The 112316-nt window shown below is 68.8% G+C and carries 115 protein-coding genes (2 of these 115 only partly in view); 54 read left to right on the forward strand and 61 right to left on the reverse strand.

Features of this window, described 5'->3' with window-relative positions; genetic code table 11:
- The 3 genes from C1746_RS02180 to C1746_RS02190 form a co-directional block, all read right to left on the reverse strand.
- Positions 1-798, reverse strand: the start of a protein-coding gene (locus tag C1746_RS02180) for a PhoX family protein (RefSeq protein ID WP_116713061.1). Its footprint begins 1326 nt before the window's first position; only the first 798 of its 2124 coding nucleotides appear in the window; it begins with the start codon at positions 796-798; its stop codon lies beyond the left edge, outside the window.
- 102 nt (positions 799-900) lie between these two features.
- Positions 901-4104, reverse strand: a complete 3204-nt coding sequence (locus tag C1746_RS02185; RefSeq protein WP_116713062.1) for an esterase-like activity of phytase family protein — start codon at positions 4102-4104, stop codon at positions 901-903.
- Between the two features lie 384 nt (positions 4105-4488).
- The gene (locus C1746_RS02190; protein WP_116713063.1) at positions 4489-5616 is read right to left on the reverse strand and encodes a DUF5995 family protein; all 1128 of its coding nucleotides are present in this window, start codon (positions 5614-5616) and stop codon (positions 4489-4491) included.
- A 161-nt stretch (positions 5617-5777) separates the two neighbouring features.
- On the opposite strand from C1746_RS02190, the gene C1746_RS02195 reads away from it, so the two are divergent.
- Positions 5778-7469 carry a hypothetical protein gene (locus tag C1746_RS02195; protein WP_116713064.1) on the forward strand — a complete coding sequence of 564 codons (1692 nt, stop codon included), beginning with the start codon at positions 5778-5780 and terminating at the stop codon, positions 7467-7469.
- A 59-nt stretch (positions 7470-7528) separates the two neighbouring features.
- On the forward strand, positions 7529-7915 hold the full coding sequence (locus C1746_RS02200) for a nuclear transport factor 2 family protein (RefSeq protein ID WP_116713065.1): 387 nt from the start codon (positions 7529-7531) through the stop codon (positions 7913-7915).
- Positions 7916-7933: 18 nt separating this feature from the next.
- Here the strand turns inward: C1746_RS02200 and C1746_RS02205 are convergent, their stop codons facing one another.
- Together C1746_RS02205 and C1746_RS02210 are read right to left on the reverse strand one after the other, a co-directional pair.
- Complete coding sequence (locus tag C1746_RS02205) at positions 7934-10162, reverse strand: cell wall-binding repeat-containing protein (RefSeq protein WP_116713066.1); 2229 nt, start codon at positions 10160-10162, stop codon at positions 7934-7936.
- 107 nt (positions 10163-10269) lie between these two features.
- On the reverse strand, positions 10270-10857 hold the full coding sequence (locus tag C1746_RS02210) for a GNAT family N-acetyltransferase (protein WP_116713067.1): 588 nt from the start codon (positions 10855-10857) through the stop codon (positions 10270-10272).
- A gap of 69 nt (positions 10858-10926) precedes the next feature.
- Between C1746_RS02210 and C1746_RS02215 the strand changes: the two genes are divergently transcribed.
- Positions 10927-11868, forward strand: coding sequence for an FAD-dependent oxidoreductase (locus tag C1746_RS02215; RefSeq protein WP_116713068.1), 942 nt, complete (start codon positions 10927-10929; stop codon positions 11866-11868).
- Between the two features lie 7 nt (positions 11869-11875).
- Here the strand turns inward: C1746_RS02215 and C1746_RS02220 are convergent, their stop codons facing one another.
- Positions 11876-12514 (reverse strand): NADPH-dependent F420 reductase, encoded by a 639-nt coding sequence (locus tag C1746_RS02220; protein WP_205711654.1) that lies wholly within the window; start codon positions 12512-12514, stop codon positions 11876-11878.
- A gap of 113 nt (positions 12515-12627) precedes the next feature.
- Between C1746_RS02220 and C1746_RS02225 the strand changes: the two genes are divergently transcribed.
- Together C1746_RS02225 and C1746_RS02230 are read left to right on the forward strand one after the other, a co-directional pair.
- Positions 12628-13119: a CGNR zinc finger domain-containing protein gene (locus C1746_RS02225; protein WP_116713069.1), complete on the forward strand. Its 492-nt coding sequence runs from the start codon at positions 12628-12630 to the stop codon at positions 13117-13119.
- A gap of 74 nt (positions 13120-13193) precedes the next feature.
- Positions 13194-14249, forward strand: a complete 1056-nt coding sequence (locus tag C1746_RS02230) for a lysylphosphatidylglycerol synthase transmembrane domain-containing protein (protein WP_116713070.1) — start codon at positions 13194-13196, stop codon at positions 14247-14249.
- Here the strand turns inward: C1746_RS02230 and C1746_RS02235 are convergent.
- Complete coding sequence (locus C1746_RS02235) at positions 14205-14834, reverse strand: class I SAM-dependent methyltransferase (protein ID WP_116713071.1); 630 nt, start codon at positions 14832-14834, stop codon at positions 14205-14207. The genes C1746_RS02230 and C1746_RS02235 overlap by 45 nt on opposite strands.
- 40 nt (positions 14835-14874) lie before the next feature.
- Positions 14875-15291 (reverse strand): hypothetical protein, encoded by a 417-nt coding sequence (locus C1746_RS02240; protein WP_116713072.1) that lies wholly within the window; start codon positions 15289-15291, stop codon positions 14875-14877.
- 67 nt (positions 15292-15358) lie between these two features.
- Here C1746_RS02240 and C1746_RS02245 point away from each other — a divergent pair, with 67 nt between their 5' ends.
- Genes C1746_RS02245 through C1746_RS02255 form a run of 3 tightly spaced genes read left to right on the forward strand, consistent with a single transcriptional unit; the run spans position 15359 to position 16642 of the window.
- Complete coding sequence (locus tag C1746_RS02245; protein WP_116713073.1) at positions 15359-15796, forward strand: hypothetical protein; 438 nt, start codon at positions 15359-15361, stop codon at positions 15794-15796.
- Positions 15793-16224 (forward strand): helix-turn-helix domain-containing protein, encoded by a 432-nt coding sequence (locus C1746_RS02250; protein ID WP_116713074.1) that lies wholly within the window; start codon positions 15793-15795, stop codon positions 16222-16224. Before C1746_RS02245 ends, C1746_RS02250 begins: the two co-directional genes overlap by 4 nt.
- Before the next feature lie 4 nt (positions 16225-16228).
- The gene (locus C1746_RS02255; protein WP_116713075.1) at positions 16229-16642 is read left to right on the forward strand and encodes a VOC family protein; all 414 of its coding nucleotides are present in this window, start codon (positions 16229-16231) and stop codon (positions 16640-16642) included.
- Here C1746_RS02255 and C1746_RS02260 read toward each other — a convergent pair.
- Positions 16639-17181 (reverse strand): GNAT family N-acetyltransferase, encoded by a 543-nt coding sequence (locus C1746_RS02260; protein WP_116713076.1) that lies wholly within the window; start codon positions 17179-17181, stop codon positions 16639-16641. The two genes, C1746_RS02255 and C1746_RS02260, sit on opposite strands and share 4 nt — an antisense overlap.
- Positions 17178-18104: a glycosyltransferase family 2 protein gene (locus C1746_RS02265; RefSeq protein ID WP_205711655.1), complete on the reverse strand. Its 927-nt coding sequence runs from the start codon at positions 18102-18104 to the stop codon at positions 17178-17180. Before C1746_RS02265 ends, C1746_RS02260 begins: the two co-directional genes overlap by 4 nt.
- 102 nt (positions 18105-18206) lie before the next feature.
- On the opposite strand from C1746_RS02265, the gene C1746_RS02270 reads away from it, so the two are divergent.
- From C1746_RS02270 to C1746_RS02290, 5 genes are all read left to right on the forward strand, one after another.
- Positions 18207-19343: a trans-sulfuration enzyme family protein gene (locus C1746_RS02270; RefSeq protein ID WP_116713078.1), complete on the forward strand. Its 1137-nt coding sequence runs from the start codon at positions 18207-18209 to the stop codon at positions 19341-19343.
- Positions 19340-19717, forward strand: coding sequence for a nuclear transport factor 2 family protein (locus C1746_RS02275; RefSeq protein ID WP_116713079.1), 378 nt, complete (start codon positions 19340-19342; stop codon positions 19715-19717). The genes C1746_RS02270 and C1746_RS02275 overlap by 4 nt, the downstream gene beginning before the upstream one ends.
- Positions 19718-19913: 196 nt before the next feature.
- A complete protein-coding gene (locus C1746_RS02280) occupies positions 19914-20981 on the forward strand; it encodes a glutaminyl-peptide cyclotransferase (protein WP_116713080.1) in 1068 nt (355 codons plus the stop codon).
- Positions 20982-21113: 132 nt separating this feature from the next.
- On the forward strand, positions 21114-21320 hold the full coding sequence (locus C1746_RS02285) for a dodecin family protein (RefSeq protein WP_162867279.1): 207 nt from the start codon (positions 21114-21116) through the stop codon (positions 21318-21320).
- Between the two features lie 23 nt (positions 21321-21343).
- Entirely contained in the window at positions 21344-22375 is a 1032-nt protein-coding gene (locus tag C1746_RS02290; protein WP_205711656.1) for a threonine ammonia-lyase, read from the forward strand.
- A gap of 48 nt (positions 22376-22423) precedes the next feature.
- Here C1746_RS02290 and C1746_RS02295 read toward each other — a convergent pair whose 3' ends face one another.
- On the reverse strand, positions 22424-22852 hold the full coding sequence (locus tag C1746_RS02295) for a MarR family winged helix-turn-helix transcriptional regulator (RefSeq protein WP_205711657.1): 429 nt from the start codon (positions 22850-22852) through the stop codon (positions 22424-22426).
- 66 nt (positions 22853-22918) lie between these two features.
- Here C1746_RS02295 and C1746_RS02300 point away from each other — a divergent pair, with 66 nt between their 5' ends.
- The 5 genes from C1746_RS02300 (at position 22919) to C1746_RS02320 (ending at position 28074) form a co-directional block, all read left to right on the forward strand.
- Positions 22919-23947, forward strand: a complete 1029-nt coding sequence (locus tag C1746_RS02300) for an ATP-binding cassette domain-containing protein (RefSeq protein WP_205711658.1) — start codon at positions 22919-22921, stop codon at positions 23945-23947.
- Entirely contained in the window at positions 23944-24774 is an 831-nt protein-coding gene (locus C1746_RS02305) for an ABC transporter permease (protein ID WP_116713084.1), read from the forward strand. Before C1746_RS02300 ends, C1746_RS02305 begins: the two co-directional genes overlap by 4 nt.
- Before the next feature lie 49 nt (positions 24775-24823).
- Complete coding sequence (locus tag C1746_RS02310; protein ID WP_116713085.1) at positions 24824-25405, forward strand: SigE family RNA polymerase sigma factor; 582 nt, start codon at positions 24824-24826, stop codon at positions 25403-25405.
- Positions 25405-27339, forward strand: coding sequence for a hypothetical protein (locus C1746_RS02315; RefSeq protein ID WP_162867280.1), 1935 nt, complete (start codon positions 25405-25407; stop codon positions 27337-27339). The genes C1746_RS02310 and C1746_RS02315 overlap by 1 nt, the downstream gene beginning before the upstream one ends.
- Before the next feature lie 69 nt (positions 27340-27408).
- A complete protein-coding gene (locus tag C1746_RS02320; RefSeq protein WP_116713087.1) occupies positions 27409-28074 on the forward strand; it encodes a class II aldolase/adducin family protein in 666 nt (221 codons plus the stop codon).
- A 21-nt stretch (positions 28075-28095) separates the two neighbouring features.
- On the opposite strand, the gene C1746_RS02325 is transcribed toward C1746_RS02320, so the two are convergent.
- The 3 genes from C1746_RS02325 to C1746_RS02335 are packed head-to-tail and all read right to left on the reverse strand — an operon-like array spanning position 28096 to position 30758.
- A complete protein-coding gene (locus C1746_RS02325) occupies positions 28096-28680 on the reverse strand; it encodes a YdeI/OmpD-associated family protein (RefSeq protein ID WP_116713088.1) in 585 nt (194 codons plus the stop codon).
- Positions 28681-28714: 34 nt separating this feature from the next.
- Positions 28715-29737, reverse strand: coding sequence for a ketopantoate reductase family protein (locus C1746_RS02330; protein ID WP_116713089.1), 1023 nt, complete (start codon positions 29735-29737; stop codon positions 28715-28717).
- 16 nt (positions 29738-29753) lie between these two features.
- On the reverse strand, positions 29754-30758 hold the full coding sequence (locus C1746_RS02335) for a GGDEF domain-containing protein (protein ID WP_116713090.1): 1005 nt from the start codon (positions 30756-30758) through the stop codon (positions 29754-29756).
- 115 nt (positions 30759-30873) lie between these two features.
- Between C1746_RS02335 and C1746_RS02340 the strand changes: the two genes are divergently transcribed.
- The 4 genes from C1746_RS02340 to C1746_RS02355 all read left to right on the forward strand — a co-directional run bounded on the left by C1746_RS02340 (position 30874) and on the right by C1746_RS02355 (position 34774).
- The gene (locus C1746_RS02340; protein WP_116715534.1) at positions 30874-31269 is read left to right on the forward strand and encodes a VOC family protein; all 396 of its coding nucleotides are present in this window, start codon (positions 30874-30876) and stop codon (positions 31267-31269) included.
- 71 nt (positions 31270-31340) lie between these two features.
- Positions 31341-32618 (forward strand): adenylosuccinate synthase, encoded by a 1278-nt coding sequence (locus C1746_RS02345; RefSeq protein ID WP_116713091.1) that lies wholly within the window; start codon positions 31341-31343, stop codon positions 32616-32618.
- A 69-nt stretch (positions 32619-32687) separates the two neighbouring features.
- The gene (locus C1746_RS02350) at positions 32688-33893 is read left to right on the forward strand and encodes a Gfo/Idh/MocA family protein (RefSeq protein WP_116713092.1); all 1206 of its coding nucleotides are present in this window, start codon (positions 32688-32690) and stop codon (positions 33891-33893) included.
- 122 nt (positions 33894-34015) lie between these two features.
- A complete protein-coding gene (locus C1746_RS02355; RefSeq protein WP_205711659.1) occupies positions 34016-34774 on the forward strand; it encodes an SIR2 family NAD-dependent protein deacylase in 759 nt (252 codons plus the stop codon).
- 15 nt (positions 34775-34789) lie between these two features.
- Here C1746_RS02355 and C1746_RS02360 read toward each other — a convergent pair whose 3' ends face one another.
- Together C1746_RS02360 and C1746_RS02365 are read right to left on the reverse strand one after the other, a co-directional pair.
- On the reverse strand, positions 34790-35497 hold the full coding sequence (locus C1746_RS02360) for a cysteine hydrolase family protein (RefSeq protein WP_116713094.1): 708 nt from the start codon (positions 35495-35497) through the stop codon (positions 34790-34792).
- Positions 35494-36366: a carbon-nitrogen hydrolase family protein gene (locus C1746_RS02365; protein ID WP_116713095.1), complete on the reverse strand. Its 873-nt coding sequence runs from the start codon at positions 36364-36366 to the stop codon at positions 35494-35496. Before C1746_RS02365 ends, C1746_RS02360 begins: the two co-directional genes overlap by 4 nt.
- A gap of 147 nt (positions 36367-36513) precedes the next feature.
- Between C1746_RS02365 and C1746_RS02370 the strand changes: the two genes are divergently transcribed.
- Positions 36514-37569, forward strand: coding sequence for an LLM class flavin-dependent oxidoreductase (locus C1746_RS02370; protein ID WP_116713096.1), 1056 nt, complete (start codon positions 36514-36516; stop codon positions 37567-37569).
- Between the two features lie 33 nt (positions 37570-37602).
- On the opposite strand, the gene C1746_RS02375 is transcribed toward C1746_RS02370, so the two are convergent.
- On the reverse strand, positions 37603-38328 hold the full coding sequence (locus tag C1746_RS02375; protein ID WP_116713097.1) for a FadR/GntR family transcriptional regulator: 726 nt from the start codon (positions 38326-38328) through the stop codon (positions 37603-37605).
- Entirely contained in the window at positions 38325-39170 is an 846-nt protein-coding gene (locus tag C1746_RS02380; protein WP_116713098.1) for an alpha/beta fold hydrolase, read from the reverse strand. Before C1746_RS02380 ends, C1746_RS02375 begins: the two co-directional genes overlap by 4 nt.
- 78 nt (positions 39171-39248) lie before the next feature.
- Here C1746_RS02380 and C1746_RS02385 point away from each other — a divergent pair, with 78 nt between their 5' ends.
- Positions 39249-40442 carry a CaiB/BaiF CoA transferase family protein gene (locus tag C1746_RS02385; RefSeq protein ID WP_116713099.1) on the forward strand — a complete coding sequence of 398 codons (1194 nt, stop codon included), beginning with the start codon at positions 39249-39251 and terminating at the stop codon, positions 40440-40442.
- A 9-nt stretch (positions 40443-40451) separates the two neighbouring features.
- Here C1746_RS02385 and C1746_RS02390 read toward each other — a convergent pair whose 3' ends face one another.
- The 3 genes from C1746_RS02390 to C1746_RS02400 all read right to left on the reverse strand — a co-directional run bounded on the left by C1746_RS02390 (position 40452) and on the right by C1746_RS02400 (position 42934).
- Positions 40452-41513, reverse strand: coding sequence for a 2,3-butanediol dehydrogenase (locus tag C1746_RS02390; RefSeq protein WP_116713100.1), 1062 nt, complete (start codon positions 41511-41513; stop codon positions 40452-40454).
- A 73-nt stretch (positions 41514-41586) separates the two neighbouring features.
- On the reverse strand, positions 41587-42357 hold the full coding sequence (locus tag C1746_RS02395) for an anti-sigma factor (RefSeq protein WP_116713101.1): 771 nt from the start codon (positions 42355-42357) through the stop codon (positions 41587-41589).
- Between the two features lie 16 nt (positions 42358-42373).
- Positions 42374-42934, reverse strand: a complete 561-nt coding sequence (locus tag C1746_RS02400; RefSeq protein ID WP_162867281.1) for an RNA polymerase sigma factor — start codon at positions 42932-42934, stop codon at positions 42374-42376.
- Between the two features lie 98 nt (positions 42935-43032).
- Between C1746_RS02400 and C1746_RS02405 the strand changes: the two genes are divergently transcribed.
- From C1746_RS02405 to C1746_RS02425, 5 genes are all read left to right on the forward strand, one after another.
- A complete protein-coding gene (locus tag C1746_RS02405; protein ID WP_116713103.1) occupies positions 43033-43611 on the forward strand; it encodes a COG4315 family predicted lipoprotein in 579 nt (192 codons plus the stop codon).
- A gap of 111 nt (positions 43612-43722) precedes the next feature.
- Positions 43723-44919 carry an aminotransferase class I/II-fold pyridoxal phosphate-dependent enzyme gene (locus tag C1746_RS02410; protein ID WP_116713104.1) on the forward strand — a complete coding sequence of 399 codons (1197 nt, stop codon included), beginning with the start codon at positions 43723-43725 and terminating at the stop codon, positions 44917-44919.
- Between the two features lie 105 nt (positions 44920-45024).
- Positions 45025-45411, forward strand: coding sequence for a TA system antitoxin ParD family protein (locus tag C1746_RS02415; protein WP_162867282.1), 387 nt, complete (start codon positions 45025-45027; stop codon positions 45409-45411).
- Positions 45408-45980, forward strand: a complete 573-nt coding sequence (locus C1746_RS02420) for an ATPase (protein ID WP_116713106.1) — start codon at positions 45408-45410, stop codon at positions 45978-45980. The genes C1746_RS02415 and C1746_RS02420 overlap by 4 nt, the downstream gene beginning before the upstream one ends.
- A gap of 49 nt (positions 45981-46029) precedes the next feature.
- Positions 46030-47778 carry a ThuA domain-containing protein gene (locus C1746_RS02425; protein WP_162867283.1) on the forward strand — a complete coding sequence of 583 codons (1749 nt, stop codon included), beginning with the start codon at positions 46030-46032 and terminating at the stop codon, positions 47776-47778.
- Between the two features lie 15 nt (positions 47779-47793).
- Here C1746_RS02425 and C1746_RS02430 read toward each other — a convergent pair whose 3' ends face one another.
- Positions 47794-48297: a gamma carbonic anhydrase family protein gene (locus C1746_RS02430; RefSeq protein ID WP_116713108.1), complete on the reverse strand. Its 504-nt coding sequence runs from the start codon at positions 48295-48297 to the stop codon at positions 47794-47796.
- Between the two features lie 342 nt (positions 48298-48639).
- Between C1746_RS02430 and C1746_RS02435 the strand changes: the two genes are divergently transcribed.
- On the forward strand, positions 48640-48900 hold the full coding sequence (locus C1746_RS02435; RefSeq protein WP_116713109.1) for a hypothetical protein: 261 nt from the start codon (positions 48640-48642) through the stop codon (positions 48898-48900).
- Positions 48901-48928: 28 nt separating this feature from the next.
- On the opposite strand, the gene C1746_RS02440 is transcribed toward C1746_RS02435, so the two are convergent.
- Positions 48929-49831: a hydroxymethylglutaryl-CoA lyase gene (locus C1746_RS02440; protein WP_116713110.1), complete on the reverse strand. Its 903-nt coding sequence runs from the start codon at positions 49829-49831 to the stop codon at positions 48929-48931.
- A gap of 33 nt (positions 49832-49864) precedes the next feature.
- A complete protein-coding gene (locus C1746_RS02445) occupies positions 49865-50620 on the reverse strand; it encodes a DUF3995 domain-containing protein (RefSeq protein WP_162867284.1) in 756 nt (251 codons plus the stop codon).
- A 148-nt stretch (positions 50621-50768) separates the two neighbouring features.
- Here C1746_RS02445 and C1746_RS22905 point away from each other — a divergent pair, with 148 nt between their 5' ends.
- Positions 50769-51314, forward strand: a complete 546-nt coding sequence (locus C1746_RS22905) for a TetR/AcrR family transcriptional regulator (RefSeq protein WP_162867285.1) — start codon at positions 50769-50771, stop codon at positions 51312-51314.
- Between the two features lie 30 nt (positions 51315-51344).
- Here the strand turns inward: C1746_RS22905 and C1746_RS02455 are convergent, their stop codons facing one another.
- Positions 51345-52589: a TlpA family protein disulfide reductase gene (locus tag C1746_RS02455; RefSeq protein ID WP_116713113.1), complete on the reverse strand. Its 1245-nt coding sequence runs from the start codon at positions 52587-52589 to the stop codon at positions 51345-51347.
- A 122-nt stretch (positions 52590-52711) separates the two neighbouring features.
- On the opposite strand from C1746_RS02455, the gene C1746_RS02460 reads away from it, so the two are divergent.
- Entirely contained in the window at positions 52712-53680 is a 969-nt protein-coding gene (locus C1746_RS02460) for an oxidoreductase (protein ID WP_116713114.1), read from the forward strand.
- Between the two features lie 12 nt (positions 53681-53692).
- Here C1746_RS02460 and C1746_RS02465 read toward each other — a convergent pair whose 3' ends face one another.
- Positions 53693-54496: an SDR family NAD(P)-dependent oxidoreductase gene (locus C1746_RS02465; RefSeq protein WP_116713115.1), complete on the reverse strand. Its 804-nt coding sequence runs from the start codon at positions 54494-54496 to the stop codon at positions 53693-53695.
- Positions 54497-54553: 57 nt separating this feature from the next.
- On the opposite strand from C1746_RS02465, the gene purD reads away from it, so the two are divergent.
- Complete coding sequence (gene purD, locus C1746_RS02470) at positions 54554-55822, forward strand: phosphoribosylamine--glycine ligase (protein WP_116713116.1); 1269 nt, start codon at positions 54554-54556, stop codon at positions 55820-55822.
- 35 nt (positions 55823-55857) lie between these two features.
- Positions 55858-57399, forward strand: coding sequence for a hypothetical protein (locus C1746_RS02475; protein ID WP_162867286.1), 1542 nt, complete (start codon positions 55858-55860; stop codon positions 57397-57399).
- A gap of 56 nt (positions 57400-57455) precedes the next feature.
- On the opposite strand, the gene purB is transcribed toward C1746_RS02475, so the two are convergent.
- The 5 genes from purB to C1746_RS21845 all read right to left on the reverse strand — a co-directional run bounded on the left by purB (position 57456) and on the right by C1746_RS21845 (position 61259).
- Positions 57456-58883, reverse strand: a complete 1428-nt coding sequence (gene purB / locus C1746_RS02480) for an adenylosuccinate lyase (RefSeq protein WP_205711660.1) — start codon at positions 58881-58883, stop codon at positions 57456-57458.
- Between the two features lie 26 nt (positions 58884-58909).
- Positions 58910-59569: a precorrin-2 dehydrogenase/sirohydrochlorin ferrochelatase family protein gene (locus C1746_RS02485; RefSeq protein ID WP_116713118.1), complete on the reverse strand. Its 660-nt coding sequence runs from the start codon at positions 59567-59569 to the stop codon at positions 58910-58912.
- A gap of 2 nt (positions 59570-59571) precedes the next feature.
- Positions 59572-60267 carry a redox-sensing transcriptional repressor Rex gene (locus C1746_RS02490; RefSeq protein WP_116713119.1) on the reverse strand — a complete coding sequence of 232 codons (696 nt, stop codon included), beginning with the start codon at positions 60265-60267 and terminating at the stop codon, positions 59572-59574.
- Positions 60268-60330: 63 nt separating this feature from the next.
- Positions 60331-60585, reverse strand: coding sequence for a glutaredoxin family protein (locus C1746_RS21840; RefSeq protein ID WP_162867287.1), 255 nt, complete (start codon positions 60583-60585; stop codon positions 60331-60333).
- On the reverse strand, positions 60582-61259 hold the full coding sequence (locus C1746_RS21845) for a hypothetical protein (protein ID WP_162867288.1): 678 nt from the start codon (positions 61257-61259) through the stop codon (positions 60582-60584). Before C1746_RS21845 ends, C1746_RS21840 begins: the two co-directional genes overlap by 4 nt.
- A 67-nt stretch (positions 61260-61326) precedes the next feature.
- Between C1746_RS21845 and C1746_RS02500 the strand changes: the two genes are divergently transcribed.
- The gene (locus C1746_RS02500) at positions 61327-62175 is read left to right on the forward strand and encodes a sugar phosphate isomerase/epimerase family protein (RefSeq protein ID WP_162867289.1); all 849 of its coding nucleotides are present in this window, start codon (positions 61327-61329) and stop codon (positions 62173-62175) included.
- A gap of 196 nt (positions 62176-62371) precedes the next feature.
- Positions 62372-63982 (forward strand): cell wall-binding repeat-containing protein, encoded by a 1611-nt coding sequence (locus C1746_RS02505; protein ID WP_162867290.1) that lies wholly within the window; start codon positions 62372-62374, stop codon positions 63980-63982.
- 41 nt (positions 63983-64023) lie between these two features.
- Here the strand turns inward: C1746_RS02505 and xseB are convergent, their stop codons facing one another.
- From xseB to C1746_RS02525, 4 genes are read right to left on the reverse strand one after another with little or no spacing between them, the layout of a single operon-like run.
- Entirely contained in the window at positions 64024-64245 is a 222-nt protein-coding gene (gene xseB, locus C1746_RS02510) for an exodeoxyribonuclease VII small subunit (RefSeq protein WP_116713122.1), read from the reverse strand.
- Positions 64242-65606 (reverse strand): exodeoxyribonuclease VII large subunit, encoded by a 1365-nt coding sequence (gene xseA, locus C1746_RS02515; RefSeq protein WP_116713123.1) that lies wholly within the window; start codon positions 65604-65606, stop codon positions 64242-64244. Before xseA ends, xseB begins: the two co-directional genes overlap by 4 nt.
- A 45-nt stretch (positions 65607-65651) precedes the next feature.
- On the reverse strand, positions 65652-66695 hold the full coding sequence (locus C1746_RS02520) for a lysophospholipid acyltransferase family protein (RefSeq protein WP_116713124.1): 1044 nt from the start codon (positions 66693-66695) through the stop codon (positions 65652-65654).
- Positions 66692-67753, reverse strand: coding sequence for an NAD-dependent epimerase/dehydratase family protein (locus C1746_RS02525; protein ID WP_205711661.1), 1062 nt, complete (start codon positions 67751-67753; stop codon positions 66692-66694). Before C1746_RS02525 ends, C1746_RS02520 begins: the two co-directional genes overlap by 4 nt.
- A gap of 126 nt (positions 67754-67879) precedes the next feature.
- Here C1746_RS02525 and C1746_RS02530 point away from each other — a divergent pair, with 126 nt between their 5' ends.
- Entirely contained in the window at positions 67880-68836 is a 957-nt protein-coding gene (locus C1746_RS02530) for a quinone oxidoreductase family protein (RefSeq protein WP_116713125.1), read from the forward strand.
- Positions 68837-68916: 80 nt separating this feature from the next.
- Positions 68917-69285: a DUF4440 domain-containing protein gene (locus tag C1746_RS02535; RefSeq protein WP_162867291.1), complete on the forward strand. Its 369-nt coding sequence runs from the start codon at positions 68917-68919 to the stop codon at positions 69283-69285.
- A gap of 22 nt (positions 69286-69307) precedes the next feature.
- Here C1746_RS02535 and C1746_RS02540 read toward each other — a convergent pair whose 3' ends face one another.
- Positions 69308-69487 (reverse strand): hypothetical protein, encoded by a 180-nt coding sequence (locus tag C1746_RS02540; protein WP_205711662.1) that lies wholly within the window; start codon positions 69485-69487, stop codon positions 69308-69310.
- Between the two features lie 29 nt (positions 69488-69516).
- Here C1746_RS02540 and C1746_RS02545 point away from each other — a divergent pair, with 29 nt between their 5' ends.
- From C1746_RS02545 to hepT, 3 genes are read left to right on the forward strand one after another with little or no spacing between them, the layout of a single operon-like run.
- The gene (locus tag C1746_RS02545; RefSeq protein ID WP_116713127.1) at positions 69517-70107 is read left to right on the forward strand and encodes a dienelactone hydrolase family protein; all 591 of its coding nucleotides are present in this window, start codon (positions 69517-69519) and stop codon (positions 70105-70107) included.
- A 58-nt stretch (positions 70108-70165) separates the two neighbouring features.
- Entirely contained in the window at positions 70166-70576 is a 411-nt protein-coding gene (locus C1746_RS02550; RefSeq protein WP_116713128.1) for a nucleotidyltransferase domain-containing protein, read from the forward strand.
- Between the two features lie 47 nt (positions 70577-70623).
- Positions 70624-71013, forward strand: a complete 390-nt coding sequence (gene hepT, locus C1746_RS02555) for a type VII toxin-antitoxin system HepT family RNase toxin (RefSeq protein ID WP_162867292.1) — start codon at positions 70624-70626, stop codon at positions 71011-71013.
- A 9-nt stretch (positions 71014-71022) separates the two neighbouring features.
- Here the strand turns inward: hepT and C1746_RS02560 are convergent, their stop codons facing one another.
- Positions 71023-72201 (reverse strand): acetoin utilization protein AcuC, encoded by a 1179-nt coding sequence (locus tag C1746_RS02560; RefSeq protein ID WP_116713130.1) that lies wholly within the window; start codon positions 72199-72201, stop codon positions 71023-71025.
- Positions 72202-72240: 39 nt separating this feature from the next.
- Between C1746_RS02560 and C1746_RS02565 the strand changes: the two genes are divergently transcribed.
- Together C1746_RS02565 and C1746_RS02570 are read left to right on the forward strand one after the other, a co-directional pair.
- Positions 72241-72960: a 2-phosphosulfolactate phosphatase gene (locus tag C1746_RS02565; protein WP_162867293.1), complete on the forward strand. Its 720-nt coding sequence runs from the start codon at positions 72241-72243 to the stop codon at positions 72958-72960.
- Between the two features lie 28 nt (positions 72961-72988).
- Positions 72989-73453, forward strand: coding sequence for a PPOX class F420-dependent oxidoreductase (locus tag C1746_RS02570; protein ID WP_116713132.1), 465 nt, complete (start codon positions 72989-72991; stop codon positions 73451-73453).
- 217 nt (positions 73454-73670) lie between these two features.
- Here C1746_RS02570 and C1746_RS02575 read toward each other — a convergent pair whose 3' ends face one another.
- The 10 genes from C1746_RS02575 to C1746_RS02615 all read right to left on the reverse strand — a co-directional run bounded on the left by C1746_RS02575 (position 73671) and on the right by C1746_RS02615 (position 81468).
- Entirely contained in the window at positions 73671-73967 is a 297-nt protein-coding gene (locus C1746_RS02575) for a hypothetical protein (RefSeq protein WP_116713133.1), read from the reverse strand.
- A gap of 142 nt (positions 73968-74109) precedes the next feature.
- On the reverse strand, positions 74110-74943 hold the full coding sequence (gene proC, locus C1746_RS02580; RefSeq protein WP_116713134.1) for a pyrroline-5-carboxylate reductase: 834 nt from the start codon (positions 74941-74943) through the stop codon (positions 74110-74112).
- Between the two features lie 17 nt (positions 74944-74960).
- Positions 74961-75434: a type III secretion system chaperone family protein gene (locus tag C1746_RS02585; RefSeq protein ID WP_162867294.1), complete on the reverse strand. Its 474-nt coding sequence runs from the start codon at positions 75432-75434 to the stop codon at positions 74961-74963.
- Positions 75431-76735, reverse strand: coding sequence for a glycosyltransferase (locus C1746_RS02590; protein WP_116713136.1), 1305 nt, complete (start codon positions 76733-76735; stop codon positions 75431-75433). Before C1746_RS02590 ends, C1746_RS02585 begins: the two co-directional genes overlap by 4 nt.
- A 150-nt stretch (positions 76736-76885) precedes the next feature.
- Positions 76886-77401 (reverse strand): hypothetical protein, encoded by a 516-nt coding sequence (locus tag C1746_RS02595; protein ID WP_116713137.1) that lies wholly within the window; start codon positions 77399-77401, stop codon positions 76886-76888.
- A 124-nt stretch (positions 77402-77525) separates the two neighbouring features.
- Positions 77526-78014: a helix-turn-helix domain-containing protein gene (locus tag C1746_RS02600; protein WP_116713138.1), complete on the reverse strand. Its 489-nt coding sequence runs from the start codon at positions 78012-78014 to the stop codon at positions 77526-77528.
- A 97-nt stretch (positions 78015-78111) separates the two neighbouring features.
- Positions 78112-79092: an asparaginase gene (locus C1746_RS02605; protein ID WP_162867295.1), complete on the reverse strand. Its 981-nt coding sequence runs from the start codon at positions 79090-79092 to the stop codon at positions 78112-78114.
- A 7-nt stretch (positions 79093-79099) separates the two neighbouring features.
- Complete coding sequence (locus tag C1746_RS21850) at positions 79100-79654, reverse strand: RsiG family protein (RefSeq protein ID WP_162867296.1); 555 nt, start codon at positions 79652-79654, stop codon at positions 79100-79102.
- A gap of 13 nt (positions 79655-79667) precedes the next feature.
- Positions 79668-80858 carry a M23 family metallopeptidase gene (locus C1746_RS02610; protein ID WP_116713140.1) on the reverse strand — a complete coding sequence of 397 codons (1191 nt, stop codon included), beginning with the start codon at positions 80856-80858 and terminating at the stop codon, positions 79668-79670.
- 97 nt (positions 80859-80955) lie between these two features.
- On the reverse strand, positions 80956-81468 hold the full coding sequence (locus C1746_RS02615) for an inorganic diphosphatase (RefSeq protein ID WP_116713141.1): 513 nt from the start codon (positions 81466-81468) through the stop codon (positions 80956-80958).
- Positions 81469-81521: 53 nt separating this feature from the next.
- On the opposite strand from C1746_RS02615, the gene bcp reads away from it, so the two are divergent.
- Positions 81522-81989, forward strand: a complete 468-nt coding sequence (bcp, locus tag C1746_RS02620; protein ID WP_205711664.1) for a thioredoxin-dependent thiol peroxidase — start codon at positions 81522-81524, stop codon at positions 81987-81989.
- 6 nt (positions 81990-81995) lie between these two features.
- Positions 81996-83663: an EAL domain-containing protein gene (locus tag C1746_RS02625; RefSeq protein WP_116713143.1), complete on the forward strand. Its 1668-nt coding sequence runs from the start codon at positions 81996-81998 to the stop codon at positions 83661-83663.
- A gap of 142 nt (positions 83664-83805) precedes the next feature.
- Here C1746_RS02625 and ygfZ read toward each other — a convergent pair whose 3' ends face one another.
- Positions 83806-84711 carry a CAF17-like 4Fe-4S cluster assembly/insertion protein YgfZ gene (ygfZ, locus tag C1746_RS02630; protein ID WP_162867297.1) on the reverse strand — a complete coding sequence of 302 codons (906 nt, stop codon included), beginning with the start codon at positions 84709-84711 and terminating at the stop codon, positions 83806-83808.
- 410 nt (positions 84712-85121) lie between these two features.
- Between ygfZ and zwf the strand changes: the two genes are divergently transcribed.
- From zwf to C1746_RS02645, 3 genes are read left to right on the forward strand one after another with little or no spacing between them, the layout of a single operon-like run.
- The gene (gene zwf, locus C1746_RS02635) at positions 85122-86600 is read left to right on the forward strand and encodes a glucose-6-phosphate dehydrogenase (protein WP_116713145.1); all 1479 of its coding nucleotides are present in this window, start codon (positions 85122-85124) and stop codon (positions 86598-86600) included.
- Positions 86597-87307, forward strand: a complete 711-nt coding sequence (gene pgl, locus C1746_RS02640; RefSeq protein WP_116713146.1) for a 6-phosphogluconolactonase — start codon at positions 86597-86599, stop codon at positions 87305-87307. Before zwf ends, pgl begins: the two co-directional genes overlap by 4 nt.
- Positions 87304-87663 carry a DsrE family protein gene (locus C1746_RS02645; protein WP_116713147.1) on the forward strand — a complete coding sequence of 120 codons (360 nt, stop codon included), beginning with the start codon at positions 87304-87306 and terminating at the stop codon, positions 87661-87663. Before pgl ends, C1746_RS02645 begins: the two co-directional genes overlap by 4 nt.
- 9 nt (positions 87664-87672) lie before the next feature.
- On the opposite strand, the gene C1746_RS02650 is transcribed toward C1746_RS02645, so the two are convergent.
- Genes C1746_RS02650 through C1746_RS02675 form a run of 6 tightly spaced genes read right to left on the reverse strand, consistent with a single transcriptional unit; the run spans position 87673 to position 95867 of the window.
- Positions 87673-88143, reverse strand: coding sequence for an HIT family protein (locus C1746_RS02650; protein WP_116713148.1), 471 nt, complete (start codon positions 88141-88143; stop codon positions 87673-87675).
- Positions 88144-88163: 20 nt separating this feature from the next.
- Positions 88164-91199: an FAD-dependent oxidoreductase gene (locus C1746_RS02655; protein WP_162867298.1), complete on the reverse strand. Its 3036-nt coding sequence runs from the start codon at positions 91197-91199 to the stop codon at positions 88164-88166.
- Positions 91196-92722: an aldehyde dehydrogenase family protein gene (locus C1746_RS02660; protein WP_116713150.1), complete on the reverse strand. Its 1527-nt coding sequence runs from the start codon at positions 92720-92722 to the stop codon at positions 91196-91198. Before C1746_RS02660 ends, C1746_RS02655 begins: the two co-directional genes overlap by 4 nt.
- Complete coding sequence (locus C1746_RS02665) at positions 92719-93747, reverse strand: proline racemase family protein (protein WP_116713151.1); 1029 nt, start codon at positions 93745-93747, stop codon at positions 92719-92721. The genes C1746_RS02660 and C1746_RS02665 overlap by 4 nt, the downstream gene beginning before the upstream one ends.
- Positions 93744-94646 carry a dihydrodipicolinate synthase family protein gene (locus tag C1746_RS02670; RefSeq protein WP_116713152.1) on the reverse strand — a complete coding sequence of 301 codons (903 nt, stop codon included), beginning with the start codon at positions 94644-94646 and terminating at the stop codon, positions 93744-93746. Before C1746_RS02670 ends, C1746_RS02665 begins: the two co-directional genes overlap by 4 nt.
- Before the next feature lie 51 nt (positions 94647-94697).
- Positions 94698-95867, reverse strand: a complete 1170-nt coding sequence (locus C1746_RS02675) for a PucR family transcriptional regulator (RefSeq protein WP_116713153.1) — start codon at positions 95865-95867, stop codon at positions 94698-94700.
- Positions 95868-96031: 164 nt separating this feature from the next.
- On the opposite strand from C1746_RS02675, the gene C1746_RS02680 reads away from it, so the two are divergent.
- Positions 96032-97279, forward strand: a complete 1248-nt coding sequence (locus tag C1746_RS02680) for a metal-dependent hydrolase family protein (RefSeq protein WP_116713154.1) — start codon at positions 96032-96034, stop codon at positions 97277-97279.
- Between the two features lie 21 nt (positions 97280-97300).
- Here the strand turns inward: C1746_RS02680 and C1746_RS02685 are convergent, their stop codons facing one another.
- Both C1746_RS02685 and C1746_RS02690 read right to left on the reverse strand, forming a co-directional pair.
- A complete protein-coding gene (locus C1746_RS02685; protein ID WP_116713155.1) occupies positions 97301-98101 on the reverse strand; it encodes an ABC transporter permease subunit in 801 nt (266 codons plus the stop codon).
- Positions 98098-99015, reverse strand: a complete 918-nt coding sequence (locus tag C1746_RS02690) for an ABC transporter ATP-binding protein (RefSeq protein ID WP_205711665.1) — start codon at positions 99013-99015, stop codon at positions 98098-98100. Before C1746_RS02690 ends, C1746_RS02685 begins: the two co-directional genes overlap by 4 nt.
- A 239-nt stretch (positions 99016-99254) precedes the next feature.
- On the opposite strand from C1746_RS02690, the gene msrA reads away from it, so the two are divergent.
- Complete coding sequence (gene msrA / locus C1746_RS02695) at positions 99255-99944, forward strand: peptide-methionine (S)-S-oxide reductase MsrA (RefSeq protein WP_205711666.1); 690 nt, start codon at positions 99255-99257, stop codon at positions 99942-99944.
- 8 nt (positions 99945-99952) lie between these two features.
- On the opposite strand, the gene C1746_RS02700 is transcribed toward msrA, so the two are convergent.
- The 3 genes from C1746_RS02700 to C1746_RS22680 all read right to left on the reverse strand — a co-directional run bounded on the left by C1746_RS02700 (position 99953) and on the right by C1746_RS22680 (position 102205).
- The gene (locus tag C1746_RS02700) at positions 99953-100975 is read right to left on the reverse strand and encodes a DNA topoisomerase IB (protein WP_162867299.1); all 1023 of its coding nucleotides are present in this window, start codon (positions 100973-100975) and stop codon (positions 99953-99955) included.
- A 7-nt stretch (positions 100976-100982) separates the two neighbouring features.
- Positions 100983-101471 carry a hypothetical protein gene (locus C1746_RS21855; protein WP_162867300.1) on the reverse strand — a complete coding sequence of 163 codons (489 nt, stop codon included), beginning with the start codon at positions 101469-101471 and terminating at the stop codon, positions 100983-100985.
- A 137-nt stretch (positions 101472-101608) separates the two neighbouring features.
- Positions 101609-102205 (reverse strand): Rho termination factor N-terminal domain-containing protein, encoded by a 597-nt coding sequence (locus tag C1746_RS22680; protein ID WP_116713159.1) that lies wholly within the window; start codon positions 102203-102205, stop codon positions 101609-101611.
- Between the two features lie 200 nt (positions 102206-102405).
- Between C1746_RS22680 and C1746_RS02715 the strand changes: the two genes are divergently transcribed.
- Positions 102406-103107, forward strand: a complete 702-nt coding sequence (locus C1746_RS02715; protein ID WP_116713160.1) for a DsbA family oxidoreductase — start codon at positions 102406-102408, stop codon at positions 103105-103107.
- 13 nt (positions 103108-103120) lie between these two features.
- Here the strand turns inward: C1746_RS02715 and fbaA are convergent, their stop codons facing one another.
- Positions 103121-104149, reverse strand: coding sequence for a class II fructose-bisphosphate aldolase (gene fbaA / locus C1746_RS02720; protein WP_116713161.1), 1029 nt, complete (start codon positions 104147-104149; stop codon positions 103121-103123).
- Between the two features lie 197 nt (positions 104150-104346).
- Here fbaA and C1746_RS02725 point away from each other — a divergent pair, with 197 nt between their 5' ends.
- Positions 104347-107460: a cell wall-binding repeat-containing protein gene (locus tag C1746_RS02725; RefSeq protein WP_116713162.1), complete on the forward strand. Its 3114-nt coding sequence runs from the start codon at positions 104347-104349 to the stop codon at positions 107458-107460.
- Between the two features lie 16 nt (positions 107461-107476).
- Here the strand turns inward: C1746_RS02725 and C1746_RS02730 are convergent, their stop codons facing one another.
- A complete protein-coding gene (locus C1746_RS02730; RefSeq protein ID WP_116713163.1) occupies positions 107477-108112 on the reverse strand; it encodes a TetR/AcrR family transcriptional regulator in 636 nt (211 codons plus the stop codon).
- Positions 108113-108215: 103 nt separating this feature from the next.
- Between C1746_RS02730 and C1746_RS02735 the strand changes: the two genes are divergently transcribed.
- Together C1746_RS02735 and guaB are read left to right on the forward strand one after the other, a co-directional pair.
- A complete protein-coding gene (locus C1746_RS02735) occupies positions 108216-111092 on the forward strand; it encodes an efflux RND transporter permease subunit (RefSeq protein ID WP_116713164.1) in 2877 nt (958 codons plus the stop codon).
- Positions 111093-111229: 137 nt separating this feature from the next.
- Positions 111230-112316 carry the 5' portion of an IMP dehydrogenase gene (gene guaB / locus C1746_RS02740; protein ID WP_205711667.1) on the forward strand. Its footprint extends 380 nt past the window's final position, so 1087 of the gene's 1467 nt are visible here — the first part of the coding sequence; it begins with the start codon at positions 111230-111232; its stop codon lies off the right edge, out of view.

The raw sequence follows: 112316 nt of genomic DNA on the forward strand, positions 1-112316 counted from the left end.
ACCGGCGCAGTTGTTGAGCGTCCCCAGGACCTGCCGGCCGGTGCCGTCCGCGGAGGTCCGCAGCAGCGGATGGCCGGCCGCCGGGCCCGTGATCTCCATCGGCGTGAAGGGCGTGATGCGGCGGTTGAGCGGCGCGCCACGGCGGTAGTTCATACCACCGTCCCGGCCGGTGTAGATCTCGACGATCGAGCCGCCGTGGGCGTTCAGGTCGACGTCGACCTGGTCGGCGGTGGGGTTGTCGGGGTCGTAGCCCGCGAACATCAGCTCGGGGTTGGTGTACTCGTGGTTGACCCAGAGCAGCCCGCTCCGGCTCTCCTCGCCACCGCGCGTGGCCGGCAGGTAGGCGACGAAGTCGTTGTTGTAGCCGAACGCACCGGCCTGCTGCTCTGGCGTGACGTTGGAGTAGTCGCTGTTGAGTCCACCAACGCCGGGGAGGATCGGGTCACCCCAGCGGATGAAGGTGCGCCACTCATAGCCGTCGGGAACCCGGACGGTGTCGGCGGTGTTCGGCGGGACAGGTGTGAACCCGATCTGTGAACCGTCCTGGGCCAGGCTCCGTTCGGCGGAGCTGATCTCCAGGGCGCCGGCGAACCCGACGACCATGCCGACGACGGCCGCACCCTTGAGCATCTTGCGGCGGGAGATGGCCCGCTCGGCCACCTCGGCGAAGGTGTCCTGCGCGCCCGCGTTCGGCGCGTCCTTGTGACACTCGTCGTTGCACTTGTAGGTGCAGGTGGCGTAGGTCCCGGAGTGCCAGTCACCGAACAGCGGCAGCGAGCGGCGGGGCAGCTTTATCATGGCGTGGTGGTCCTTCGTTACGTGGGGAACTCGGCACGATCGGGGGATTCCGCGTCCATGTGTGGGTTTGGCCCCGATCGTGGCCAAGCCCGGACGTGGGCGTCAGAGGTCCTCGAGCGGTCCAAGGTCCAGCCACAGGGTCTGCCCGATGGCGTCGTCCAGGCCGTCGTTGTCCGTGGCGACGATCACGTTGCCGTCGGCCGAGATGGCCATGCCCTCGGCCTTGTCCGGGGTCCAGATCGAGCCCGCTTCGAGCGCGGGCAGCAGGTCGACCAGCAAGGTCTTCGGTACCACCGTCCGTGGGTCGTCGTAGGGCGCGAACGTGGCGGCGGCCAGGTCGATGCCGTACACCCGCTTGATGCGCGCGTCGGTGCCGAGCTGGTTGTCACGCTCGATGACGGCGAACGTGCCGTCCGGCAGGGGGGTCAGCTCGGAGAGGCCGACCCAGCCACCGGCCGGTGACTCGACCGCGTCCAGCTCGTAGTCGGCGAAGGTCCACGTGCTGGTCGCAACCTCGTACCGTCCGATCTTGACGATGCCGGGATCGTCGTCGGCCCACTCGCGCTGGATGACGGTGTAGAGGAACTCGGAGGTGTCCTCACCGGTGACGGCGACGCCCTCGAAGCCGGACGACGTTGCCTGATCAACCAGCGCCGGGGGCAGCGTGATCTCCTCGGTGACGACGCCATCGTCCCCGATCTTGACCAGCGCGTTCGGGCGCTCTTCGATCGCGCCGTCATAGCGGCCCTCCGACGCGATCCACCAGCCGCCCTCAGGGGCTGGAGCAACGCCCTCAGCATCCAGGGAGAACGACGCACCGGTGATGGCCGTCCTCGCCGTGATCGCCGCGGGTGAGGTGCCGGGATCGACGTCGTAGAGGTAGGAGACGCCCAGGATGGAGTCACTGACCGCAGCCATGCCCTCCGGGCCGGTGGCCAGGCCGGACAGCGCCACCCACGGGACCGGGACCTCCCCGGTGCTGGCGACCTGCGGGTAGGCCGGCTCGGTGTCCTCGGCGTCGTAGTCGTAGAGGGTGATCAGGGGGGGGAACCCGTCCTCGGCGTTCTCGGCGGCCACGACGAAGAGGTCACGGTCGCCGATGGCCTTCAGTCCCTCCGGACCGCTGCCGGTGGGAAGCAGCTGCACGAAGGTGGGGGCGCCGTCGCTCACGTCGTAGACGCCGATGACGTTGGTGCGCTCGGCCCCGACGAAGAGGAAGGTCGTCTCGCCGTCGTCGTACACCCCGGTCTCGACACCCTCGGGCTCGCCGCCCTTGTTCTCGCTGCGGCCCTCGTTGTAGTGGCCGGCGCGGATCTGCTCGTACTCGAAGGTGTTGCCCGAGTCGTACTCGACGGTGCCGTCGACGCCCCAGATGGTGAAGCCACGCGAGCCGCCCTCGTTGCCGTCGGCGTCCTCGTAGTCGCCCTCGTTGGCGGTGGAGAAGCTGTCGCTGTCGATCCAGCTGACGGCGTCGGGCTCGCGGCGCTTGGTGATGGTCTCCGTCAGTTGGATGTCCCCGTTCTCCTGGGGACCGATCTCCTCCTCGGTCGCATCGACGCCCTCGACCGTCACCTCCCCCGCGGAGAAGTCGCTGGTGACGGTACCCGTCGCGAGGTCGACCACGACGAGGTGGTTGTTCTCCTGCAGGCTGACCGCCGCCAGGTTCTCGTCGTTGATGTCGACGTACTCGACCTCGGGGTCGTCGGGCGCGACCTCGGCCAGACCGTCCAGGTCGACCGGTGTGGCGGTCCAGTCGTTCGGCTGGTCTGGGATCGTGGCGTCGAGGACGACGAGGAAGCCACCCGGCAGCTGCGGGATCAGGCCGTCGTTCTCATCCTCGTCCCGCTCGTTCTCGATGGCGATCGCCGCATACTCCCCGCTCGGGGAGACCGCGATCGCATCCGGCTGACCGCCCAAGTCGATGGTGCGGATCTCGGTGCCGTCATCGGCGTCGGCGATGATCAGCTCACCGGACGGGTTGTCGAAGTCGGGGGAGGTGTTGAGTGCGACCAGCAGGTAGTCGCCGAGCACGGCCACGCTGGTGGGCTCACCGTCGTAGGCGATCGTCCCGGCGTCCTGCGGATCGCTTGGGTCGGCGATGTCGACGAAGCCGATCGCGTTGTTCGGCGAGTCGCTGTAGATCAGCGTCTGCCCGTCGGCGGTGACGTCGGCGATCTCGGCCGACTCGCTGCCGGCCGTGGTCACGTCGAAGGTGCCGACGTGGGTGAAGGTCCCGCTTGGCTCGACCGGTGTGTCGGTCGGCGTGTCGGTGGGCGTCGGCGTGGGCTCAGGGATGTTGCCCGTCGCGAGGTCACACGCCGTACCGGTCGTGTTCGGGCCACAGATGATGTCGTAGGACCCACCAACAAGGAACTCGGCTGTCGCGGGCGGGAGCATGTCCCCGTTGGAGAGGAGCACCACGGTGGTGCCGTCCAGGTTGGCGGCTGCAGCCGCGAAGCCGGACGCCCACCCCAGCTCCAGGTAGCCGTCAACCAGGATGACCCGCTCCACGCCTGGCCCGGCGTCGTCGATGTACTGGGCGATCGCGGCCGCGGTGATGGCCCGGTCGTCTCCCGCCAGGCGGGTGACCACGAAGCCGCGGGACTCGAGGTCGATGACCACCTCGTCGGCGATGGCGTCGACCCCGCCGAGGACGAGGAGCTGCTCGAGCGTCGAGGTCTCCAGTGCCTCCAGCGTGGTGTCGGTCAGGGTGTCCGTGTCGGTCAGGAACGTCGGCAGGCCGAAGCCGGCACCCAGCGTTCCTCCACCGATCGAGTCGGCGAAGACCGACGTGGGGTTGCCCTCGGCTGGGTAGGCACGCGCCACGACACCGGTCAGGGCATCGGTCCCCTCGGCCTCGAAGATGGCCTCGGCGGTGCCGAAGCGTGTCGCCCCGCCCAGGCGGGTGACATCCAGGCCCACTGCAACCAGTGCATCCTCGACGGCCTGGGACACGGCGTCGACGCCACCGAGGATGGTGGCGGACGTGGCGCCCAGCCGCTCGATCTCCGTCGCCGCCGAGTCGCTCAACTCGTCGGTGTCCGTCAGGACCAGAGGCCCCTCGACGGCTCCTTGGATCAGCCCGCCTGCCAGGGAGTCGATGGAGACGTCGTCACGAGCGATGACCACGTGCTCGGCGCTGTTGAACAGCAACCCACTCAGGGCGAGCGCATCGTCGGCGGCGGTCCCGTCCGAGTCGAGTTGGGCCAGCGCTGGTGGACGGGAGAGCAGGGTCACGGCCAGGAGGAGCGCAAGGCCGGCAGCAAGCATGACCCGGGGGGTGGTCAGGCCGAATCGGGTGTCCATCACGACGGTCTTTCGGTTGCGGGCGACGGTGCAGCACCGGACGGACCCGGCGCACTGGCACGAGTCGTAGAGGTCGGACTTGTCCGAGACGTGTTCGCCGTCTGAACGACAGACACGTGATCGGTGACCAACAGCCGAACGCGGTCACGTCGGTTTCAGTCCCGCACCCACCGGATAGGGCCACCGGAGCCGGCCCCCGACCCCCGTGCCGACGATTGAATCGACAACCTCAAGGACACCCACATGCTCGGACTTGGAATCGTAGGAACCATCTTGGTGGTCCTGCTGATCATCTACCTGGCGAAGCGGGTGTGAGACCACACGCCGCGCCCACACGAACGAACGGACCTCCCTTGGTGAGGTCCGTTCGTCGTCGGGCAGGTCCTACTGGCCGAGGAGGCCGCCGATCGGGGCGAGCAGGGGGCCGACCGGATCGAGCAGGCTGGGCGCCACCGTGATCTCGATGCCGAACTCGATGCTCACCTCAACCTGGACACCCAGCGCTGCCAGGGCCTGGAGATCGTCGGTCGGGTTCGGCACGTCGAAGCTCGGAGCATCGATGAGGGGCTCGTCCTGGCCGTCGAAGTACGTGCCGTCGCCGCCGTCCCAGTTGTGCCAGTTCTCCGCGCAGTAGGCGTTGCGTGCGTCGCGCTCGGCATCGCTGGCTGCCGTGGCCTGGCGAATCAATCCCGCAAGCTCGGCTGATCCGCTCTCGATGCCCTGCGCCACCAGGTGGGCGACCGGCTCGGGCGCATAGGTCATCAGCCACGCCGCATTCCAGGCCCGTTCGCGCCACTCCTGGATGACCTGTTGGACGGCGAACCCGGTCAGCACGTCGTCGTCGGGGTTGGTGTCCCAGGTCGGGTCGAACCGGGCGATCATCTCTGGGCTCAGGTCATCCCCCACGTTGTTCAGGAACTCGTTGACGCGTTCGTGATCCGGCTTGCGGCTGTTGCCGTCTGCGTCGGTCAGACCGATGTCGTCGAGGACGAATGGCAGATCCCGGTTGATGTGGGCGTTCATGCCCATAAGGAAGTTGCCGGTCGAGCTCAGCTCCTGCGCGTCGGCCGAGGCGAACGCCTCGCGCCAGACCGGCGGCACGTCGCTGACGCGGTTGTGCCGCCAGGCGCGCTGCGGACCCAGGTAGTACTCGGCGAAGACGGCGTCGTAGTGGTGCATCCACGGGACGTCGTCGTAGAAGCCGGGAATCTGGGAGGACTCGTAGTAGGCCTCGGTGGTCCGCATGTAGCCGAGCTGGAAGATGGCGTTGTGGTCGCACCGCCGTGCCAGCTGGTGGAACGTTCGCGACATCGAGCGGAGGACCGATTCGACACACCGGTGGCTGCCCCGCTTGCAAACGTTGGAGTCGGAGGTGTCGAGGCCGGGTGTGAAGCCGGGGATGAGCTCTCCCCAGTTGACGAGGGGCGGGGGCTCGTCGGCGACCGCCTGGGTGGGGGCCAGCAACGCGACCACCAGGGCGAGGGCGGTCATCACGCGGTTCCGGCGGGCCATGGGCGCGCTCCTCTCGAGGTCGACGTTGGTCTATGAGTCCTAGGGAGTCATGGGAGCATCGGCCTCTGCCGCCGAATGCTTGAGCAACTGGTGGTCCAGCGGTGACGTCCCTGGGTTGGAAGCGAACCCGGCGGTCCACTCCGGCTGGCTACCCTTGGGCCGTGACGACGAAGACAGCGGCGGCGCCCGACGACGCCGACGCGGAGCCTGGCGCCCAGGCGCCCCGTGCCACGAGTGCTCGGCCGGCGGTCGGCCACCGAAGCACAACCCCCTTCATCATCACGGGCGCGCTGATCGCCGCGTACTACGCACTGACCATGCGGGCCCTCGACGGACTCCAACTGCACAACGACCTCGGGATCCAGTACTACCTGGCGCGTGTCACAGCCGAGGGCGGAATCCCCCTCATCGACTTCGAGCACGGCTGGAACACGCTCAGCTGGTACTACTCGGCGACGCTGTACACCCTGGCCGACGGCAACGCGACCGTCTGGGTGAACCTGTGGGGCCGAGGCGGGTTCATCATGGCGGCCGTCGCCATGATGGTGATCCTGTGGCGGGCCCGGGTTCCCGCGGGCTGGGTCGCCGGGATCGCCCCGCTGTGGATCGTCCTCACCCACGTCGCTCACAACAAGTACGCCATCCCCACCATCTGGGTCGCGATCCTGCTGCCCGTCGGCACGGTGCGCGTGTCGTGGCAGCGCGCTCTTCGGGTGGGCCTGGCCGCCACGGTCTTCTGGGCCCACGTCGAGCTTGCGATCCTGCTGGCGATCGGCACGGCCATGTTCGATCTCGTCGGTCGACGGGATGCCCCGATCTCCGAGCGCGTGATCACGATGCTCCACGCCCCGGCTGGGGTGGTCGTGGGGCTGGTCTCACAGATCGCGGTCTACAGCCTGGTCGGGCTTCCGGCGACCGAGTTCCTCCAGCAGGCGATCGGCAACTGGACGGTGACCGACTTCGGCCCCCTGTTCGACTTCCCGATCCTCGCGCCGGAGACGATCCGGCTGGCCCTGTTCCCCATGCTGATGCTGGTGCCGTTCGTGCCGCTGCTGTGGCGGCGGCTCTCCGACCCAACGCGGCTGCTGGCGCTGTGCAACCTGGCGCTGGGGCTGATCGCGATCCGGCGTCAGGGCGACAACCACGCCGCCGCGGCGGGGACTCTGGCTGCGCTGGTCATCGCGCTGGGCGCACTCGACCTCTCGCGGGAGTGGCATGCCGTGCGCGCGGCCGTGGCGCGGCTTCGACCAGCCAGACCAGCGACGATGCTGGCCGGGATCGGCGGGGTCGCCTGGTACATGGCGGGGATCGCCGTCGGCTTCCAGGTCGCCTCGTTGGCGGCCATCGTCGGCCTGACCGTGTTCGCCCTCGCGGCGGTCGTCGCCGAGCGACAGAGCCAGCTGACCGCGTCAAGCGTCGGCGCACTGCTCGCCGCCGCCGCCGTGGCCGTGACCGGTGTGGGCGGGCACCTGGTCGACATCGTCGGGCAGGACGATGCGCTGGGGGAGACCACCGCGATCACGGCAGCCGTCCAGCCCGAACTGGACCGCTGTCTCCAGGGGTCGGACTCCCGCGACGTGTGGATCGTGCCCTCACCGCTGACGCTGTACGACACCCTCGAGGTCACCAACCCGACCCCCTTCTTCGCCTTCTGGTACAACCTCGAAAGCGAGCGGGACCGGATCATCGGGCTGATGGACGACGGGTCCATCCCCGCAATCCTGCAGGTGGGTGCGTGGCCGCAGTCGATGGCGTCGACCGTGCCGGAGATCGAGGCGCGATACCGGGCGTGCGCCAGCGGACCGGTCGACGGCTCGCCGCGCGACTTCACCGTCTGGGTCCAGACCAACTGACGTTCGCTCGGCCGGTCCGTCGAGTCGCCCGGCTTGACCGCGGTAGCAGACTGGTCACCATGACCGACCGCCTGGAGCAGAACAAGAAGACCGTGGAGGCCTTCTACGACCTGATGTTCAATCACGACCGCCCGGCGGAGGCAGTCGACCGCTACGTCGGTGCCTCCTACGTCCAGCACAATCCGGACGTGGGAGATGGCAAGCAGGCCTTCATCGAGTACTTCGAGCGGATGGCCGCCGAGTATCCCGGCAAGCACGTCGAGTTCGTCCGATGCTTCGCCGACGGCGACCATGTGATCCTCCACTGCCGTCAGACCTGGCCCGACGATGTCGTCTACGCCGGCATCGACATCTTCCGCCTCGACGAGGACGGAAAGGTGGTCGAGCACTGGGACGTGCTGCAGGTGGTGCCCACGGAGTCGAAGAACTCCAACACCATGTTCTGACCCCTTACAGCAGCCCGTCTACCCCCGCACGACCAGATACACCTGCGTCGCCGTGGACGTCGTCGAATCCTGCACGAAGGCGATGCGGGACCCGTCACCCGAGATGGAGGGAAAGGTCAACCCGCCGCCCGGCTCCGGGGCGATCTCGGTTCGCACGGTGTCCGTCGTGAGGTCCACCGAGATGATGGTCGGGTCCGTCCCGGGCTCGCCAGCGCCGACGAGCTGACCGTCGGTGGTCGAGGCCACCACCACAGACCCGTCGTCGGTCAGGGACACGCCGAACTGGCCGGTCGAGCCGCTGATGACACCTGCCGGGGCGGGGGTCCCGTCGGCCAGCCGGTCCACCAACCGGGTCTCCCCCGAGGCCACGTCGTGGATGTACAGGTGGGCCGTCCCGTCAGCCGACAGGTCGTCGTCGGTCAGGTTGGTGGCGGTGCTGGTGAACGCCACGGTGGAGCCGTCGGCGGACATGGTGAGCTCGTTGACCGGCTGCTCCGCGGGCTGGCCGTCCACGCCGCGACTGACGAGCTGAGCCGAGGTGCCGGCCTCGACGTCGATCAGGAACGCCTGGGGCAGCTGACTGCCCGTCTCGGCCTCACGGGTGGTCAGCACCGCGGCCGACGAGCCGTCCTGGCTCAGCCACAAGCTGCTGGCCTCGCCGAAGGACTGCTCGGGACCGCCCAGGATTCGCTCACGGTCGGCGCCGTCGGCCCGTTGCCGGAACACCGCGCCGCCGATCGCAAAGGCCACCCACTCCCCGTCGCCGCTGATGACCACCACCGATGGCGCGTCGTCATCACCGAACGCGGCCTCGACGTCCGTGACGTGGAACGGGGCCGCCGTGGTCAGGTCGAAGACCTGGATCTCGTTCCGCTCCGGCCCCACGGAGGCGGACACCACACGGGTCCCGTCGGTGGAGAGCGACTGCGCCGACAGCAGCGCCTGGTCGCCGGAGTCCGGCGTGCCCGGCAGTTCCAGCGTCGTCTCGGCCGCCAGATCCCTGACGAAGGCGCCCAACTCTGCCTCCTGACCCAGGCGGGTGAACGCGACCACGGACCCGGTGCCAGCGAGATCGGGCTGGAAGGCGTCGTCCGGGTTCGGTGAGCCGTCATCGTTGACCGATACCAGCTGACCGACCCCCGGCTCACCCCGCGGCGGTGCGGGTGGACCGGCATCCAGCGCCTCCACCTCGGCAACCAGCTGCGCGTCCACCTCGCTGATCGGCGCGGCGATCAGGGTCTCGACCTCCGGGACGTCACCGCCAGCGGTGATCAGCGGGGCGGTTGCCGGGGGAATCCCGGGCAGGTTCAGCGCCAGCAGCGGCGCGCCGAGTTCGGCCGCGAGCGCTGCAGCGGAGAGCCCCCGGGTCCAGCCCAGGTCCTCATAGGGGTTGAACAGAACGACCGTGCGCTGACCGGTCGGGTCGAACCCGAGCAGGCTGGTGGCGATGGCGGAGGCGGTGTCGGCCCGGTCGGTCCCGTCGACACGGCGCGGGTTGGGCACGGCGTCGAACACCGCCCGCGACAGTGCCAACTCACCGCCGAGCAGGACAGACTGCTCCGGTGTGTCCTGGCCGAGCCAGGTAGCCACCGAGCTCGGGAGAGCCTCGGTCGGCGAGATGACGATCGGGTGCTGGCCCGCAGCCGCCCAGGTCCCGGCGGTGACCGAGTCGGCCCAAGCGGCCGTCGGGTTCTCGGGCGGTGAGAACCCACGCGCGATGGCCACCTGGCCGGTGTCGCCGAAGCGGGCCCTGACCTCGGTGGCGACGACGACCGCGGTCTCGACCCGGCTGGGTCCGGCCAGTCGCACGACCTCGTACCCGTCAGCGACCAACTCGTCCTCGACGGACTGGCCGACGGCCAGCACCCCACCCAGGATGTACACGCGCCCCCCATCGGGCAGGACCCGCGCGATCTCGTCACTGGTGGTGGGCGGGAGCGAGTCGGTCCGGGTGTAGAGCAGCGGCCCCTCGCCGGTCAGCGGTGAGCCGGCGAGGGAGTCGGCGAAGGTGTCATCACGGCTGAGCGTCACCGACTGGGCGATGCCGTCCTCGAACCGTGCGGCCGAGACGGCGATGGCGAAGTCGATGGGATCCAGCGGTCCGATGCGCTCCGTCGTCGCCGGGTCCCCGTCGACCGCGGCGGGCACTCCAGCCGTGACCGGGCCCGACAGCAGGGACACGACCCCGAGCAGCGTGGCGATCACGACGAGGACGATCCGTCCTGGCTGGTGGCGGTGGGATGACATGGTCGTACTCCGGTCGGCTGCTTCACCGGAAGGCTAGTTCGACTGCGACCCCATGCCGGGTACGACGTGGTATCCGGCGGCGTCAGCAGACCGTCTCCGCAGCCACGTCAGTCGGCTGGACTCAGCGTTCGACGCATCACCAGTCGTGGCATCCCGGACGCCGTCGCCTCGGTCACGCCGATGACCTCGAAGCCCGCGGGTTCGAACATGGATCTGGTGCCGACGAAGGCCATCGTGGTGTCCATCCGGCCGTCGGGGTTGGCGGGGTAGACCTCAACAGCGGGCGCACCCGCTGCGCCTGCGTAGGCCACCGCACCCTCGATCATGTGAGCCGTCGCCCCCTGCCGACGATGGCCACCACGCACGATCACGCAGATGATGCACCACACCTCGACGTCATCCACCGGCCGGATGACCCGGCTGCGGACCAGCTTCGGTGTCGCCTGGCGTGGGGCGATGCTCACCCAGCCGATCGGCACACCGTCCGCGTAGGTGATGACGCCTGGTGGCGTCTCCCCCTCGACGACCGCGCGCATGGCGGTCTCTCGGTCCTGGCCGCCGAACGCACGGATCTGCCCCTGCGTGAGGCGGTGAGACAGACACCAGCAGTGGGACCCCCGCCGGTTCGGGTTCACCACATCGGCAAAGTCCTCGAACCGGTCGCTGGTCAGCGGGTGGGTGCGGTACTGGGCCACGTGAGGTGGAGCGTAGTCGCCGACAAACGTTCAAGACAGCCCGGCCGGGGATCGGAGAGGCTGCACGGCATGAGTGACATCACGGTCATCGGTGCCGGGGTCATCGGCCTGTCGACGGGCATCCGCCTGGCCGAAGCGGGCCACCAGGTTCGGATCCTCACCAAGGCCATGCCCGAACAGACCACCTCGGCCGCGGCAACGGCCATGATCGGTCTGGCGTTCGCCGAGCCCATGGACAAGGTCCCGCAGTGGGAGGCTGCCACCCACCAGGAGATGGGGAGCGTCATGGGCGAGCCAGCGAGCGGCGTGCGACGGCAGTCATGTCTCCTCGGCTCGCGGACCAGCGACGCGCTGCCCCCGGGGATCGACGCCTGGGACGGGTTCCGGCTGGCCGACACGGCCGAGCTGCCGAACGGATTCGAGCATGGCTTCTGGATCGACATGACCGTGGCCGACATGACGGCCTACCTGCCCTACCTCACCAGGCGGTTTGGTGCCCGAGGCGGCGCGCTCGAGATGCGTGACGTCGCGTCGCTGGCGGAGCTGGGCGACGGCGTGGTCGTCAACTGCTCCGGCCTGGGCGCTCGGGTCTTGGCCGACGACGACACCATCACGGGTCAGTGGGGGATGCACGTCGTCGTGCGGAACCCTGGTGTCGACGCCACGTTCATGGAGGGGCCACCCGGGCAGGCGCAGTGGGTGGCATGGATGCCGCACGGCGACCGAGTCCTGATCGGCGGCGTGCTCGACCCTGACCGTGACTTCGGCCAGCCCGACGCCGCTGTGGGCGACCAGCTGCTGGCTGCCGCTGTGGCTGCGAACCCCACACTCGCCGGAGCCGAGGTTCTGGGCATGAACGGCGGTCTACGGCCGGCTCGCCCGGTCATCCGCGTGGAGCGAGACCCAGACATCACACCTCAGACGGTGGTGCACAACTACGGCCACGGAAGCCTCGGCGTGACCCTGTCGTGGGGGTGTGCGGACGAGGTCGTCACGCTGCTGGGCCAGTAGGCGGGCTTCACGCCGCCTGGTGGTAGAGGAAGGCAGCGTCGGCACCGCCACCCTGGCCGAAGGCGATGCTGATGTTCAGGTGGGCCATCGCCTCCAGATAGCGGGAGTTGGCCAGGGGACCAGTGACGACGGGGGCGTAGCCGAGGTCAGCGGCAAGTTGCTGGACGGTTGCGACGGCCTCGCTGTCGTCGCCGGCCAGGAAGGCCGTGGTGAGTCGACCGTCACGGTCCAGCCGCTCTGCATCCATCACCGTCGCGAAGATGGTGTTGAAGGCCTTGACGACCCGCGCGTCGGGCAGGAGCTGCTGGACGTGCTCCCCTGCCGAGGGTGCCGAAGGTTGCATTGGCGAGTAGTCCTCGTGCAGCGGGTTGGTGGCGTCGACGACGATGGTGCCGTTGAGCGCAGGCGCAAGGTCCGGCAGGACCGAGTCGATGACCCGGTAGGGCACCGCCACGATGGCGATGTCCGCATCACGGGCGGCGTCGTACATCGCGGCCACCGCGTGCGTGGTCGTCGCTGCCACCTCCTTCGGGCGTCGGACACCGAACGTAACAGCGTGTCCGGCGTCGGCGGTGAGTCCGGCGAGGCCTCGTGCAACGGGTCCGGCACCGAGAAGAGCAACGGTCAAGGGGGTGGGGACGGTCATGGGCTTCTCCTGTAGGTCCGCGGGCTGATGTGCCAACAGCATGGCCGCTGCTCTCCTAACTCGCAATAGGTAAAACCGTTTATCCTATTGCGAAGCCACGTACGGTAGCGGACGTGACTCTCACCCGACGAACGTCCTCGCCCCCGGCGAGCAGTACGGCGCTGCTGGACTTCCTCAACAGCCATGCGTACGAGGGCCACCCGGACGACCTCTCGACCTTTGCGGCTCACCCATCCGATCGAGTCGAGGACCTCCGTCGTCTGCGCGACCTTCTCCGCGGGCTCGTGGCCGACTCGTCCTCGCAGTCCAGACGGGACGACCTCTCTGACTGGATCGGCACGACGCCACTGATCCTCGGGATGGACGCAGACGGGTCGCTCGTCATCCGGCCTGGTGACGACACCCACACCGCAGCCATGCTCGCAAGTGTCCTCGAGCTGCTACGCGACGGGTGGTGGCAACGTCTGCGGCTGTGCGCGAACGTCAAGGAGTGTGGGGTCACGTTCATCGACGAGTCCAGAGGGGGGCAGCGACGGTGGCACGCGGTGGAGACGTGTGGCAACCGCATCAACTCCCGGCGACACCGCGCACGGCAACAGTCCTGACCGCGGCACACCTGTTCGCACCGGCCGCGACCCTGACGCCTCCGGGTCTCGGCCAGTGGCACCCTTGATCCTCCGTGTCTCAGCCCAACCCCCAGCCCGCCTCGGACGCCCGGCCAGACTCGGCTGCCCCGAGCCGTGCGGCTCGAGCCATCCCGCGGTGGCGTCGAGCCCTCCGACTGACGTACCTGGTCCTGGTGCTGGCCGCGTTTGCCGTCGCCATCGTGTCGCGACGGGACGACCTGGCCGACCAGGCCCGATCGCTCGAGGCCCTTCCGATCACGGCGTCGGCGCTGCTCGGCGCGGCCGGCGTCGCCGTGAGCGGGCTGGTGTGGCGACGGATGATGGTTGGGCTGGACGCCGACCTGCCGCTCTGGGCGTCCGCCAAGATCTTCTTCGTCGCCCAGCTGGGCAAGTACCTCCCGGGCAGCCTGTGGCCGGTCCTCGCCCAGGCGGAGATGTCGCGGGACTTCGACGTACCGAGTCGCACCGCCGTCGCGGGCCAGACCCTCTTCATGTGGGTGCACCTGATCACGGGCGCGATCCTCGGGATTCCGGTGATGGCCGCCGCCGGACTGCTGCCGATCTGGACCGCCGCGGCTCCGCTGCTCCTCCTCCCGCTGCTGGTCCCCGGCCCGCTGATCACCTCGATGAACTGGCTGCTCGCCCGACTGGGCCGGCAGCCGCTACCGGGTCGGCCACGCGGAATCGACATGGCCGTCGCGACCGGCTGGGCGGTGGTGATGTGGGCGTGCTACGGCCTGCACACCCACTACGCCATCGAGGCCCTCGAGTTCGTCGCTCCGGGCCCCTTGCCCATGGTGGTCGCCACCGGGGTGTTCGCCGCCGCGTGGTCAGCCGGGTTCCTCTTCCTCATCGCACCGGCCGGTGCCGGCGCGCGCGAGCTGGTCCTGATCGCCGGCCTCTCGACCGTCTCGGCCCCCGAGACGGCGCTGGCGGTCACCTTGCTCAGCCGCTTGATCCTGTCGCTGGCCGATGGCCTGTGGGGTGGGGTCGGGGTGTTGGCTGGCGTTGGCCGATCAGCTCAGCCAGGGGTGCCGCGCGACACACCAGCAAGCACCGGCTCGTCAGGCGTCGACGCGGGCGTGGACGGCGGTCCAGGGGAGAGGTAGCCGGACGTTGGCGATGGCCGCCTGCACGGAGACGAACCGCAGGAAGCCCGGTGTGCCCCAGTGGTTGAAGTGCCCGGGCGTGTTGCCGAACGAGGACACGTGCCGGCCAGTCAGGAAGTTGCCCATCCGGAATAGCGGCTCCCGCGGAACGGTCAGGACCAGGTGCCGCTTGGACACGCGGGCCATCTCGGCCAGCCCCGACCAGGGGTGGGTGAGGTGCTCACAGACCTCCACGGCCACGACCAGATCGAAGCTGTCGTCCTCGAACTGCAGATCGTGTGCGTCCCCCTCGAGGAACTCGACGCCCGACCGCTTCTCCCACTCGCGGCGGAGGTCGGGGTCGGGGAGGTCCAGGGCGGTGACGCTGGCCTCGGGGAAGCGGTCGCGCAGACGCTCGGCAATCTCACCCTCGCCACAGCCGACTTCCAGGATCCGGGTGATGGGACCTTCGTCGGCGACGGCATCGAAGAGCTCGTCCAGTGCGACCAGGAAGCGCTTGGTGAGGAAGCGGATGGCGACGTTGCCGCCCTCGTACTTGTTGTAGTGGTTGCCGGTGACGATCTCGTCGGTGGTCGTGGCGCTCATCCGGACAAGACTACTGGTCCCCCCGTCGCTGACCCGACCGTCAGGTCGGCCCTCCAGACAGGAGCACGAGCACGACGAGCAGGGCGACGATCGCCACCACGGCGACACCGATCAGCAGGCGCGGGGACGACGCGTCGGCCGTCGGAGGGTCGGGCGTCGAAGGGTCGGGCGGCCGGGAGGCCTCCGGCGTCGCGATCGTGGACTTCTTCGCCTCCTCGCGAACAACTCCACGATCGCGCACCACCGGCTCCTGGTCGGCTGGAGCAGGGTCGGAGCGGTCAGCGGCCAACCGACCGCCGTCGGCAGCCTCCGCAGGCGAGCTGGCCGGCCGCCGTGGCGTCCGCTTCGGCCCGGGGTGACCGGCGTCGCCTGGGACCCGTGGCCAGCCGCGCGGACCCCCAGCCATGCGGCCACCCGGAGCCCGGCTGGGGCCGATCAACGGTGACTCCTCCGACATCGCCGCTCACCGTACCGGTCAGGATCCAAGAAGCGTTACCCCGGGGCCGTTGGATATCGTGCCGAGCATGACCACAGATGCGGAGACCAGCGGGTTCAGCACGCGCGAGCGAGAGGCGATGCGAGCGCGGGCCGAGGAGCTCAAGGCCGAACGAGGTGGGAAGAAGAAGGCCGACGAGCTGCAGAAGTGCCTGGACGCCATCGCGGCCATGGACGACGACGACCGGCGAATCGCCGAACGGGTGCACGCAATCGTCCTCCGGGTCGCTCCGCACCTGCACATCAAGACCTGGTACGGCTTCCCCGCCTACGCCGACGGCAAGGACGTCGTGTGCTTCTTCACCAGTGCGGAGAAGGGGGAGGACCGGTACGCCACCCTCGGGTTCAACGACGCCGCCAAGCTGGACGACGGCCCGATGTGGGCGACGAGCTTCGCCATCACCGAGTGGAACGACGACGTCGAGGCTCGGGTCGAGGAGCTGGTCCGTCGCGCCACCCAGGCATGAGGGCCGACCTGGATGCGCTGGTCCGCCTGCGGCGCGCCCGAGACCGGATGGATCGCCACTACGCCGGACCGTTGAACGTGCCGGAACTCGCGCAACTGGCCTGCATGTCCCCCGGCCACTTCAGCCGCCAGTTCAAGCTGGCGTACGGGGAGACCCCCTACGCCTACCTGATGACCCGCCGGATCGAGCGTGCGATGGCCCTGCTGCGCGACACCGAGCGGACGGTGACGGAGATCTGCTTCGCCGTCGGGTTTGGGTCACTCGGGACCTTCAGCACCCGCTTCGCCGAACTGGTCGGCACCACTCCAACGGCGTTTCGGGAGCGGGCGCGGGCAGAGGCGAGCCGGATGCCGCCGTGTGTCGAGCGTCGGGTGAGCAGACCGGTCAGGAACGAAGAAGCATCCCGGCCGAGGCTGTACGTACCGTGAGCGCATGAACCTCTCCATACACCACGCCTTCCTCCCACACACCGACCCTGAGGCCTCCCTGGCCTTCTACCGGGACATCCTCGGATTCGAGGTCCACAACGATGTCGGGTACGAGGACATGCGGTGGATCACCGTCGGACCACCGGACCGGTCCGGAACGTCCATCGTCCTCCAGCCGCCGAGCGCCGATCCGGGCATCACCGAGGCGGAGCAGCAGACCATCGCCGAGATGATGGCCAAGGGCACCTTCGCCGGAATCGTGCTGTCCACGCCCGACCTGACGGCAACCTTCGAGGCCATCGAAGCCACCGGAGCCGACATCGTCCAAGAGCCCGCCGATCAGGACTATGGGGTGCGGGACTGTGCCGTCCGCGACCCCGCCGGCAACCTCATCCGCATCCAGGAGCGACCAGCCTAGTCCGGAGGCGGAGGGTCCCGGAACATCCGGGAGAGGGGCTCCTCGGGCGTGCCGTACCACGGATCCTCCAGGACACCGAGGTCCCACATGCCGATTCTGGAGGCCACCTGTGCTGAGGCGTCGTTGTCCGGCAGCATCACCGCCCAGATCGTGCCGACCTGGTGCGCGCGACCGTGCGCCAGGACCCGACCGGCGGCCTCGGTGGCGTACCCCCGACCGACGGCACCGGGGTGCAGGTACCAGCCGATCTCGGGACCCTCGGTGATCGGTCCGGTGTGCAGGTCAACGGTACCGACGACCTCGCCGGTCTCTTGGACGACGATGGCCCAGACGCCGAAGGGGTCGTCGCTCGCGCAGACCTCCGTCCACCGCTTGATCCTGGCAGCCGCCTGGTCCAGGCTGGTCCACGGGTTGGGGTCGGCCAGCCACCGAGCGACCTCCGGCCGGCTGCGGATGTCCAGCAGAACCGACGCCTCATCAGGGCGCCACGGCCTGAAGTCCAGACGCTCAGTCGGCCGTAGCGCCCACGGCCCCGTCACCGGGTGGCGTTGTGTCGGCTGGTTCGGACGATCAGGTCGGCCAGCAGTCCGAGGCTGAACAGGATCAGCCCGGTGATCAGCAGCAGCACCGTGTTGATGGAGAGGGCGAAGGGGTCGCCGTCGGTGACGATGCCCGACACGATGTCGTACACGAACTTCGTCACGCCGAGGAACAGCAGCAGGAAGGCGGCGGGGGCGAATACCCGGAGGGGCTCGAAGAACGTGACCATGCGCACGACCTGCAGCATGTAGCGGTAGGCGTCGCGGATCGGGTGGAAGTGGGATTTGCCGGCGCGCTTGGCGTACTCGATCGGCAGGTATTCAACAACGAGCCCATTGGAGAGGAACGACAGCGTGATGGTCGTCACGCAGCTGAAGCCCGTCGGGAGCAGTCCCAGGTAGGGCAGCGCATCGCTGCGCTTGAACGCTCTGAGCCCTGAGTTGAGGTCGGGGATCTTGGTGCCGGTGAGGTACTCGGCCAGCTTCCGGATGGCCCACTTGGCCGGGACCCGGGCGATCTTGTGGGTACCCTCCTCCGTCGTCCGTGCTCCAACGACGTGCTGGCATCGCCCGGTCTCGAGGATCTCGATCAGCTCGGGGATCCGCTCGTTGGGGTAGGTCATGTCGGCGTCGGTCCACACGACGTACTTCCCGTACGCCTCCTGGCTCCCGATCCGACGAGCGGTGCCCGACCCCCGGTTGACCGGGAACCGCATCAGACGGACGAAGGGCAACCCCTCGACCGCGTCCCCCGTCCCGTCGGTGGAGCCGTCGTCGATGACCAGGATCTCGAAGGTGTAGGGACTGTCCTTCATCGCCTTGGTGATGCGGTCGACCTCCGCACCGATGTGCCCGACCTCGTTGAGGGCCGGCAGCACAACGGTGACGTCCAGCGTCCCGTACAGATCCGGATCGGAGTTCATCCGCATGCAGACTATCGGCGCCCCACCGCCGAAGCCATGGCGCGCATGGCCGGTCGGTGGCCGTGGATCGGCCTGCCCCAGCCCGCTTAGACTGCGCCGGACATGGCCGCCACCCCCGCCGACAAGACCGCGTCAGACCGCTCCCGCCACCTGGCAACGACGGCCGTCGAGGCTGGCAGGCCCCCCAACGAGCCTGGACAGCCGTTCAACCAGCCCCCGGTCTTCGCCTCCACCCTGCGGGCCCCCACGGAGGTCGAGTACGGCCGGTACACCAGTGACAGCTTCACCGCGGTGGAGGACGCGATCGGGGCGCTCGAGGGTGGGACCGCTGTGGTGTTCGCCTCCGGCATGGCTGCGATCGCTGCCGTGGTGGCAACCACCGTTCGGGGTCGGCCGGGCCTGGTGCAGCCGCTGGACGGCTACCACGGCACCCGCAACCTCTTCGATGACACGCCTGGGCTGTTCCCGGACAGCGTCGACATCGCCGACACCGAGGCGGCGCTCGATGCCCTGCCGGAGGGTGGGGTCCTGTGGACCGAGAGCCCGACGAACCCGCTGATCACCGTGGCCGACCTCGGCGCTCTGGCTGACGGGGTTCGGGCCAAGGGCGGCGTGATGGTGGTGGACTCCACCGCCGCGACGCCCGTCGTGCAACGGCCGCTCGACCTCGGCGCCGACATCGTCGTGCACTCCGTCACCAAGTACCTCTCGGGGCACTCCGACCTCCTGATGGGTGCGGTGGTGTCGCGGGACGAGACCTTCATGCGTGCCGTGCGCGAACACCGAGCGCTGTACGGCGCCATCCCCGGGTCGATGGCGTGCTTCCTGGCCCTCCGCGGCATCCGGACGTTGGATGTCAGGATGGAGCGATCGATGGCCACGGCGCTGGAGCTCGCCACCCGACTGCACCATCACGCCGCCGTCGAGCGCGTGCACTACCCGGGCCTGCCGTCCGACCCCGGCCACGACGTCGCCCGCCGACAGATGAACGGCTTCGGGGCGTTGATGTCCTTCGTCCTCGCGGACGCGGCGGCGGCCGACCACGTCGTCGAGGCGGCCGAGCTGATCGTTCACGCCACCTCCCTGGGCGGGGTCGAGACGTCGATGGAACGACGGAACCGGCAGCCGGGTGAGGAGGCAACCCACCCTGGCCTGATCCGCATGTCGGTCGGCATCGAGCACGTCGAGGATCTCTGGGCGGATCTGGCGGCCGCGCTGGATGGGATCACTCCCACGTGATCGCCGGGCCGAGGGAGTTGGCTGAGCTGGTCGTCGCCGCCTTCAGCGGCGATCCGGACGACCTGGTGGAGGCGTTCGCCGACGACGGGGTCGTGATCGACCAACCCGGGGAGCAGCCGGCGGTCGGCCACGACGAGATCTTTTCGTTCTTCATGGCCTACGGCGGACGCCGCGAGGTGGCGCGGGTCGACGACCTGTTCCTGGCCGGTGGGCGGGGTGGGCTGTCCTACACGGTGTGGTTCCGCTCGGACAGCCACAACTACGGGCAGCACGGACGAGTCCTGCTCACCCTGGACGACGACGGGATGATCACCCGGTGGGACGGGGCGTGGGTCGAGCGGCCGAGCGACCTGTCCCCGTGGGGCGGCGACTGACCGCTGGCCGGCCTCGACGCCGGGGCACGTCACGGCGCCGGCACACGTCACGGCGCCGGTTGCTGATACGCATGCGTGAGTTGACCCGCTCTGGGCGGGGGAACTCACGCATGCGTCGACGCAGCCGCGCCAGAATGGGGTTGCCCAGGCCGTGTGGGCGACGTACGAACCCGTGGGACCGTGCCACAGTGGGGCCATGCCGTCCCGTCTCGCCGCGCTGATCTCGGTCCTCGTCGTCGCGGCGGCCGCCTGTGGGGGCGCAGGCGGTGACACGGCCACGGTCGAGGGATCGCCGACAACCACCCAAACCACACCGGGCCTGCAGGGCTCCGCGTCAGAGGGACCGGGCCAGGGCACGACCCAGCCAACCACGGGATCGGAGTTCGCCGGTGAGGCGGCCCCTGGCCCCGACGACCTCGACCAGCTCTTCCCGGCCGGCGCCACCGTCGCCGTCACCGAGGTCGCCCGTCGCCCCCACGACACCACGGCCTTCACCCAGGGCCTCGAGTTCGACGGCGACCAGCTGTACGAGAGCCGCGGGCTCTTCGCCAGCCAGGAGGACATCACCCTCACCGAGATCGACCCGATGGACGGCACCACCATCCGGTCGGTCGAGCGGGACACCGACATCGGCGACTACTTCGCCGAGGGTCTCACGATCGTGGGGGACCGACTGATCCAGCTGACGTGGCGGTCGAACACCGCAATCGTCTACGACACCCAGACGCTCGAGAAGACCGACGAGTACGTCTACCAGGGCGAGGGGTGGGGCATCTGCGACCAGCCGGACCGGCTGATCATGTCGAGCGGCACGCCCACGCTGACCCACCGGGATCCCGAGACCTTCGAGGTCACACAGGAGGTCACCGTCACCCTGGACGGGACGCCGGTCGATGAGCTGAACGAGCTCGAGTGCGTCGGCGATCTGGTCCTGGCCAACGTCTGGAACACCAACCGAATCGTGGTCATCGAACCGGATACCGGCGACGTCCGCACCGTGATCGACGGCTCCGCGGTGGCCGACGAGCGGGGACAGTTCATCGAGGACCCGGAGGGCGGTTCGGTCCTCAACGGCATCGCCTACAACAGCCAGAGCGACACCTGGCTGATCACCGGCAAGCGCTGGCCCTTCATGTTCGAGGTCGCCTTCGAGTGCACCAGCGGCTGCGGCCCGACGCCGAGTGACCCACCCGGCGATCCGCCCAGCGAGCCGCCGGCCGAGAAGACCCACTTCGTCCGACAAGCCCTCCCCGACGAGAGCTGACGGTCACTTTGGGTTCGCGGCTGAGCGGCCGTTAGTATCCGCGCCCCGGTGTGACATCGTGCCCGAAGACGACACCTCGTCAGCAACCTGCACCACGTCACACACCGCCCGACCGTCGTGGAGGAGCCGCACGTGGCAGTCATCAAGACCATCGACCTCGTTGGTGTGTCCACCGAGTCCTGGCAGGACGCTGCGGCGAAGGCGCTCCAGGAGGCGAACAAGACGCTGCGCGGCATCCAGGGCTTGGACGTGCTGGAGACCAGTGCGGTCGTTGACGACGGTGAGATAGCCGAGTTCCACACCCACGTCCGGATCCGCTTCCGGATCGAGCGGAGCTGACGGCCGCGCCGGAGCGTCGCGCCGTGCCACACCTGCCGCGCACCGCCCACGACCCCGTCACCGGTGTCGACGTGGCGGTTCCGACGGCGGACGATGTGGTCGAGGCTGCGCGCCGCCTCCAACACGAGGTCGTCCGGACCCCGCTGCTGGAGTCACCTCGCCTGAACGACCGACTCGGTGGTCGGATCCTGATCAAGGCGGAGTCCCTCCAACGCGTCGGCGCCTTCAAGTTCCGCGGCGCGGTCAACCGGATCTCCCAGCTGACCGAAGCGGAGCGAGCCCGCGGGGTGCTGGCCTTCTCCTCCGGCAACCACGCGCAGGCGGTGGCCCACGCGGCCGAGCGGTTCGGGGTGAGCGCGGTCATCGTGATGCCGGAGGACGCCCCAGCGATCAAGATCCGAAACACCCGCGGGTACGGCGCGGAGGTGGTGCTGTACGACCGCTACACCCAGGACCGGGAGGAGGTCGGGCGGGCCATCGCCGACGACCGCGGCCTGGTCATCGTGCCCCCGTTCAACGACCCGCACATCGTCGCCGGCCAGGGCACCCTCGGCCTCGAGGTCATCGAGCAGGCGGCTGAGATGGACGCCGAGCTCGACGCGTTCGTCGTCTGCACCAGTGGAGGCGGGCTCACCGCGGGGTGCGCGCTCATCCTGGACGCCCGCTCCCCCGGAACCGAGATCTGGGGGGTCGAGCCGGTCGACTTCGACGACACGCGCCGCTCGCTCGAGGCCGGCGAACGGCTCCGGAACGACCCCGACGCCCGCTCGATCTGCGATGCCGTGCAGACCGAGACCCCCGGCTGGCTGACCTGGGAGATCAACCGCCGTCTCATGACCGGCGTCCTGACCGCGACGGATGACCAGGCGCTTCAGGCCATGGCCGTGGCGATGGAGGAGCTCAAGATCGTGGTGGAGCCGGGCGGCGCCGTTGCGCTGGCTGCCGTGCTCTCTGGCCAACTGCCGGTCGAGGGCCGAACCATCGCGGTGGTCTGCTCAGGCGGGAACGCTGACCCGGCCATGCTGGCGCGGGCGCTGACCCACTCCCTCGAGTGACGTGGTGCACGAGCCCAGGACGACGCAGGCTTCGTGCACCATGCTGCGCTAGTCCGGCGCCTCCAGCATGCGACCCAGCAACGTGAGCATGACCTCCACCTCGTCATCGGTCAGGGCGAGGACGGGGTTGCCCTCGTGGAGCCGGTCCCGCAGGCTGACGGAGCGCGCCCGACCCTCCTCCGTCACGACCAGGTTCCGACGCCGGCGATCATCCGGGTCGATCACCCGCTCCATCAGGCCCTGATCCTCCAGCCGGTCGACGATCCCCGTCACGTTGCTGGCGTCGCAGTGGAGCTTCTCGGCCAGCTCCCCCATGGGCGTCGGGTCCTGCATCACCCACAGCGCGCGGGCCTGCATCGGGCTCAGGTCGAGCTCCGCCGCCCGTTGGTCCATGAGTGCTCGAAGTCGGCCCGTCAGCATGAACGACAGGTGGATGAGCTCACCACGACGCTCGCTCCAGGTCAGGTCGGAATCCATGAGGTTCATGATAGTCGTCAACATCAATGGTTGACAACTTCAAGCATTCGGCTACTGTCCTCCGGGATGACAACACCAATGATTGATGTGGAGGGTGTCGGCCGGTCGTTCGGCGACGTACACGCCCTCGTGGATGTGAACCTGCAGGTGCAGACCGGCCAGGTCCTCGGGCTGCTCGGCCCCAACGGCGCCGGCAAGACCACCTTGGTCCGAGTCCTGACGACCCTGCTCCGACCCGACCGCGGCCGGGCTACGGTCGCCGGGCTCGATGTCACGACGGACATGATGAAGCTGCGCTCGGTGATCGGTCTGGCCGGTCAGTACGCCGCGGTGGATCCCGACCTGCACGGCATCGAGAACCTCGAGATGGTCGGCAAGCTCTATCACCTCTCGAAGGCCGAGGCGAAGCGCCGAGCCGACGAGGTCCTCGAGCGGATCGGCCTGACCGACGCAGCCGATCGGCCGGTCAAGACCTACTCCGGTGGGATGCGACGGCGACTGGATCTGGCCGCCTCGCTCGTGGGTCGACCGACGGTGCTCTTCATGGACGAGCCGACCACGGGGCTCGACCCACGCAGTCGCATGGACCTGTGGGCGCTGATTCAGGAACTCGTCGACGACGGCACCACGCTGCTGCTCACCACGCAGTACCTGGAGGAGGCCGACCAGTTGGCCGACACGATCGCCGTCATCGACCACGGCTCGGTGATCGCCGAAGGAACGGCTGATCAACTCAAGAGCCGCTCCGGCGGCGATGTGCTCGAGCTGACCGTCGCGGACCGGACGCGCACGACTGATGCTGCAGCGGTGCTGGCCGCGCTGGGCGACGAGAGCCCGCGGACCGACGAGTTCGCCGGTGAGATACGCATGCCCACCGACAAGGGCGCGCAGGTCCTGGTCCAGGCCGTCCGACGACTGGACGACGCTGGCATCGAGGTCGCCGACTTGGCGCTTCGCCGGCCGACACTGGACGAGGTGTTCCTGAGCCTGACCGGATCACCGGCCCAGACGCGGGAGGCCGACGACCACGTCCAGTCGCCCGACGCACCCACCCCCACCACGTCCGCCGACGAGACCACCGGGAGCCTCGCATGAGCACCACCACCGCACCCGCCACCCCTGCCGACTTCTCTGGACTGCAAGCCGCTCCATCAGGTCTCGGCTGGGTGGTCAAGGACATCCTCGTCATCACCGGGCGAAACCTGCTGAAGATCCGGCGGTCGCCCCAATTGCTGGTCTTCTCGACGATCCAGCCGGTCATGTTCGTCCTGCTCTTCAACTACGTGTTCGGCGGCGCGCTCGACATCGCTGGCTTCCAGGGGGACTACATCAACTTCCTGCTGCCCGGCATCTTCGTGCAGACGGCGATGTTCGGGTCGACCCAGTCGGGGATCGCGCTGAACGAGGATCTCCGGGCGGGCATCGTCGACCGGTTCCGGTCGCTGCCGATGGCGCGTTCTGCGGTGCTCGCCGGCCGGACGATCGCAGATGCCGTCCGAACGCTCTTCACCACGCTGCTGATGGTCGCCGTCGGCTACGCACTGGGCTTCCGCTTCTCGGCCGGCGTGCTGCCCGCGATCGGGGCGGTGCTGCTCGGCGTCTTCATGGCCTTCGCCTTCAGCTGGGTCAGCGCCAACATCGGCATGCGGGCTCCGGACGCCGAGACCGCGCAGGCGGGTGGCTTCATCTGGGTGTTCCCGCTGGTCTTCGCTTCCTCCGCATTCGTGTCGACCGAGTCGATGCCTGGCTGGCTCCGTGCCTTCGCCGACAACTCGCCGGTGACTGCGGTCGTCAACGCCATCCGGGTGCTGGTGAACGGTGGGCCGACGGCAGCCGACACCTGGACGGCGCTGGCCTGGATCGTGGGGATCCTCGTGGTGGCCGTCCCGCTGGCCATCGCCGGCTACCGCAAGACCGCCTGATCCGCGCCATCGCGTAACCCCCGAGGGGGTTCATACGTTGGAGGGGGTGATGGCGGGCGACGGCGCGGAGGAGTTCGACGACTTCTGCCGCGCCAACTACGGCAGGCTCGTCGGATCCGTCCACCTCTTCTGCGGTGACCTCGGGCTGGCAGAGCAGCTGACCCAGGCGGCGTTGGAGCAGGCTTGGCGTCGGTGGACCCGGGTCGGCCAGATGGAGGATCCCGTCGCCTACGTCCGCCAGTCGGCCTTCAACCTGGCTCGCTCGCATTGGCGGCGGCTGTTGGCGGAGCGGCGGGCGAATCGGCTGCACGTCGCCGGCGACGCCGACGCGGCCAGGCCAGCTCCGACCGAGGTGGTCCTCTCTGTCCGACAAGCCCTGGCTGACCTGCCGCCGCGCCAGCGAGCGGTCATGATCCACCGGTTCCACGGCGACTTGACGGTCGCGGAGACGGCCGAGGCGATGGGCACCACCATCGGCGCCGTCAAGCAGCTGTCCGTGCGAGCGCGAGCGGCCCTCAAGGAACTGCTCGGTGAGGAACTCGACGCAGGGCAGTCCGACCAACCGTCGCCCGTCGCCACCGCCAACGTCGCGACCGACACGGACGCCGATCAACCCCGGAGGTGGGCGTGATGACCCAACTGCGTGAGCTGCTGCGAGACGCCGCCGAGGAGCCCCGGACCGCCATTGATCCGCTGGCCCTCAGAGACCGGGTTCGCACGCGCACGCGTCGCACCTGGGCCGCCGCAGTGGTTGGCGTCGTCACGCTGCTCGCCGTCCCCTTCTTCCTGATCGAGCGACCGTCGGACTCCGATGTGCTCTTGGACCAGCCAACGAGCCGGGCGACCCCCCAGAGCATTGAGGGGCCAGCATTGCCATCAGGGGCCGTCCAGCCGCTGGAGGTGGACGTCCAGGCGACAGTGCTCGGAGCGCTGGCGGACCAGGTCTCGACTCGTGTCGAAGCGATACCCGGGGCCCTCCACCCCTCCGTCGGCTACCCCGTGGACCTGTACTACGACGTTGTCCTGAGCAACTCGACGAACCGTGACCTCATCTTCGAAGCAGATGGCTTTGAGAGCGACTCGGTCGGCAGCCTGACGAGTGACTGGCACGTCGGACCGACCGGACTGAACGCACGCATCAGCCTGGAGTCACCCCGCTTCGTCGTAGCCTCCGAAGGTGAGCGTGTCCCGACTGGTCCGGTTGCCGCAACGGATGTCCCCGTGGGTATGGCGCGTGGGATGGTCCTCCAACTCCGAGCCCAGTCGTTCGGACCTGATCAGACGTCGTCCACGGTCGCGGTCCCGATGGGTGACAGCCAGATCCAGATCACGTTGACGACCGAAGCGGGGCCGGTCCCGGATCGATCACCATCTGTCGACGCTGCCGACCTCATGGGCGAGGAGGTCCCGGTACCTGCCGTTGGCGAGGCGAACGGTCTGCTGCTCGGTGAGGACCATCCCGTCTGGGTCAGCAACACCGAGAGCGCAGGCGTGGTTGTCGTCGATGCCCGGTCAGCGTTCTCGCCGAACGGCATCACCGTCCTGACCCGGTGGTGCCCCTCGGCCCAGGGCTACTTCGAGGAGTGGGGTGGCTCACGATTCACACCGGACGGCACCTACTCGTTCGGTCCGGCTGTGGTCGGGTTGACCGTCTACCCGACCGAAGCGATCTCGTCGGGGGACCACCGCGTCACTGGCAGTGCACCGGGGCAGGCGCCTCGGGCCCAGCCCTTCATCGAGGACGAGGACGGGCAGCTCCGCTACCCCTTCGAGGCGGCCGAGTTGGAGATGTCCTCCCAGCCGCCACTCGATGACGGGTTCGCCGGGCCATTCTGCGACAACTCTGATGTGTCGGGGACCTCCTCTCCCGAATTCCCCTCGACGCAACTCGAGCTCGACGGCATCCCTCGCACGGATGCCGACCAGGTCCCAGACGACGCGCGAGTTGTGGTGGACGAGGCGACCTTGGTCCTGGACCCCAACGGGAACGGGTTCCTCTGCGCTGGCCGACTGGAGGCGGGGGCGTGTGCCGGCCGGGAGATGCCGGCAGACCTCCCACACCAGTTCATCGACGACCCCGAGCGGGCGGACGACGTCGGGGCCTACACCGGCGAGTTCATCCTCACCACGCAGGACGGCGTGATCGTAGATGCCTGGGTCGACGACTTCCTCTCGCCGGACTACGAGGCGGCTGGCTCCGCGCCGCCCAGTGAGACCGGACCTACCTTCGACGTGGTGCGGTTCAGAGGCGCAGTGGACGCACCTGCCGATCTGGCCGCCTGCCGCGACCTCCAGCCAGCCTGTGACACCGTGGTGCTGCTGGAGATCCTAAGTCTGCGCACGGCAACGGCGATCCTGACAGCTGAGAGAGGCACCGCCGGCGAGAGGTGGAACGGCGACCTCCCCGACGGGTGGGTGATCATCGATGAGAGCTTCGGACAGACTGACTCATATCAGCGTCGCGGCGTGGAGTCCTCTGTCTTCGATGGCGTCCGAATGGGCGACATCGTGATCGCTCGCTCGGAGCAGGGCGTGCTCACCGAGGTGGTGCGCGTCGAGCCGTAAACCTCGCCATGACCGGGATCGCCGTGGAACCATGCCGCTCTTCCCACCACCCCGACGGAGGTAGCCGGCATGACAATGACCACCACCCTGTCCACCGCCGTTCGCCAACTGGCCCGCGCCGGGGCTCGTGCGGTGTCCAGCGGCCTGGTCGTCGGGTCCGGCGGGAACCTGTCGGCCCGGGACCCCGAGACCGGACTTATCGCTGTGACGGCCAGCGGTGTCTGGCTCGATGACCTGGACGGCCCGTCGTTCAGCATCGTGACCCCCGACGGCGAGGTGGTGGACGGCCACCCAACCCCCTCCACCGAGCTGCCGCTGCACCTGGCCTGCTACGCAGCACGACCGGACGTCCACGCCGCCATCCACCTCCACCCACAGGTCTGCGTGCTCCTGGACGCTCTTGGTCACGAGATCCGGTTGATCACGACCGACCACACCTTCTACGTGCGCGACATCGCGCGGGTCCCCTACCTGCCACACGGCACCCAGGAGGTCGCCGACGCCACTGCTGAGGTCCTCTCCGGCGCAACGAACTGCGGCATCCTCGCCCACCACGGCTGCATCACCCTCGCCGACACGGTGGAGCTCGCCTTCAAGCGTGCACAGAACCTGGAGGAGGCCGCCCTGATGACCATGCGCGCGCTGCGGCTCGGCGACACGACCACCATCTGTCCGCCGGCCTACCGCGACCACATCACGGCCCTGGAGGCAGCCGGTCAGACGGATCGGCACTGAGCAGTCCGTCGAGGGCACACGTCAGGCGTTGGGAACCCGTTCATTCAGGGTCGCTCGTCGTGCCGTCTCGGCGATGCGCTTCTCCCGGGTCGGCTGGGTCTTCGCAAGCTTGATCCATCGCAGCGTGTTGCGCTTCGTGGAGGGCGGGAAGGCCTCGTAGTTCTCACGAGCCGGTGGGCTGGCATCGAGCGCCTCAAGCAGATCCGGTGGCGCGATCAGCGCATCGACGTCGTCCATGAAGGTCCAGGCCCCCGAGGCCTTCGCCGCCTCCACCTCCGCCAGACCACGCGACCGCATCCGACCCTCCTCGGTCAGCCGGGCGACTCGATCCTTGTAGCTCTTGGCCCAGTGCGAGACCCGCTTGGGGGAGAACAACTGCATCGTGCGGTCGTCATCGACCTTCCGCCTGACGCCGTCCATCCACCCGACGCAGAGCGCCTCGTCCAACAGCTCACCCGCCGAGACGTACGGCCCGTCTGAGCCCTTCTTCCACGTGACCAACCAGACCGCGTCCTTCTGCTCTCCGTGCTCGGCGAACCACGCCCGCAGCTGTTCCACCGATCTGACCTCGACGGTCTCGAAGTCCTCCGTCCTGATCCGCGCCATGGAGAGCAGACTTCCCCAGGAACACCGGTCCGTATCAGGTCCATGGCTCGAAGTCGGGCCCAAGACCGCGTTCGGATCGGTGGCCGCCGGCCAGGCGCGCGAGCAACTCCTCCTGGCTCACCGATCCAACGGGTCGACCGTCGGCGATCAACGCCACGGTCTCGGACTGGATCAGGTCGTTCGCCGGAGTGGGGATCCTGTGCAGGCGGCCCAGCAGACAGATCTCGCCGTTCAACGCGACCGTCTCGACGTCGCCGGTCCCTCGGACCGCGCTCTGCCAGGTCGAGCCGCCGGGCCGGCGCACATCGTCGATGTCCTTGCGGTTCACCATACGGGCTCGTCGCTGCTGGTCCTCGGTGTGGACCGAGATGCCGGCCGCCTCAGCCACCGCCCGCGACTCCGCCATCACCACCTGCGCGATCTCGTCGTACGCGGAGCGGTCGTTGCCGCAGAGCACCTGCAGCGCGTTGCCGGTGTTGCCGATCAACTTCGACCACTTGCGGGCGATCAGGTGTGGCGTCGCCTCGGAGATGAACTCGGCCCGGGTCCACGCTCTCGCGATCGCTTCAGCCCGCGCATCGACCCCGCGCGGATAGCGGCCCACGTCCAGCACCCCCCGCGGTGCGTCGGCGTAGACCTCGACGACGCCAGGCTCGAGGTGCACGCCCGGTGTGTTGACCAGGACGGCGTACACGTGGCGGAATCGCCGGAGGGCCATCCGCTCGCCCTCGACGCCGTTCTGGACACAGGCCACGGCCACGTCCGGACCGGCATGCGCCAGCAACTCGTCGAGAACCGGCTCGGATTGGTGGACCTTGGTGGCCACGGCGACGACCGTGTCGGAGGTGATCGTTGCCTCGCTGATGCGGTCGTGGGCGCGGAGCGGGGCGGTGTACGCCCCGTCGGGAGCCCGGACGGTCAGCCCCGACGCGCGAATCCTCTCCAGGTGCGGTCCCCTGGCGACCACCTCGACCTCCTGTCCGGTGCGCTGGAGCTGGGCGGCCAGCGTGCCGCCGATTGCGCCCGGGCCCACGACGAGGAAGCGAAGGCCGCTCATGATCGCCGGCTCCGACTCACACCGTGAGCGGGCGGCCGTCCCGCGGCGGCGCCACCTCGACGCGGTTGCGGCCGTTGCGCTTGGCCGTGTACATCGCCTGGTCGGCGCGGCTCACCCAACTCGACATCGTGTCCTCCGGGTCGCACTGGGCGACGCCGAACGACGCGGTGACCCCGGTGACATCGACCTGCTGTCGAAGGCGTTCGGCGATGACCACCGCCTGCTCCACATCGAGGTCGGGCAGGAAGATGAGGAACTCCTCGCCACCCCAGCGGCAGACGGCGTCGCGGGGAGCAACGGCCGTCCGGAGCACATCGGCCACGCGGCAGAGGGCGGCGTCGCCGGCCTCATGGCCCGCCGTGTCGTTGAGCTCCTTGAAGTCGTCGAGGTCGGCGATCACGATGCTGGAGGTGCCTCGCGACGGACCGCCCGAGGCGATCCAGGAGGTCAGGCGCTGCACCATCGGTCGCCGGTTGAACAGTTGGGTGAGGGGGTCGCGATCCCCCGCTGACTGGACTCGGCTGGCGTACTGGTCCATCGTCGCCACGGCGACCGTGTGGATGCCCAGCACGACCACGGTCTGTCCGACGATCACCGCGTCCTCCGGCAGCAGCGTGAAGCCGGCGGGGATCAACACGGCCAGGTTGACCAGCCCAGCCCAGAGGTACCGCTGCTGGAGCGGGGCCACCATGATGGCGAAGATGCTCAAGATGGCCCCGTAGGCAACCGCCTCGAAGGCCACCCGATAGCCGGTCGACCCCAGCACGTAGGACCACAGCAGCGCCGTGACCACGCCCATGGCCAGCAGCAGCCGGCCGGCCATGAGCGGTGTGATGCGCTGCGACCGCAGGGCCAGCCAGATGGCCACGAGCAGCACCACCCGGACGGGGATCGAGGGCATCACGAGCGGGTGGCTGGACGTCGCCGCCTCGATCACCGTTCCGGCGAGGACCGCGACAATCAGCCACGTCATGGTCTGGCGGTTCACCCGACCGGACAGGAGTGAGGGGGCCTCAGGCATCGTTGCTCTCAAGCTAGGGGACGCCGCTCGTATCGGCACCAGATCGAGCAGACCTGAGCTGGCTTCAGCTCCCGTGACCGACCGGGGTGTCAGAGGTCTCCTCTACCGTCGCACCATGCCTGAACTTGACGCAATCGGCATCGTTGCGAGCGACATCGATGCCACCCTGGCGTTCTACCGCCTGCTGGGATTCGATCTTCCCGAACGAGCCGACGCTCCCGATGGCCCCGACCACATCGAAGCCACCTCCATCTCCGGTGTGCGTCTCATGATCGACGCTGAGGCGGTGATCACGTCCTTCAGCGACTGGGAGCCTCCCCGGGGCGGCGGGCGACGGGTCGCGTTGGCGCTCGTGTGCGCCGACGCGGCCGAGGTCGATGCGGTCCACGCGGCGGTCGTCGCCACCGGACATGCCAGCAAGGTCGCCCCCTTCGACGCACCGTGGGGCCAGCGGTACGCCACCGTCCTCGACCCCGACGACAATCCGGTTGACCTCTTCGCGCCGCTCTGAGGGCCGGCTACGCTGCCTGCTGGCCCGAAGGCCGGGTCACTGGTCGTGATCTCATCGACAGGAGTCGTCCCATGTCCGCCATCGTGATCGTCGGAACCCAGTGGGGCGACGAGGGCAAGGGCAAAGCAACTGACCTCCTGGCCGACGACGTGCAGTACGTCGTGCGATACCAGGGTGGCAACAACGCGGGCCACACCATCATCGTCGGCGACACCACCCTGAAGCTCCACCTGGTGCCGAGCGGGGTCATGTACCCACACGTGACCCCGGTGATCGGTGACGGCGTGGTGGTCGACCCGGGTGTGCTGCTCGGTGAGCTGGACGGGCTGGTCGAGCAGGGCCTGGACGTCTCCCGCCTGAAGATCAGCGGCAACGCTCACCTGATCATGCCGTACCACCGGGAGATCGACGCGCTGAGCGAGCGGAAGTTGGGTCGCCAGAAGCTGGGCACGACCAAACGCGGTATCGGCCCCTGCTATGCCGACAAGGCGAGCCGGGTCGGCCTGCGGGTGCAGGACCTGTACGACATGAAGATCTTCCGCGAGAAGCTGGACGCGGCCCTGCAGCACAAGAACGCGATCCTGACGCGGATCTACAACCGTCAGCCGATGAGCCAGATCGAGATCGAGACGGAGTACGCCGTCTACGCCGAGCGGCTCGGACCGTACATCGCCGACACCGGCTCGCTCCTCCACGACGGGCTCGATCGGGGCGAGAACGTGCTGCTGGAGGGGGCCCAGGGCACGCTGCTTGACCTGGATCACGGCACCTATCCGTTCGTCACCTCCTCCAATCCCGTCGCCGGCGGAGCGATGACGGGCGCCGGCATCGGCCCGAAGCACATCACCAACGTCATCGGCATAACCAAGGCGTACGTGACCCGCGTCGGGTCGGGGCCGTTCCCGACCGAGTTGCACGACGAAATCGGCGAACGGATGACGACGATCGGCAAGGAGTTCGGGACCACCACCGGTCGGCAACGGCGAGTGGGCTGGTTCGACGCGGTCCTGGCGCGCTACGCCGGCCGCGTCAACGGCCTCACCGAACACTTCCTGACCAAGCTGGATGTGCTGAGCGACTTCGAGACGCTCAAGGTGTGTCGGGCCTACCGCTATCAGGACCAGGAGTTCGAGCACTTCCCGCCGCACCAGACGGCGTTCCACCACGCGACACCAGTCTATGAGGAGTTGGACGGCTGGACGGAGGACATCACGGAAGTGACATCGTTCAGCGATCTCCCCAAGAACGCGCAGGCATACGTCGAACGGCTGGAGGAGCTCAGTGGGGTCCACATCCGGTGGGTCAGTGTGGGACCGGCGCGGCGGCAGACCCTCGAGCGGAGCGTCTAGCCTCCGCCCGATCCTCGTCTCTGTCGGCACGATCCACAGCTCACCCCCAACCACGTCGCGAGGCAGTCAATGAAGATCGGTGTTGTCGGAACCGGACAGTTCGCAGGGAGCTTCATCTCTCTGTGGCAGCTGCACCCCGATGTGGAAGCCGTCTACGCCACCGACCTCATTCCCGAGCGGGCCGAGGAGCACCGGCAGCGCTACGACATGGCGGGGACGTTCGCGGACTTCGATGCAGTTCTCGCCTCGGACGTCGACTCGGTTGCGATCATGACGCAGCGGTGGCATCACGGCCAGCAGGTCCTCGCTGCATTGGACGCCGGCAAGCACGTGTACTCGGCAGTGCCGATGGCAATCGACGCGGGCGAGATCGAGGCGATCGTGGCCAAGGTCGCCGAGACGGGGCTGATCTACCAGATGGGTGAGACCAGCTACTACAACCCCGCCGTGGTGTACGCGCGGGAGCGGATCGCGGCTGGAGCGTGGGGACGGATCTTCTACTCCGAGGGGGACTACGTCCACGACATGGACAACGGCTTCTACGCCGCCTACCAGTACAGCGGTGGTGAGGCCTGGAAGTCCACCGCCAGCTTCCCGCCCATGCTGTACCCGACTCACGCGGTTGGAGGGGTCCTCGGCGCCGTCCCGACCCACGCGGTGAGCGTGAGCTGCATCGGGGTGGTGGATGACCGCGACGATGGCGTCTTCGACAAGGAGGTGTCGATGTTCAACAACGACTTCTCCAACATGAGCGCCCACTTCGAGTTGGCCGACGGCGGGGTGATGCGGACCAACGAGTTCCGCCGTGTCGGGCATCCGGCGCAGGTTCACGAGTCTCGCTTCCGCTTCTACGGCACCGATGGCGTGATGGAGCAGACCTCGACCGGGGCGTCGTTCAGCACCCGCGACAAGATCACCGACATCAGCGACCTGTTCCACACGAAGTCAGAGCAGGTCGAGGCCGTCTCAGGGGAGCAGGTCGAGGGCCTCGACCAGGCGCTGATGCACAGCTTCGTGTCGGGGACCGCCAAGGTGCACGACCGAAGTCGGCTGCCGGACACCTACGAGGGGGCAGCGAACGGGCACGAGGGCTCGCATCACTTCCTGGCCGACGACTTCGTCCGGGCGGTGACCACGAACACCCAGCCTCCGGTGAACGCGTGGGTGGCCGCCCGGTTCACACTGCCGGGGATCGTCGCGATGGAGTCGGCGCGCAAGGGCGGGGTCCGGTTGGACATCCCCGACCTGGGCGACGGACCTGCTCCGGCCTGGTGATCGCTGCGATGGCACGTCCGCGCAGTCGTGGCCCGGCCCGACCCGCAGATGTGTAGCTCTACCGGCTGTGGATGGGCAAACCTGCACCTGTGCAGCCCCGACCAGATGGGAGGATCGGACCCGTGGTGACGGAGGAGGATCTGGGTGCCTGGTTGGCGGAGCACCAATCGGTCGTGGTCTTCACCGGCGCGGGGATCTCGACGGAGTCCGGCATCCCCGACTTCCGCTCGCCCGGAGGGGTCTGGACCAAGTACGACCCACGCGAGTTGACCTTCCAGCGCTACGTCGCCTCAGCCGACGTGCGGGCCCGCTCGTGGAAGATGCGCCGCGAGTTCTTCGCCGCGGGGGCCAAGCCGAACCCCGCGCACGAGGCTGTGGCGCGCTGGGAACGTGACGGTCGCAGCCCCGGCGTGATCACCCAGAACATCGACGGGTTGCACGCCGCGGCGGGGTCTCGTTCGGTCGCGCGGCTGCACGGCACCGCGGCGGAGGTCATGTGCGTCGGGGCCGCACCCGTCGGTGGCCAGCCGGTGGGGTGTGGCTGGCGGGAGGACACCCGGTGGGCGTTCGACGCCATCGACGCCGGGACCGCCGATCCGATGTGCCCGTCGTGTGGCGGGCTGATCAAGTCGGCCACGGTCAGCTTCGGCCAGATGATGTTCCCCGAGCCCATCGAGCTTGCGGAGCAGATGATCGAGGAGGCCGATGCGATGCTCGTGATCGGGTCGTCGCTCTCGGTCTACCCGGCGGCCGGCTTCCCCGAGATCGCAGCCGCGCGGGGCATGGGGCTGGGCATCATCAACGCCGAGCCCACACCGCTCGACCACCTGGCCGACGTCGTGGTCCACGGTCGCGCCGGGGAGATCTTGGCCGGCCGCTGAGCGGGGTGGGTGGACCTACCGCGCCTGCGAGGTGGGAAGTCCACCCACCAACTCTGCCAGACGAGCGATCACGTCGTCCGCCTCGGCCACGTCCGCGTACTTCGCGTCGAAGTCGACCAGGCAGGTCTGATGGCTCAGAGGGGAGCGGTCCTCGCAGCCGTCCGCGACGACCGTCACGCGGTAGTCGTGCTGCGCGGCATCCACCACCGTCGCTCGCACACACCCGCCCGTCGAGGTCCCCATGATCATCACGGCGTCCACGCCCAGCGCCTGCAGCTCCTCGTGCAGCGGCGTCTGGAAGAAGGCCGACGCCCAGCGCTTGTCGATCAGCCGCTCACCGGGCTGCGGCGCGATGGCGGGGTGGATCTGCACCCTGTCGCTGCCGCGCTTGCACGCTGCCACGGCCGGGACCTTCTCGCGCCAGATGATCCCGCCGGGGTCGTCCGCCTCGAACAGCACCCGCAGGTAGAAGATCGGGACGTCTTGGGTTCGGCACGCGTCCAACACGCGGGAGATCGTCGCCAGCGTCTCCTCCGAGCGGTCCGTCCCCAGCCCGTGCTCGAGGAACCCGAGCTGCATGTCGACCACCAGCGCCGCCGGCAGGGTCCCGAGCCCCACCCGGCCCGACCCGAACCCGAGGGAGGTGTACCGGTCCCGCTGGGCTGCTGCCTCATCCAGCTGCCCCTCGCCAGCTGGTCCGTGGGCCGCCTCCTGAGCACTCATGATGTTCTCCACGCCGACATCTCGGGCCGCCGGTCCTCGACGACCCAGGCCTGACGAGCTGGCTTCACCATGGACAGGTCGACCTCGGCCGTGATGATCTCGTCGCGGGTCTGGGAGCCAGCCTCCGCCAGGACGGTCCCGTCCGGCGCGATGATGCAGGACCGACCGAAGTAGGTCGTGTCGACCCCGCCGACGTGCTCCGGCCCCGACCGGTTGGCAGCCACGACGAAGACCCCGAACTCCATGGCCCGCAGGCGCAGGTCATCGACGAAGAGCTCCTCGCGCCAGCCGAAGCTCGACACCGCTGCCACGACGATCTCGACGTCGAGAGACGCCAGGCCCGCCCAGACCTCGCTGAAGGCGCGGTCGTAGCAGATCAGCGTGCCTAGCGGCAGATCGTCCACCGGAAACCGAGCCTGCCCCTGCCCGAAGCCGCAGTAGGCCTGCTCGTCCATGGTGAAGGCGGGGATCTCGACGTCCGCCACCGCCATCTTGCGGTAGGTCGGCAGAGTTCGGCCATCGGCCAGCGTCCCTTCCACCAGCGCCCCGCCGCGATCGATGTGGACCACGGCGTTGTACCGACCGTCGTCACCGGCATCCTCGAACATCCCGATCAGCACGGCGGCATCATGCTCTCGCGCCGCCGCACCCCAGACCTCGGTGAACCGTCCAGGGACGCGCTCCGAGAGCGTCAGATAGGACTCGTCGTAGGGCGCGACCGGGAAGTACGGCCCCGTGATCATCTCGGGGAAGACCACGAGGTCGGCGGCCGGCCCCGCCTGCGCGAACAGGTCGAGCAACCGGCGCTCGTTGGAGGCCGCATCCAGCCCCATCCCTCCCGTCTGGACGGCGGATACCACAAGCGACATGGACAGAGCATACCCCAGCTATTTGTCTGACATTAGTTGCGCGGGGGCTGATCGTGGTGCAAGGATCGCCCCGTGGTCGCGATCGACCATGCGCTTGTCGTTCGTCAGAACGCAGGCTGCACGACGAGGTAACCCACTGGAGGATGCATGGATCTCGGAATCTTCATTCCGATCGGGAACAACGGCTGGATGATGTCGGAGACGGCACCGCAGTACATGCCGTCGTTCGAGCTCAACAAGACCACGGCGCAGTTGGCGGAGGAGGCCGGGTTCGAGTTCCTGCTGTCGATGGTGAAGCTGCGCGGCTTCGGCGGGAGCACCGAGTTCTGGGACTACAACCTCGAATCCTTCACGCTGATGTCAGCGCTGGCGGCGGCAACCAACGACATCCAGCTGTTCGCGTCGGTGGCCCTGCCAACCCTGCCACCGGCGATGGTGGCCCGGATGGCGACGACGATCGACGACGTGTCCGACGGCCGGTTCGGCATCAACATCGTGACCGGCTGGAACCAGATCGAGTACTCCCAGCAGGGGCTGTGGCCTGGCGACTGGTACTACGAGAAGCGCTACGACTACGGCAGCGAGTACGTCCAGGTCATGCAGGACCTGTGGTCGACGGGTCAGAGCGACTTCAAGGGCGAGTACTTCGAGATGGACGACTGCCGCATGCTCCCCACGCCGAAGGAGCAGCGGATTCCGTTGGTGTGCGCCGGACAGTCCGACCGCGGCATGGAGTTCTGCGCCAACTACGGCGACTACCAGTTCGTCATCGGCGATGACGACATGAGTGGCGTCCGCGAAGCCTCGGCCAACCTGCAGAAGCATGCGGAGGCCAGCGGCCGCAAGGTCGGCGTCTACGCCCTGTACTTCGTCATCGGCCGTGACACCGACGAGGAGGCGGAGCAGACCTGGCAGCACTACAAGGACGGCGCCGACCTCGACGCCATCGCATTCATGACGGGTCAGGCGGGACTGGACACCTCCGGAGCAACCGCTGAGACGATCACGAACCTGAAGAGCGCCTTCAACCTCAACATCGGCGCCATCACCGGCAGCTGGCAGACCTGCGCGGACAAGCTGGACGCCCTGGGCGAGATCCCCGGCGTCGACGGCGTGATGTGCGTCTTCGACGACTACCCGCGGGCGACCAAGGAGATGGGCGAGAACATCATGCCCCTGATGAAGAGCCGCCCCGAGAAGTAGTCAGCGCTCCGCCTTCGGTCGCGCAGACCGAGGTCAGCGCTCCAACTCCCGGTACAGATCCCGCAGGTCGCCGAGGTGGTCACGCATCGCCGCCTCGGCCGCCTCGGCGTCACCCGACCGCACCGCCGCCAGGATCGACCGGTGCTCACGATCGACCCTGCCCCAGAAGTCGGGTGAGGACGCCTTCTCGATGTACACCGTGCCGAGCACCTCGTAGACCGGCCCAGCCAGCAGCTGCATGACCGGGTTCCCGGCCGCCTCGAGCAGGCTGAGGTGGAACCCACGCGTGCGCTGCACGATCAGGTCGTGGGGATCGCCCTCCGGGTCGAAGATCTGCGCGGTCAGGTCGTCCAACTGCATGGGCGTCCGGCGGCGTGCGGCCAGACCCGCTGCGGAGGGCTCGAACATCGTCCGGGCCTCCAGCAACGCCGCCCGGGGGATCTCACCCGCTGTTGCGAGCAGCCCCATGGAGGAGGTCAGGTAGTCCTCCAGCGACGCGGCCGAGGGTTGGGCCACCCGGCTGCCACCGGTCGGGCCGCGAGAGGTCTCGATCAGTTGGTGGGACGCCAGCTGCCGCAGTGCCTCGCGGACCGTCGAGCGGGACACTCCGAACAGCTCCGCAAGCTCCACCTCCACCGGCAGCCGGTCTCCGGGGCGGAGCGCCCCGTTCAGGATCTTGTCACGCAGTTGGCTGGCGACCTGCGCGTAGGCGGGCCGGATCCGGTCGACCGCCAACTCACCGGCGGGGTCGTCGCTCATGTCGTGGGCGCACGCTCCACTCGCGTGAAGAAGTCCGTGATCAGGTCGTCGAAGCGCTTCCGCTGATCACGACCTGCGATCACGTGAGCGATCTCGGGCCACTCGAACCCTTCCGCGTTGGGGATGCCGTGCTCGAGGACCCGGGTCATCTCGGGCCGGGTGATCACGTCCTGCCCGGCGTGGACCACCATGGTGGGGCAGGTGATCTGGTCAAGCCGATCCACCGTGTCGTGGGTCAGACAGGCCTCCACCAGTCGGGAGTGGGCGACCTCACGGCCCTGCAGGTTCTTCCAGGCGCCGTCCGGCCCGATGAGCCGGTCCCTCGCCTCGTTGTAGATCTCCGGCGTGAACGAGAAGGAGGCAACCAGCAGCTGGAAGGTCGCAAAGCCGGCCTCGGCGTGGGCCCGACGGAACCCCTCCAGCTGATCGGTGAAGATCGGATCAGCCTTCGCCCACGTCCCCGTCATCAGCAGCGATCGGACCAGATCCGGGCGGGCGATGGCGAGCTCCTGACCGATGCACGCCCCCATTCCGACCATCCCCACCACGTGCACGTCGGACCAGCCCAGGTGGTCCAGCAACCCTGCGACGTCGGTGGCGTACTGCTGGGTGGAGGGCGTCGTCTCCAGGTCATCGGTGGACTCCCCGATCCCGCGGTAGTCGAAGACGACGGTGGTGTGGTTCTGGGTGACGGCCCACGGGACGGCGCCCAGCCCACCGTGGCAGAACGTCCCCCAGCCGCCCATCACGATCGCCGGTGTCCCCTCCGAGCCGGTGGGATTCCCACCCGGCTGGTGCACCTCGTAGTACATCGAGTGGCCGTTGATGTCGACGGTGGGCATGGCGGCTCCAGTCTGGGTTAGGGTGATATGTCAGACAAACTAGCCGATGGTGTGAGCACGAGTCGAGAGGAGCCAGGCATGCCCGGTCCATTGGACGGCATCCGCGTGATCGAGATGGGCCAGTTGCTGGCAGGCCCGTACTGCGGCCAACTGCTGGCCGACTACGGCGCGGAGGTCATCAAGATCGAGCAGCCCGGCGTCGGTGACCCCCTCCGCCATTGGGGACGCGAGAAGGCCAACGGGAAGGCGTTGTGGTGGCCGATCGCGGCCCGCGGCAAGAAGTCGATCACCCTCAACCTGCGGGAGGAGCGCGGCCAGCAGATCGTGCGGGACCTGGTGGCCGACGCCGACATCATGCTGGAGAACTTCCGACCCGGCACGATGGAGCGGTGGGGGCTCGGATGGGAGAGACTGCACGAGCTCAACCCTGGCCTGATCATGGTGCGGGTGTCCGGCTACGGGCAGTCGGGGCCGTACAGCAAGCGGCCGGGCTACGCCTCGGTGGGCGAGGCGATGGGCGGGCTGCGCTACGTCATCGGTGACCCGTCGACGCCGCCCAGCCGGGCGGGCATCTCGATCGGTGACTCGTTGGCGGCGATGTTCGCCACGCTCGGCGCCCTCGCGGCCCTTCGTCACCGTGACCAGACCGGTCAGGGGCAGGTCGTCGACTCCTCGATCTACGAGTCGGTCCTCGCGGTGATGGAGTCGGTCGTCCCGGAGTACGCGATCGCCGACTTCATCCGCGAGCGGACCGGCGCCTTCCTGCCCAACGTCGCGCCGTCCAACGTCTACCCGACCAAGGACGGCCACATGGTGCTGATCGCAGCCAACCAGGACACGCTCTTCCAGCGGCTCTGCGAGGCGATGGGGCGACCGGAACTGGCGGAGGACCCGAAGTACGTCGACCACGTGGCGCGAGGAGACCACCAGGCGGAGCTCGACGCCATCATCGCGGAGTGGACCGGCACCGTGGACGCCGAGCCGCTGATGGATCTGCTGATCGAGCACTCGGTTGCCGCGGGCCGCATCTATCGGGCACCCGAGATGCTCGACGACCCCCACTTCCAGGCCCGCGAGTCCATCGTGACCGTGCCCCACCCCGAGTTCGGCGACTTCCCGATGCAGAACATCTTCCCGCGGCTGTCGCAGACGCCCGGTGAGGTCCAGTGGGTGGGCCCCGAGCTCGGCGCGCACAACCAGGAGGTCCTGGGCGACCTGCTCGGCATGTCGGCGGAGGAGATCGACGACCTGCGGGCGAACGACCTGATCTGAGCCAACTGCTCACATGGTCGGTGAGACCAGGATCTTGACGTGCTCGACCTTGTTGTTGACCAGCTCCTCGAACGCACCGGAGACGAGGTCATCCAAACCGATCTTGGCGGTGATCAGCTGCTCGGCGTCCACCTGACCGCTGCCCAGCAGCTCGATCGTCTCCTCGTGGTCGCCGCAGTACGCCAGGGTCCCGACGACATTGACCTCCTTCATGACCAAGCTGTTGAAGTCGAACTCGGCGGCGTGCCCCCAGATCGCGACGTTCACGACGGTCCCGCCGGCCCGGACGGAGGCAACGGCGTCGGCCATGACCGCGTCGATCCCCGCACACTCGAAAGCCCGATCAGCGCCCTCCCCACCCGTCAACTCGAGCACCCTCGCCGGGACATCGACCTCCGTTGGGTCCAGGACGTGGTCGGCACCGGCCCGTCCCGCTCGCTCCTTCCGCGCCGCGGCCGGCTCGACGGCGATGATCGTTCCGGCGCCAGCCGCGTCGAGGCATTCGATGGTCACCAGCCCGATCGGCCCAGCACCGAACACGACGGCCGTCTGGCCCTCCTCGATGCCGGAGATCTTCACCGCGTGGTGCGCCACCGCGAGGGGCTCGACCAACGCCGCATGGTCGGTCGGGATGTTCCCGATGGGGTGGATCCACTTCCGGTCGACCACCACGTACTCGCTGAGTCCGCCACCACCACCCATCAGCCCGATGAAGCCGAGCTTCTGGCACGTGTTGTACCGCCCAGCGCGGCAGGGCGGACACTCGCCGCAGGTGTGGTAGGGCTCCACGACGACTGGATCACCGACCGCCAGGTCGTCAACTCCGTCCCCGACCTCGGACACGATGCCGGAGAACTCATGACCCAATATGACCGGGAGTTCCTCACCAGTCAGGGGGTGGGGCTCGCCCGGTGGTGGGATGAAGATGGGCCCTTCGAGGTACTCGTGCAGGTCGGTGCCGCAGATGCCGCACCACTCGACCGCGATCTTGACGGCCCCTGGTCTGGTCGCAGGCTCCTCCACCTCCTCGATGCGGATGTCTCCCTGGCCGTGGAACCGTGCAGCTCGCATCTGGCGACTCCCATTCGCTCGGGGCTGGTCTGGCGAGGCTAGCGCCACCCCCGTTGCATCAGGGTTGCGAGGACTACTCGTCCACGCGGGCCGTGAGGACCACCTCGCCGGAGCTGGCCGCGCCCTCGCCCTCCTGTTGGATCGTGACCGTGAACAAGGGGTAGTCCTGCGGGGAGACCGCCGACCACAGCTCGATCTCACCGTCACCGCCGCGAAGGTGGAAGGTGCCGGCCGAGACACCGACCTCGGGGCTCTGCCGCAGCCACGCCTCGTAGTAGGTGCCCTCCTCAGCAGGCGGGAGACCCTCGAAGGACGCGATGATTCGGGTGCCCAGCGCGGTCTCGGTCAGGACCGCATCAGCCCGTGCCCCGTCGGGTGCGAGGTCGGTGCCAGCAAGGGCCAGCTCGATGCTCTCACCCTCGTCGCCCGCGACGGCGGAACCGTCCTGGCTGTTGGTGGAGGAGTCGAAGACGCCACCGACGCTCAGGACGGCGAACAGGGCCAGCGCCGCCGCGATGCCGCTCGCGAAGCCCGCGATCAGCGGACCGCGGGACCGCCGTGCGGAGAGGTCGGTCACCGTCGCGGACTGGCTGCCGAGGTCGGCGGAGGGTGCCTCGGGCGGTGTGATCACCACGGGGTCGTGCTCGACCACCGGATCGTGCTCGACCACTGGACCGTCGTCGATCACGCGGAGGTCAGGACTGGCCGCGACCTCCTCGGCGATCGCGGCCATGATCTGGTCTTCCAGTCCCTCCAGCGGGTCTTCCCACAGCGCAGCATCCGTCAGCATCGCCTCGAGCGGATCGCCGGGCGGCTGGTCGGATGTCGGGTGCTGATCGGACATTGGTTCCTCCGTTCCCCTATACGCGTCGAGTGCCGGAACGGTTCACGGAAGTTGCTGGATCCTCCAGGTGTGCGAGGGCGGTGCGGAGCCGGGTCATGGCCCGGTGGCTGCGGCTCTTGACGGTGCCGACGGGTACCCCCAATCGTTCCGCGGCCTCTGGCTGGGTCAAACCCTCGAGATGGGTCAGCCGAACCGCCTCCCGTTCGTCATCCGGAAGCCGGTCGAGCGCCTGCCGCAACTGAAAGGTGTTCCAGGTCCGCTCGAAGGAGGGCGGGTCCACGGCTAGATCGGTCTCGGGGTCGTGGCCGCCCTGCGTCGGCCGTCGTTCGGAGCGCAGGGCGTCGATGGCCGTCCGACGTGCGATGGCGTACAGCCATGGGGCCAGATCGCGCCCAGGGTCGAAGCTGCTGGCGTTCTTCCACGCCTTGACGAACGTCTGCTGCACCACGTCGGCCACCAGTTCGTTGTCGCCTCCGACGATGGAACGCGCAACGGTCTGGATCGGGCGCGAGTACTGGCGGACCACCGCCCGGACGGCGTCCGGGTCGCCCGAGGCAAAGGCAGTGCTGTGGTCCACGACACGAAGTTTCTCAGATTTCTGCGAACTGTCTTGGCAGCAGCCCCGTACAGGGGTCCGACAGCCAACCACCCACCCCCTCGAAAGGCACGATCGCCATGTCCCTCTCCGCCGCCAGCCGCACCGCCTCCACGCTCAAGGTTGCCGCCGCCAGCGCGCTGCTGGCCCTGGCGCTGGCCGCCTGTGGCTCCGATACCGACGCCGAGGACGTCGGCGCCGCCACCGCGGTCGCCCAGACCGCCGAGGACGCAGCCGCAACCGATGACTCCAGCCCCTCCGGCGGCGAGGCGATCGTCACCACCGCCTCGACCGACGTCGGCGACATCCTCGTCGACGCGGACGGCTTCACGGTCTACGGGTTCACCGAGGACTCCGACGGCACCCCGACCTGTGAGGACGCCTGCCTGGACGCCTGGCCCGCCGTCACCGTCGAGTCCGCGGAGGTGCCCGAGGGACTGGACGCCGAGGTCTTCAGCGTGGTGGAGCGCACCGACGGCACCTTCCAGCTGGTCGCGGGCGAGTGGCCCCTCTACACCTTCACCGGCGACCTGGAGCCGGGGGACACCAACGGTCAGGGCAGCGGCGACGTCTGGTTCGCAGCGGCCCCGGATGGGTCGCTGATCCAGGACGAGACTGCCGAGGCGGCCCCCGCCTCCGACGCCTCCTACGACTACTGAGGCCCAGTCGCACCACGACTTCCAAGCCAGTCACGACACGAGTCGGTTCTTCCATTGAGGGGACCGGCTCGCATCGTCGTGTCGTCCCGCCACCCCGTACGATCCGGCGTCATGGTCTCGCGACGTGGGCAGCGGATGAGTGAGGGCGGCATGGCGCCCTACCTGCAGGCGCACTTCGAGCATCGCCATGACGAGGGGTACGTCTCACTCAGCATCGCGGAGAACCACCAGGTGTTCGACCTGCTGAAGGAGCGGCTGGAGGAGCCCCTTGCCATCCCCGCCCACGTCGTCGGCTACGACGACATGGCCGGCAAGGCCGATCTGCGGACGGCCATCGCTGGATTGTTCGAGCGCGAGATCTTCCACCGGGCCGTCGACCCGGCCCACGTGCGGGTGCTCTCGGGGGCCAGTGGGGTCCTGGAGGCGCTCGGCCACGTGCTGGGCGACCCGGGGGACGGCGTGCTCATCCCGACCCCGTCCTACGCTGGGTTCTGGCCCGACCTGGAGGTGCGACCAGGACTGCACGTCGTGCCGGCCGCAACCCTGGCAGAGGACGGCTTCCACCTGACCCCTGACATCCTCGAGCAGGCACTGGCCGATGCGGAGGTGCCGGTCACCACGCTGCTGCTGACCAACCCGGACAACCCTCGCGGGCAGGTCATCGCGGCCGATGACGTCGAGGCAGCGCTGCAGTGGGCCGAGTCACACGCGCTCCATGTGATCGTGGACGAGATCTACGCGCTGTCCGTGTTCGGGGAGTCCTTCACCTCGGTCGGGCAGCTGCGACCGTCGCTCGGCGAGCGCATCCACGTCGTGTGGGCCGTGAGCAAGGACTTCGGGATGAGCGGGCTGCGCTGTGGCGCGGTCATCTCCGAGAACGACCAGGTCCTGGGCGCACTCGACCTCCAGGGCCTCTGGTCCGGCGTGAGCGGTCACACCCAGCACCTGCTGGCCGGCATGCTCACGGACGAGGACTGGTTGCAGGCGTACCTCACCTGGATGCGTCAGCGCCTGCAGACCGCCAGCCAGCTGACGACGACGGCCCTGGACCAGGCGTCGATCCCGCATCTTGCCCCCACTGCGGGGTTCTTCCTGCTCTGTGATCTGCGCGACCACCTGGACCAGCCGACGTGGGAGGCCGAACACGACCTGTGGCAACACGTGTTGGATGAGGCGCAGGTCAACCTGACGCCCGGCTCGGCCCTGCGAGCTGGCGAACCGGGATGGTTCCGCATCTGCTACGCCGCGGGCACCTCCGCCGTGGTGACCGACGCCATCCATCGGGTCGGATCGGTCCTGGCCCGGTGAGCATCTGGGGGGCTAGCCGCCTTCCGCAACCTTGCCCGACTGGACTGGGGGCAGCTGTTGCAAAATGCTACGCTGTAGCAGAACGCTTCGATGTCAGGTGAGTACATGGCGACCAAACCCGTTCGATTGGACCAATCGTTGGTCGACGCTGCGGCGGAGTCAGGTCATCGCAACCGTCGATCCACGACGCAGCAGATCGACTTCTGGTTGCGTGTCGGACGGGCGGTCTCGGCCGGCCAGACCAGCGAACGAGAGCGGATCATGGGTGCGGTCAACGGGACCGTCCACTTCGAGGAGTTGAGCGATCCCGAGCGCGAAATCGCCCACGCGGAGATCGACGCCCGAATCGAGACTGCCGCCAGCGGGGCAGACTTCGCTGCACGTCTGGCGGCGGAGGGTGTGCCCACGGTGACGTTGGGCCCCGACGGTGCCCTCATCAGGCAGGAGCCGGACGGCAGCACGTCCGTCATCGGTGACGCCGACGCTGCGTGAGCCGTCTCGACCTCGTGGTCGGGCCGAACGGGGCGGGGAAGAGCACCTTCGTGCGCTTCGTCCTGGCCTCGGCCCGACCAGGGGTCCCGTTCGTCAACGCCGACCTGATCGCCGGCGAGCGGTGGCCAGAGGATCCCGAGGCCAACTCCTACGAGGCCGCACGCATCGCTACCGCCGTCCGATCGAAGCTGATCGCAGCCGGCGAGTCGTTCATCGCCGAGACGGTCTTCTCCCACCCCTCGAAGGTCGATCTCGTGACGGAGGCGCGAGCCGCCGCCTTCGACGTCCACCTGCACGTGCTCATGGTGCCCGCGGCGTTGGCCGTGGCACGCGTCAGAGCGCGGGTCGAGGTGGGCGAACACGACGTCCCGCAGCACAAGATCGTCGGTCGCTATGCGCGGTTGTGGTCCAACGTGGTGGCAGCCGCACCGCTCTGTCGCCGTGTGGACATGTGGGACAACAGCGGTGTCGGCCCGGTCCAAGTCGGGACGATGCGCGACGGGATCTGGGTTCTGGGTCCGCGCTGGCCGACGTGGACACCACCCGAACTCGGCGCGCTCGGTACCTGATCAGACGGTCGCTTTCCGCCTCCGCCTCCGCTCCCTAGTGTCACGCGTCATGCCCGCCACGCTTCGTCGTCTCACGCTCGGATGCCCGCTGGTGATCGTGTTGGGAGCAGCCTTGCTCCTCGGCGTCGAAGGGGGCTCCGCAGCCACCTCCCAAGACCCCATCGACGTGCTGGTCTTCACCAAGACCGAGGGCTTCCGGCACCCCTCGATCGCGGAGGGCATCCAGGCGATCACCGACTTGGGCGCAGCCGGCGGCTGGCAGGTCGACCAGACCGAGGACGCTGGCGCCTTCACCAGCGAGAACCTGGCCGGCTACGACGTCGTCGTGTGGCTCAGTACCACCGGAGATGTCCTGAACGACCCGCAGCAGGCGGCGTTCGAAGCCTACATACGAGGTGGCGGGGGCTTCGCCGGCATCCACGCGGCAACTGACACCGAGTACGACTGGCCGTGGTACGGCGAGTTGGTCGGGGCGTACTTCGACCGCCATCCGCCCGGCACCGCTCAGGCGACCGTCGAGGTGGAGGACCGGACCCACGCCTCGACGCTCCACCTGGGCGACTCCTGGGTGCGGACCGATGAGTGGTATGACTTCCAACAGAACCCTCGCGATGCGGTTCATGTCCTGGCCACGCTCGACGAGGACACCTACGAGGGCGGGATGATGGGTGAGGACCACCCCATCGCGTGGTGCCAGGTGTACGACGGCGGGCGGTCCTGGTACACCGCGGGCGGCCACACCCCGGCCAGCTTCCAGGAGCCTGACTTCCGGGCACACCTGGCCGGCGGGATCCGCTACGCCGCAGGTGTGGCTGGTGCGTGCGGCGACGATCCGGGCCCCTCACCCGACCCAACGCCGACGGGGCCCGAGCCGGCCGACCCCGGCGAGGTCCAGCGAATCGCCGGGCCCGATCGGGTGGCGACGGCGCTCGCCATCTCAGAAGCCGGCTGGGACTCCAGCGAGTACGTGGTCCTGGCCAGCGGCGGATCGTTTGCGGATGCCCTGGCGGCGGCGCCCCTCGCGGGAGGGTTGGATGCGCCACTGCTCCTCACGGTCGGAGAGAGCCTGGACCCGCGCGTCGTGGCCGAGTTGGAGCGGTTGGACGCGACCGATGTCGTCGTGATGGGCGGGCCGGCGGCGATCTCAGAAGCGGTGTCGGATGGTCTGGGGCGTCTCGGGCTGTCGGTCGAACGCGTGGCCGGGCGTGATCGCATCGAGACGGCAGAGGCGGTTGCGAGCACCCTGGGCGACGCCCGCGGCGGGATCGCAGTCGTCGCAGCGGCAGACCGCTTCCCGGATGCGCTGGCCGTGGGACCGGTCGCCGCTGCCGAGGGCCACCCGATCTTCCTGGCCGGCCCGGACGGTCTGACATCGACGACCCTCGCGACCATGCGGGATGGCGCGGTCGACGACGTGCTGATCGTCGGCGGATCGAGCGCCGTTCCAGACGCGGTCGAGGGCCAACTCAGCGCCGCCGGCATCACCACGGTCACCCGGATCGCGGGCCTGTCCCGCTACGAGACGGGCGTCGCGGTTCTGGACTTCGCGGTCGAGCGGGGTCTGCCCGCGGATGAGTTGCTGGTCGCGACCGGGGCGAACTTTCCCGACGCGCTGGCGGCCGGCGCGTTCGGTGCTCGGACCGGCCGGCTGATCATGCTGGTCGACGGTGATCAGCCCGTCTCGGACCAGCCCGCAGCGGGCTTTCTGGCGGGGGCGGATGTCTCGGACTTCGTGTTGCTCGGCGGTCTTGGTGTCCTCCCCGAGTCGCTGGCCGAGGAGCTTCGGGAAGGCCCCTAGCCCTGGCCGCCCCGGTCAGCTCTCGTAGAGGTCCGCCAGAGCCAGGTAGTCGTCCACGTTCGACCAGGGCGGCTGGAGCTGCTCTGGCAGGTCTCTTGCCTTCGCCGGCACGCCGACCGTCAGCTGGCGCGGGCCGACCTCCATCCCCTCGCGCACCAATGCGCCGGCCGCCACCAGCCCGTCCGCCCCGATCCGGGAGCCGTTCAGCAGGATGGCCCCCATCCCCACCAGCACGCCGGACTCGATCTGGGTCCCGTGCAGCAGTGCCCGGTGTCCGACCGTGACGTTCTCGCCCACGATCACCGGTTGCCCACGGTCGGTGTGGATGACCGTGTTGTCCTGCACATTGGAGTTCCGACCGATCACCACGGGGTCGTACTCAGCCCGGATGACCGTCCCGAACCAGATGCTGACCCCCTCCTCCAACGTCACGTCTCCCGTGATCACCGCAGTCGGGGCGATGAACTTCGCAGCCGAAACGTCCGGGGATCTGCCGTCAACCGTGATGATGTGTGCCATGGTCCGGCAGTCTTGCAGATGAATCGACCGTTCTGGGGTCTCGCCACTTGACAGGGCCGGCACGCTCCGCCACCGTTTCCCGCCGACCAAGCCCTTCGAGGAGAAAGGAGTCGACCGATGATGATGAGTAGCACTGCCCCGGCCATCGTGGCCCGCCACGATATGCCCTGTTTCGGGCGACTCCACGTCACGGCCTAACGGCTGACCTCTCCAGTTCGTGCGCCCGCCTCGCTGTGCGGGCCCACTCCGGTCACACCTCGGCGGTCTCCGCGACCGCGTGCGGTCGACGTCTGACAGTCGATGTCAGACAGCGGCCGCAGAACCCCTCGAAGGGACTCTGTCATGCACCCCTACGCCCACCACCAAGTGGTTGCGTTCCGCGCTGAGCAATCCCGGCGCGCCGCACTCGCTCGGCACCACCCACTCATACGCGAGCCGTCCGTTCCCCTGACGGACGTCATCCTGCTGTTCATCACCCCTGGCTCGGTCCTGCTGCGCCTGGCTGCGCCCGGCATCAAGCAAGCCGTCGGCCTCGCCCTGATCCGCGTCGGGCTGCGGTTCGTCGACCCGACCATCGCCGTCCGATCGATCGCACGACGGTGATGAGCACCGTTCAGCCAGTACCTGACCCTCAGCCGGGGAAGTTGCCCGCCCTCCCGAGCAGTGCGGGCGCTTCCTCGGCCCCCAACTTCTGCGTGATCCAGTCTGCAGGCCCCACCAGGTCCTCCACCGTCAGCCCGACATCGATGCCGGACCGGTGCAGCGCGTACACCAGATCCTCCGTTGCGATGTTGCCGGTAGCCGCAGGCGCGAACGGACAGCCTCCGAAGCCGCCGGAGGAGGCGTCGAGCGCGACCACGCCCTCGGCCGCGGCCATCAACGCGTTGGCGTAGCCGGTGTTGCGCGTGTTGTGGAAGTGGGCCCGCAGTTGGGCGTCGGTCTCGTTCCGCACGGCCCGGACCAGTCGGCTCACGTCGACCGGAACACCGACGCCGATGGTGTCGGCCAGCGCGATCTCGTCCGGCTCCTCCGGAGCGACAGCCCGGACGACGCGCATGACCTGCTCGGTGGACACCTCACCCTCGAAGGGACACCCGAACGCCGCCGAGATCGTCACGGAGGTGAACACCCCCTCCGCCTTCGCGGTCTTCAGCATCCGCGTCGTGGCGTCCAGGACGTCAGTCACGCTGGCGCCCTGATTGCGCTGAGAGAACGTCTCGGTCGTGATCGCGACCAGGTTGACCTCGTCGCACTCGGCGGCGAGCGCCCGCTCGAGGCCGCGCTCGTTCAGCACCAGACCGATGTGCGACACCGCGCTCCCGTCGGCAGCCGTCCGGGGAACCTCGGCCATGACCTCCTCCGCCCCGGCCATCTGCGGCACCCGCTTGGGGTGGACGAAGCTGGCCGTCTCGATCCGACGGGCCCCCGCCTGGACCAGCCGTCGGACGAACTCGGCACGCTCGCCGGGCGAGAGGACGGTCGCCTCGTTCTGCAATCCATCCCGCGGACCAACTTCGACGATGTGGGTGCTCATGCTCCAAGGCTACGCCCTCGCCCGACCTCCGGGTCATCCCATGGCGAGGAGGACGCCGCTCAGGGACGCGAACGCCAGCGTCACGACCAGGGGGGTGAAGAGCAGATCGTCGTACCGGGCGAAGGCGGTCGATCGGTCGGTCTTGGTGAACCCGGTCTGGCGTCCGTCTCCGATGGCTCGCAAGGCCAACACGACCCCACCTGCTGCCACCACCGTCTTCAGCAGGAGTGGTGGGTCGTCCACGGTGGCGGCGCCCGCGATCCCAGCAGCCTGGAGCACCATCAGCAGGACAACCCCGACCGTGACGAGGCGGCCGGGGGTGAATGCGGGCGCCCCGTCCACGCCGGCTGGGACCACCACGTCCAACCATCGCGTCCCACCGAACACCCAGTAGAGGTGAACGGCCGCGGCCCCGAGCAGGATGACGATGCCCCCACCCGCCATGACCGTGAGGGCAGCACGACCCACCACACCGGTCTCGACTCCGGCCGCAAAGGCGGCCAGGAGGAACAGCGGCCACGCCAGGTGTCCGCGGAGGAGGGCAAGCATCGCGATCCCGGACACCGCACCAACCGCGCCAACGGCGATCACCGGCCGACCACCGACGGCCACGACGGCCAGTCCGAGCCACGCGATCGACGTCGCATGCCAGGCGTAGCGGATCAAGCGGTTGGCGGCCCAGCGCGGAATCGGGATCGTCCAGGCCTCCGCCAGCAATGGCTGGATGACGGCTCGCTCACCGAGGTAGGAGTGCGCCACGGCCAGGAGGACGAACATCGTGGCGCTCACGCCGGTCCAGAGGGTCAACACGGTTGCACTGCCTTTCATGCGATCTGGGGCTGTCGCGCGATCCGTGGGCGGTCGGAGAGCCCGCTCATCGTTCCATACGGGGGCGTATGGTGGCACCGTAACATACGGGTGCGTATGGTGGCAAACCGTGACAGCGAAGACCGCTCAGGACTGGACCAGGGAAGCCCTTCGAGCGCTCAGTCGTGACGGGATGGCGGCCTTGTCCGTGCAGGCCCTCGCTCGTGAACTCGGTGTGACGAAGGGCAGCTTCTACTGGCACTTCGCCAATCGGCAGGCTCTGATCGACGCGGTCATGGCCACGTGGGAGGACGTCGCTACCGAGGCCATCATCCGGCAGGTGGACAGCACCGCCCCGACGGCCGAGGATCGGATCCGGCAGTTGATCGAGGCCACCTTCGCGCCGGGCGAGGCCTACAACGCCATCGAGTCCCGGATCCGTCAGTGGGCGGCCTCAGACCCCGCCGCCGCGACGATCGTGGCTCGCGTGGACGGCCGTCGACTCACCTACGTGAGGGATCTGTTGGTGGACGCCGGCGTGCCTCGAGAGGCGGCGGCCATGCGCGCCGACCTCTTCTATCGCGCCCTCATCGGCGAGTGGGCCTGGTGCAGCCACGGGGGACCGCCCCTGTCCCGGGATGCGCTGGAGCACCTCGCTGAACTGGTCACGACCTGACAGACGACCGGCAGGTTTCGCCGACGACGCTCAGCGCCGAGCCCGGTCGACGGCCGCCGCCAAGCTCGCGGCATCCAAGCCGCCCACCTCTCGGTGAGCGACCTCACCCGTCTCGTCCAGCACCACCGTCGTCGGCAGGCCGCCGGAGCCGAGCACCGCACTCACCCCACCGTCGATCACCGTCGGGAAGCCCAGTCCGTATCGGTCGGCAAACGTCTGCCCACCACGGGGCGAGTCGTCGACCAGAACGCCCAGGAACGTCGCGTCGCCGATGGCATCTGCCGCACGGGCGACCGCCGGTGCCTCGGCGTGACAGGGCGGACACCACGAGGCCCAGAAGTTGATGACCACCGGCCCATCGGCATCAGCGACCAGCGCCGCGACGTCCTCGGCGTCCCAGACCGGCGGCTCACCGTCGGGAACGCCAGCGGCGATGGCCCCGGCCAGCGACGGCCGGAGCGCGTCCCGATCGATCGGCAGCGTGGCCGGGGCTGCCAGCAGCGCGGCCACGATGATCCCCAGGCCGCTGAGCACCCCGATGGGCAGGACGACCTTGGTCACCGGCCCGACCCGCCCGAGTGCCAACGGGAGCGTCAGCACCAGTGCGACCAGCCCGAGCACCGCAGCCACGTCCGCATCGACGGTCGCCACCGCGGGTCGCAGGAGCCCACCACCCACCACGGTTGCGGCCACCGCCGCGGCCAGCAGAGCGGCCTGCCGTCCTGCACGCCACGCCGCTGCCGGGCCCCACCCCACGGCCCAGAAGACCGCAGCGGATGCGAGCGCCTCCAGAATCCCGACCGGAACCCTGGGGTCGTCCAGCCCCGGCAGCGGCACCCCCAACGGAATGGGGGCGACCACGCCGGCGACATCTCCCCGGATCACGCTGGCCAGTCCCCAGACGACCAGTCCGAGGGAGCCAGCTTGGACGCTCAGCCCGATGAGGCCAGAGCCCTCAGTCGCCTTCGCGGATTCGGTGTCCGGACTCGTCCGCGTGGCGACCACCCGCCAGCCCGCGACAACACCACCGATCACAGCGGCGCCTGCCGGCAAGCCCGAACCCAAGCTCAGCATGGCCGGCAGTGGCGGCCATCCGCCGATCAGCACCGCGTCGACCCCCAACGACACCAGCCGAGCGGTCACGACAGCTGGGAGGGCAACCGACAGGACCACGTCCAGCACCTCGCCGACCCTCCCGCCCTGTCGCACCACCCAGAGCGCGCCGGCGCCGAGACTCACCGCCAGGCTGAGCAGCAGCGGCCACGGAACGATCATCGGCCACCCAACGGTGGACTGACGCCGGGTGTTCCCACCGTCTCTGATCCCCTGGATGGGCCGTCGGCGGTCCCCTCGGCCGCGCTCCTCCTGTCGCGATCCACGTGTGTCATCCTGTCGACATGGATCAGCGACAACACCCGGTGGGCTCCGGCTTCGGGCCGAAGAGCGAACCCGCGGAGGTGCTCGACGACGTCGACCTGCACGGCGTCACCGCCGTCGTGACCGGTGGGTACTCCGGCATCGGCATCGAGACCACCCGAGCGCTGGCTGAGCGGGGCGCGACCGTCTTCGTGCCGGTCCGCTCGCCCGAGAAGGCCGAGGAGGCGCTGTCCGCGGTCGAGGGGGACGTGCGACGCTCGGCGATGGACCTGGCGGACCTTGGATCGGTGCGACGGTTCGCCGACGAGGTGAGCGGGGCTGTGAGCCACCTCGACCTCCTCATCACCAATGCTGGTGTGATGGCCACGCCAGAGGGCCGGGTCGGTCCGGGCTGGGAGACCCAGTTCGGCATCAACCACATGGGCCACTTCGCGCTGACCACCGGACTGCTGTCCACGCTCCGGGCAGCCGAAGCCCCTCGGGTCGTGGCGCTCTCATCAGTGGCCCACAAGCGCAACGGGATCCGCTGGGACGACATCCAGTTCAGCGACGGCACGTACGACAAGTGGGTGGCCTACGCCCAGTCCAAGACGGCCAACGCCCTGTTCGCCCGGCATCTCTCCCCGCTACTCGAGGAGGACGGGGGCCGCGCGTACAGCGTCCACCCCGGCGGGATCCTCACACCCCTCCAGCGACATCTCTCCCTCGAGGAGGAGGTCGCCCTGGGCTGGCGGCGTGAGGACGGCGAGATCAACCCGGCTGTCCAGGACCTCTTCAAGTCGACGACCCAGGGCTGCTCGACGACCCTGTGGGCGGCCACGAGCCCGCAACTCCAGGGTCTGGGAGGCGTCTACTGCGAGGACACCGACGTGGCCGCGGCAGTGACATCCGACACGCCGCGGTGGCTGGGCGTGGCGCCACACGCCACGAACGACGAGGCGGCGGCGCGGCTCTGGTCCCTCTCGGAGACGTTGCTGGCCGACGCCTGATCGTCCCCAACCTCAGCGGGAGCGCAAGCCGCCATCGACCAGGATCGTGTCGCCGGAGACGAAGGCGGCCAGGTCCGAGGCCAGGAAGTACGCGACCCTGGCGACGTCGTCGGGGTAGCCGATGCGACGGGCCGGGATCTGCTCGGCGAACGCATCGTGCGCGTTCTCCACGCCCATGCCGGCCGAGATGGCGTCCCGGTCCGCCAACGTCCCGGGTGTCTCGACCAGGGTCGGGGCGAGGGCAACCGCCCGGACGCCGGAGGGACCCAACTCGAACGCCAGGGCCTTGGTGAACCCTCGGACCCCGTGCTTGCTGGCGGTGTAGTGCGCGATGCCGCCACCCTCAGCGCCGTACGCGGCGGTCGACGCGAGGTTGATGATGACCCCGCGGCCGGCCGCGACCATGGGCCGCATGGCGGCACGGGAGCCGAAGAACACGCCGTCGAGGTTCAACGAGATCACCGTGTGCCACTGCTCCGGAGTCATGTCGACCAGGTCCACGAAGGGGTAGATGCCGGCGTTGTTCACCCAGATGTCGAGCCGCCCGTGCTCCTCCACCACTCCCTCGGCGACCTCGATGTTCTGGCGCGAGTTCGAGGCGTCCAAGTGAACTGCCGCGGCACGACTGAGCTCGGACGCGGTCTTCTCGGCAGCGGCCAGATCGAGGTCGGCGATCGTGACGTGTGCTCCGGCCTCGTCGAAGCGGCGGGCGATGGCCGCGCCGATGCCAGCAGCACCGCCGGTGATGACGGCAGTGCGCCCCTCGAGCGAGACCAGATCGGCAAGTGAGGCTTCGGTGAGGTCGGGCAGGCTCATCGGCGGGTGTCCCTGGTGCGGCGGTTGTTCGTGGCTGGGACTGGCAGGATGCCACACATGAGAGTTCTCGTGATCGGCGGCGGTGGCCGTGAACATGCGCTGGCCTGGGCCCTCGACCGTTCGACCTCGGTGACCGAGGTGGTCTGCGCTCCTGGGAACGCCGGCATCGCCCAGGTCGCGACGATCCGCGATGTCGTCGCCACGGACCCGGACGCGGTGGTGACCCTGGCTCAAGGGGTCCTGGCCGACCTAGTGGTGGTCGGCCCGGAGGCCCCGCTGGTGGCTGGAGTCGTCGATGCGCTCGCAGCGGCGGGCGTCCCAGCGTTCGGACCGACGCGGGCCGCGGCACAGCTGGAGGGGTCGAAGACGTTCGCCAAACGGGTGATGGCCGCCGCGGGAGTGCCGACGGCGGGCTACTGGTCAGGAACCGACCCGGATCAGGCGAAGGCCGAACTGGCCAACCACGCGCCCCCGTATGTGATCAAGGCCGACGGACTCGCCGCCGGGAAGGGGGTCCGGATCTGTGCCGATCGGGCGGACGCCGAGGAGGCCATCGACGACGCCCTGGTCCGAGGTGTCTTCGGCGCTGCCGGCGCCAGCCTGGTGATCGAGGAGTTCCTGGACGGCCCTGAGTGCTCCCTCTTCGGGCTGTCCGACGGCACCACGGTCGTACCGCTCCAGCCGGCCCAGGACTTCAAGCGCGCCCTGGACGGCGACCAGGGCCTGAACACCGGCGGGATGGGCGCCTACTCACCGGTCCCCGCGGTCGATCCGGCCACCGTCGAGGACCTGCGCCGCACGGTGCTCCAGCCCGTGATCGACCAGATGGCGGCGGATGGCACTCCCTTTGCCGGAGTCCTGTACGCGGGCCTCGCGCTGACGGCCGAGGGGCCGAAGGTCATCGAGTTCAACGCCCGCTTCGGTGACCCCGAGACCCAGGTCGTCCTGCCCCGGCTGACCAGTGACCTCGGCCAGGTGCTGATGGCCTGTGCCACGGGGACGCTTGCCGAGCTGGCCCCGCTCACCTTTGCCGACCAGGCCTGCGTCGCGGTTGTCATGGCCAGCGGCGGATACCCCGGCGCCTACGAGACCGGTCGTGTGATCGAAGGGCTCGACGCCGCGACCAGCGATCAGGTCACCGTCTTCCACGCCGGGACACGCGATGAGAGCGGACAGGTCGTCACCGCTGGGGGGCGCGTCTTGGCGGTGAGTGCCACCGGCCCTGACATCGCCGCTGCCCGGTCGTCGGCCTATCAGGCCATCGAGTCGATCACCTTCGAGGGGGCGCACACGAGGTCCGACATCGCGGCGGCGCCGACGACCTGACCTGCGGACCCGAGTCGCAGTACGGTGAGCGGTCGGTGAGTTCTCCGTTCCGATCGCGCGTACGCCCGCGTCTCAAGTCGAGCCGCCTGGGCTGGCTGTTGCTGGTCCTGGCGATGGTTGCTGCGGGCTGCACTGACGACAGCGAGCCGGAGCCCGACCCGACGGAGTCGGAAGCAGCGGTCGAGGCGACCGAGGAGATGGTGACCCCACCCGACGGCGTTCAACCGGCGGATTCTGCCGTGGAGCAGTCCGCGGATGATCCGCCGCTGGCAGCTCCGCAGGCACCGCTGGAGGGAACGCTGCTGGTGACACTTGAGGGGCCGGCGACCAATCGGGCTGCCACCGACGTCGTGGTCCGTGACGAGGAGGGGGCGCTGGTGGAGGCGTTCCGACTGCCCAACGCCCGGCGGGTCCACGGCGAGGCCGGCAGCCGGTGGGCGCTCATCGAGCTGCTCGACGGCTCCTGGGCGCTGCTGGACGTCGCCATCCCCCGGCTGCGGTTGCTGTCGTTCCCCTCGGGCACCCCGGCGGTGCGGCCGCAGGTCAACGGACGGGTGGCGCTGTGGGCCGACGATGACGGCTCGGTGCTGCTGCGTCTGGACGGAGGACAGCCGATCGTCCTGCCCGGCGTGGTCACCGGACAGGCAGATCTGGTGCGCGTCAGCCCCAACGGCGAGCGGGTGCTGCTGGCTGGCGGCCCACCACAGCTGCTCGGTTCGGAGAACGGCCAACTGCTCGACCTGGACGGGGCCGCTCGCTTCAACATGGCACCTGACGGCACGGTGGTGAGCCTGCTGGACACGCCGGAGGGGGCGGTTCTGCAGCGTCAGGGGCCCGAGGACACCGAGTTGCAGACCGTGGGCAACATCGACCAGCCGATCGGCGACGAGGCAGCGGACGGTGCCACCGAGGAGCCCGATCAGGTCACGATTCCAGCAGCCGGGAGCCGTCTGCCCGTACCGCTCCCCGATGGGCGGGTCCTGATCGTCGGCACCGCGAGCGCGCTGGTTCAGGCGGACGGCACCACCACGGCCTTCCCCTCCACCGGCAGTGTCCAGGGCACGCCGCGGGTCTCACCGGACAGCGGCCGGGTGCTCCTCCAGACCAGCGGAGGACTGCGGCTGGCGGATGTGGACGCGGGCACCGTCGAGGCGGTTCCCGGCTCCACCGGCCTGGTCCCGGCCACCCCTGGCGACCGGCCGTGGGTCTGGGCGGCTGGTGACACGCCTGGCGAGAACGGCGTCCTGGCTGTGGACATGACAACCGGCACGACCGCGTCCCATCTGGAGGAGGTGTCGGTGGCAGGCGTCGCGGGCCAATCCGACGACGGGCGTGTCGTCGTGGTCGACGTCATCGAGGACGAGTCCACGAGCCCGGTCGTCCTGCGAGCCGACGAGGAGGGGTCGGAGGTCGCCATCGGCGAGGTCGTGTCGGTGTCACTCCACCCGGACGGTGTGCGCGAGGCGGCGGGGGTCCGGTCGGGCGCCAGTCAGTCGGTCACGCTCACCGGTTCCTCGGGCGATGAGATCGAGATCTCCGAGGCGTGGAGCCCCGTCTGGCTGATCCCCGGCCGGTAGAACCGACAGATCCTCCACCGTCCGGGGCGTCACACCCGACTCGTGGCGCTCGTTCCCTACAGGATCTCGCCGGCCCGGTACTCCGCTGCCTCCGGATAGCGGGTCCGCCAGATGTCCACCCTGGCCACGAAGCGGTCGACCTGCTGCCCCGCCGCCCCGACGAAGGCGGCGGGGTCGGCCAGCAGCGCCTCGATCTCGTCACCGTCCAACGGCAGGTCGGGGTCGGCGGCCAGCCGCCTGGCGAGGTCGTTGGTCTGCTGCCCCTCCTCCCGCATCGCGAGCGCCACGGCGACGGCGTGGGTCTTGATCACCTCATGGACCGCCTCGCGGCCGGCACCCTTGGCGACAGCGGCGACCAGAACCCGAGTCGTGGCCAGGAACGGCAGGTAGCGGTCCAGCTCCCGCCCGATCACCGCCGGGTAGGCACCCAGACCCCCCAGCACGGTGAGCAGGGTCTCGAACAGCCCGTCGATCGCCAGGAACGCGTCCGGCAGCATCACCCGGCGCACCACCGAGCAGCTGACGTCACCCTCGTTCCATTGGTGCCCGGCGATCCCGGTGGCCATGGTCAGGTAGCCCGACAGGATCGTCGCAAAGCCGTTGATCCGCTCACACGAGCGCGAGTTCATCTTGTGCGGCATCGCCGACGACCCGACCTGGCCGGGGAGGAACCCCTCGGTTGCCAGCTCGTTCCCCGCCATCAGCCGGATCGTCGTCGCCAGGGAGGAGGGGCCGGAGGCGACCTGGACCAGCGCTGAGACCACGTCGAGGTCCAGCGACCGCGGATACACCTGCCCGACATCGTCCAGGACCGCGTCGAACCCGAGGTGCTCGGCAACGGCACGCTCCAGCCGATCTGCCGCCTCGGCGCTACCGAGGAGCGCCTGCTGATCGGCCTGGGTTCCGACGGGGCCCTTGATTCCGCGCAGCGGATAGCGAGCGATGAGCTCCTCCAGCCGCTGCGTGGCCTGCAGCAACTCCTCGCCAGCGTTCGCGAAGCGCTTGCCCAGCGTCGTGGCCTGGGCCGGGACGTTGTGGGTGCGCCCGGTGATCACGGTGTCCCGATGCTCGACCGCCAGCTGCGCCAGCATCGTGAGGGCGGCAACGGAGCGATCGCGCACCAACCGCAGACCGTTGCGGATCTGCAGCTGCTCGACGTTCTCCGTGAGGTCCCGGGACGTCATGCCCTTGTGGACGTCCTCGTGCCCGGCGAGCGCCGAGAACTCCTCGATCCGCGCCTTGACGTCGTGTTTGGTGATGCGCTCGCGGGCGGCGATCGAGTCGAGGTCGACATCGTCGACCACACGCTCGTAGTCCGCGATCACCTCGGGTGCCACCGGCACGCCCTCACCACGCTGCGCCCGGAGGACCGCCAACCACAGCCGGCGTTCCAGTTGGATCTTGCCGGTCGGCGACCACACCGCGGTCATGGCCGGGGAGGCGTACCGGGCGGCGAGGACGTTCGGGATCGTGTCGCTGGTCACACGGGCAGGGTCGCACAGGTGCGCAGCTAGTCCAACAACGCCGTTCGGGCCAGCTCGTCCAGACCAGCAGGCGGTGCTGACTCGGGCAGATCGGAGACTGCCATCGCCGCGTCCACCGCGGCCCGCCAGCGCTCGCGTCGAACATCCGCCGGCAGGTCGTCCAGGTGTCGCGTCACGACCGGATCGCGCCGCAGCGCCGCCAGGACGGAGGCGACGGGCCCCCACCTCTGCGCCACTTCCGCCTGCAGCTCCATCCGCAGGCGCCGGCTGAGCGCCGGCACACCGGTTGTCAGTGCCACCGTCACCCCATCGTCCTGCACCATTGCCGGGAGTGCGACCGAACTGCCCTGCTCCCCGCCGTCGACGCGGAGGCACCACACGCCTCGGCGGTCCGCGGCGGCGCTGACGGCATCGTCGACGTCCGGCCGCGCCGTGGCAGCGATCACCATCCGAGGACTGCGATCCAGGTCAGCTGGCAGGAAGGATCGTCGAACCAGGTGCAGCGTGCCGGACAACTCCTCCGCAGCCTCCATCAGCGCCGTCATGGCCGGGGAGACCTCGGGCGCGATCACGACGGCTGCCCCACCTGCCGCGACGAACGGTCGCAGCTTGCCGGCTGCCACCGGCCCTGCCCCGACGCACACGACCGGCTGGCCCGCCATGTCGAGCATGAGCGGCAGGTACATGGTCAGTCCACTCCGTCGACGACCAACCCATCGAACGTGGCAAGGTCGACCGCCGCACCCATCGACTCCGCCAGCCGCTGCTGCTCGTAGTAGGCCAGGATCTGCAACTCGATGGAGAGGTCGACCTTGCGGAGGGACACACCCTCCGGGACGCTCACGACGGCGGGGGCGAAGTTCAGGATCGACGTCACTCCGGCCGCCACCAGTCGGTCGGTCACGTCCTGGGCGACGGGCCCCGGGATGGCCATCATCGCGATGGAGATCTGCTCGTCCTCCACCACCCGGGCGATCTCGGACATCGGCTCGATCTGCACGCCGCCGATGGTCTGCCCGTGCTTCGCCGGGTCGGAGTCGATGATCGCCGCGATCCGGAACCCCCGTTCAGCAAACCCGGCGAAGTTGGCCAGAGCCTGTCCCAGGTTTCCCGCGCCGACCAGGACCGTCGCCCAGTCCTGGGTCAACCCGAGTTCTCGGGAGATCTGGGTGATGAGGTAGTCCACGTCGTAGCCGACACCGCGCGTGCCGTAGGACCCGAGGTAGGACAGGTCCTTGCGGATCTTGGCGGAGTTGATGCCCGAGGAGCGTGCCAGCGCCTCGCTGGACACGGTGTCGGCTCCCGTCTCGGCGAGGTCGATGAGTGTCCGCAGGTAGACGGGCAGGCGTGCGACCGACGCCTCGGGAATCTGCCTGGACGTCATGGTCGCTGACTGTAACGGGCGCGCCGCCCGAATCGAAACCGGCACCGCGACGAGCGTGGTTCGTCACCGACCTGATGAGGGCTCCTTCGCGGCGAGCGTCGCTGCCAGGGCGGCCTCGTTCACGTGCAGCTGCGCGACCTCGACGCCGTCCACCACCACGACCGGCACGCGCACCGTGTAGTCGTCGGCGATGTCCGGGTGCGCATCGATGTCGATGAGCCTGATCACGTCCTCCGGCGTCGCCAGCCGCCGGATGATCGCGTCCGCCTCATCACACAGATGGCAGCCCTGCCGGGTGTACAGCGTGATCGTGCTCACGCGTTGGTGGGCACGACATCGGTCGCGGGGGCTGACTTCGGCACGCTCACCGCCCGGAAGCCCGCGTACATGAGCAGGACCCCGGAGGCGGACAGGATCGGGAAGAGGTAGTCCACGGTGGAGCCGATCACGCTGGACCCGGCCGCAGCAACGGTGGTTCCGAGCGCGATCAGCAGCAACGACCACTTCTTGTAGGTCCACGCCGACCACGCCGAGCCGATGACCACGATCGCGAAGGTGTAGGTCATCGGTCGCAGCAGTCCGTATGCGATCGATCCGCCGATCACGGACTCGCCGGACGGCACCGTCGTGGATGCCGCCAGGACGGCGGTGTCGTACTCCGCGCCGATCGTGAACGCGGTGTTCCAGACCACGGCCAGCCCCGCGAGTGTCCACCAGATCACCGAACGACGGTCGTCGAGCAGGTGCAACTGCCCGATGGCGAGCAGCGGCACGTTCAGCAGCGCACCGCTCAGCCAGTAGGTGCCGAACACCGGCGGCGTCCACCCAGCCGTGATCCCGATGAGCACGCAGACGTGCCCCAACCCGAAGAGGAACAGGGCGCCGGCCCACGCCAGTGCGTGGGCTCGTCGACGGTCCCACCACTGCTTGGCCAGCTGGGCGCTGAACAGCCAGGCCACACCTATGGCGATGATCGGGAAGATGGGGTTCATGGCTCCGCCGAGGGTAGCTGAGCCACCCGACGGATACGCCGCCACGCCGCGGATACGGTGGTCGCGGATGCGCAACGGTTCCACCCCACCCGCCGCGGATCGCCCGCGCCCTCGCCTGCTGGCCGCCACCGGCCCACTGTTCATGACCGAGCTGTCCTACGTCATGGACTGCATCGCCGAGGCCGGGTACGGCGCAGCGGAGGTGATGGTCGGCCACAACGACGACACCCGGAATGCCGCGCAGATCCTGGCTGCTGCCGAGGGCGCCGGCATCCAGGTTCCAGCCCTGCACGGTCCCTTCCTGCTGCTGCTGCGGAACGTGTTCGGCCGGTCGTTCGCCGAGAAGACCACCGCGTCGATGGAACTGGCAGCCGAGATCGGGGCCGACGTGATGGTGGCCCATGCACCGTTTCGGTGGGAGGTGCGCAGCCGACGGTGGCTGCGCGAGCAGACTGCCGAACTCGAGGAGTCGACCGGCGTCACGTTCGGCATGGAGAACCTGTTCCCCGTGGCCGGACGCTCGTTCTCCAGCGTCATCACCATCGAGGAGATGGCGCAGTTCGACTCGCTGGTGATGGACACCAGCCACTGCGCGGTGGCTCAGATCGACCTGCTGGACATGTGGCGGGCGCTGTCGCACAAGATCGTGCACCTGCACGTCGCGGACAACTACGGCAACGGCAAGGACTCCCACGCGCCGATGGGCACCGGTGTGCTCGACCTCGGCCGCTTCCTGCGCGAGGTCGGCGAATCCGGCTGGGCGGGCACCATCACCTTGGAACTGGACTGTCGTGAGTACCTGGATTCCCGGGAGGAGCTGGTGAGCTTCCTGGCCCGCGAACGACTCAAGGTCGAGGCGGGTCTTGCAGGGACACTGGACGTCCCGGCTCCGCGGATCAGACAGGTGCAGGCATGAGACGAGGCACGATGTTCACGCTCGCGGCGTTGATGGTCGCCATCATCGTCGCGCTGGTGTACCAGCTCACGACCGCCGGCGTCACGTGACCTCGCCGGCAAGTTGCCGACCGAAGTGTTGGCGGTGCCGGCCAGATTGGATAATGCTTGGCAGCACGGTCGGTAGTCGTGAGAGGACTGATGAGGGAGCGATGGCAATGAGCAGGGGCGAGGAGCAGGTGCGGGTGGCGGTCGGAGTGCCGAGGGTTGTTCTGGGTGTGGTTCTGGCGGTCGTCGGGGCGCTGCTGGCCGCCGTCGGTCCGGTGGGGGCTGCTGCCGGTGGGGCCGCGACCCACGAGTCGTTCAGCGCTCCCCCGGTCACCGCGCCACCGGCGGGGCCGGCGCCGATGCAGTTCTCCGCGACGGGGTGCTACAGCGACGTCGAGGGTGACGTGCAACTGGGCCTGAACGGAGACCCGACGGATGTGCCACAAGCCGACATCGTCGAGTGGTGCGTGGCCTATGGCTCGGAGAGCCTGGACCTCACCGTCACGGTGGCGGAGCCAACCGACCCCATAACGGATCCCAACTGGGACGGGTTCAGCTCGGCCGTGATCATGTTCTTCAGTGATCGGCAGGGCGAGTCGAGGACGCTGAACCTGGGCAAGGGGCGGACCGATGACCGCTTCGAGTACTACGTCTTCGACAACAACAACCGCTCCGCCTGCGACGGCGTGGCGACGTTCGAGGACGGCACCTATCAGGCCTCGGTTCCCCAGTCCTGCGTGTCTGCGCCCACCAACCTGACTGCGACGGTGTCGATGTTCTACGGGCGGGATGCGGACGGCTCGTTCGAGGCCAGCCCACGGGACAACGCCCCCGACAGCGGCCGGATCACCATCCCGCGCGGTGCCATCGCCCAGTCTCAGGCCGACCGGATCCCCCGACTCTTCGGCCCGGAACGGATCACCACGGCCATCGAGGTGTCCCGTGCCTCCTTCCAGGATGGGGCCGCTGACGAGGTCGTCCTGGCCTCCTCCGAGACCTTCCCCGATGCGCTGGTCGCCGCCCCTCTGGCCAGTGCCGTCAACGGACCGGTCCTGCTGACCCCGTTCGAACTCCTGCCCGAGATCGTGTTGGACGAGATCGAGCGTGTTGCTGGTCCGTCGGCGCCGATCAGGTTGATGGGCGGCACCCTGGCCGTGTCACAGGCGGTGGAGGACGCGCTGCTCGAATCCGGTCATGCGGTGACCCGCGTGGCCGGCGACAACCGCTTCGAGACCAGCGTGGTTGCCGCTGAGTCGGCCAACGCCGACCCGACCAACATCCTGCTGGCCTTCGGGGGTGAGTTCGCCGGTGCGCTGGTGTCCGGTGCGGCCTCCACGACCCTGGATGCCACCGTGGTGTTGATTGACCGTGGCGGCATCCCGCAGGTGGTGCAGGACTACATCGACCGCCACCCCGACTCGGTCGTGTCACCTGTGGGCGACATCGCCATCGCGGCGGCTCCTGACTTCGCCAGTCGGGTGTCGGGCGCAACCGGTTCGGCGGTGTCCGTGGAGATGGCCAAGACCTTCCCGGAGTTCGACCAGGTCATGATGGCCAGTTCCGAGGCGTTCCCCGACGGGCTCTCCGGCGGTGCCTACGCGGCGGCGTTGCGTGTTCCGCTGCTGCTGAGCCCGCGCGACTCGATGGAGCAGGGGGTGCTGCAGTACCTGCTCGACAGCGGGCCACTGACGACCATCACGTTCTTCGGCGGCGACGCTGCGCTGAGCGACACGGTGGCGGCCCAGGCGGCGCAGGCACTGGCGGACGAGGAGCCCGAGTAGCCGTCCGACCGCTCAGGCGCCGCTGATGTGCACCGGCGTCGTCAGCCCTCGTCCAACAACTCGGTGATGGTCACCTCCGCCCTGGCCACGGTTGCGCGGCACCAGGTGATCAGCTCTCGTGCGCGGGCCACGTGCGCGGAGAGTTCGTCGACGTCGACCTGCTCGGACTCGAGCGCCTCGAGGATCTGTTCGAGTTCGGCTTCGGCCTCGGCATAGGAGCTTGGTTCGGCCGCGTCGGTGGCGGCTGACTTCTTCGTGCTCATGGTTGATCGGCGGCCTTCGGCGCTCTCGGGGGCGCTGTCGGGGGCGGTGGTGGTGCGGTGTCGTCGGTCACCGTCGAGGTCATGTTGCCGCCACGAGTGGTGGTGAGCAGCGTCGTTCCCGTAGCGACCGGTGCGGTGACCAGGCGACCGTCCCCCGTGGTCGTCACGGACCAGCCGCGCTGCAGCAGCCGTGCCGGGTCGTAGGCCTCGACCAGCCCGGCGTGCCCGTCGAGGGTCTGGGACGCGTTCGCCACCAGGGCATGTGCGGCATATGCGACCCGGTCGTGCTGTTCCGTCAGGTGGCGACGTTGGTCACCGACCACCCGTCCGGCGGTCACCCGCAGCCGCTTGGTGGCAGCGTCCAGTCGGCCCGCAGCACCCCGGAGGCCCACGCGGGCGCTCTGCGTCCGGCGGCCGGCCAGCTCCAGGCGGTTTCGCTCGTCGCGCAGCCGGCGGGCCACACAGCTGGCTATCCCGACCCAGCAGCCCTCCGTGGCGTCCACGGCCTGCTGGACGGTCTCCACCAGGCCCTGCGCCAGAGCTGTCGGCGTCTTGAACGACCGGGCCGCGACCTGCTCGGCGACAGGGACGTCCAGGTGGTGCCCGATGCCGGTCCACACCTGGACCGGACAGGAGGCAACCGCCCGGGCGACCAGCGGGTCGTCGAAGGTGGCGAGCTCGACCTCGGCACCGCCGCCGCGGGTGAGCAGGATCAGGTCGACCGCACCCGTGGCCGCGAGCTTGTGGAGTGCCAGAGAGATCTCCGCCGGTGCGTGAGGCCCCTGGACGCTGGTGGACGCCAGGGTCACCTGGAACGGCAGATGGCTGGCGCTGAGTTCGTCGGTGAGGTCGTGGAATGCCTGCGACCCGCCACGCGTGATCAGGCCGACCCGCAGCGGAAGCCGGATGAGGGCTCGTCCTCGGTTGGCGTCCATGAGACCTTCGACCTGCAACTCCTCCAGCAGTGCCCGTCGCGCCACGGCCATCGCGCCGGCCGTGTGGGCCGGATCGATGTCGTCCAGTGCCACCGAGAGACGGCCACCCGGTGTGTAGAACTCCAGGTGGCCGCGCAGGCGGATGTCCAGACCCTCGGTGAGCGGCTGCCCGACGCGGGCCATCCGACGGTCGACCAGCCGAGCCTTGCCGGGCGACATCGTGACGGGCAGGCGGGCCACGACCCGGCCGGACTCGTCGCTCTCGATCAGGGAGAGGAAGCACGACCCGCGGACGGTGCGGCTGACGTCGGATACCTCGCCGCGGACCCAGAAGGTGTTGGCCATCGTCTCGCTGACGACCTGCTCGATCCGCTGACCGATCTGGGAGGGCGTCCAGGTTCGCTGTGCGGAGGACCTGGTTGACATGGCCCCACCTTGGCACGTGAGTGCGACACCACCTCGGTGGGACGCCTAGAAGAAGATCGAGCGGCGCCCCATCAGGTTGCGGTAGATCATCTGCTGGATCGTGTCGCGGACCCGGTCGGTGATCTCGAAGACCAGCATCGGGTCGTCGGCTGCGTCGGGGCCGTAGCTCTCGGTGGGGATCGGCTCGCCGAACTCGATCACCCACTTGGAGGGCAGGGGGACGAGCCCCAAGGGGCCGAGCAGCGGGAACTGCCAGGTGATGGGGAAGTACGGAACGCCCAGCAAGCGGGCCAACGGCTTGACGTTGGCGACGATCGGGAAGATCTCCTCCGACCCGACGGTCGCCACCGGGATGATCGGGACACCGGCGCGGATGGCGACCTCGACGAACCCACCCCGACCGAAGCGCTGCAGCTTGTACCGGTCACGATAGTGCTTGCCGATCCCCTTGAACCCCTCCGGCCAGACGCCGACGAGCTCGCCGGACTGGAGCAGGTTGATGGCATCCTCGCTGTGCGCCAACGTGTTGCCGGTCTTGCGCGCCAGCGGTCCGACGACCGGGGTTCGCAGGGCCAGATCGGCTGCCAGCTCACGCACATGCCGTCGCTTGGGGTGTTCGTCGTAGACCGCCAGCTTGGTCATGACGGCGTCGAAGGGGAGCGTGCCGGCGTGGTTGGCGACCAGGAGACCGCCCCCCTCGTTGGGGACGTGGCGCAGACCGGCGGCTCTCACCCTCCACCACTGCTGGTACAGCGGCCGAGCCAGCGGCATGACGACCTGTTCGGTCAGCTCGCGGTCGAAGCCGTACGCGTCGACCTCGTACTCTCCGGTCATCCGGCGTCGTAAGAATGCCAGGATGCTGCGGACGGCCGCTTCGAGCTCCTCGCCCATCTGCCCGCTGATCGTCGGCGGCTCCACCACGGGACGATCACGGGCCCGTGCGCCGTCGTGCTGACCAGCTTGCCGGCCCGTCGTCGAACGGGACGTGGCCTGCCGGTCGTCCTCAGCCGTGGCGTCGGCGTCCGGGACGGCCAAGCCCGGGCGGCGCGAGTCCAGCCGGATGATCTCGGCGCCTGATGGGTCACTCATGCCGTGAACCTTCCCAACGCGCCGATGAGCGCATCGCCGACCCGCTGCTCGACCGTGCCGGCCTGGTCGGCATCCAGCAGTGGCTGGACCCGGCCGGCATCGATGAACTCCTGGAGTGCCTGCTTGGAGCTGTATGCCGGCTCGAAGTCGAACTCGCGACGCATCCGGGTGATGTCGGCGACCCGCCCGAACTGCAGCATCGGCAGCTGCTCGCCCGTGATGTCGATCCCGGTGAGCGGTTGCAGCGCCGTGGAGAGCATTCCCGCCATCGCCGCAGGAACCAGGACGGAGGGCCGGCCAGTCATCCGGGCGGCCTGGGAGAGGTACACGATGCCGGGTCCGGCGACGTTGAAGATGCCGGGATGGGAGCCCATCGTGGCGCGGTACAGCACCTCGACGGCGTCATCGGTGTGCAGCAACTGCAGCCTCGGGTCGTGCCCCAGGACCGTCGGGATCACCGGCAGCGCGAAGTACTTGGTGATCGTGGTCTCTATGGTCGAGGAGATGATGTTGGCGAACCGCAGGATGGTCAGGTCGATGTCCGGGCGACGACGACCCAGACCGCGGGCGTATGCCTCCACCTCGGTGATGTCCTTGGTGTAGCCGCTCCGCGGGGCGGTCCGCGGCTGGTTGTCCTCGCGGAACAGCGCCGGGTCTCGGTAGTGAGCGCCGTACACGGCGGTGGTGGAGCGGAGGACCAGGTTCCTGACCATCGGCGCCTTCTGCGCCGCGCCCAACATCTGCATCGTGCCGATGACGTTGAGCTCCTTCATGCGACCCCGGCCACCGGCTGATCCGGGCTCCGCGACGATCGACATGTGGACGATGGTGTCGACGCGCGTCGACTCGATCACGCGCGCGACCAGCGGGTTGCGCAGGTCTGCTCGGACGAACTCGGTTCGCTTCAAGTCGTGGGAGGGCTGCTGCAGGTCGACACCGCCGACGTAGTCGACGCGGTCGTCCTCCTCCAGACGCAGCGCCAAGCGGCCGGCAAGGGTGCCGGCGATGCCGGTGATCAGGATTCGCCGACCACCCTCATCCGCAGTTGGTGTTCGCACCAGCCGTCGCTTCCGTTCGTCCGTCGTGAGGCGACCAACCTACCTACTCGCGAGGGGTGAGACCGGCCGGGAGACGGTCGAAACGGTGGTTGGGTTCGTGGTCGTGTTGCAGGTACGGTCCGGCTCATGCGCGCCATCCACATCGAACAGTTCGGCGGTCCCGAGGTCCTGCAGCTGACGGAGCTCGACGACCCGACCGCGGGAGACGGCGAAGTCGTGGTCGACGTCACCCTCGCGGGGGTCAACTACGCCGACACCCATCAGGCCGAGAACTCCTACCTGTCGAAGCAGACGTTGCCGATGATTCCGGGTGGCGAGGTCGCCGGGACCGCCCACGGCCGGCGGGTCGTCGCGATGCTCAGCGGCACGGGCGGGTACGCCGAGAAGGCCGTCGTGCCGGAGGGGCAGCTGATCCCCATCCCGGACGGGGTGGCCGACGCGCAGGCGTTGTCGTTGTTGGTCCAGGGGCTGACCGCCTATCACCTGCTGAAGACCTCGGCGCCGATGCAGGAGGGAGAGTCGGTCCTGATCCACGCGGCCGCAGGAGGGGTCGGCAGCCTGGCGGTGCAGCTGGCCCGACGGTGGGGGGCGGGGCGCATTCTGGCGTCGGCCTCCAGTGAGGAGAAGCGTCAGATCGCGCTCGATCTCGGCGCGGACGTCGGCATCGACCCGGCCAGCGAGACGCTCAAGGATGACATCGAAGCGGCCAACGAGGGGCGGAAGGTCGATGTGATCCTCGAGATGACCGGCGGACAGGTGACGGACCAGAGCCTTGCTGCGCTCGCCCCCTTCGGTCGGATGGCCTTCTTCGGCATGGCCAGCCGGGAAGCCCCCTCGCCAGTGGATCTGGGCGCGCTGATGAGTCGCAGTCGGACGGTGGCGGGCTTCTGGCTGGTGCACTGCTTCACGGACGTACCGGGCATGATCCAGGGACCGCTGCAGGAGCTGTTCGGCATGGTCCTCTCCGGCGATCTCCAACCGATCACCGGACCGTCGTACGCCCTGGGGGATGCCGCGCAGGCCCACATGGACATGCGTGACCGCAAGACGACCGGCAAGGTCACACTGGACGTCACGGCCTGACGTCGCCGCCCAAGGGGGCCCCTACGGTCCGAGGTCCTGCGGTCACGAGCCACGCACCCTCCCATGGCAGGATCACGGGCGTGACCGACAGCCTCCATTCGACGACCGTGGAGTATCTGTGGGCCGCCGAGTACCGCCTGATCGTCCCCGGCGAGCACGAACTGGAGGCCCTGGTAGACCTGATCGCCCCAGACTTCCACGAGATCGGGGCGAGCGGTCGGCGGCTCACCCGCGACGACGCCGTGGCTGCGATCACCAGCCGGGTCGGCAGCATGTCCGGCCAGGACTCGGTGATCCTGACCCGGATTCTCGCCATGGCCGTGTCGAGCAACGCGATACTGCTGACCTACGACTTGATGACGCCGGAGCGGTCGACTCGTCGAACCAGCATGTGGGATCGGGCTGAGGGCCCGTGGCGCATGCGGTTCCACCAGGGGACGGTGTCCTGACTCGGTCCCGCTGGTGGATGTCTCATGGCTGATGGTCGGTTGGTTGGGCGGCCGGACGCGTTGGTGCGTCGGTGGGGTACAGCCCCGCCGCGAAGCCGTAGACCTGATCCCCTTCCCGGGGGATCTGTGAGAAGCGACGAGCGAGTACCTGCACCCCTGCCCAGAACTCCCTCGCCGCGTCAGCCGGGATTCGAGCACGCACCAGCGTGCATCGAAGCTCGTCGTTGACATGTGCTGTTCCATCACGTCCTCGGTCTGACGGATGGCGTGCGCGGGTTCGCTTCCCGGCTGTCAGCTCAGGGCCATGAGGTGCACACCCCTGATCTGTACGAGGGCCGACTGGCGACGTCCTTCGAGGAAGGCTTTGCCATCAAGAACGATCTTGGTGCCGAGCACCTGCAGACGCTCGCCGAGGAGGCTCTGGACGAGGCGAGCACAGACGCCGACTCCCTCGTTCTGGCCGGGATCTCGCTCGGGGTCACTCACGCACAACGCCTGGCGCAGACCAGAGCCGGCATCCACGGCGCCCTGCTCTACGCCGCGTGCCTGCCGATCTCCGGCGAGTGGGCCGTCGGGCCCTGGCCTGAGACCGTCCGGGTCCAGGTCCACGGGATGGACGACGACGAGTTCTTCGCCCACGAGGGCGACATCGATGCGGCGAGAGAGCTGGTGGCGGCCGCCGGCCCCGAGTTGGCTGAGCTGTTCACCTACCCCGGGGACGGCCACCTCTTCATGGACTCCTCGCTGCCGTCCTACGACTCCACGGCGACCGACGCCGTGCTGCGTCGCTCACTCGATCTGCTGGACGCCGTCTCGACGTAAAGTCCGATGGACGCTGATGATCGTGAGCCGTGGTTCTTGACCGTTACGATCCTGGTTGATGACGCCAACGGATGAGCCACGCGAGGCACTGCGGCGACTCCTCGATGCCGAACGGTCGGGCAGCCTCGACGCCTTGGCCCACCGACATGATCTCAACCTGATCGTTGCGTTCGGCAGCGCCCTCCGTGAGGGACCGGCGGCCGACCTCGACCTCGCTGTCGGGCACGGCGGCACCATGAACGTGCTGGCGCTGCTCGAGGACCTGTACCAGCTGACGGGAAGTGAGAAGATCGATGTGCTGGACCTGAACCGTGCGGGCACGGTTCCACGCTCGGAAGCGCTGGGCCCCGGCCGACTGATCTGGGAGCGCGACGTCGGAGCCTTTGCCGAGGCACAGATGGTGACCTTGGCCATGCTGTGGGACACCCAGTGGCTCAGAGACCTCGAGCTGGAGCAGTTGGCCCAGTGAGTCCAGGTCCGCTCCGTCCGCACGCCATCCAGCGTCGCCTGACAGAGATGCGGCAACTCCTCGATGTCCTCCGCCGTCATCAATCCGTCACGGGCGAGCAGTTGCGAACAGACATCGAACGGCGACTCGCGGTGGAACGAGCCTTGCAGCAGCTCGTCGACCTAGCGGTGAAGATCAACGCCCATGCGGTGACCAGTCACGGGATGACCACTCCAGCGGACTATCACCAGTCGTTCGCCGCTGCCGCGGATCTTGAGATGATCGCTCGGCCCTTGGCGGATCAACTCGCGCCATCGACCGGCCTTCGGAACCGTCTCGTGCACGAGTATGACGACCTGGATCTCGACATCGTCGCCCACGCCATCGCAGGCGCGGTCAGCCAGTACGACGAGTACTGCCGACAGGTCGCGCGATGGCTGCGCGACCAGGCCGACTGAGCAGCGAGCTCAGGTCAGGCGCTCGAGGTGGTCGAAGGCAGCCACCTTCAGGTCCTCCACCGCCTGTTTGGTGGCCCGTTGGACCAACTCCAGGCGGTTCGACGAGAGCTGAGCTTGACCCTCGAAGAACTCGTGCGGGCTCCGCGTACCCGTCTCCTCCTCCACATGTCGGAGGTAGGTGAAGGGGAGCTCGTAGGGGACGTCTTGGCCGGTCAGCTCCGCGAAGTAGATCGTCCACGCGCGCGGAACCACGGTGACGATCTGGTAGCCCCCGCCACCCATGGCCACCCAGCGACCTGCCGTGTGCTCGTGCGCCAGTTCGTGCAGCCGCTTGGCCAGGGCTTGATAGTCATCGGTGGTCAGGGCGAGATGGGCCAGGGGGTCGGTCATGTGGGTGTCGCAGCCCAACTGGGTCACCAGCACATCCGGGTCGAAGGCGCTCAGGGCGTCCGGGACCACCTGGTCGAAGGCGCTGAGGTACACCGAGCCCACCGTGGCGATGGGCAAGGGCACGTTGAGTGAGGTGCCACGGGCATCACCCGTGCCGATCTCGTTGGGGAAGCCCGTGCCCGGGAAGAGGGTCCGACCCGACTCGTGGAGTGAGATGGTCAGCACCCGCGGGTCGTCGTAAAAGAAGGTCTGGACACCATCCCCGTGGTGGGTGTCCACGTCCACGTAGGCAACGCGATCCGCCCCATGGTCGAGCAGCCAGCGGATGGCGGCCGCGGGGTCGTCGTAGACGCAGAAACCGGCGGCCCGGTCTGGCATGGCGTGGTGAAGGCCACCAGCCGGGTTGAAGGCGTGGTCGACGGTTCCCTCCCACACGGCACGGGCTGCAGCCACCGAGGCACCGCAGACCTCCATGGACACATCGTGCATCCCGGCGAAGACCGGCGTGTCACCGGGGCCGAGCCCGTACCGCATGTTCCCTCGTGGGTTCGGGTTGGCGGAGAGCTGCCGCACGACCTCCACGTACTCCGCGTCGTGGAGCTGCAGCAGTTGGTCCACCGTGAAGGGGTCACGCTCCAGCGTCACCACCCCCGGCCCCCGGTCCAGGCCGCACTCACGGATCAGCTCGATGGTCAGCTGCACCCGGATCGGTTTCAGCGGATGGTCGGGCCCGAAGTCGTACTTCAGCTCCTCGTCGTTCCAGATGAGTGCCGTGGCTCCGTGCGACGGGGCGGTCATCGCTCAACCCTATCCCCGACGGATGTCACCATGTGGGCCGTGACGACGAGACCGACCATCCGCACCTGCACGCTGCTCGACGTGGACCAGCACAGCGGAACGGTGGTGGTCGTGGATGTCTTGCGCGCCTTCACGACGGCTGCAGTGGCGCTTGCCGGTGGGGTTGAGCGGTACGAGGTGGTGTCGACGGTGGAGGAGGCCCACGCGAGAAGGGCCGCCGACCCGTCGGTTCTCCTGCTGGGCGAGGTGGACGCGGTCAAGGTGCCGGACTTCGACTTCGGCAACTCGCCCTGGGAGCTCGCGCAGGAGGACGTCACCGGCAGGACACTGGTCCACCGGTCCTCCTCGGGGACGCAGGGTGTCGTGCGCAGCGTCGGCGCCCATCGGATCCTGACGGCCAGCTTTGCCGTGGCCGGTGCGACAGCTCGAGCTCTGGCGACGGAGGTGGCGGCGGCCGCATCGATCACGTTCTGCCTCACCGGGGTCAGGGAGAACGTCGACGGAGACGAGGACCGAGCCTGCGCCGAGTACATCACGAGTCTGCTGAACAGCGATGCCGTCGTCGATCCCATGCCGTACCTCGCACGGGTGGGGATGGCGAGTGCGGCCGATAAGTTCCGCGCCGGGAACCCGGACCTGTTCCCTCCGGCGGACCTGCCGTTCGTGCAGGTCGTGGATCGATACTCCTTCGCCATGGAAGTCCGTCGCGTGCACACGGAGCGGGGGACCGCACATACCCTCCACCGTCTGACCGTCTGACCCGCTCTCCCACGACCCTGGAGGCCCCATGGAGATCGCCACCAACACCACCGTCGACCGCGAGCGCCTGGAGGAGTTCCTGGCTGACAAGCGCAAGTTCGCGCTCATCACCACCCGGTCCGACGGGCGCCCCCAGATCTCCCCCGTCACCGGCGTGGTCAACGAGGCCGGGGAGTTGCTGGTCGCCTCCTACCCGACTCGAGCCAAGACCAAGAACCTGGCCCGCAACCCCGACTGCTCCGCGCTGGTGCTGAGCCAGGACTTCAACGGTCCCTGGGTGCAACTCTACGGGACCGGCCGGGTGGTCAGCGGCGAGGAGGGGGTCGAGGCGCTCGTGGACTACTACCGCTGTGCCGCCGGTCATCACGACGACTGGGACGAGTACCGGCAGGCCATGCGGGACCGGGACAAGGTGTGCCTGGCGATGACGATCACCGACTGGGGCCCGATCGCCACCGGCGGTGTCCCGCCAGAGTTCGCCGAGTCGCAGTAGCGGACGAACCCGGCCCCCACGAGGCCAGGTTCCCCGCTACGAGGTCAGGTTCCCCACCACGAGGCCAGGTTCCCCACGACGAGGCCAGGTTCCCCACGACGAGGCCAGGTTCCCCACCACGAGGCCAGGTTCCCCACCACGAGGCCTAGGGCCCCGGAAACGACGAACGGCACCCCCGGGGGTGCCGCCAGACGTAGCTGCTCTCTAGGAGGATCGCCTACGCCGTCGAGGCCATCCGGTCGCCCATCATGTCGGGGAGATCGAAGGCCAGGTCGGCGAGGTGACCGACGCAGCAGCGGTGGCCGTCCAGGTGACCGGGCATGTCCGCTTCAACGGCGGCACGCAGGGCGGTCACGCGGGTCGTGGCGTCCTCCGCGAGCAGCGACACCGGGTCGACCCCTGCCAGCGCGGTCGCAACGGTCTTGCGGCAGCAGCCGAACACGGGAGCACCGTCCCGCCACGCGTTCTCGAACTCGGCCAGCAACTCATCACGAACTGGCGCGTTGATGGTCATGGGGTCTCCTGTCCAGGGGCGTCTTCGTTACGTACGGTACCCGTACAACACCCTTGGACAACGCTTCGTTCCCAATACGACATGGTTGCCCTGGACCAACTGTCGCGAGTGCGCACTTCCCGAGGGTCCACCAGCCGGACGATCACCGACCGAGTTCGACGGAGCGGTTCTTGGCGGCCTCTATGGCGTTGAGGAAGGCGGCACGGACGCGCTGCTCCTCCAACACCCGCACGGCCGCGATCGTGGTCCCGCCGGGCGAGGTGACCGACTCGCGCAACTCCACCGGGTGGCGGCCGGTGTCGCGCAACATCAGTGCGCTCCCCATCATCGTCTGGATGATCAGTTCGGTCGCGACGTCCCGCGGCAGCCCCAGCAGGATGCCGGCGTCGATCATGGCCTCCGCCAGGAGGAAGAAGTAGGCGGGGCCCGAGCCGGACAGCGCGGTGACGGCGTCGAGGTCACCCTCGGCCAGGCGGACGACCCGGCCGACCTGCCGGAGGAAGTCCTCGGCCAGGCCCAGGTCCTTCTCGCTGGCGTGGGTGCCGGCCGCGATGGCACTCATGGCCTCATCGACCAGCACCGGGACGTTGGTCATGACCCGGACGACGGGAACCTCACCCAGCGCCTCCTCGAAGCGAGTGGTTGGCACACCGGCCACGACGGAGATCACCGGCTCACCGGGATGGATGCGCCCCGCGACCTGCCACAGCAACGTGTCCAGGCTCTGCGGTTTGACAGCCACCACGACGATGTCGGCCCAGTCGGCGACCTCGGCGGAGTCCGTTGAAACCGCGATGTTGTGCCGCTCCGAGAGCTCGGCCGCCTTGGCCTCGTGTCGCACGGTGGCACGGATCTGGTCGGGCTCTGCCGCCCCACTTCGCAGCAGACCGGACAGCAGCGCCTCACCCAGCCGACCGGCACCCAGGATGCCGATCTTGCCCTCGATGCCGGTTGATGCTGATTCGTGTGCGGTCATAGCTGTCGGCCTCCCGGTCAGGTGATGGGGTTGCGGCCCAGACCGACCTTCTCGCGCCAGGACTGCTCGCGCTCGATGTAGCTGGCGAAGCCCAGGCGAAGCGCCGCATTGTAGGACTCGTCGGCGGTGGCCAGAAGCGCTCCCGCCAGCCGATCGATCTCCTGCACACTGACCGCAGGGAGCGGGAGGACGCCGACCAGCATCACATCGCCGCTGTCGTACACGCAGAACCGCAGGATGTAGGTGCGCTGGTTCCGCTTCAGCAGCGACTCGTACAGCGCTTCGGCGTTCTCGTCCGGAGCTCGCATGAAGTGCGACTCGACGATGAGGGTGTGGTCCCCGACGGAGAGATACATGGGGATCGTTCGCTTGTTCCGGCCTTCCAGCACGGTGAACCAGCCGTCCTGACCAGCCCGCTCGACCTCGAGCCCGGGTTGGTCGGCAAACCACTCGACGATCGCCGCCCGTGCCGCGGCAGCTGGATCGCTCACGCGCACTCACCCGCTGGCATCTGGTGCCGTGTGGTGTGCCGCTGGTGGAGGTGTTCGTACACCGCGATCGTCTTGTCCACGGTGGCATCCCAACTGAAGGCCTGGGCCCGTCGAACACCTGCCGCTCCCGCCTCGGCAGCGAAGTCGGGCTCCATGAGGTATCGGCGGACCGCGGCGGCGAACTTGTCGGGATGGTGGTCGGCGACCAGCGTCCCGCCCCCCGGCGCGCCGTCGATGTGCCCGAGGACATGCCGCAGCCCTCCGACGTCGGTGGCGACCACGGGGGTCCCGCAGGCCTGGGCTTCGAGGGCCACCAGCCCGAACGACTCGCTGTGGCTCGGCATCAACACAACATCGGCAGCGCGGTACAGCGCGGCCAACTCCTCGTGCGCGCGTGGCGTCAGGAAGGCGATGTTGTCGACCACACCCAACTGCTCGGCCAGGCTGAGCAGGGCCGGTGGATCCACGACTCCCAGGCCATTGCCGCTCGGGCCACCGACCATGACCAGGCGCACCGGCGGCTCGCCAGGCAGCGCGTCGCGGGTCAGCGCGGCCAGTGTCTCGACCGCGGTGTCGGGCGCCTTGAGTGGCTGCAGCCTCCCGACGAAGAGGACCACCTTTGCCTCACCGGTTGGGTTGAGCAGGTCGGCGGTCCAGCCCCGGTCGGCCTGACCGTTGAACACCGTCGTGTCGACGCCGGGCTCGACGACGTGGACCCGTCGCGCGTTCATCTCGCTGCGCAGGAACGCACTCTCCTGCGGGGTCGGCGCGATGATCGCGTCGGCGTCGTAGGCGATGCGGCTCTCGGCGGCCAGGCGGAGGGCCGGTTCGGGACGATCGCCGGGAGCCAACGTCGCGTTCTTCTGTCGACCCAACGTGTGGAACGTCTGGACCAGGGGCGTCCCGAGCTTGCGGCGGGCGCGGGCACCGACCCACCCGCTCATCCAGTAGTGGCCGTGGAAGATCTGCGCCTCACGCGCCACCGGGTGCGCTGCCAGCCCCAGGTAGAAGGCGCAGAGGTGCGAGGCCAGCTCGGTCTTGTCGGCGTCCAGTGGGCCGGCTTCGATGTGATGCACGTCGATGGTCCCGCGGGCTGCGGGGACCTGGATCCGGACGGTCTCCGGGACGTCGGCCGATGGGCGACGTGTGAACACGTCGACGTGCAGGCCGCGCGCGACCAGACCTCTGGCGACGTTGTCGACGTACACGTTGAGGCCTCCGGCATCTCCTGTTCCTGCCTGCGCCAAGGGCGAGGTGTGGACTGCGATCAGTCCGACACGGCGGAGAGGGGAGGCTGCCATCTGGATCAGACGAAGCGTAGCGGGCAGCGGGATGCGGACATGGCACAGCCCCGATCGCCGGGGGTTGTCGAGCCGGGAACGATCGGGGCTGTGCGCTGGTGCGCGGCCGGCTCTCGCCGTGCGCTATCTGGGGAAGTGGTGGTGAGAGAACTAGGCGGCGCGGCGGCTGCCGATTGTGCCGACGGCCTTCTGCGCGGCCTCGCGACCCTGCTCCACGACCTTGCGGACGCTGGTGACTGCGCCCTTGACCTGGGTCCGTGCGGCCTCGGTCTGGTCCAGGACCCGCTTGGTGGCGGGGGCCTCGGTGACGCCGTCGACCAGCTTGCGGCCGCGGGTGGCGTAAGTGTCGACCTCGCCACGAACGGAGTCGAGTTGCGCGTTGATCTCGGCCTGCAGCTTCGAGGGGGCGTCCTTCACGAAGGTCTGCGCCTTCGCGGGGGCGTCCTTCACCAGAGCGGCCTGGTCCTTGCGCAGCGACTCCAGCCGGCCGGGCAGGTCCCGGACGACGGAGACGGCCAGGTCACCGGCGCCGACGTAGGCGTAGGCCGAGTCGGTGACGAGGGTCTTGACGTCCTCGGCGCTGAGCTCGAAGGAGCCGACGGACAGGAAGAAGGTCTCGTCGGAGGCGGTCTTGGTGGTGGACGTCTTCTTGGTTGTGGTTGCCATGATGGGTTCTCCTTGACGGAAGGGGTGGATCGGGGTTAGGTAGATGGCCAGAGGGACGACGGACCGCTGGAGGGCGGAGCACGGTACGACGTCGCCCCCCTGGCCAAGTGGGGAAACTGGGGGCTTACTTGGCGCTGGCAGCGTCTGATGCGGCGCTGTCGGCCGGTTCTTGGGTCTGCGGCTCGACGACGGTTTCGGCCAGGAAGGACCGGTAGATGTCGAGGAGGGAACGCTTGTGCCGTTCGAGGAGGTCGGGGTCGGCGGTGATGGCGGCGACGACATCGCTGTCGCGCTCTTCGAGGATCCCGGCCTTGACGTAGAGGGTCTCCGCGCTGATGCGCAGCGCCTTCGCGATGGACTGGAGGATCTCGGCGGAGGGCTTGCGCAGCCCGCGCTCGATCTGGGAGAGGTAGGGGTTGCTGACGCCGGCTCGCTTGGCCAGGTTTCGACCCGAGAGCTTGGCGTTCACGCGTTGCTCGCGGATGAACGCACCGAGTTCGTGGACCCGTCGTTCAGCCTCGGTCGTGGCGTCTCGAACAGTTGACTCGGCGGCGTCGGCGACCTCACCGACGGTTTCGATCGCGGCATCTATCGCCTTCTTCGGACCGACCATCCGTGGGTGCCTCCTTCTCCCGGGTCACTGTTTGCTTCGATGAATGATACGCTAGCAGTTGCAAGCACTGCGTGCAATAGTTAGCGCCGAAGAGGTCCTATGCAGCGGCGTGAACGCGCTCCGCGACGTCGGAGACGGCCGCGATCTGTCCGTGCGGAACGCCACCACCCAGGACGGGGACTCGCAGGACGTCGGTCGGGACAACTGCACCCAGCGCGTGCAGAACGGCTGCCGCCAGCGGGCCCGCCGCACGATCGCTGCCGTCCTCGATCTTCACGGCAACACCGATGCTGCTGGCGCCGGACACCCGGAACCCGCAGGCCATCACCCCGTCAGCTCCCCGCTTGGCGACCACCCGCTCGTCGGCCACCATCATGGCGGTGTCCGGCAGGTCTCCGCCACCGACGAGCTCCGGGCGCGTCGTCATGGCGTCCCGCACCTCAGCGGTCTCGCGATCCGCACCCGCTGACAGGGTCGCGAACCCGCGCGCCAGGGCGGCAAGAGAGCAGCGCCACGCGGGCGCCCCGCACCCGTCGACCCCCGGCCCCTGAAGGGCCTCCCCGAGGACGTCGGCGACCCGTCGAGCGACGTGCTGCTGGAACTCCCCGTGGGCCGCCAGGTACTGGTCCGGATCGAGCCCAGCGGCCACGGAGCCCCAGATCATGGATGCATGCTTGCCGGAGCAGTTGTGCGACAGCGAGGTCTTGGCCGCAAGCGTCTGGCGGACGCGGTCGTCGGCCGGCCAGGCCGGCGGGCACCGCAACGCCGACTCGTCCACGTCGGCTTCGGCGAGCATCGAGGCCGCCTCGATCTGATGCGTGTCGGAGCCCGTGTGGCTGGCGCATGCCAACGCCGTCTGCTCGGTCGTCATGCGCAGCCCGGCCTTGGCCAGCAGCTCGGCGGTCGCCAGCGCCTGGAAGGGCTTCAGTGACGAGCGCGGGTAGGTCACCGTCTCGCTGCTGCCCATGATCGAGACCGCTCGACTGCCACTGACCAACGCCACGTGGGCCCGGTGCAACGACTCCGTCACGCCGTCACGGGTGACGGCCACGCTGGGCTCGCCGTCCCCGATCGACATGGCCGCCTCAGGCGGTCGTGCTCGGCGGCAGCACCTGGTCGACCGACGCGGCGCCCTCGCGATAGCGGCCGATGAGCTCGGCCTGCAACGTGTCGAGGTTCTCGAGGACCTTCTGCCGCATCGACGAGATTGCGGCCTCCTCATCAGCCAGCCGGCGGACGACCGAGACCAGTTCGGCATCCGACAGGTCGGGCAGCCGGCCCAGGGGCATCTCTTCGAGGACGGCATCCCCACGACGACGACCGATCGGGCCGGACGGGGTGTAGATGCCGGCGTTCCCGACCGAGCGGCTGGAGGTTCCGCGAGGACGGTCGGCCAGGATGTCCCCCAGGTCCTCCATCAGCGACTGCACCTCGCCGCTGTCGCGGCGTCCCAGCTCGGCCTTGGCGATGTCGAGCTGTCCGTGCAGCAGACGGCGAGCGTAGGAGAGCCGTGCCTCCTCTTCGCGGCACTCGTCTCGCATCACCCGGAGCTCGGCCGGTGCAAGGTCTGCCATCCCGTCGAGGTAGTCGTCAGCGACGACTCGATCGATCCGGCGCCTATATGGCTTGGGTTCACTCATCTCCGGCTGGAGTCTACCGGCACAGGGCCGCCATCAGGGGGTAGGGGTTCACCGGCCCGCCACCGCCGGGGTGGAACTGGATGTGGAGGTGCGGGGGTGTGGTTCGTGCGTTGCCGCTGTTGCCGTTGGCCCCGATGAGCTCGCCGACGCTGACGCGTTGTCCCTCGGTCACGTACGTGGCGGACAGGTGGGCGTAGTAGTAGCGGTTGCCGAGGTCGTCGGTGATGCGGACCGCCAGTCCGCCGAGACCGCCATTGGTGATCCGTCCGACCGTCGCGTCGGCTGCGGCGTACAGCGGCATACCGTAGGCCGCGAACATGTCGGTCCCCTGGTGGCTGCGCCCGCCGGAGCGGGGGAATCCCCATGAGTCGATGAACCCGTTCGGCTGACCGAGCGGGCAGGTCATCCACTGCGTCCCGCCGTTGATCGTGGCCTGGCGAACCGGCGAGGTGCCGGTGACACCGATCAGCGGAGCAGCACCCGCGTTGCTCACGGCGGCTGCGGCGGCCGCAGCGTCGGCCCGGGCTTCGGCGGCGTCCTGCGCATCCACCTCGGCGGCCGCCAGCATGGCCTCGGCCTGCTCGACCTGGACCGACGCATCATCGAGGGCGGCGTTGAACGAGTCGGAGAGGTCCTCGAGGTCTGCCATCGCAGCTGCCGTCCCGTTGGCGATCCCACGGGTCGTGCCGACATCGCTCACGACCTGCTGGCCCCCGCGGAGGACCGCTTCGGCGGTGTCGGCGCGGTTGGCGGCGACGCGCTGCATGACGGCGGTGGAGTGGAGGGCACTGCTCGCGTCGGGCGCGAGGAGGAACGCTCCGGAGACGCGGGCCAGGTCCATGCCCGGCTGCATGTACGCCGAGCGGATCTGGTTCCGCTGCGCATCGACCGCGGCCTGGGCGTCCTGCTCGGCCCGGTCGATCAGGCCGTCGGCCTGGGCCAACTCGAGCGCCAGGCGCTCCGAGTGGGCTCGCGCGTCCTCGAAGTCGCGGGCCAGGCTGTCCAGCCGAACGGTGATGGCTTCGCGTTGGGCCATCGTCTGGTCCACCAGGGCCTGTGCCTGGGCGATCCGTGCCTGCTCCTCCGGCGTCAGGGCACCCGGGCTGACCGTGCCGTCGTCCTGCGATGTGGAGATGGCGGGCTGCTGGGCAGCAAGCGGGGCGGGCAGCGCCAGCGTGCTGATGACCAGGGCAGTCATCAGCATGCAGCGCAGGAAACGGCGGGATGCGGGCACGACAGGTGTATCGGCCCGACCCGGTCGGACTTGAGACCGGTTACGCCGAACCCTTCGGAGGGGCTAGTCAGTCCCGGTCCCCCGGCATCCGCGGCTTGGACTCCAGTTGGTCGAAGCGCGCCCGGTCCTCCTCGATCTGCTGCAGCGCGGCGGCACGATCCCGGAAGCCGTCGGTGCGGACGGACTTGCGCTCCAGGTCCTTGTAGACGCTGAAGAAGTGCTCGACCTCCTTCAGCACGTGTGGCGGCACGTCGCCGATGTCCTCCACCTGCTCCCAGCGCGGGTCCCCGGCAGCGACGGAGAGGATCTTCGCGTCCTCGCCCTTGTCGTCGGCCATGTGGAAGACCCCGACCACACGGGCGGTTATCGTGCACCCCGGGAACGTGGGGTCGCCCAGCAACACCAGCGCATCGAGGGGGTCGTCGTCGCCGGACCACGTTCCCGGGATGAAGCCGTACTCACCCGGGTAGTGCACGGCGGAGAAAAGGACGCGATCAAGCCGGAACCCTCCGGCATGATGGTCCCACTCGTACTTGTTGTGAGAGCCCTTGGGAATCTCGACGAACACCTCGACGGTCATGGGGCCTCCACACCACAGTCCCTGGCTTGGTAGGGGATCAACAGGAGTTGCTAGTGAACATCACCGAAGGACAGTCCGCCCCGGATTTCACGCTCGACGACCAAGACGGCCAGCCGCTGCGCCTGTCCTCGCTGAAGGGGTCACCGGTCCTGATCTACTTCTATCCCAAGGACGAGACACCAGGGTGCACCACGCAGGCACGTGGGATTCGGGACGAGTGGGAGGCGTTCACCGAACGTGGTGTCATCGTGCTGGGGGTCTCACCCGACGATGTGGCGTCCCACCGCGAATTCTGCGACAACCACGACCTGCCCCACACCTTGCTGGCTGATCCCGACCACGCGGTGATGGAGGAGTACGGTGCCTGGGGAGAGAAGGTGCTGTACGGCAAGACCTCGGTCGGCGTGATCCGCTCCAGCGTCCTGCTGGATCGTGAGGGAGTTGTGGTCAAGGTGTGGAAGCGTGCCCAGGCGAAGAGCCACGCCGAGCGTGCCCTCAAGGCGATCGACGCGTTGCTCTAACGCCTGATGCTGCAACTGCTCGGTCTGCTGCTGCTGGTCCCCGTCGGACTGATCCTGGTCCAGCAGGAACAGTGGCTGGGGCTCGGACTGCTCGGGCTGGCGTTCGTGGCGGTTGCGATCGACGCGGCTCGACGTCAACGCGAGGTCCGTGTACGTGAGGGCCGTCCAGGCGAGGTCCAGGGCCCCACGGCGACCGGAGGTGGCGGGTCGACAGCGGAGCAGCCACCTCCCGACGCCTCAGCAGCCGCGCAGCCGCCACCCCCCGCAACGTCGATCGCCGACGAGCGGCCCACGGCGTCCCCGGACGACGAGTTCGAGTCGATCATCGCCGAGGCCACCGCGGATCCCTCACTGCTTCGCCGCCGGCCCGAGACGTCCGGGAAGGGACCCGATCTGCCGGTCCGGCGTGGACCTGCGGGCGACGGTGCGGTGACGGGGCCGGAGCTCTTCATCGAGCAGACACGCACGATGATGGAGACGAAGGAGGGGGATCCGGCCGTCCTGGTGATCGAACTGGACGGCATGCGCGACATCCAGACCGTCCTGGGTGATGACCGCACCCCGATGGTCGTGGCTGCTGCGACCAGCCGGGTTCGTGATGTGGCTGCGGACTGGCCGGTGGGTTCACTGGCCGACGATCGGCTGTGCGTGGCGATGATGACGCGCCCGTTCCTTCCCGCTCACCACTTGGCGCGGTCGATCCGCAGCAGTCTGGCCCGGCCGATGGCCGTCGACGGTGTGGAGTTCCGCCTGGCCTCGTCGGTCGGGATCGCGCAGGGGCAGGAGGACCCCGACGTGCTGATGCGACGGGCGACCGTCGCCGCCCAGAACGCCTCCCGCCTCAACACGGGCGTGGAGCGGCACACGATCACCAACCCGACCGAGGTCCGACGACGGCTGCTCGTGGCAGCGGCGCTGTCCGATGCGCTGGAGGCGCCGGCCGCGCGGAAATTCGGCGTGGCCTTCCAACCGATCGTCACCCCGCTCGGTGAGCTGGCGAAGGCTGAGGCGCTGGCCCGGTGGGAGGATCCCAAGGTGGGGCCGGTCGCGCCGTCCGAGTTCGTGCCCCTGGCCGAGCGCACCGGCTTGATCGACCCGATGCTCGACATCGTGATGCGGGGAGCGATCACCGGGTGCACGGAGTGGCGCGCGGCCGGCATCGACGCCGACGTGTCGGTCAACCTCTCACCGATCAACCTGCGCAAGCCCCTGCTGGTGTCAGAGCTGACCGCCGCGATCGAGGCGTCGGACCTGGACCCCGGCCACGTGACGCTCGAGATCACCGAGACAGCGGTCATCGATGACGGATTGAATGCCATCCGCATCCTGCGGGACCTGCGGGCGGCCGGCTTCATCATCGCCATCGACGACTTCGGTGTCGGGGAATCCTCGCTGTCGCGACTGCAGGACCTGCCCGTCTCCATCGTGAAGTTGGACGGCTCCTTCTCGCGCAAGCTCACCACCGACCGACGATCCAGCGCGATCATCCGGGCAACGGTCGAGGTCTGTCGAGCACTCGACATGACGGTCATCGCGGAGGGCATCGAGACCGGCGAACAGGCCGACGTGGCAGCGGAGATCGGCGTCCACCTGCTGCAGGGATTCCTGTTCGCGACCGCGCTGACGGTGGAAGACGTCATCGGGGACGGTGGCCACCCCGAACGGGTGGGGTAGGTGGGGTAGGAGGCCGGTGTGGCCCTCGTTGCGTCGGAAGGGTTCGGCCCGTCCGTGGAGTGGGTGTACGCATGCGTGAGTTCGCCCGGTGTGAGCGGGTCAACCCGCGCATGCGTCAGCGCATCGGCGCTGAGGTCCCCATTCAGGCGCCGGGCTGGGAAAGTCCCGCCCCGACGGCCTTGACCACGGTGGCCTGCCCGGCGGGTGTCGCGACGGTCGCGGGCAGTGCCCCGTCGGTGAAGGGCACCAGACCCAGGGCGATCGTGCGCCCGTCCTCGGTGGCCGCGGCGCTGGTGACCTCACCGGGCCGGCGTCCCTCCCCCAAGGCGGCGCCGACGGCCAGGGGTGCGTCGGACTCGAGCAGCGCCAGGGCACGGCGGGGACGACCCAGGTTGTGGATCTTGGCGATCGACTCCTGCCCGGGGTAGCACCCCTTCTTGAGGTGCACGTGCGTGGGCAGCAGGCCGAGCTCCTGGCTGCGACGGCCGGGCCCGATCTCACTGCCCCAGGCAGGACGGGCAGCGCTGATCCGCCAGCGGTCCCAGTCCTCCGCGCTGGCGGCGGGAAGGTCCAGCTCGGCGACTCGCGCGGTCACCCACTCCGTCGGCCCGACCAGGTCCACACCGCCGTCGCGGTCCCGCAGCACGATGCCGGGTGCGTGGGGTGCTGCGGTCATGGGCCGCGAGGGGGCTCCCGGGGCCTCGACCTGACCGGGGCCACGCACGCTCGCGACCGCCCAGTCACCTGACAGATCAGTCACCTCGCACTGCATCATGAAGCGGAAGCGGTCCAACCGCTCGGCGACGTCGGCAGCCAACGATGCGGGCACGATCAGGTACACGGCCTCGGCGTGGACCACCGCGGTTCCACTGGCCAGGTGGTCGCCCTTGCCGTCCAGGTAGAGGAACTCCGCAACCGTCCCGATCGCCGCGTTCTCGAAGTCCTGGCTCAGCAACGAGTGCAGATAGGGGATTCGATCGGGGCCGCTGACCCCGACGATGCCGTCCGGACGCGAATAGACACCAGGGGTGCTGATCAGGAGGGTCATGAGCCCACCGTATGCGGCCCGTCCAGTGGACGGGCTGGCTAGAATCATCGGCACACGACCGAAAGGAGGTGGTCCGTCTCAATGATTGCTGATCATTGTGTGACCGTCGAGGTGATGCGCCGCTAGGCGTCATCGGTACATGCGCATCCAGTGCCGATTGCGGCTGGAACCTCCAGCTGACGCCTGATGCGAATCCACGCTCTATCACCCGCCCACGAACGTTTGCGGAACTGGTCACACCCGCCTGCGGACCCGCCGGCAATCCGGAGGGGTCCGGCGACATGACTCATGGGCGTGGATGCCAATACGAAATGAGCACCGCCCGGATCGACTACTGTCGGTCCGGGCGGTGTTGTGTCCGCGCAGGCCTCCGGTCCCACCCCCGACGTCAACCGAGAAGAGGGCAGTGAATGAGCACCCAGGTGGTTCCCGACGACGCCGTGATCGTGGTGTTCGGGGGCAGCGGAGACCTGTCCCGCCGTAAGCTCATGCCCGCGTTCTGGGATCTGTACCTGACCGGGCTGATGCCGGAGCGGTGGCGGCTGATCGGCACCTCCCGGACCGGCATCTCCGATGAGGCCTTCGCCGAGCTCGCGCGGGACGGGATCGAGGAGTTCGGTCGCGGCGTGTCCCCCGAGCAGGAGGAGGCGTTTGCGTCCTTCGCCGCGAACCTGACCTACCGTGGCGGGGGATTCGGACCCGGCGACACCGAGACCCTGGTGGCCGCGATCTCCGGGGCCGAGGAGGCCATCGGCGGCGAGCCGAATCGGCTGTTCTACCTGGCCATCCCGCCTGCGGTCTTCGGCCCGATCACCCAGGGGCTGGGCGAGGGCGGCCTGGACGAGCGAGCCCGTGTCGTCTTCGAGAAGCCGTTCGGCGTCGACCCGGCCTCCTTCGCCGAACTGGACGAGACCGTGCACGCCGTACTCGACGAGTCGCAGGTCTACCGGATCGACCACTTCCTCGGGAAGGAGGCGCTGCAGAACGTGTTGGCCTTGCGGTTCGCCAACGGCATGTTCGAGCCGGTGTGGAACCGTCAGCACATCGACCACATCCAGATCGACGTACCCGAGTCGATCGGGATCGGGACGCGCGCCGACTTCTACGAGGAGACCGGGGCCATGCGCGACATGATCGTCACCCATCTGTTCCAGGTGCTGAGCGTCGTCGCTCTCGAGCCACCGGTGAGCCTGGAGTCCGACGACCTGATGGATGAGAAGTCCAAGGTCTTCCAGTCGATGACCCCGCTACGGCCGAGCGACGTGGTGTACGGCCAGTACGAGTCGTACCGCTCCGAGGACGGCGTGGCGCCGGACTCCTGCACCGAGACCTTCGTGGCCGCGAAGGTCGAGATCGACAACTGGCGGTGGGCCGGCGTACCGATCTTCATGCGAACGGGCAAGCAGATGGCTGCCAAGCACCAGACGGTCACGTTGGCCTTCAAGCGTCCGCCGCGCCAGATGTTCGCGGCGAAGGCAGGGGGCAACGGGTCGTTCGTGTCCGACGGCCTGAACCACCTGACGCTGGACATGTCCGGAGACCCCGGCTTCTCCATCTCCTTCCTGGCGAAGAAGCCCGGTCCCCGGATGGACCTGGGTCCCGCTTCGATGCGATTCTCCTACGAGCAGTCGTTCTTCAGCGGGCCGGCGGTGGAGGAGGGCACCCGACTGGATGCCTACGAACGACTGCTGCACGACGCGCTGCTGGGTGACCGCACCCTGTTCACCAGGGCCGACGGCATCGGGCGGACCTGGGACCTGGTGGCACCCATCCTGGAGGAGTCGCCGGACTGCCATCCCTACGAGGACGGGTCGTGGGGGCCCCAGGCCGCGATGGATCTGATCGCCCCCCGGGGGTGGCACCTGCCCGAGGGGGGTGGGGAGTCATGAGCCTCGAGCGCCAGGTGGAGGCACAGCCGGATGGCGTGACGCGCGCGTGCGCGGATCTGATCGCGGATCGGCTGGGACGGGCGCTGGTTGCCCGCGGCACCGCGACGTTGGCGCTGAGCGGTGGGTCGACCCCCAAGCCGCTGTACCGGATGCTGGCGACCTATGACCTCCAGTGGCGCGCGGTCCACGTGGTCCAGGTCGACGAGCGGGTCGCACCTGCTGACCACCCGGATCGCAACTGGGTGGCGATCGAGGAGGGACTGGTCGGTGTCACCGGTGCTGTCGGACATCCGATGCCGACGACACGGGAGGGTGCGGCCGCCGGCTCGGCGGGTGATTGGGACGTTCTCGTCGCCTCTTACGCGGATGAGCTGCGCCAGCTGGGCCGTCTGGACGTCGTGCACCTCGGCCTCGGTGATGACGGGCACACCGCGTCGTTGGTCCCCGGCGACCCCGTCCTGGACCTCACTGGTTCGGACGCGCCGAGTGTCGCGATGACCGAGCCCTACCAGGGCCGCCGCCGCATGACCCTGACCGCCCCGACGATCAACGCTGCGGCGACGATCGTGTGGCAGGTCGTCGGCGGCGGGAAGGCACACGCCGTGGCACAGCTGCTGGCGGAGGATCCGAGCATCCCGGGATCACTCATCCGTCAGGCGCGCGACGTGCACCTCGTGATGGACGAGGCTGCAGGAGGACGATCATGAGCAAGATCCTTGTCATCAAGGCCACGCACGGGCTGGACGATCCCGAGCGAGCGAACCTGGCGTGCAACGTGGCCGCCGTCGGCGTCGCGAGCGGACTGGACGTCCACCTCTTCCTGGCCGTCGACGCCGTGAACCTCGGCCTGCCCGAGCCGCCCGACCTCGAGGTTCCGCACGCGCCACCGATCGCGGATCTGCTGGAGGCAGTGTACGGCGCCGGGCAGGTGGTCGTCTGCACGCCGTGTGCCGCCAGGCGGGGTCTGGAACCCGAGGACTTCCGCGAGGGCACGGTCATGGGTGGTTCGGCCCTTTTCGTCGAGCTCGCGACTTCGGAAGACGCCACGGCCCTGGTGTACTGAGAGGTTGGGCTACCCGGCCAAGGCCGCCCGCAGGCGCTGCTCGACGTCGGCTCGGTGCCCGTCGTCGTCGTAGTCGACGCGGGGCCAGAAGAACCCTCGGAGACCGTCACCCTTCGTTCGTGGCACGACGTGGATGTGCAGGTGGTGCACGGACTGGCTCACGATGTTGTTGTTGGCCACGAACGCCCCTTGAGCGCCGAGCACGAGCTTCATGGCGGCCGTGGCGCGTTGCACCAGGTGGAAGACGGGTGGGACCTGCTCTGGTGGAAGCTGGTCCAGCGTGACGACGTGCTGGCGGGGGCAGATCAGCAGATGGCCTGGGAACAGCGGCCTGATGTCGAGGAACGCGACCACATCCTCGTCGGAGTACACCAATGGCTGGTCCTTCGCCTCCTCCTCGATGATGCGGCAGAAGACGCAGCGCTCTGGTGGATGGTCGGCGGCATCCGCAAACGGTGAGTCCGACGAGGTGCTCGTCATGGTGGGGAGCCTAGGTGCCCTCAGGCGTCCCCCGCGTGCTGGCCAGTGCCAGCGGCCTCGAGACGCGCCAACTGCTCGAGCGGAACCGGGACGGCCAACGGCTTGGCTTCCAGGCCCGTCGGTCCGCTGACCTGCTCGGGCCGGGCTGGCCCGCTCGCTGCGGTTGCGTGTCCGGCCAGCGAGCCGAGCACCGGACCGCAGACCGCCCCCTGGCAGTAGCCCATGCCGCAGCGTGTCAGCCCCTTGATCGCACGAGGGGTCGTCGCACCCCGCTCGCGGGCATCGCGGACGGCGCCGAGCGGGACCTCCTCGCAGCGACAGACGACCGTGTCGTCAGACGCCCGATCGACCCAGCTGTGGTCGACCGGGTACAGCCGACCCAGGCGGTCGGCGAAGGACCGCCAGCGGACGGCTTCGGCGATGGCCTGATCCCTGACGGACGCCTCGACGGCGAACAGCCCGGCCTCACCCTGGTCCGGCAAGCCCGCGCCATCCCCCACCCGCATGCCGATGACCATCCCGGCGACGTATCCCTCCGCCACGGCCTTGTCGGCGCCGCCGACCCCCGTGACCTCGCCGATGGCGAAGACACCGGCAGTCGACGTCTCCTGGTTCGAGTCGACCCTGATGGCCGGGCCGCCGTTGCTGGGACGGGTGTCGCAGCCGACGGCGATGGCCAGCGCGACGTCGGGGATCAGGGCGTGGCTGATCCCGAGGACGTCCAGGGCGAGACTCGTGCGCTTGCCGGACCCGTCGGTCTTCTCGAGCACGACGGCGCGCAGCCGGGACCCGCCGACGGCCTCGGCGACCCGCCAGCCGAAGCGCGGCGGTCTCGCGCCGCTGGTCACGCCACCCAGCGCGAGCCGGCCAAAGGCGGCCACCTTGCTGGGGAAGGCCGCACCGGTCGTGGCGCCACGAACGGCCAGCCCCGTGAGCGGTTGCTGTTCGGCGACGGCCAGCGGGGCGGTCCCGGCGTCGGTGAGTGCGGCCGCGACGGCCAGGAGGAGCGGACCCGAGCCGGCGAGGCCGATCCTGCGGGCGGGGGCAGATCCCGTGCGCTTGAGCTGGGCCTGGACGCCACCCACCGTCATGACTCCCGGCAAGGTCCAGCCGGGGAAGGGCGTGACGACCTCACGGGCGCCGGTCGCGAGCACGATCGAGTGAGCGCGAAGTTCGGTCAGGTGGCCCTCGCGGAGGATCATGGCCTGCCAGGCGCCGCCGTCCCTGCGGAGGATGGTCACCTCGGCCGAGTACCACCGCTCGACCTCGCCGGGCAACCCCTCGAGCATCCTCGCGTAGGGGCCGACTGCTGGACCGGGGGTGTTCGGTTGGCGGGCGATCTGACCCCCGGGACGGGGGTAGCGGTCGATGAGGACGACATCGACGCCGCTCCGTGCAGCCCAGGTCGCGGCGGTCACCCCACCGGGTCCAGCCCCGATCACCAGGCATCCACGTATCCGCGTTGGCTCGGCGATGGGCGGGTGCCGATCTGGTGGGTGGACTTCACCGCGCTCCGCGGCGGGAAGTCCACCCACATGGCCTCCGACCGCCGACTCGGGCTTGGCCGTTGGATCCGTCCCCAAGCAGGTGCGGACGGTGGTCCCCCTCCGCTCGGCGACACAGGAGAAGCAGTGGCCGATGGCACAGAAGAGCTGTCCCGCCGGCGGTGAGCCCGAACCCTCCGCGCCAAGGCCCTGACCCTCGTCACGAGGGCTCCGACCCTCCGCACCAGGGCTCCGACCCTCCCCACCAGGGCTTCGACCCTCCCCACCAGGGCTTCGACCCTCCCCATCACGGCCCCGACCCTCCCCGCGCAGGCGGTACACCGGCGCGCCCGTCCGGCCGGCCATCGCTGCTGGCCGGTCCGAGACAGCGTGCCCGTCCGAGACGGCTGGGTGCGAGGCGATCGCCTCCGGTCCTTCGGCCGACGACCTGGCACCGAGTCGGCCCGGGTCGAAGGCCGGATCGACCCGCCCGTCCATCACGGCGTCGGCAAGCACCTCCGCGGAGCCCAAGGCCAGGCCGATCCCCGCTCCCTCGTGGCCGGTGTGATGGAACAGACCGTCGACAGCACGGTCCGGGCCGATGAGCGGGAGGTGGTCCGGCGTGGCCGGCCGAAAGCCCTGGTAGACCCGGATGACCAAGCGGTTGGCCAGCACGGGAACCAGCGACATCGCCTCGCGAGCCAGCGCTCCAGCCAGGTCCCAGGGAACCTGCCGGTCCCAGCCGACCGCCTCCCGCGTCGAGCCGATCAGGATCGTCCCGGACTGCGTCGACTCGATCACCGGGGCGACCTGGGCGGCAGCCTCGTCGCTCCCGACCGCCTCGATGTATCGCCCGTCGTACACCTTGTGCCGCACGGTCCCGGCGGGCACCCGTTCGGTGACCAGGAGCAAGCCCCGTCGGGGGAAGACCTCCACCCGACCCCCCAGCGACGCGGCCACATCACCGGCCCATGGGCCGGCCGCGTTCACGACGCGGTCGGTCTCCACCGCCCCGGTTGAGGTCCGCAGCACCAGGCGCTCGCCCCGCTGGTCCAGGCCGCGGACCGTGACACCCGTGCGGATCGTCGCGCCCAGTTCGCGGGCAGCCACCGCCAGCGCCATGGCGGCGTGGATGGGCATGACCTGGGCGTCCTGGGGATAGCGGACGGCACCCAGCACCTCACCGCTCAGAGACGGCTCGACGTCCCGCAGGTCCGGCTGCCCCAGGACGGTCGAGGCGATCCCCAGCTGCTGCTGACGCCGTGATTGCTCGGCCAGCAGGCTCAACTGCCGCTCGGTCCGGGCAGCAACCAGGCCACCCTTCTCCTCGTACTCGAAGGGCACCGAGGACGTCCCGGCAAACCGTCGCCACAGCTCCAGCGAGCGCAGCGCCAGCGCCGCCTCCGGCCCCAGTTCCTTGTCGCTGACCAGCATGTTGCCCTCGCCCCGGCTGCTGGTCCCGGACGCAACCATCCCTCGCTCGAGGACCGTGACCCGAGCACCGCGCAGGCACAGCGCCCGTGCGGTGGCCAGACCGATGATCCCGCCACCGATCACGGCGACATCGGTCACCCGCGTGGCACCCAGTTCGGCAGGGCCGCATCGTCGAAGGACTGGAAGGCGACGGGCCGGCGGAAGCGGTCGATCGCTGCCAGACCGACGGAGGTGTGCAGCGGCGCCGTGGTCGCCGGGTAGGGACCACCGTGGTGCTGAGCGGGGCTGACCCGCACACCCGTGGGGAAGCCGCCAGCGATGACCCGACCGACCTTGCGAGCCAGCCGGTCCGCCAGGCCAGTCGCCCACGTCGCCTCATCCGGCTCGAAGTGGAGCGTCCCCGTCAACGACGGGTCCAGCGCGTCGAGCACGGCCGGGAGTTGCGCCTGGTCGACGTCCACGAGGACCGTCACGGGTCCGAAGACCTCCTCCCGCAGCGCCCGGTGCTCCAGCAGCGTGTCCACGGGGGCCACCACCACCGCGGCCCGCGATCCATCCCCGGCAGGGGAGCGGTGCACGGCGACGCCCGGCACGTCGCTGACGGCGTCGAGGCCGGCTCCGAACCCCCGGGTGATGCCGTCGTAGAGGAGTGGATGGGCTGGTGAGCGCTCTGTGACCTTCCCGATCAGGGACCTGCGGATTGCCGCACCAGCATCGTCGGCCGGCAACAGGATCAGCCCCGGTTTGGTGCAGAACTGGCCCTCGCCGAGCAGGAAGGAGCCGGCGATGCCGTCTGCAAGTGCCTGCCCACGTGCCGCGGCGGCCCCCGGGGAGATCACGACCGGGTTCAGTGACCCCATCTCGGCGTACACCGGGATGGGGCGCGGCCGCTGGGCAGCCAGATCGAACAGCGCCCGTCCACCGCGCAGGCTCCCCGTGAAGGCGACCGCGTCCACGCCCTGGTGCTGCACGAGGGCGGCGCCGAGCTCGTGCCCCTGCTCGTGGACGATGGAGATCCAGCCCGGGTGCAGGCCCACGTCCGCAACCGCGGACGTCATGATCCGGCCCACCATCTCGGCCGTGCCGGGCTGTGCCGGGTGCGCCTTGGCGACCACCGGGCAGCCGCCGGCCAGTGCGGCGGAGGTGTCGGTCCCGGCGACGCCGAAGGCCAGCGGGAAGTTGGAGGCCGCGAACACGGCCACGACGCCCAGGGGAACGGTCGTCCGCAAGAGAGCGGGCTCCGTCAACGCATCACCCTCGGGATCGATGACGTGGTCGCGGCGCGTCGCCTCACCCGCCGCCCGGGCCATCATCCGGAACTGCCCAACCGTCCGTGCCAACTCCCCGGTCAGCCGGGTCGTCCCCAAGGCGGTCTCGGCATCAGCGAGCGGGAGGATCTGCTCGCCCGCCTGCTCCAGCCGATCCGCGATCGCACCCAGCAACGTCGAAACCGCCAGCGGATCGATCACGTCGGCCGCAGCCTCGCGAGCCGCCCGAACGGCCTCGTCGAGCTGGTCGGAGGACACGGTCCCGAAGGTCGGGCCAGTTGGCTCCCCCGATCCAGGCACTCGCGCCTGGAAGGCAGCGCCGGGACCGCGAACCTCCGCCCCAGCGATGATGCTGCACCCTGTTGGTGCCGTGTCGGTCGACAGATCCGTCATGCGATCAGGAACCCTTCGGGATATGGGTCGGTTGGATCCAGCACCAGCTGGTTGAGCGCCGTGATCCAGGCTCGTCCGGTGATGGTCGGGATGACAGCCGCCGTGCCGCCGACGGTGGTCTCCCCCACCAGACGACCGGTGAATCCCGAGTTGATGATGGAGGTGTGGACCAGCGGCTGGTCGAGCCCGAGCGCTCCTCGTGCGTGCATCTGCGCCATCCGCGCGGACGTGCCGGTCCCACACGGTGAGCGGTCCAGGTAGCCCGGGTCGATCACCACGGTGCCGGCCGCTTCCAACCCCTCCGCACCCGTCGTGGGGTCGGCGGTGAACAGCACGTGATGGGTGCCGCTGATGGCAGGCTCCGCCGGGTGCACGATGGACAGCTGCTCGTTGGCGGCGGCCATCACGGCCCGGCCGCCGGCGATGAGCGACGAGGCGTCCCCCGGGTCGATGGACAGCCCGAGGGCGTCCGCCGGACAGATGACGTAGAAGTTGCCGCCGAAGGCCACGTCCACCGTCACCTGCGTCGGTCCGCCGGCGCCCCAGCCACTCACCTGCAGCACCGCGTCCTGGATCGCCAGGAACGCGGGCACGTTGGTCAGCGTGACGGACCGGCACTGCCCCGCCTCCACCGTCGCCGTCGCCACCACCAGGCCCGCCGGGGTGTCGAGGCGCACCGTGGTCGTCGGCTCGGCCACATCGACCAGGCCGGTCTCGATCGCAGCGGTCACGGCACCGATCGTGCCGTGACCACACATCGGCAGGCAGCCGGTCACCTCGATGTAGACCACGCCGAGGTCCGCATCATCACGGATGGGTGGCGTCAGGATCGCACCGGACATCGCCTGGTGGCCCCGCGGCTCGTACATCAGCAGGCGCCGCCATCCGTCCAGCGTCGTGGCGACGTGGTGGCTGCGTTCCAGCATCGTCCGGCCGGGCAGCGGCGGGAAGCCCGCTGTCACCACGCGGGTCGGCATGCCCTCCGTGTGGGTGTCGACGGCGGTGAAGAGCTTGCGTGCCCTCACGAGTCCGCGGGGCCCAGCCCGGCCGACAGCGCACGCTCGGTGTCATAGCGGATCTGGGTGACATCCTCGTCGTCCAGCGGCAGACGCGGGAGTCTGGTGGGGCCGCCGTACCGTCCCGCCAACTCCTGCCCCAGCTTGATGGCTTGCACGAACCGCGGGTCGGCGTCCCACCGCAGGATCGGCAACATCTCGGCGTAGAGCGCTCGGGCACCCTCGATGTCCCCGGCCGAGGAGCGGTCGTAGAGCGCCACGGACTGCTCGGGGAAGGCGTTGGCGAATCCTGCGATCCAGCCGCGAGCGCCCATCATGACGCTCTCGACCAGCACATCGTCACAGCCGCAGATCACCTGGAACTCCGGCATCAGGTCGAGGATGTGCATCACCCGCCGGACGTCCTGGCTGAACTCCTTCACCCCGACCACGAGCTTGACGTCCGAGGCGACGCTCGCCAGGATGTCCGGCGTGAGGTCGATGCGGGTCGACCAGGGGTTGTTGTAGGCGATGATCGGCAGGCCCACCTCGGCGACCGTGGTGTAGTGGGCGATGACCTCGGCACCGGTCGGTGCGTGAGAGGTGGGCGGTAGGCACATCACCGCCGGCACCCCGAGGTCCGCTGCGTGGTCGGTCCACCGCCGTGCCTCAGCCGCCGACTTGCCGGCCACGCCGGGGATGACCCGGTCCGCCCCGATTTCCGCCACCGCGGTCTCGACGACAGCTGCACGCTCGCCGTCGGTCAGTGCTTCGTACTCACCCAACGAGCCGTTGACGACCACCCCCTCACAGCCCGACTCCACGACCCAGGCGCAGTGCTCGGCCAGCCGGGCCTCATCCAGTGCGAGCGTGTCGGAGAACGGCAGCGTGACCGCTGGCCACACACCCTCGAGTACGTCGTTGGTCATGCCGGGACACTACCGAAGACGGCCGGGGCCCCGGTAGTCGTGCCTCGGGCGTCAGGAGATCTCGCCGAGCAGCCGCAGTGCGGCGAGTCCGGACCCGATCGCAAGTCGGTCGGCTCCGCTGTTGGGTTCGATCCCCAACTCCCTGAGTCGGGAGAGGCGGTAGTACAGGGTCGTCCGATGGATGTGCAACTCGTCCGCGACCTTGGTGATCGCACCGGTGTGGTCCAGGTAGCACTCGAGCGTCTCCAGCAGGACCGGTTCCTGCTGGGCCACGCGCACCAACCGGGGATCCACCGCCGAGCGCAGCGTGTCACGCGGGAGTTGGGTGAGGAAGCGATAGACCCCCAACTGGTCCCATCGTGCGATAGGACCCAACTCCGGGCCGCCCAACGCCGCCTTGGCCGCGAGCTGCGCCTGCCGGTGGGACTCGTGGATGTCTGCGGGGACCTCGACCACCCCTCCGACACCGATCGCGAGGCGAGGATCCGGGCGCTGTTGGGTGACGTGGATGAACGCGCGGCGCATGAGTGCGTCCAAGCCCGCACGTTCAGGCTCCCGCAGGGACAGGATCACCACGCCCTCGGTGGCTGAGCTGCCCCGAAGTTGGTACTGCGGTGCCGGACCCCAGGCTGCGGTCCAGAAGCTGCCCCGAGTGTCGGAGGCCTCCCAGTCGGGCCCGCTGCACACCGCAACCGCGAAGACCCGCGGCACGTCGAACTCGGGGCGTGACTCGATGTCGATCAGGCCGTGGAAGCGGGTGTTCTGATCCGGTGAGACGGCCGCGAGGACGGTGTCGCTCTCCCGGACCCTGGTGCGGCTGTCAGCCAACATGGTGAAGGAGATCTCTTCAGCAACGTTGGCCGCCAGCGAGATGGTCTCCGGCTCCACGTCCTCGTCGCGGAGGAGCACCCAGGCATACCCGAGCACGGAGTCGAGGTACCGGATGGGGATGCCGAGGCGGGGACTGCGATCGTGCCGCGGGTCTGCGGGGACCACGAACGGACCAGACTTGGTCGACAGATCCGGGGCGTCGATGACCTTGCCGGAGGTCGGTTGCGCGGTCGTCTGGCGCAGGATGGTCTGCTGGCGCATGTCGTCGACCACGCCGTAGTGGGGGCTGTAGGCAACCAGCTGTTGCTCTGCATCCTCGAGAATCACCGGCGAACCGAGTCGGTCGGCCAAGCCATTCACGAGGGACTGGAGGGTGGCTCGCGCGGTCATCGCTCTATTTGTAGCATTCGCATGGATTTACTATGCGATGATCGTCGGGTGCCCGGACCACGGAGAGTACCTAGGGTTCTCAGGGAGTCAGGGCGGGTGATCGCCCCCCCGTCCCCCGCCCTGGCTCGTCTCCATACCCTTGGGGCGACAGCAGGGGGCCCGCGATGACAGCCACGCTCTTCGCCGACGTCCGGATCTTCGACGGGCATGACCCGGCGTTGACCTCCGGATCGGTGTTGGTCGAGGAGGGCCGGGTCACCCGGATCCTGGGTGCCGGCGAGTCGATCGACCATCCAGACCTCACGCGAGTCGAGGGGCGCGAACGAGTCCTGATCCCCGGCCTCATCGACTGCCACTTCCATGCCTACGGAATCGGCCTCGACATGCTGGTCATGGAAGCCACGCCGATGAGCTACACCGCACACAAGGCGGGCGAGCGTCTCGGGCGTGCCCTGCGCCGCGGGTTCACCACGGTCCGAGACGTCGCCGGCGGTGACATCGGGCTCGCCCGCGCCCTCGCGGAGGGGCTCGTATCCGGTCCGCGCTACCTCTTCACCGGCCCGGCGCTCTCCCAGACCGGCGGCCACGGCGACCCCCGCCCCGGCGACCTCGCCGTCGACGTCACCTGTTGCCCGCACACCTCGCAGGTCGTCGATGGTGCCGACAACCTCCGCCGCGCCGTCCGGGAGCTCTTCCGGACCGGATCACATGCGATCAAGGTCATGACCTCCGGTGGCGTCATCTCCCTGACCGATCCGCTGCTCCTGCCGCAGTACAGCGCCGAGGAACTGGCGGCGGTGGCCGACGAAGCCACCCGTCGAGGCAGCTACGTGGCCGCGCACGCCTACTCACCCGCCGCGATCTCGCACTCCGTCAGGAACGGCGTCCGCTCCATCGAACACGGCAACCTGCTCGACCGGCCGACCGCAGACGAGATGTCTGCACGCGACGCCGTGCTGGTGCCGACCCTGGCGACCTACGCCGCCATGGAGGCCCACGGCGCAGATCTGGGCATGACTCCGGTCCAGATCGACAAGAACGCCATGGTCCTGACTGCGGGGCAGGACGCGATCCGCATCGCACAGGACGTCGGTGTGGCGGTGGGCTTCGGCACCGACCTGATGGGTTCGCTGGAGGTGCATCAGCTGGAGGGGTTGCGCCTGCAGGTGGAGGCGCACGGGGTCCTCGAGACGCTCCGTTCAGCCACCTCCCGTGCGGCCGCCCTGATCGGGGACGCGGATCTCGGCCGGATCGGACGCGACGCACACGCCGACCTCATCCTGCTCGACCGGGATCCCTTCGTCGACCCATCGGCCCTCTGGGACCCGACGCCCTCCACCCGGACCGTCTTCCAGGCCGGTCGGAGGGTGCCGCCGTTGGAGCCCGGAGACGCCGTCCCGCTGCCGGCCTGAGCGCCGGCGCAACCGCTCGGGTCAGGACAGATCGCGGCGCTGGAAGGCCACGACACCGATCGCGATCACGGCGACGGAGATGAGAGCGAAGACCACGAGGATGCCAGCCTCCACACCCTCAGCCAGTGCCAGCGTGCCGTCGTAGCGGGTGAAGGGGCTGAGTTCCGCGGCCGTCGCCAGACCGTCGACGAGACCACCCAGGCCCGTCAGCAGGAACAGTCCGAGTGCCAGCCCCGCACTGACGGCTACGGCCAGGCCGCGGGCCCCGGTCATCGCCCCAACCGTGAAGGCCAGTGACCCGAACATGCCCGCCAGCAGGAACAGCCCGGCGGAGGCCTGGACGACCTCGGCCGTCCCGAACTCGAGGCCGGCCGGCGGCCCGGTGACCAGCAGGATCACCATCTGCACGACGACCAGGAGGGCCAGCAGCCCGAGCATGCCGATCACCCGCTCGACCGCGATCGCAGTCCGCGTCCGCGGCTGCGTCACCAGCAGTTCCAGGGTTCCCTGTTGCTCCTCCCCCGCGATGGCCCGGGCGCCCCGCGATACCGCGTAGCCGATGAAGATCGCCAGGCCCACCGACCCGAACAGGCGAGAACCGACGACCCCTGCCGCCGAGAAGTCCGCGATCCCCTCTCCGAAGAAGGCGGTCAGGGCGTCCGGGAGGTTGTCCAGCACCTGGGCGAAGTCCTCCGTGGACCCTTCGACGGCCGGCCATGACCCGATGGTGACGACGGACAGCAGTGTGATGCCGATCAGCCATCCGAGGAGTGGACGCCGCTCGCTGCGGACGGTCCGACGCAGGAGCGGCAGGTGGCTCATGGTGCAGCCCCCTCAGCCTGAGGCGTGTCACCGCTCTCGGCGTAGTACTGCAGGAAGACCTGCTCCAGATCAGCATCGCTCCCCCGGAGCGCCTCAACCGGGTGAGCGGCCAGGGCCTTCACGAACGCGTCCATGGACCCGCTGACCCGGTAGCGGGCTCGTGGCCCATCGCGGAGCACCACCTCGACACCCTCGATGTCATCCATGCGTCCCGGTGCCTCCCCCGCGAAGGTGACGTCGAACTCCTGGGCCGATCGGGACCGCAGTTCGGCGACGTCGAGGACGTCGACCAGGTGGCCCCGCCGGATGATTCCGACGCGATCGGCCACGTGCTCCACCTCACTGAGGACGTGGGAGGACAACAGGACGGCTGAACCCTCGGCGACCGCCTCGGCCACCACGTGCTGGAACTCGACCTGGAGCAGCGGATCGAGCCCGGAGGTCGGCTCGTCCAGGATCAGCAGATCGTGGCGCCTGGCGAATGCGGCGACGAGACCGACCTTCTGCTTGTTGCCCTTCGACAGATCGCTGATCGCCCGGTCAAGATCGAGCTGGAAGCGTTCGGCGAGCCCCGCGATCCGGCTCGGCTCGAAGCCCCGGTGCATGGCACCCAGGAAGTCGAGGATCTGCCGACCCGTCCAGCCGGACCACAGGGCCAACTCACCTGGCACGTAGCCGATGCGACGTCGCACCGAGACACCCTCGGCAGGAGGAACACCAAGAACCTCAGCCCGTCCACGTGTCGGTCGAACCATGTCCAGCAGCATGCGGATCGTCGTGGACTTGCCAGCTCCGTTGGGACCCAGGTAGCCGACCACCTCCCCCGCATGGACGACGAGCTCGAGGTCGAACACGCCGCGTCCGTCCCCGTAATCCTTGGTCAGCCCCTCCGTTCGGATCACCGCAGCGGTCACGGGCCGGTCCATCCTGTTCTGGCTCTGTGGGTGCGCCGTTCACCGTACTCCAAAACCGAAACAACCCCCGCTGGCTGCGGCGGAGGTTACTTCGGGACTGATCTGTGAAAGCTGCGAGAGAACACCTGTCTCTCTGTAATGCATTCGAACCCAGCGTGAGATCGGATTGGAGAGATCACAGGTCTCTTACAACTGGCCGAGATGGGTATCGTTTGATCACGGACCCCGTTGGAGACCCCATGTTCAAGTTCCTCTCTGGCAACAAGACCACCATGGTCAGCAAGGCCGATGCCCTGCCTGGCCGCGACACGCCCATCGACCCCGGCTCGACCCACGTGGTGCTGGGCACGCCCCTCCAGGGGCCGTGGCCCGATGGCATGGAGATCATCTACGTCGCCATGGGCTGCTTCTGGGGAGCCGAGCGGATCTTCTGGAAGCTGGACGGGGTCTACTCCACCGCCGTGGGGTACATGGGTGGTTGGACCACCAACCCCACGTACGAGGAGACCTGCACCGCGCAGACGGGTCACACCGAGGCCGTCCAGGTCGTCTACGACCCGAGCACGATCGACGTCGAGACGTTGATGAAGGCGTTCTGGGAGAACCACGACCCCACCACGCCGAACCGGCAGGGCAACGACGTCGGGACGCAGTACCGCTCGGCCATCTACCCCACCACCGAAGCCCAGATGACGGCCGTCCAGGCCAGTGCCGACCGCTACCAGATGGCCCTCGAGGAGGCCGGGTACGGCGCAATCTCGACCGAGATCAAGCCGGCCGACGAGGCCGGCGACGGCACCTTCTACTTCGCGGAGGAGTACCACCAGGGCTACCTGCACAAGAATCCCCGCGGGTACTGCAACCACGGCTTCTGCCAAGTCGGGTACGACCTCGAAGCGCATGGCCAGACCGGGACCGGGGTGGCCTGAGCCCACGGTCAGCGGCTGGCCATCATCTTCTCGACCCAACGCTCCAGCAGCGGGGGTGTGCCCTGCAGCAGCTTGAGCAGCGCACGCTCGCGTCGGTCGTACAGCGAGGACGTCCGGGACGCACGCCAGGCCGCTGCGAGGTCCTCGACAGGGGCCGTGATCACGTCCGGGTGGACGTAGCTCCCGCGAGCGACCGCACGCGTGTTTCCGAGCACCTCGGCTGCTGCGTCGACGGCCTCGATCTCTGAGGCACCCTCGACCCGAGCTTCGAGCGCGATCGCAGATCCACCCCAGGTCCGGAAGTCCTTGCACGTGACCGGTGTGCGCGTCATCTCGTCCAAGAGGGCGTTAGCGTCCGACGCTCGCAGTCGCCTCGTGCCGTCCAGATCCCGGAGGACGAAGATCTCCTCATTCGCGGCATCGAGGTCGGCGACGACGTCCGCCAACATCTGGTCCTCGATGACGATCTCCCGGTCGACGCCGGACTTGCCCGGGTAGGCGAGCGTGATGGTGTCGCCATCCACCTCGACGTGGTCGGCCGTGAGCGTCGAGACGCCGAAGTGCCCGAATTCGCGAGCTGAGCGCCGTCCGCCGATCCGAGCGACGCCGGTGTCGACCAGACGCACCATGGCTGCGACCGCCCGTCGCTCGGGGTCACGGTCGTCGGCCAACATCTGGTCCAGCCGCTTCCGGATGGCGCCCAAGCGTGAGCCGATGTCCGCCAGCCGATCGAAGTTCAGCAGTCGACGACCCTCGGTCCATCGGTCGTGATACCGGTACTGCAGTCGACCGGCCTCGTCGGAGCCGCGGGCCTGCAGATGGCCGTCTGCGGTCTCGCAGATCCAGACGTCCTGCCACGCCGGTGGCACGACCAAGGCCTCGCACCGGTCTCGATCGGGGCCCTGCAGCAACCCTCCACCGGGGTCGTGGTAGCTCCAGCCACGGCCCCGGCGGGTTCGGGTGATGCCTGGCTCATCGCCGGAGATGTATCGCAACCGGAGACTGGTTGCGAAGGCCTCGCCCGCATCCACGGTGCGCTCAGCCTGACAGCTGCAGCGAGAACTGGGAGTCGTCCTGTTCGAGTGGGGCTGCTGAGATGAGCAGCTCCTGGTCACCCATGGCCCAGCGCGACTGCAACTGCTGCTCACCGTCGTCGTTGTCGTCACCGCTGGCGTCAGCGTCGATCTGTGACCAGCCGAGCGGCGGCAGCACCTCCTCGAAGTGCGCGATCGCGTCTTCGACGGACGATGCACGCAGCGAGAAGGTCTGGACCGTGACGCCGTCCTCCTGGCTCGCGGGCGACAGGGGTTGGGAGGCCGTCGGCAGCGGGATCTCGGCGAGTTCACCATCTACGACGGTGTCCGGTCCTGCGGCCGGCATTTCCTCCCCGGCCTCTGGGAGCCCGAGTTCCGGCTGCGTCTCGGCTCCGGCGATGGCCGCGTCTTCGTCGAGTATCTCGTTGCCGCTGTCGTCGCACCCGGTCAGGAGGAACAGCAGCACCGCTGCCAGGATCATCGCGTGTCTCATACGGTCGACCTACCCCGGGCCGATGCGGTGTCAACCCGGGGACTGGCATCGGTGCAACATTCAGACGCGACGACGGCGGCCGCAGGTGTCACGGCCGCCGTCGGTGTCCTGGCCCGGGGCCTGGACGGTGGGTGGTGCTAGCGGAGCGCCTTGATCAGCTCGTCCTTGTTCATGCCCGAGCGACCCTCGATGTCACGCTTGGTGGCCATCTCGTACAGCTCGGCCTTCGTCATGTCCTGCAGCGCGGCGTCGCTGTCCTTGCCGATGGTGTCGGTGGCGCTGGACGCGGCCTCGACCACGCTCTCGCTGGTCTCGGTCGCGGACGTCCCCACGGCCTTGATGCGGCTGAGCACGTTGGTGGCGCTGTTGCGGAGCGCGGTGACGGCGGCCAGAACACCCTGCCGGGTCTGATCCGCATCGTCCTTGACGTCGTCCAGGTCGTCGTCGGCGGACAGGCGCTCGATCAGGAGACGACCGCGAGCGGTGAGCTCCTCGAACCCCTTGCCGGCCTCGGTGCGGCGCTTCTTGGTCTCGGTGCCGACGTTCTCGACGGCGTCCTCGAGTGCGGAACGCAGCTGCTCGATGGCATCGGTCAGGCGGGCGGTGACGTTCTCGGGCAGGTCGTCGGAGCTCTCGGCCAGTTGGCGTGCACGGGCGATGAGTGCATCGCCGGCGCCGAGGGTGGCGTAGCCGAGGTCGGAGATGTTGATGCGGTCCTTGGGAGTGGTAGCCATGGGTGATCCCTCCAGGATCGTGGTGAGTTGAGCTTCGCAATCCGGTGCAGTGAACTTTGGTGGGTCTTGTAGCTACCGGAGTGATAACTATAGTTCCCACTCGACCGTCTTTCACCCCTCTTCGTCGGCGTCGGGGTGTCCGTTCGGGCGAGTGGTCGCTGGTGTGGAATGGCGGCGGCGTCGCGCGCGTTCGCCTAGACATGCTGGTTGAGATCTGGTCCGACGTCGTGTGTCCCTGGTGCGCCATCGGCAAGGCCCGCTTCGACAAGGCGCTCGCTGCGTTCCCCCGCGCGCAGGAGGTGGAGGTGGCGTGGCGCAGCTTCGAACTGGACCGCCACGCCGGCCCGAGCAGCGATGCCGGTATCAGTTACGCGTCACGACTGGCGCAGAAGTACCGGACCTCCGTCGATCAGGCCAACGTGATGATCGATCGGATGACCGAGCAGGCCGCCCAGGAAGGGTTGACGTTCGACTTCTCCATCGCGAACCCCGGCAACACCTTCGACGCGCACCGCGTGATCCACCTGGCCGCCGACCGCGATCGTCAACACCAGGTGAAGGCTCGGTTCATGCAGGGCTATCTGTCGGAGGGAGCGGCGATCAGCCGGCACGAGGTCCTGGTCGACCTGGCGACCGAGGCGGGGCTGGAGCGTGACGAGGTCGAGGACACCCTGGCGGGCGAGGCCTACGCCGACGCCGTGAGAGCAGACGAGGCGCAAGCCATGGAGTACGGCATCTCGGGCGTGCCCTTCTTCGTCCTCGACGGACGGATCGGGGTCTCTGGTGCACAACCGGTCGAAGCGCTGGTTGCGGCACTCGACAAGGCGCTTCCCGCCGCGTCACCCCTGGAGATGGCTGGTACCGATCCGGAGGCTGCCGCCTGCGGGATCGACGGCTGCTGACGCCGGGACCGCGTCAGAGCTTCTTGCCCGAGGAGCCGAGTGCCTGACAGGCTTCGACGACCCGCTGGGCCATGCTGGCCTCGGCCGCCTTGCCCCAGGTGCGTGGGTCGTAGGCCTTCTTGTTGCCGACCTCCCCGTCGACCTTCAGGACCTCGTCGTACCGGCTGAACATGTGACCTGCGATCGGCCGGCTGAAGGCGTACTGGGTGTCGGTGTCGATGTTCATCTTGACGACGCCATGACCGATGGCCGCGTCGATGTCGGCCTTCTCCGAGCCTGAGCCGCCGTGGAAGACCAGGTTGAAGGGCTTCGAGCCCTCCTCCAGTCCGAGGTGCTGCTCCACGACGCGCTGCCCCTGCTCGAGGATCTCGGGCCGCAGCTTGACGTTTCCGGGCTTGTACACGCCATGGACGTTGCCGAAGGTTGCCGCAAGCAGGTACCGGCCGTTCTCGCCAGCACCGAGCGCCTCGACGGTGTCCAGGTAGTCCTGGTCGGTGGTGTAGAGTTTCTCGTTGATCTCGTGGGCGACGCCGTCCTCCTCACCACCCACGACCCCGACCTCGATCTCGAGGACGATGTTGGCGGCTGCACACTCCGCCAGCAACTCCTTGGCGATCTCCAAGTTCTCGGCCAGGGGCACCGCCGAGCCGTCCCACATGTGCGACTGGAACAGCGGCTCCTCGCCTGCTGCGACACGCTCCTTGCTCACCGCCAGCAGGGGCTTGAGCAAGTTGTCGAGGTGGTTCTTGGGGCAGTGGTCGGTGTGGAGGGCGATGTTGACGGGGTACTGCTCGGCGACCTCGCGCGCGAAGAGGGCGAACGCTCGGCCACCCACGGACATGCTGCTCTTGGTCGACCCCGACCAGTAGGCCGCCCCACCGGTCGAGACCTGGACGATGCCATCGCTCTCGGCCTCCGCGAAGCCGGCCAACGCGGCATTGAGCGTCTGGGACGAGGTGACGTTGACGGCCGGGAAGGCGTACCCACTCGACTTGGCGGTATCGAGCATGGCGGCGTAGGTGTCTGGCGATGCAATTGGCACGGAGGCTCCGATTGGTCACGGCTGGCGTCGTTCTCCGTGAGCGTAACCTCCAGCGCCACGGCGGGAAACGCCCAGGAATGTTCGGCTGATGTAACAAACCGGATACCCAAACGAACGGTCGTCAGATAGGTTTCGGCTGCTCGACCACATCACCGCGGGCCCGTCGTACCTGATCCCGCGAGAAAAGAGATCGTCACATGCGCCGCTCCTTGCTCTACGCCCTGGTCCTGATCCTGGTCGGATCACTGACCGTGGCACCCCTCTCCGCACAGGACGAGGAGGATGGTGAGCCCGCGGCTGGTTCGGCTGGCGACACGCCCACCGACACCGAGGTCATCCGGTTGGCCGGTGATGGTCGGGCCGCCACGGCCGCTGCGATCGCCTTGGCTGACGACACTCCAACCGACACGCCGACAGACACCCCGACGGACACCGTCCTGATCGCCCGCGATGACGCGTTCCCGGATGCGCTGGTTGGCTCGGTCCTCGCGGGAGCACTGGACGCACCCATCCTGCTGGCGTCGACGTCAGGCGTTCCGGACGTGACCCTGGACGCGATCGATCAGCTGGGTGCGACCACCGCCGTGCTCCTCGGTGGTGTAGCCGCCCTCGGCCCCCAGGTTGAGTCTGACCTCGGCGCGGCTGGCCTGACCGTGGACCGGTTGGCCGGCGACACGCGACTCGAGACCGCTCAGGCCGTGGTCCAAGCGGCCGACTCGGCCAGTGAGACGGTTCCGGGATTGGTCGGCGGTGACCTGGTCGGGTTGGTGGCGAGCGCGAATGACTTCCCCGACGCGCTCGTTGGTGGGGCTGCCGCTGCGGGAGCTGGACTACCGCTTCTCCTGGTCACACCCGAGGGTGTTCCGAGCGAGACGGCTGAGCTGATCGAGGACCTCGACCTCGATGGCGTGGTCATACTCGGCGGCACAGCTGCCGTCCCGGAAGCGGTTGCCATCGAGCTGGAGAACCTGGGTGTCGATGTGAGCCGCCTGGCCGGCGACACCCGCCAAGCCACCGCCGCAGCCGTCGCCAACTGGACCGTGGACACCCTGAACTGGCGGCCGACGGGCGCCGTGCTGGCCCGGCCTGACGACTTCCCCGACGCGCTGGCTGCGGCACCGTTCGCCGGAGACATCAACGCACCGATCCTGTTGGCCGGATCGGACGACGCGGCCGAAGTCCTGGGGTCGGTGAGCGGCTGCACCGTGACGACGCTCTACGTCGCCGGTGGAGAGCTCGCGGTCAGTGATGCCGATGCCCAGGCGGCGGCCGAGGCGGCCGGATCGAGCGATGCCTGCGGCATGGACGTCCGCGCCTTCCCGCAGCAGGCCGTGGTGCCGGTAGGTGCCGACTACACCGTGACGGCGGACCTCTTGGACCGCGAGCGGATGGAGTTCACGCAGACCACGGACCTCCAGGCCACCTTCACGGTCAGCGCTGACACCTTCAGCGTCGGCGTCGCGACACCCACGATCGGGCAGACGACCGTGCCCATGTCGGATGCCGGCACCGCGGCGGCCACCTTCACCTCCAACTCACCCGGGTTGGTCGTGGTCGAGGTCTGCGGCTCAGGCGCAGACGGCGATGAGGTCTGTGACACGACGGCCGTCCGCTTCACCGCACGGTACGCCGCTGAGATCGAAGGCCAGATCGGCTACGTCGACATCATCGACGGACGCGTGTGCGTCGCGGCAACGCCCGCCACCATTCCGTCAGTGACGTTCGTCGGTCCCGACCGCGAGTACAGCTTCGACGGCTCGACCGGGTGCGCCGATGCGGCCGGTCTGACGTCCGCGGTGGTTGATGCCAACCCGGATGACTATGGCTTCGTGCTCGGCACCACCCCCGCCGGTCCTGTCGTGCCCATCGGCAACGACTACCGGGAGTGGAGCCCGACCGAGGCTCCGCCGCTGATGGAGAGCGATGCAACGGTCAGCGGAGTCGACTTGCTGGCCAGCCTTCCCGAGACCAACGGCTCCACAGCCCTCAACTTCATGACGGCTGGTGGGCTGGACATCATGGTCGCCAACGGGCAGTACGGGCTGAAGCTGTACGACATGGCTGACCCGACGGCACCGGTGCTGCTGGATGCGTTCATCATGCCCGACTTCTGGCAGAACGAGGACGTCGACCTCGATGACGACCGAGACCTCGTGTTCCTCTCCCGCGACCCCCGCGCGTTCGACGGCACCACTGATGACGGCGTGGCCGGCCTGTACATCTTCGACGTGTCCGATCCAACCGACATCGTGCGGATCGGCTTCCACGAGCTCCCAGCCGGCCACACGGCATCGTGTGTCCCCACCGAAGACGCAGCCTGCGACTTCCTCTGGTCTGGTGGTCCGGCGACGGGTTTGCACCAGCCCAGCGATTGGGGCGGCCGGCCGGTCTTCGTGACCGACGTCAGAGACCCGGCCAAGCCCTTCACCTATCCCCAGCCCCTTCTCACTGAGCAGAACGACGGGATCACCGACTACGCACACGACGTCCAGGTGGACGCTGACAACGTCGCCTGGGTCTCCTCCCGAGGCGGTGTGTACGGCTTCCACACGATGGGGGAGCACACCGATCCCCTGACCGGCATGACCCGTCAGGCCACCCCGACGGACCCGATTCCTGTGGCTGGTGGCGGCCTCCGTGACGCCGACGCCCCCTCGCGCTTCATGCACAACTCCTACCGACCGGTCGGCGAGACCGCCGACGAGGGAGCTGACCTCGAGGCCGGGGGCTACGACGAGGGCGAGTTGCTCTACATCACCGAAGAGGCCTTCTCGACCGCGTGTGAGAGCGACGGTCGCCTACTGATCGCGAGCCTGGATGGCAGCGAGTCGGGCGATGGGTTCATCTCGACACCGGAGGATCCCTTCCGCCTTGAGACAGTCGGGATCTGGTCACCGATCAACGCAGAAGGGCCGTCGGAGGGTCTGTTCTGCAGCGCTCACTACTTCGAGGTGCAGGACTCGGTCCTGGTGCAGTCCTGGTACTCCCAGGGCACCCGGTTCCTCGACGTCTCCGATCCGGCCAACCCGCGACAGATCGCCTACTACCGACCGAACGCCGGAGTCAGCTTCGCACCGTACTTCTACGAGGACTATGTGATCGTCGCGGACTTCACCCGGGGGATCGAGATCCTGGAATTGAACGACGATGCCGCGGCAGCGCAGGCCGGCTCGGACGAGGTCCTTGCCCCGACGTTGCCGGCCATGAGCTTCGCCGATCACCAGGCTCTGGGGACTGCGATGGCCAGTCCAGACGCGTGGGCGGCTGACGCGGTGTACGGCTACTCCTGCGCCATCCCGTTGGACCTGTAGTCGCAGGTGAGGGCCGTCAGGCGCGCTGGCGGCCCCAGCGCGGATGGCCCTCCAACCCAGGAACGATCAAGGTCCCGATCTGCTGGTGCATCACCTCGACCGTGTCGTACGATCCCGCCGGATCTGGGACCCCGTTCAGGTAGATCGCCGTTGCGCCGTGGACGATCGACCACAGCGAGATCGCGATGTCCCAGACGTCCGGATCCTGCAGGTCGTCGGTCCCGAGCGACCGGGCGATCTCTTCGACCAATACCTGGAGTGACCGCTTCTCCGGGGATTCCAAGTCGGCGTCATCGTGCAGGACGTCCTTCCGGAACATGATCTGGAAGACGCCGGGGTTGGCCGCGCCGAACTGCATGTAGGCAAGCCCCGCGGCCGCGATGCGGTCAGTGGCCGTGGCTGACTCGCCGGCCGACTCGAGTGCGGTGATCAGATCGTGCGCCAGACGGTCGTGCGCCCGCATGGCTACGGCGGCCAACAAGCCGGTCAGGTCGCCGAAGTGGTGCGCGGGGGCGGCGTGGGAGACGCCGACCCGCCTGGCCGCCTTGCGGAGCGAGACGGCTTGGACGCCCTCGTCGACCACGATCGCCTCAACCGCGTCCATCAACGCCGTCGGCAGATCGCCGTGGTGGTACTGGGTCTTGTCGGCCATGACTCCATCATAGATCTAGACGATGTAAAGATTTAACTTGACGTCGTCAAGATCAAGTGTAACTTGACGGTGTCAAGTTGCTGCTGATCAGTAGGAGAATCCCATGTCCGCCGACCGCCTCGTCCACTTCCTGATCGGACATGTCCGAGCCGTTGCGGTCGCCGTGATGGTGGTGACCGCCGCAATCGTCGTGCCGTTCCTCGGCATGCAGCCGACGTCGACGGCTTCACCCGAACCCGACGGCCCCGTGTTCGACGCCCGAGACCGCATCGACGAGCGCTTCGAGACCCAGGTGTTCACAACGTTCACCGTCATCGAGGCCGAGCAGGGCAACGTCCTCGACCCTGACGTCCTGCGAGACCTGGCAGATGCCGAGGAGGCACTGCGGGCCGACGATGTGGTCGGCCCCCTGCTGTGGACGGCCTTCGACCGTGACCTCCAAGCACCGATCGACGGCATCAGGACGCTGGCCGACGGCGTTTCAGAGGCGCTGGTCGCCCAGGGCACGACCCTGGAGTCCGCTTCCGACGAGCAGGTCTCCGCGGTCGTGGACCAGATCATCGATCAGGTGGGTCCGGTTGCCGTCGGGCTCTCCCAGGACGCCAGTGCAGACCGGGAGGGAACGTGGTCGGCCGAGGCCCTCACGGCCGCGGTGCTCGCGGACAACCAGGCACTCGGGGGTGGTAGCAACGCCATCACGATCGGCACCGACGACACGACCAAGGAGACGTTCGCGCGGGATGTGGTGGATGCACTCCAGGCCGGTGCAGACACCTACACCGTGTTCGGCGTCGCAGCGGATGCCAACCTGACGGCAGCGGAGGAGGGCGAACGGGCGGGGCCGTTCATCGGCCTGACCATCGCCGCGGTGCTCGTGATCGTGGGGTTCACCTTCCGGTCGTACTGGTCGGTCGCTGTGATCGGTGGGGCCCTGGCCATCCTGATCGTGTGGCTGCGAGGTCTGAGCAACCTGGTGGGTCTGGAGGCAGACCAGGTGCTGGACACCATCGTGCCGATCGCGCTGATCTCGTTCGGGGTCGACTTCGCCTTCCACGCGCTCGGACGGATCCGGGAGGAGCAGAGCGCAACGGAACCACGTGGGGCCGTGCGGGCCGTCCGGGTCGGTCTGGTGGCTGTCCTCGGCGCCCTCGGGCTTGCTCTCGCGAGCGACACCGCGGCCTTCCTGTCCAACGCCGCGGCCGGGATCGAGAGCATCGTCCAGTTCGGCGTTGCCGCCTCCATCGGCCTGACCAGCGCGTTCGTGCTGCTCGGCGTCATCGCTCCGGTCGTCATCACCCACCTCGAAGGCCTCAGCAGCGGGGGCGGACGACGCTGGGTCACCGTTCTCGCCTCGGGCACAGCCATCAGCACCGTGACGGCGGCCGTCCTGCTCAGCGTCTTCGTCCTCCCAGCCGTCGGGGTGGGGATCCTGGCGGCGTACCTGGTTGGCTTCATCGCGGTGCCGTGGCTCGTCCTCGAGCGTCGCGGTGGCCCCGCGGCGGAGCCGGCCCGGCCGGTCCGGGCCTCCGGCACGGTGCTGGACCGCCTGTCGGTGGTGCTCGGCCACCTCTCCGCCAGCGCTGGCGCACGCCCGTGGGTGGTGTTGCCGGTCACGGCCGTGGTGACCGTGGTCCTGGGGTTCTTCGCCCTTCAGATCCCGACCGAGTTCGACGTGCGGGACTTCTTCTCCGACGACACCGACTTCGTGATCGGCCTGGACAAGTTGGACGAGCACGTCGGCGACCAGGGCGGCGAGCCCGGACAGGTGCTGGTGGAGGGCCCGCTCGATACGGTCGCCGGCCTGCAGGCCGTGGCCGACTTCCAGAGCACGGTCGAGGGATTGGACACCCCCCGTCTGGCCCGCGATGCCGCCGGGCAGGTGCTGTTCGACGCCGGCATCCTGGACGTGGTCCGGGCCGCAGTCGCCGCTCCGCCTGCCGCGGATCTGGTTGCGGAGACGACCGGCGTGGCCGTGACGGATGAGGATGGCGATGGCCTGCCGGACTCCGACGTACAGGTAGCGGCGCTGCTCGATTTCGCCACCTCCGACGGGGTGCCCTTCGATGGTGAGGCACTGAGCTACTCAGCCGCCGACGTGCGTGAGATCTTCGACGGGGCCGCTGAGGGGCTCCCGGCTGCAACGATCGTCACGGTGGAGTTGCCGGGCAGTCGCGCGAACGAGAACGTGGTCGCCGCCGGGGAGGTCCTGGCCGATCCCGTTGCGCAGCTGGCCAGCGAGATGGGGGCGCTCGACGAGCGCGGCTCTGCCACCCTGACCGGGTCGCCGTTCGTGCGCTCGGGCGGCCTGGACGCGATCACGCGTTCGCTGCTCATCAGCCTGCCGATCGCGATCCTGGCCTGCTTCGTCATCGGTGCGGCGTTCATGCGCAGCGTCCGGTACGGGCTGGTGGCCGTCACCCCGATCCTCTTGGTCGTCGCCTGGCTCTACGGGGTGATGGAGCTGACCGGGTTCGCGATCAACCTCGTGACCGGCACGATCGGTGCGGTCTCGATCGGGATCGGAATCGACTTCGCGATCCACTACATCATGCGGTTTCGAGAGGAGCTCGTGCAGCCGGGCGAGAATCCCGCGGGCTCGGAGTCCGGCGACTCGGCGCAAGCGACCATCCGTAGCGAGGAACTCGAGGTCCAGCCCGATCCCACCGCAGCGCTGCGGGCGACGGGCGAGGGGACCGGTGTTGCGCTGGTGACCTCGGCCGCATCCTCCATCGTCGGCTTCGCCATCCTCGCGTTCGCCCCCATGCCGTTGTTCGCCTCATACGGCCTGCTGACGGCGGTGATGATCGCCATGGCGCTGACGGCCACCCTGCTGGTGCTCCCGCCCCTGCTGCTCCTCGCGGCTCCTGAGCGGGTCGAGCCGACGCGCGCGGCCGGCAGCACGGTCGAGCTGACCGACCCCGCGGATCCAGCCGCGGACCTGGCCGGGGTGGGTGGACCTCCCACCCCGCAGGAGGGGTAGAGCCACCCACCGGCCCCGGCCGGCACCACCGGCCCGACGGGTGGGCGCGTTGGGACCAGAATCGGACTCCCCCGGCTACTCTGTCGGGGGAGTCCCTGCACACCGCCAGCGCACCTGGCACACCGTAAGGAATCCCTGTGGTCGACATCCGCGACGCCCTCTCCTACGACGACGTACTCCTCCTGCCGGGACCCTCGTCGGTCATCCCTCGCGACGTGTCGATCCAGACCAGCCTGACGCCCGGACTGAACCTGCGGACGCCGATCCTCTCGGCCGCCATGGACAAGGTCACCGAGCAGTCGATGGCGATCGCCATGGCGCGGCAGGGCGGCATCGGGATCATCCACAAGAACGCCAACGTCGACGACCAGGCCCACATGGTGGAGGGGGTGAAGCGCTCGGAGTCCGGGTTCATCTCGGACCCGGTGACCCTCATGGCGGACGACCCGGTGCAGCGGTCCTTCGACCTCATGGCCCGCTACAAGGTGTCGGGGTTCCCGGTCGTCGACGGCAACCGCAAGTTGGTCGGCATCGTGACCAATCGGGACCTTCGCAACGACGCCGACCCCACGAAGCCGGTCCGTGACTACATGACCGCGGACCAGTTGGTCACGGCCCAGCCGGGGACGACCCTCGACCAGGCGCGGATCACCATGCAGGACGCCCGGGTCGAGAAGCTGCCCATCGTCGATGCCGACGGTCGTCTGACGGGGATGTTCACCTTCAAGGACATCGAGAAGGTGCGGCGGTACCCCCACTCCGCCAAGGATGACAGCGGCCGACTGCTGGTCGGAGCAGCCATCGGTGTCGGAGGGGACGGAGACGAGCGCGCCGAGGCCCTGGTCCGCTCCGGTGTCGACCTGCTCGCCATCGACTCGGCCCATGGCCACTCGGCTGGGATCCTCGAGTTCGCGGCGAAGATCAAGGACCGGTACCCGGACACGCCGCTGATGGTCGGCAACGTCGCCACTGGCGAGGCGGTTCGCGCCTGCGTCGACCACGGGGCAGACATCGTCAAGGTCGGCGTCGGCCCCGGGTCGATCTGCACGACCCGGATCGTGACGGGGGTCGGCGTCCCGCAGTTCACCGCAGTGGCGGATGCGTCGGAGGTTGCGGCGGAGCTCGGCATCTCCGCGATCGCCGACGGGGGCATCCGCTACTCCGGCGACATCGTCAAGGCCCTCGGGGCCGGCGCCACCGCGGTCATGATCGGCAACCTCCTGG

The sequence above is a fragment of the Euzebya tangerina genome (assembly GCF_003074135.1).
Classification (GTDB): Bacteria; Actinomycetota; Nitriliruptoria; order Euzebyales; family Euzebyaceae; genus Euzebya; species Euzebya tangerina.

Coding starts and splice junctions, on each gene's coding strand:
- C1746_RS02385 (WP_116713099.1), top strand. CDS start 39,249: ATGCCCGGTCCATTGGACGGCATCCGCGTGATCGAGATGGGCCAGTTG.
- C1746_RS02430 (WP_116713108.1), bottom strand. CDS start 48,297: ATGGCACACATCATCACGGTTGACGGCAGATCCCCGGACGTTTCGGCT.
- C1746_RS02270 (WP_116713078.1), top strand. CDS start 18,207: ATGGCCGCCACCCCCGCCGACAAGACCGCGTCAGACCGCTCCCGCCAC.
- C1746_RS02395 (WP_116713101.1), bottom strand. CDS start 42,357: ATGTCCGATCAGCACCCGACATCCGACCAGCCGCCCGGCGATCCGCTC.
- C1746_RS02550 (WP_116713128.1), top strand. CDS start 70,166: ATGACGCCAACGGATGAGCCACGCGAGGCACTGCGGCGACTCCTCGAT.
- ygfZ (WP_162867297.1), bottom strand. CDS start 84,711: ATGACCCTCCTGATCAGCACCCCTGGTGTCTATTCGCGTCCGGACGGC.
- C1746_RS02725 (WP_116713162.1), top strand. CDS start 104,347: ATGCGCCGCTCCTTGCTCTACGCCCTGGTCCTGATCCTGGTCGGATCA.
- C1746_RS02300 (WP_205711658.1), top strand. CDS start 22,919: ATGACAACACCAATGATTGATGTGGAGGGTGTCGGCCGGTCGTTCGGC.
- C1746_RS21850 (WP_162867296.1), bottom strand. CDS start 79,654: ATGAGTGAACCCAAGCCATATAGGCGCCGGATCGATCGAGTCGTCGCT.
- C1746_RS02315 (WP_162867280.1), top strand. CDS start 25,405: ATGACCCAACTGCGTGAGCTGCTGCGAGACGCCGCCGAGGAGCCCCGG.
- C1746_RS02280 (WP_116713080.1), top strand. CDS start 19,914: ATGCCGTCCCGTCTCGCCGCGCTGATCTCGGTCCTCGTCGTCGCGGCG.
- C1746_RS21845 (WP_162867288.1), bottom strand. CDS start 61,259: ATGAACCCCATCTTCCCGATCATCGCCATAGGTGTGGCCTGGCTGTTC.
- C1746_RS02575 (WP_116713133.1), bottom strand. CDS start 73,967: ATGACCATCAACGCGCCAGTTCGTGATGAGTTGCTGGCCGAGTTCGAG.
- C1746_RS02615 (WP_116713141.1), bottom strand. CDS start 81,468: ATGACCGTCGAGGTGTTCGTCGAGATTCCCAAGGGCTCTCACAACAAG.
- C1746_RS02410 (WP_116713104.1), top strand. CDS start 43,723: ATGGTCTCGCGACGTGGGCAGCGGATGAGTGAGGGCGGCATGGCGCCC.
- C1746_RS02505 (WP_162867290.1), top strand. CDS start 62,372: ATGAGCAGGGGCGAGGAGCAGGTGCGGGTGGCGGTCGGAGTGCCGAGG.
- C1746_RS02365 (WP_116713095.1), bottom strand. CDS start 36,366: ATGTCGCTTGTGGTATCCGCCGTCCAGACGGGAGGGATGGGGCTGGAT.
- C1746_RS22680 (WP_116713159.1), bottom strand. CDS start 102,205: ATGGCTACCACTCCCAAGGACCGCATCAACATCTCCGACCTCGGCTAC.
- C1746_RS02380 (WP_116713098.1), bottom strand. CDS start 39,170: ATGCCCACCGTCGACATCAACGGCCACTCGATGTACTACGAGGTGCAC.
- C1746_RS02685 (WP_116713155.1), bottom strand. CDS start 98,101: ATGAGCCACCTGCCGCTCCTGCGTCGGACCGTCCGCAGCGAGCGGCGT.
- C1746_RS02350 (WP_116713092.1), top strand. CDS start 32,688: ATGAAGATCGGTGTTGTCGGAACCGGACAGTTCGCAGGGAGCTTCATC.
- C1746_RS02190 (WP_116713063.1), bottom strand. CDS start 5,616: ATGGCCCGCCGGAACCGCGTGATGACCGCCCTCGCCCTGGTGGTCGCG.
- C1746_RS02520 (WP_116713124.1), bottom strand. CDS start 66,695: ATGAGTGACCCATCAGGCGCCGAGATCATCCGGCTGGACTCGCGCCGC.
- C1746_RS02605 (WP_162867295.1), bottom strand. CDS start 79,092: ATGTCGATCGGGGACGGCGAGCCCAGCGTGGCCGTCACCCGTGACGGC.
- C1746_RS02235 (WP_116713071.1), bottom strand. CDS start 14,834: ATGAGCGCCACGACCACCGACGAGATCGTCACCGGCAACCACTACAAC.
- C1746_RS02265 (WP_205711655.1), bottom strand. CDS start 18,104: ATGAACTCCGATCCGGATCTGTACGGGACGCTGGACGTCACCGTTGTG.
- proC (WP_116713134.1), bottom strand. CDS start 74,943: ATGACCGCACACGAATCAGCATCAACCGGCATCGAGGGCAAGATCGGC.
- C1746_RS02320 (WP_116713087.1), top strand. CDS start 27,409: ATGACAATGACCACCACCCTGTCCACCGCCGTTCGCCAACTGGCCCGC.
- C1746_RS02325 (WP_116713088.1), bottom strand. CDS start 28,680: ATGGCGCGGATCAGGACGGAGGACTTCGAGACCGTCGAGGTCAGATCG.
- C1746_RS02600 (WP_116713138.1), bottom strand. CDS start 78,014: ATGGTCGGTCCGAAGAAGGCGATAGATGCCGCGATCGAAACCGTCGGT.
- C1746_RS02340 (WP_116715534.1), top strand. CDS start 30,874: ATGCCTGAACTTGACGCAATCGGCATCGTTGCGAGCGACATCGATGCC.
- C1746_RS02415 (WP_162867282.1), top strand. CDS start 45,025: ATGGCGACCAAACCCGTTCGATTGGACCAATCGTTGGTCGACGCTGCG.
- C1746_RS02570 (WP_116713132.1), top strand. CDS start 72,989: ATGGAGATCGCCACCAACACCACCGTCGACCGCGAGCGCCTGGAGGAG.
- C1746_RS02730 (WP_116713163.1), bottom strand. CDS start 108,112: ATGGCCGACAAGACCCAGTACCACCACGGCGATCTGCCGACGGCGTTG.
- C1746_RS02455 (WP_116713113.1), bottom strand. CDS start 52,589: ATGATCGTTCCGTGGCCGCTGCTGCTCAGCCTGGCGGTGAGTCTCGGC.
- C1746_RS02345 (WP_116713091.1), top strand. CDS start 31,341: ATGTCCGCCATCGTGATCGTCGGAACCCAGTGGGGCGACGAGGGCAAG.
- C1746_RS02465 (WP_116713115.1), bottom strand. CDS start 54,496: ATGAGCCTGCCCGACCTCACCGAAGCCTCACTTGCCGATCTGGTCTCG.
- C1746_RS02680 (WP_116713154.1), top strand. CDS start 96,032: ATGACAGCCACGCTCTTCGCCGACGTCCGGATCTTCGACGGGCATGAC.
- C1746_RS02675 (WP_116713153.1), bottom strand. CDS start 95,867: ATGACCGCGCGAGCCACCCTCCAGTCCCTCGTGAATGGCTTGGCCGAC.
- C1746_RS02310 (WP_116713085.1), top strand. CDS start 24,824: ATGGCGGGCGACGGCGCGGAGGAGTTCGACGACTTCTGCCGCGCCAAC.
- C1746_RS02255 (WP_116713075.1), top strand. CDS start 16,229: ATGAACCTCTCCATACACCACGCCTTCCTCCCACACACCGACCCTGAG.
- C1746_RS02215 (WP_116713068.1), top strand. CDS start 10,927: ATGAGTGACATCACGGTCATCGGTGCCGGGGTCATCGGCCTGTCGACG.
- C1746_RS02625 (WP_116713143.1), top strand. CDS start 81,996: ATGCTGCAACTGCTCGGTCTGCTGCTGCTGGTCCCCGTCGGACTGATC.
- C1746_RS02240 (WP_116713072.1), bottom strand. CDS start 15,291: ATGTCGGAGGAGTCACCGTTGATCGGCCCCAGCCGGGCTCCGGGTGGC.
- msrA (WP_205711666.1), top strand. CDS start 99,255: ATGTTCAAGTTCCTCTCTGGCAACAAGACCACCATGGTCAGCAAGGCC.
- C1746_RS02390 (WP_116713100.1), bottom strand. CDS start 41,513: ATGCGAGCTGCACGGTTCCACGGCCAGGGAGACATCCGCATCGAGGAG.
- C1746_RS02460 (WP_116713114.1), top strand. CDS start 52,712: ATGGATCAGCGACAACACCCGGTGGGCTCCGGCTTCGGGCCGAAGAGC.
- xseA (WP_116713123.1), bottom strand. CDS start 65,606: ATGTCAACCAGGTCCTCCGCACAGCGAACCTGGACGCCCTCCCAGATC.
- C1746_RS02490 (WP_116713119.1), bottom strand. CDS start 60,267: ATGACGTCCAGGCAGATTCCCGAGGCGTCGGTCGCACGCCTGCCCGTC.
- C1746_RS02660 (WP_116713150.1), bottom strand. CDS start 92,722: ATGACGGATCTGTCGACCGACACGGCACCAACAGGGTGCAGCATCATC.
- C1746_RS02735 (WP_116713164.1), top strand. CDS start 108,216: ATGTCCGCCGACCGCCTCGTCCACTTCCTGATCGGACATGTCCGAGCC.
- C1746_RS02185 (WP_116713062.1), bottom strand. CDS start 4,104: ATGGACACCCGATTCGGCCTGACCACCCCCCGGGTCATGCTTGCTGCC.
- C1746_RS02305 (WP_116713084.1), top strand. CDS start 23,944: ATGAGCACCACCACCGCACCCGCCACCCCTGCCGACTTCTCTGGACTG.
- C1746_RS02205 (WP_116713066.1), bottom strand. CDS start 10,162: ATGTCATCCCACCGCCACCAGCCAGGACGGATCGTCCTCGTCGTGATC.
- C1746_RS02425 (WP_162867283.1), top strand. CDS start 46,030: ATGCCCGCCACGCTTCGTCGTCTCACGCTCGGATGCCCGCTGGTGATC.
- C1746_RS02435 (WP_116713109.1), top strand. CDS start 48,640: ATGCACCCCTACGCCCACCACCAAGTGGTTGCGTTCCGCGCTGAGCAA.
- C1746_RS02200 (WP_116713065.1), top strand. CDS start 7,529: ATGACCGACCGCCTGGAGCAGAACAAGAAGACCGTGGAGGCCTTCTAC.
- C1746_RS02220 (WP_205711654.1), bottom strand. CDS start 12,514: ATGACCGTCCCCACCCCCTTGACCGTTGCTCTTCTCGGTGCCGGACCC.
- hepT (WP_162867292.1), top strand. CDS start 70,624: ATGCGGCAACTCCTCGATGTCCTCCGCCGTCATCAATCCGTCACGGGC.
- C1746_RS02590 (WP_116713136.1), bottom strand. CDS start 76,735: ATGGCAGCCTCCCCTCTCCGCCGTGTCGGACTGATCGCAGTCCACACC.
- xseB (WP_116713122.1), bottom strand. CDS start 64,245: ATGAGCACGAAGAAGTCAGCCGCCACCGACGCGGCCGAACCAAGCTCC.
- C1746_RS02530 (WP_116713125.1), top strand. CDS start 67,880: ATGCGCGCCATCCACATCGAACAGTTCGGCGGTCCCGAGGTCCTGCAG.
- zwf (WP_116713145.1), top strand. CDS start 85,122: ATGAGCACCCAGGTGGTTCCCGACGACGCCGTGATCGTGGTGTTCGGG.
- pgl (WP_116713146.1), top strand. CDS start 86,597: ATGAGCCTCGAGCGCCAGGTGGAGGCACAGCCGGATGGCGTGACGCGC.
- C1746_RS02645 (WP_116713147.1), top strand. CDS start 87,304: ATGAGCAAGATCCTTGTCATCAAGGCCACGCACGGGCTGGACGATCCC.
- C1746_RS02375 (WP_116713097.1), bottom strand. CDS start 38,328: ATGAGCGACGACCCCGCCGGTGAGTTGGCGGTCGACCGGATCCGGCCC.
- C1746_RS02360 (WP_116713094.1), bottom strand. CDS start 35,497: ATGAGTGCTCAGGAGGCGGCCCACGGACCAGCTGGCGAGGGGCAGCTG.
- purD (WP_116713116.1), top strand. CDS start 54,554: ATGAGAGTTCTCGTGATCGGCGGCGGTGGCCGTGAACATGCGCTGGCC.
- C1746_RS02330 (WP_116713089.1), bottom strand. CDS start 29,737: ATGAGCGGCCTTCGCTTCCTCGTCGTGGGCCCGGGCGCAATCGGCGGC.
- C1746_RS21855 (WP_162867300.1), bottom strand. CDS start 101,471: ATGAGACACGCGATGATCCTGGCAGCGGTGCTGCTGTTCCTCCTGACC.
- C1746_RS02650 (WP_116713148.1), bottom strand. CDS start 88,143: ATGACGAGCACCTCGTCGGACTCACCGTTTGCGGATGCCGCCGACCAT.
- C1746_RS02670 (WP_116713152.1), bottom strand. CDS start 94,646: ATGACCAACGACGTACTCGAGGGTGTGTGGCCAGCGGTCACGCTGCCG.
- C1746_RS02485 (WP_116713118.1), bottom strand. CDS start 59,569: ATGTACCTGCCGCTCATGCTCGACATGGCGGGCCAGCCGGTCGTGTGC.
- C1746_RS02250 (WP_116713074.1), top strand. CDS start 15,793: ATGAGGGCCGACCTGGATGCGCTGGTCCGCCTGCGGCGCGCCCGAGAC.
- C1746_RS02610 (WP_116713140.1), bottom strand. CDS start 80,858: ATGCTGATGACTGCCCTGGTCATCAGCACGCTGGCGCTGCCCGCCCCG.
- C1746_RS02715 (WP_116713160.1), top strand. CDS start 102,406: ATGCTGGTTGAGATCTGGTCCGACGTCGTGTGTCCCTGGTGCGCCATC.
- C1746_RS02335 (WP_116713090.1), bottom strand. CDS start 30,758: ATGCCTGAGGCCCCCTCACTCCTGTCCGGTCGGGTGAACCGCCAGACC.
- C1746_RS02295 (WP_205711657.1), bottom strand. CDS start 22,852: ATGGATTCCGACCTGACCTGGAGCGAGCGTCGTGGTGAGCTCATCCAC.
- C1746_RS02595 (WP_116713137.1), bottom strand. CDS start 77,401: ATGGCAACCACAACCAAGAAGACGTCCACCACCAAGACCGCCTCCGAC.
- C1746_RS02560 (WP_116713130.1), bottom strand. CDS start 72,201: ATGACCGCCCCGTCGCACGGAGCCACGGCACTCATCTGGAACGACGAG.
- C1746_RS02500 (WP_162867289.1), top strand. CDS start 61,327: ATGCGCAACGGTTCCACCCCACCCGCCGCGGATCGCCCGCGCCCTCGC.
- C1746_RS02440 (WP_116713110.1), bottom strand. CDS start 49,831: ATGAGCACCCACATCGTCGAAGTTGGTCCGCGGGATGGATTGCAGAAC.
- C1746_RS02245 (WP_116713073.1), top strand. CDS start 15,359: ATGACCACAGATGCGGAGACCAGCGGGTTCAGCACGCGCGAGCGAGAG.
- C1746_RS02370 (WP_116713096.1), top strand. CDS start 36,514: ATGGATCTCGGAATCTTCATTCCGATCGGGAACAACGGCTGGATGATG.
- C1746_RS02405 (WP_116713103.1), top strand. CDS start 43,033: ATGTCCCTCTCCGCCGCCAGCCGCACCGCCTCCACGCTCAAGGTTGCC.